The following is a 115343-nucleotide window of genomic DNA, read 5'->3' as shown; positions in this document are numbered from 1 at the left end:
GTGGCTCAGAAAATGGCCCCCAACCCGCCCACCTATCTGCTCGACCAGAGCCGCATAGTACCCCGCCTAAAACAGCTGCTCCCCGGCATCTTCAGCGCCTACGAGCCCACGGAAACGCCCGGCCTGTATAAGCGGAAGTAAGCGGGGTTAGTGGGTTGGTGGGGTGGTGGATTAGCGGGACAACCCTGTCATCCAGCGCTTGCGAACAGAAAGTCGGCGTAGCCAAGGACCTTACCACGTTTGCACTGTCTTGACCACTGCTAACCGCTCTTCGTTGAAGAGGGCCGTCATCTCTTCTCAGAAATGCGCAGAATGACAGTTGCCCCCACCAATCCACCAATCCACCAACCCGCCTCACACCCAGCACCAGGTGCTGATGCGCCGGTCCGTGGGCAGGCTGCGCAGAAAAACCGCCAGCGGCTCCAGCTCCGTGAGCAGCGAAGTGAGGGTAATGCTGCGGCCATCGTGCAGGTGCAGCGTCAGGTAGTCATACTTTGCCCAGAAGGTGCGGCGGGCTCTGCACGTCACGCGCTCCACGCGGGCAAGGTCGCGCCGCTCGAAGGGCAGCCGCTGGCCCGCCGCATACACTTCAAACCGATTATTAACGGGCTGAAAAACCAGCACCGTGTCGTGGTTCAGCACCCAGTAGCGCAGGTGCAGCAGCAGCGCCGGCCCACTCAGCACCAGCGTGAAGGCCATAAAGCCCAGCGTCAGGGCCCACTCGAACCCGCTCACCGGCGTGCTGCCCATGGCCACGGCCGGCAGCACGCTCAAGCCCGCGCCCAACGCCAGCAGCGGCCAGAACAGCAGCCGCATCTGCCGCGCCGCCGTGGTCTGGTACACCTGGGTGTGCTTCGCGAACAGGCCCGTCACCCAGCGCGCCGCCCCCAGCACCACAAACAGCACGATGGCCGCTTCGAGCAGCGGGCGGAAGAAAGTCGATTTCATGCCGAAAAAAACTGCCCGGCGCTACGCCTGCACCTGCACCCAGGCCTCGCCGTCGGTGTGCGTGCGCAGGTGGCCGAAGCTTTCCAGCGCCAGCCCAAACCGGGCAAATACTTCTTCCACGGCCGCCCGCCCGGCTGGGTCCACGCACACCAGCAGCCCACCCGATGTCTGCGGGTCGCACAGCCACGCCCGCTGCTCATCCGTCACCGGCCCTATCTTGTGGCCGTAGCTGGCCCAGTTGCGGCCCGTGCCGCCGGGTACGCTGCCCTGCTTCAGGTAGTCTTCGGCTGCCGCGATGCGCGGTACTTTATTAAAGTTGATTTCTGCCGTCAGGTGGCTGCCTTCGCACACTTCGGCCAGGTGGCCTAACAGGCCAAAGCCCGTCACATCCGTTAGGGCCGTCACGGCGGACAGCTTGCTCAGGTCCGCGCCAATCTTGTTCAGCTGCATCATCTGAGCCGGCGCAATATCGGCGTCCTCATCCCGCAAAATACCTTTTTTCTGAGCCGTCGTCATGATGCCCACGCCCAACGGCTTGGTCAGAAATAATTCCGAGCCAGCCGTAGCCGTATCATTCTGCTTCAGGTCTTTAATATCGACCATGCCCGTCACAGCCAGCCCGAAAATGGGCTCCGGCGAGTCGATGCTGTGCCCACCCGCCAGCGGAATGCCCGCCTCGGCACAGATGCTACGCGCCCCTTCCAGCACGCGGCGCGCTACCTCGGGCGGCAGCTTATCCACGGGCCAGCCCAGCACGGCAATGGCCAGCAGCGGCCGGCCACCCATGGCGTACACGTCCGAAATAGCGTTGGCCGACGCAATGCGCCCGAAATCATAGGCATCATCCACGATGGGCATAAAGAAATCGGTAGTCGAAATCACCGCCTGGCCGCCGCCAATGTCGTACACGGCCGCGTCGTCGCGGCTGGCGTTGCCCACCAGCAGGTTGGGGTGCTGGGGCTGGGCAATGCTGGTGTGCAGCATCTGGTCGAGCACGGCCGGCGCGATTTTGCAGCCGCAGCCCGCGCCGTGGCTGTATTGAGTGAGCTTGTATTCCATGGGTTGCTAAAGTCGAGCGAAAGCACAAAAGTAAGCGGGCAGCCCACCGTGGGCCGCCCGCTTACTTTCCATTCAGCTAATAGCGGCTATTTGATGGCCACGGGCAATTCTACGTTCTCCCAGCGCAGCACCAGGGCCTTGGGCGTCACCTCATAGGCCAGCCGCTCGGTGAGGGCCGTTTTGCGGGGCGTCACCATCACGCGTAGCGCATCCTGCTTCTCATCGTACTTATATGCACCCCACTGATTGGGTGTTTTATTGAAAATTACCGTCCAACTCTTTTCTGTCGGAATCACGAAGAAGCCATACTTGCCGGCGGGCAGCGCTTTGCCTTCCACCGTCACGGCTTTGCTGAATTCCACCGTAGTCGCCTCGTTGGCCCCGGCGCGCCATACTTTGCCAAACGGCTCAAGCCCGCCAAAAATCTTGCGGCCTTTCACGCCCGGGCTGCTGTAGTTTACCGTCACATCGGCCGCGCCAATTTTGCCGGTTGCGGTGGCGGCCGGGCTGGGCTTTGTCGCGTCCTTAGCGGGAGCCGGCATGGTGGCGGGCATCGTTTGGGCGTGGGCGGCGGCACCGGCCAGCACCAGCGTCAGGCCGAAAGCAGCGGTGCGAAGAATCGGGAAAGCTTTCATGAAAAAAAGAGTTGAAAATGAGGGTGAACGAGGCCATGAAGGTTGGCCACCGACTCGCAAACTCCGTATCAGCCGCCGAGGTTTACCAGCGCCACCGATTGCCGGTCTGGCGTTGCCGCAATCATTTCCTTGCGCCCGGCACTTTGGCTGTTTGCCCCGCGGGAGCAGGGGAGGGGCCGCCGCACGGCTCCATCTTGCTTTCGGTAGCCAATTGTCGTACCTTTGCCCCGAAGTTGGTATTCAATCTGATAAAGAGGGGACGCGCAGTCCCCTCTTTTTTTGCCCGCTTGTTTCAAAAAATTATGCACTTCGACCGCAACCTGCTGCTGGAAATGCTCCACGACGCCATCGGCGAAGAGGAGTTGTTCATCGTGAGCCTCACCTTGTCCGATTCGGTGCTGCCCAAGGTCACCGTCACCCTCGACGGCCCCAACGGCCTCGCCATTCAGGCCTGCGCTACCATTAGCCGCCGTCTGGCCCGTCGCATCGACGAGCACTACGGCGAAGAATCTGCCTATTCCCTGGAAGTCACCAGCCCCGGTGCCGACCAGCCCCTCACCGACCCGCGCCAGTACCCGCGCCACATCGGCCGCTCGCTGGCCCTCAAGCTGGCCGACGGTACCGAGAAAACAGGCACCCTCACCGCCGCCACCGCCGAGGGTGTGGAAATCGAAGAAGTCATCAAACAGAAAACCAAGAAAACAACCTTGCCCGCCGCCTTTTTTCCTTTCGGGGACATTCAGGAGGCCAAGGTTGTCATTTCCTTCAAGTAATAATCACTGATTTTTCGGATTTTAGCGAATTTCACGGATTTTGTAGACACCGCCCCCAGCGCGCTATACATGTCCTAAAGCAGAGCTCCTCTGCAACGAAATCGACTACAAAATCCGTGAAATCCGTGAAAAATCCGTGAAATCAGTGATTTATGAACAGCCACGAACTCATTGAATCCTTCGGCGAATTTGCCCGGAGCAAGAACATTGACCGGCCCACGATGATGAGCATCCTGGACGACGTGTTTCGCACCATGATTCGGAAGAAATACGACCAGGACGAAAACTTCGACGTTATCATCAACCCCGACAACGGTGACCTCGAAATCTGGCGCAACCGCGAAATTGTGGACGATAACTCGGAGGATATCTGGGACCACGATAAAATTCCGCTGGCCGAGGCGCAGAAAATCGAGCCCGACTTCGAAGTAGGCGAGTCCGTGGCCGAAGGCGTGAAGCTGGAGGATTTCGGCCGCCGCGCCGTGCTCATGGCCCGCCAAACGCTGATTCAGCGCGTGAAAGACCTCGAGCGCGACAACCTGTACCAGAAGTACAAGGACCAGGTAGGCGAAATCGTGACCGGCGAAGTGTACCAGGTGTGGAGCCGCGAGGCCCTCATCATGGACAAGGACGATAACGAGCTGGTGATGCCGAAAGGCGAGCAAATCCCCAAGGACCGTTTCCGCAAAGGCGACACCGTGCGGGCCGTAGTGCACCGCGTGGAAGTGATTAACGGCACGCCGAAAATCATCCTTTCCCGCGCTGCCCCCGCTTTCCTTGAGCGCTTGTTCGAGTTGGAAGTGCCCGAGATTTACGATGGCCTCATCGTTATTAAGAACGTGGTGCGCGAGCCCGGCGAGCGCGCCAAAGTGGCCGTAGAAAGCTACGACGAGCGCATCGACCCCGTGGGTGCCTGCGTGGGCATGAAGGGCAGCCGCATCCACCCGGTGGTGCGCGAGCTGGAGAATGAGAACATCGATATTATCAATTATACTGATAACTTAGAACTTTATATTGCGCGGGCACTATCGCCGGCCAAAGTAGGTTCTATGAAGATAAACCAGGAGAACGGCCGGGTTTCCGTATTCATGAAGCCCGACCAGGTGAGCCTGGCCATTGGCCGTGGCGGTGCCAACATTAAGTTGGCCAGCCGGTTGGTGGGCATGGAAATCGACGTGTTCCGCGAAGCCATCGACTACGAGGAAGACATTTCGCTGGACGAGTTCCAGGACGAAATCGAGCCTTGGGTACTGGCCGAGCTGAAAAAAATTGGTTTGGATACCGGCCGTGCCGTACTGGCGGTGAAGAAAGACGACATCGTGCGCCGCACGGAGTTGGAGGAAGAAATGGTGGACGATGTGTACCGCATTATCCGTCAGGAGTTTGCCGACGACGAAGACCTCGACGAGAACTCGCTGGAATCGGCCAAAAACCGCGTTGCCACCGGCAAAACGGCTGAAGTGGCTGAGGAAGAAGCTGCGGTCACGCACGCTTCGGAAACCGACACAACCCCCGAGCATACCCCTCTGGAGACTGAAATGACCAACGAAAACCAACCAACGACTGAGGAAGCGGGCGCGAGCTCTCCCGCCGAGCCAGCCCAATGACGGCCGCGCGGCCGGTACGGCAAGGGTAACAAATCGAGCCAGTAGGCACGGTTTGCACCCTGCTGGCAAGATTTAATGTAATACCTTTGCACCTAGAAGCGTATCGTTACGCGAGAAAAGATAAATGGCGGAAGCAACCCCGAAACGGCTACAACAGGCAGCCAAAGACCTGAATATTGGAATGGACAGGGTGGTAGAAGCCCTGGCCAAGAAAGGTATACAAGTAGAGAACAAGCCGACTACGAAACTCACCGGTGAGCAAGTGGCCTCGCTGGAGAAGGAATTCGCGGCCTCTGCCCACGACCGTCAAGAAGCCCAGAAAGTCATTCAGGCTAAGCGCCAGAGCGACCTCGACGCCGCGCCTAAGCCCGCCGCGCCGGCCCCCCGGCCTGCGCCCGTGGCTGTGCACGCCCCGGCTCCTAAGCCCGCCGCGCCCGTGGCAGCTCCGGTAGCTGCCGCTCCGGCGGTGGCTCCGGTTGCCCCCGCGCCAGCACCGGCTCCGGCCGCGCCTGCTGCTCCGGTAGTGGCCGCGCCAGCCCCTGCTCCCAGCATACCCGGCCTTAAAGTGCTGGGTAAAATTGAGCTGGACAGCAAAGGCCGTGTGGTTCCGCCCCGGGCCGCTGCCCCGGCTCCCGTGGCTGCCGCCCCGGCTGCTGCGGCACCCGCACCCGCTCCCGTAGCTCCGAAAGTGGAGGCTCCGGCTGCTCCCGCACCGAAAGCAGAAGCTCCGGCTGCCCCGGCACCAGTTGCCACTCCGGCACCCGTGGCCCAGCCCGTAGCCAAAGCTGAGCCGGTGGCTCCGGCCCCGGTTGCCGCTGCGCCGGCCGCGCCCGTTGCGCCGGCAGTTGCCGCTACTCCGGTTGCTGCTCCGGCCGCTGCTGCGCCAGCCGCTCCGGCCGCCGTAGCACCCGCTGCTGTAGCTCCGGCTGCACCAGCCGAGCCCGCTGCTGCGCCCGAAGACACCAGCACCATCGTAGCGAAGTCGGACACGCTGAAAGGCCTGACCGTTCTCGGTAAAATCGACCTGTCGTCTATCAACAATGACCGGCGTGGTCCGGGTGGCCGTGGTCCCCGTCCCATTGCTTCGTCGGATGTGAGCAAGCGCGGCCTGCCCGCTGGCCCCGGCCAGAAGAAGCGTACCCGCCTGCCCGGCCCTCCCGGCAGCACCACCAGCCCGCCCAGCCCCGGCTATCAGGGCAACCGCCCTGCAGGTGGTGGCACGGGTGGTGGCTATCAGGGCAACCGGCCCAACAATGGCCCCGGCGGCCAGCGTCCCGGTGGTCCCCAGCGTCCCGGCCAGAACACGGCTCCCAAGCCGAATGCCCCCGCACTTACCCCTGAGCAGGCTGAAAAGCAGATTCAGGAGCAGATTAAAGCCACGCTGGCTAAGCTCGGTGGCAACAAGGGCGGCAACAATCAGAACCGCGCCAAGTACCGCCGCGACAAGCGCAGCATGCTGGCGGAGGACCGCGAGGCCCTGCGCGCACAGAACGAGCTCGACGCCAAAACCCTCAAGCTCACCGAATTCATCTCGGCCAACGACCTGGCCTCGCTGATGGACGTGAACGTGAACGAGGTAATCAAGGTGTGTCTGGGCATGGGCATGTTCGTGTCCATCAACCAGCGCCTCGATGCCGAAGCCATTACCGTGATTGCCGATGAATTTGGCTTTGACGTGGAGTTCCTGTCGGCTGAGGAAGAGGAAATTGACGTGGACGCCGGCGATGCCGAAGAAGACCTCAAGCCCCGCGCCCCCATCGTGACCATCATGGGCCACGTCGACCACGGCAAAACGTCGCTGCTTGACTACATCCGCGATGCGAGTGTGGCCAAAGGCGAAGCTGGTGGTATTACGCAGCACATTGGTGCCTACGAAGTGCGCACCAAAACGGGCCAAGCCATTACTTTCCTTGACACGCCTGGTCACGAAGCCTTTACGGCCATGCGTGCCCGTGGTGCCAAGGTGACGGATATTGCCATCATCGTGGTAGCCGCCGACGACTCGGTGATGCCGCAGACGAAGGAAGCCATCAACCACGCGCAGGCTGCCGGGGTGCCGATTATCATCGCCCTCAACAAGATTGACAAGCAGTCGGCCAACCCCGAGAAAATCCGTGAGGAGCTTTCCCAGATTAACATTCTGGTGGAAGAGTGGGGTGGCAAATACCAGAGCCAGGAGGTTTCGGCCAAATCGGGCATTGGTATTGAGGAACTTCTGGAGAAGGTGCTGCTGGAGGCCGAATTGCTCGACCTGAAAGCAAATCCTGACCGTGGTGCCATTGGTACCGTGATTGAAGCCTCGCTGGACAAAGGCCGTGGCTACGTAACCACCGTACTGGTGCAAACCGGTACGCTGAACGTGGGCGACATCATTCTTGCCGGTCCGCACTTTGGCCGCGTGAAGGCCATGACCGACCATCGTGGCAAGAAAATGAAGACCGCGCCGCCCGCTACGCCGGTGCAGGTGCTCGGTCTGACCGGGGCCCCGCAGGCCGGCGACCGTATCCAGGTAATGGAAACGGAGCGCGAAGCCCGCGAAATGGCTACTCAGCGCCTCCAGTTGGCCCGCGAGCAAACCATCCGGACCAAGAAGCACATCACGCTGGACGAAATTGGTCGCCGTTTGGCTATCGGTTCGTTCAAGGAACTCAACATCCTGGTGAAGGGCGACGTGGACGGCTCGGTGGAAGCCCTTTCCGACTCGCTGCTGAAACTGAGCACGCCGGAAGTGAAGGTGAACATCCTCTCGAAAGGGGTGGGCGCCATCTCGGAAAGCGACGTGCTGCTGGCTTCGGCTTCCGATGCTATCATTATCGGCTTCCAGGTGCGGCCCTCGCAAAGTGCCCGCAAGCTGGCTGAGAACGAGCAGATTGACATCCGCCTGTACTCCATCATTTACAACGCCATCAATGAGGTGAAGGATGCCATGGAAGGCATGCTGGCCCCAACGGTGCAGGAAGTGGTGACGGCTAACGCCGAAGTACGTATGGTGTTCAACATCACCAAAGTAGGCACCATTGCCGGCTGTATGATGACGGAAGGCACCCTGACCCGCAAAACCAAGGTGCGCGTGGTTCGCAACGGCATCGTGATGTACACCGGCGATATCCAGGACCTCAAGCGTTTCAAAGACGATGTGAGCGAGGTACGCCAAGGCTACGAATGTGGTATCTCCATCAAAGGCTTCAACGAGCTTATTGAAGGTGACAACATCGAAGGCTTCGAAGAAAAGGAAATCAAGCGCACACTCTAGACCACGGATTAGCGCGGATTTTAACGGATTTGGCTACGCCGACCTTCGGTTCACGGATTTTGTGGACGACGTAGAAAAGCAAAAAGGCTTGCCATACGGCAAGCCTTTTTGCTTTTCTACATTCAATAAGTCCTCGCTTAAAACCAAAAAAGGCTGCCCTATAGGGCAGCCTTTTTGATGTTTACAATCGTCCACAAAATCCGTGAACCGAAGGTCGGCGTAGCCAAATCCGTTAAAATCCGCGCTAATCCGTGGTCTAGAAGAATAGGAACTTGTGCTTACGGGTGTGCTTGTGTACCAATGGCTTGCCAGCCGGATTGGAACTGCCGGCGGTGTGGCCCATGCCGCGCTTGCTGACGTAGCCGGGCTTGCCGGGCTGGGTCTTGAACTTGCGAACCATGAAGCCGTTGCCGCTGCGGTTGGAGTCGAACTGGCGCTCGGGGCCGCGGGCACCGAAACTGGTGTTGCCGGTGCGGGCTTCGAGGAGCTCGAGCTGCTGGTCGCGCTTCACTTCGTCGGGCGACATAGCGGCGCGGCGCTGGTTGCGGGCCAGCTCCTGGGCATTGTTGGCCGTAGTGACGCGGGCACCCTCTTCGCTGGATGCTTTGCCGGGCATGGGGAAAGCGGGGCCGGTCTGGGCGTGAGCTACCGAGGAAGCTCCAAAACTCAGGCCGCCGAGAAGTGCGGCAACAAACAATACTTTCATGGGGCGCGATGGGGGTGAGGGGAGCAGGATAGCGGCCTAACGATTGAGAGAATGGGGTGGTTCAATACGGCTACCTAAAAGGACGGGCCGGGGCGTTAGGTAGCCCCTAAGTTCGCAACTTATTTTGAATCGACCAATTAACTGCCTTGAATAAAACGAATGGTTGAAGCAAAAAATCGAAAACCGTGGCCTGCCACTCGGCAAACCACGGTTTTTTCTGGTTGAACGGAATGGGCAACTTAGGCGCGGCCAGCGCGCAGCGAGTCGCGGATTTCCATGAGCAGCTGCTGGTCGGTGGTGGGCGGCGGTGGGGACGCGGGCGCGGCTACTACCTCAAGCGGCTTCTTCTTGATGCTGTTGGCACCCTTCACAATGAAGAAGATGATAACTGCCAGGATGAGGAAGCCCACAACCGCATTGAGGAACAAGCCAATTTTGACGGGGCCGAGATGAATCGCCGAAAAATCGGGCTGGCCACCAATCAAGCCCACAATCGGCATGATGACATCGTCGGTGAGCGAGGACACGATTTTGCCAAACGCGCCGCCGATGATAACACCGACCGCCAGGTCGAGCACATTGCCTTTGGAGATAAATTCTTTGAATTCGGAAACAAAGCCCATAGTAGTTAAGGGGTTAGAGGTGAAAAAGGGAGAGGTTTAGCGCTAAACTAGGTATTTAAATTCAAATACTTACTTCTGGTTACTGTTGCAAAGGTGAGCTATTCGGGAAAGGGTTGGGGCTGGTTTTGGTTGAAATGGATGCGTCAGGCGTTGAGCCGGGTAATTATCCCGACCGGCATGGGGCGGTGCGTGTCCTATCTTTGGCGCTGCCAACCGCATTTCGGGGCCTATTCATTTCGTTGCTATGTCTGCTTCTTTCGAAAACCTGCTCTACGACCTGGATGCTGCCAGCGGCATCCTCACTATCACCATCAACCGGCCCACCAAGCTCAACGCGCTGAACGCGGCCACCATCGCCGATATCGATGCGGCCGTGCAGCAGGCGCTGGCTGAGCCACAGGTGCGCGGCATTATCCTGACGGGCAGCGGCGAGAAGGCGTTTGTGGCCGGGGCTGATATTGCGGAGCTGGCGGCCCTCACGCCCGACCGGGCCGGCCGGGCTTCATTGGCGGGGCAGGAGGCGTTTGCCCGCATCGAAGCCAGCCCGAAGCCCGTGGTGGCGGCCGTGAACGGCTTTGCACTGGGCGGCGGCTGCGAGCTGGCCATGGCCTGCCACATGCGCGTGGCGTCGGAAAATGCCCGGTTTGGGCAGCCTGAAGTGAACCTGGGCTTACCTCCCGGCTATGGCGGCACCCAGCGCCTGCCCCAGCTCATCGGCAAAGGCAAGGCCATTGAGCTGCTGCTGACGGCCGACATGGTGAAGGCCGACGAGGCCCTGCGCCTGGGCCTGGTAAACCACGTAGTGCCCCAGGCCGAGCTGCTGCCCTTCTGCACGCAGCTGCTGACCAAAATTCTGGGCAAGGCCCCGCTGGCCGTGGGCCTGGTGCTGGACTGCGTGAACGCGCACTACGCCAAAGGTGCCGATGGCTACGAAACCGAAGCCCAGGCGTTTGAGCGGGCTTTTGAGAGCGAGGATTTTAAGGAAGGCACCACGGCCTTTGTGGAGAAGCGCCCGGCGGTGTTCACCGGTAAATAATGTTGAGGGTTGAGTTTTGAATGTTGAGTGAACGAAAAGCAGGGTTGGTACGACCTGTACTGTTGTTTATCGTTTCCGCTTTTCAATTCAACCCTCAACACTCAAAACTCAACATTTCTTAAATGAGTGTAGCCAAAAAATTAGCCTCCCAGACGGCCGTGTATGGTGTGAGCAGTATTGTGGGCCGGGTGCTCACATATTTGCTGGTGCCGATATACACGGGGGCGTTTGCGGCGGCCGAGTACGGAGTGGTGACGGGGCTGTATGCCTACGTGTCGTTTTTGAACGTGGTGTTTACCTACGGCATGGAAACCACGTTCTTCCGGTTCGCAAACCGGGCGGGGGCTGACCGGAAGGAGCTGTACGACCGGGTGCTGAGCCTGCTGTTTGTGAGCACGGCCGGCCTCACGGTGCTGCTGATGCTGCTGGCGCGCCCGCTGCTGAGCCTGCTCGAAATACCGCCCGGCCACGAGCAATACGCGGTGTGGGTGGCCTTGATTCTGGGGCTGGATGCGCTCACGGCCATCCCGTTTGCCCGGCTGCGGCTAGAGAACAAGGCGCGCAAGTTTGCTGGTATCAAGCTGGCGGGCATCATCGCCAACGTGGCGCTGAACCTGTTTTTTATCGTGCTGTGCCCGGCCGTGATGAGCGGCAAATGGCTGCCGGCCCTGCAGCCACTGGTGGCGCGGGTGTATGACCCGTCGGTGGGTGTGGGCTACGTGTTTCTGAGTAACCTGTTTGCCAGCGGCCTCACGCTACTGCTGCTGGGGCGCGAGCTGCTTGATTTCCGTTTCCGGCTGAATCTGTCGTTTCTGCAGCCGTTGCTGGGCTATGCTTTTCCGCTGATGCTGATGGGACTGGCCGGCATGGTAAACGAAACGCTCGACCGCATTCTGCTGCCCAAGTGGCTGCCGGTCAATTTTTATCCTGGCCAGAGCAGCCTCACAGCGGTGGGCATTTACGGGGCGTGCTACAAGCTGAGCATCTTCATGTCGCTGGTTATTCAAGCGTTCCGCTACGCGGCCGAGCCGTTCTTCTTTGCCCAGAGTACGGAGAAGAACTCGCCGGCTATGTTTGCCATGATACTGAAGTGGTTTACGCTGTGCTGCGCGGTGATTTTTGTGGGTATCAGCCTGAACGTGGAAGACTTCGGGCAGCTGTTTCTGCGGCGGCCGGAGTATTTGCAGGGTCTGGTGGTGGTGCCCATTCTACTGCTGGCCAACTTGTTTCTGGGCGTTTATTACAACCTGTCGGTGTGGTTTAAGCTCACCGATAAGACATATTACGGCACCTACATCGGGGCTGGTGGAGCCGTGCTCACCATTGCCCTCAACTTCCTGCTGATTCCGGTGCTGGGCTATCTGGGCTCGGCCATTGCCACGCTGGCCTGCTATTTTATGATGGCGATACTATGCTGGCGGCTGGGCGAGCGGCACTTTCCGGTGCCGTACCCGGCGCTGCGGCTGGGGCTGTGGCTGCTATTTGCCTCGGGGCTGGTAGCACTGGGCTGGTGGGTGCAGCCAGCGGGCTGGTGGCTGCGCCACGCCTGGCACGCGGGCCTGACGGTGGCCTTCCTGCTGGCGCTGTACGGGGTGGAGCGGCCCCGGCCGGCAATGCGTGTTGCCGAGGCACAGGGAGGTTAGGATAGTATAGGCCTGGGACTATCTTTGCCCGTTCCCTTAGCACTGCTCATGTACATTCCCGTTATCAATAACTCGGGCCACCCGCTGCCCGAATACCAAACGCCCCACGCTGCCGGCCTCGACCTGCGCGCTCATCTCACAGATGGCCCCGTCACGCTCGGGCCGCTGGAGCGCCAGCTTATTCCTACCGGCCTGAGCCTGGAGATTCCGGTGGGCTACGAAGCCCAGGTGCGCCCCCGTAGCGGACTGGCCGTGAAGCACGGCATCGGCATTGTAAACAGTCCGGGAACGATTGATGCCGACTACCGGGGCGAAATCCGAGTGCTGCTCGTGAATTTATCCAATGAGCCTTTCGTGGTGAATGACGGCGAACGCATTGCCCAGCTGATAGTTGCCAAACACGAAACCGTTGCCTGGCAGCCGGTTGAGGAACTGAGCGTAACCCAACGCGGCGCGGGCGGGTATGGAAGTACGGGCGTGTAGTGCGAAGTTGTGCTTCGCGGCTTCTTGCTTTTAAATTCGTCAGAACTGTTTGGACTTGCGCGTCAATGCGAAGCACCGCTTCGCACTACACTCGCTTTGCACCCATAACTATTAATCAACTCTCTTTAAAATCAATATGAAAATCATCGTCCCGATGGCCGGCATGGGCAAGCGCATGCGCCCCCACACCCTCACTGTTCCCAAGCCGCTCATTCCCATTGCGGGCAAGCCCATTGTGCAGCGCCTCGTGGAGGACATTGCCAAGGTGTGCGGCGAGCCGGTGGATGAGGTGGCGTTCATTATTGGCCGCTTTGGGGCTGAGGTGGAGAAAAGCCTGGTGAAAATTGCTGAGTCGGTGGGAGCCAAGGGGACCATTGTGTACCAGGATGAGCCGCTGGGCACGGCCCACGCCATTCTGTGCGCCAAAGACTCGCTGACCGGCCCGCTGGTGGTGGCTTTTGCCGATACGCTGTTTAAGGCCGATTTTACGCTGGATTCCAGTGTACCCGGTACCATCTGGGTGCAGCAGGTAGCCGACCCCAAGCCTTTTGGCGTGGTGAAACTGGATGCCCAGGGCCGCATCACCGATTTCGTGGAGAAGCCCCAGACGTTTGTGTCGGACCTAGCCATCATCGGCATCTACTACTTCCAGGACGGCGAGTACCTGCGTACCGAGCTGCAATACCTGCTCGACAACGACATCAAGGACAAGGGCGAGTACCAGCTCACCAATGCCCTGGAGAACATGAAGAACAAAGGCACCGTCTTCGTACCCGGCCGCGTGACCGAGTGGCTCGATTGCGGCAACAAGGACGCCACCGTATTCACCAACCAGCGCTATTTGGAGTATTTGAAGGAGCGAGGCGAGTCGCTGGTCCACGAGTCGGCCAAAATCACCAATTCGGTGCTGCTGGAGCCGGTGTACATCGGCGAGGGCGCCATCATTACCGATTCGGTGGTGGGGCCGCACGTTTCGCTGGGCGCGCACTCCAACGTGCGCGACTCGCGCCTGTCGAACTCCATCGTGCAGCAGTCGGCCTCTGTGCTGAACGCGGTTATCAGCAATTCGATGATTGGCAACTTTGCCACCGTGACCGGCACGCCCGACGACCTGAGCCTTGGCGATTATAACCAGCTGCGGGTGTGATAGCCAGCGGCGGGAAGTGAGAAGCGGGAAGTGGGGTGAAATTAATTGGCAGCTTATCCCGTTATCGGCGAAAGCGGCAATTACTACGCCTCGCTTCCTGCTTCCCGCTGCCATTACTATTCCCCGTAATTTCGTGGGCCGGACCTCAGGTCCGGCTTTCTTGTATATGCGTCAAGTTGTTCTGAGTCTGCTGTTTTGGGTAGGGCTGACGGCCCCGGGGTACGCGCAGGCCCCGTCGGGGACCCTTGAGCCGCCCGCCAAGCTGAGCCGCAAGGAGCAGCGGGTGCTGGAAAAAGAGCAGCGCGAGCTGGAAAAGAAAGTAGCCGAGCTACGGGCGAAGCGCGCCAACGCGCCCGCCCTGTCGGAGCGGGAAAAGGAGCAGAGCGAGGCGTTGTTTGTGGAGGGCGTGAAATACGTGCTGCTGGAAGACTACCCCAAAGGCCTCGAAAACCTGCTGAAAGCCCATGCGCTCAGTCCCGACAACGCGGCTGTTAATTACAAGATTGCCGAAGCCAGCCTGCTAAGCGGCAACCTGCGCGACGCCACCAACTACGCCGAAGCAGCCACCCGCCTCGACCCGAAAAACGCTTATTACTACTTGCTGCTGGCCCAGGCGCAGGCCAGCCAGAAGCAGTACGAGGCGGCCACCAAAACCTACGCCTCGCTCATCCGGCAGGTGCCTAACTCGGGCAGCTACCTGTTCAATCTGGCTGACCTGTACTTGGCCCAGAACCGCCTGCCCGAAGCCCTCACCACCCTGGACCAGGCCGAAAAGGAATTTGGCCAGGTTGATGAGATTTCCTTTAAGAAGCAGCAGATTTACCTCAAGCAAAACAAGCTGGACCTGGCCCTGGGCGAGGGTGAAAAGCTCATCAAGGCCAACCCCACCGAGCCCCGCTACGTGCTGGCCCAGGCCGAGATGTACGCCAGCAACAACCGCCTGCCCGATGCCGTGCGCGTGGCCCAGCAGGCCCTGCGCCTCGACCCCGACAACCCCCAGGCCCACCTGATACTGTCGGAAGTATACCGCCAGCAGAAGCAGGACGCTGAGGCCGACCAGCAGCTGCGCCAGGCCTTCGCCAGCCCCGCGCTGGATATTGATGCCCGGGTGCGGATTCTGGTGGGCTACATCAAGCAGCTGCCGAGCCCCAAGGAGCCGCTGAACCAGTTGGTGCGCGACCTGGCCGCGGCCACCGTCAAAGTTTATCCGAAGGATGCGAAATCCTACGCCGTAGCCGGCGATGTGCAGACCCTGACCGACCATAAGAAAGAAGCCCGCGATACCTACCTGCAAGCCCTACGCTACGACAACTCCAAGTTTCAGGTGTGGCAGCAGGTGGTGCTTATCGATGCCGAGCTGACCCAGACCGATTCGCTGCTCGCGCATTCGGGCCGGGCGCTGGAGCTGTTTCCCAACCAGGCGTCGCTGTGGTTCTACAACGGCGTGGCCCACCTGCTGAAAAAGCAGCCCCAGAAAGGCGTGAAAGCCCTGGAGCACGGCCGCCGGCTGGTGGTGAACAACGCGCCGCTGCTGGGCCAGTTCGATGCCCAGCTCGGCGATGCCTACCACGAACTGCACGAATACGAAAAATCGGATGCGGCTTATGAATCGGCATTGGTGAGCGACCCCGACAATGTGCAGGTACTGAACAATTACAGCTACTTTCTGTCGTTACGGGGCGAAAAGCTGGACAAAGCCAAGCAGATGTCGGGCAAAGTCGTGAAGCAATTCCCGGACAACGACACGTATCTGGACACGTACGCCTGGGTGCTCTACAAGCAAAAGGATTATAGCGGGGCGAAAAATGCCCTGGAAAAGGCGCTGCAAACCACCAAGGACGGCTCCATTATCGAGCACTACGGCGACGTGTTATTCCAGCTCGGTGACAAGGATAAAGCTGTGGTTGAATGGCAGCGGGCTCACAAAATCGGAGGAACTTCCGACCTGCTGGAGCGAAAATTGAAAGACCATAAATTGTATGAATAAAGTCACGCTACTGCTGGCCCTGGGGCTGCTGGGCAGCTGCGCCCGCAAGGCCGTGCCCACCACTGCCTCGGCGGCCGGGCCGGGCACCTCCACCCCCATAATGGAGCCCACCCTGCCTTCGGTACAGGCCATCAATACCACCTTCATCTTCCTCAATGCCAAGGGAAAGGCCCAGATTAACATGAAGGGCAATAAGCAGGGGGCTAACCTGGCGCTGCGCATGCGCCGCGACAGCATCATCTGGGTGTCGGCGGGCCTGGCGGGTATTGAGGGCGTGCGCGCCGTGCTCACCCACGACTCGGTGCGGGTGATGAACCGGCTGGACAAAACCTACTTCTCGGGCGGCTACGACTACCTGAGCAAGCTGCTGAACGTGCCCGTGAGCTTTGCCCAGATGCAGGCCCTGCTACTCGGCGACTACCTGCCCGCCCCCACCGGCACCAAGCCCACCGTGGCCACCGAAGAGGCTGGTCGCCAGCGTGTGAGCTACCCCTTGGCCGATGTGCTGGTGGAGCGTCTGCTGCAAACTGCCACCGGCCGCGTGCAGCAGTTGAAGATGAGCGACGAAGCCACTAAGCGCAACCTCACCGTCGATTATGCCGATTTCCAGCCGCTGGATGAGCCGCTGGGCCTGCCGTTCGCATACTCCACTGTTATTCAGGCACAGCAACCGTCGGCGGGCGTGGTCACGGCCGCCATCAACTACAACAAAGTGAATACCGGCCGGGAGCGGCTGAGCTTCCCTTTTGCCGTGCCCAAGAGTTTCCGGCGCATCAGGTAGCCGGTCTGGAAGTGGGGGTGAGTGGTTGTTGGTTGTGATTAACAATCAACAACCACTCACCCGATTACCTTTGCCCTGCCATATAAGTGGTGGGTTTTGAATGGCACACGTTGAATAAGCAGGTAGTACAGGCTGAGAAGGCACTTATTTCAGAGGTGAAAGCTGGCGCGATGGCTATTCGCGGCCGGTGGTGGCTATTCGCCCTACTGGGGCTGCTGCTGACCGGGCCCGTAGGCGCGCAGCAACGCAAGCCCAGGCAAGCTGCAAAGCCGACGCGGCAGCCCGCCAAGGCCACCCGTAGTACCAAGCAGCCCGCCCGCACAAAGGCCACTGCCCGCCCCCGGCCGGCCCGTGCCAAAAGCAAAGAGCAGCTGGAGCGCGAGCGCCAGACCAACCTCCGCCAGATTCAGAAGACCAGCCAGGCCCTGAACCAGACCCAGGAAAAGAAAAAGGTGAGCCTGGGCCAGCTCCACGTCATCACCGAGAAGCTGACGGTGAAAAAGCAGGTTATTCAGGGGATTTCGACGCAGCTACAAGGCATCGAAACCAACGTGCACCAGACGGCTAAGCAGGTTATTCAAACCCAGCAAACGCTGGCCCAGCTCAAGGCCGAATATTCACGGCTGCTTTACACGGCTTCAAAAACGGCTAATGGCTTCAATCGGCTCATGTTTTTGTTTGCTTCGGAGTCGTTCAACCAGTTTGCGCTGCGGCTGCGCTACATCCGGCAGTACACCGAGGAGCGGCAGCGGCAGGCGGCCCGCATCATGGGCACGCAGTACCGGCTGCACCAGGAGCTTTCGGGCCTGACGAAGCAGCAGCAGCGTAAAAGCAGCTTGCTGAACAGCCAGCTGAGCGAGAATAAGAACCTGCTCAGCCTCAAGTCGAAAGAAGATGATATGGTCCAGCAGCTCAGCCAGCAGGAGCAGGGCCTGCGCCAGGAGCTGGAAGAGCGCCGCCAGTCCGTGAACCGCCTCGATAACCTGATTGCCGAGCGGGTGCGCGAAGAAATAGCCCGCGCCGCCCGGGCCGCTCGCCTGGCGGCCCGCCGCGAAGCCGCCCTGGCCGCCGCCCGCGATGCCCGCCGCGCTGCCGCCGCCCGCAATAGCGCCGGCGTCGCCCGCACCCGCCGCGACCCGGAAACCGCCAGCAACTCCGACGCCGATAATGCCACGGCCGCTCCCGAAAGCGACGCGCCCGAAACGGCCGCCGAAGCCGCGGCCGACCGCCGTGCCGTCCGCATTGCCCTCACGCCCGAAGCGGCCGGGCTGTCGTCGTCCTTCGCCGGCAACCGGGGGCGGCTGCCCTGGCCCGTGAGCCGGGGCTTTATCAGCCAGCGCTTTGGCCGGCACCCGCACCCGGTGCTGAAAAATGTGACCGTGGAAAACCGGGGCGTCGATATTCAGACCGGGGCCGACGAGGCCGTGCGGTCGTGCTTCGATGGCAAGGTGCTCACCATTGCCAACATCGCGGGCATGAACACCATTGTCATGATTCAGCACGGCGACTTCTTCACGGTGTATGCCAAGCTGCGCTCCGTGAGCGTGCACGAGGGCCAGCGCGTGAGTGCCAAGGAAGTCATCGGTACCGTGGCCACCGATGCCGAGGGCACGTCGGAAGTGCAGTTTCAGGTGTGGCACAACTCGTCCAACCTGAACCCCGAAACCTGGCTGGGCCACCGGTAACCGGGGCACCTGAGTAGTCCTAAGCAATAGCGGCTTTCGCAACCAAATCGGCTGGAAATAAAAAAACCCGCTCCAAAGGTGCGGGTCTTTCTGAGCTATGAAAACAAACTTAGCTGTCAGCCGCAGGGGCTACTAGCCTGCTGCAACCGATAACCATATCAAAGATGGTGGGCTGAGCGGCCTGTTGCCCGGGCAACTCGGTGAAGGGACCCATTGACGCGGCGAACGTCGGCTTTGTCGGGTCTGGAGCAATTGCAGCTGCTGGCCGGGCCTAAACCAGCGTGAGCCGATTGAGCAGTCCGGCTTTGTAGGAACTGCCAATGGGTACGCGCATGGGCGTGCGGATGGAGCCGTTGGCCGAGCTGTCGTCGAGTAGCGCCGCATCGGCCTCGATGGCTACAATGCGGTCGAGCCGCACAATGTATTTGCGGTGAATGCGGGCGAAATCGCGGCCGGGCAGCTTGGCTTCGAAATCCTTCATGGTGCCGTACACCGTGAGCCGCTCGCGGGTGGTGTGCAGGTTTACGTAGTCGCCGAGGGCCTCCACGTACTGCAGCTCGGCGGTGGTCACGCGCACCAGGCGCTGGTCCTGCTTTACAAAGATTTCGGCGCGGCCGCTGCTAAACAGCGAATCGCCGGTGCTGTTGGCCATGCGCAGCACGCCGTCCAGCTTCTGGCGCTCATCGTCGAGCTGGGCGCGCACGCGGCGCAGCTCCAGGTGGGCCATTACCTGGCGGGCCAGCACGCGCAGGGCCTCGCGCTGGTCGGAGGTGAGCTGCCGGGGGACGGTATCGAGGGCGCATAGCGTGCCCAGGGGCTGGCCATCGGGCGAGAGCAGGGGCGCACCGGCGTAGAAGCGGATGTTGGGATTGCCGGTCACCAGCGGGTTTTCGGCAAACCGGGGGTCGAGGGCCGCATCGGCTACTTCGTACACATCGGGGGCCCGCATGGCGTACTGGCAAAAGGCATGCTCGCGGGGCGTCTGCTGCATGTCGAGACCCACACGGGCTTTAAACCATTGCCGCTCGGTATCAATCAAAGAAACCAGCGACATGGGCGTGCCGCAGATAAATGCCGATAGCTGCGCCAAATCATTAAAAACCTGCTCCGGGTCAGTATCGAGAATGTTATAGCTATGCAGCGTTTCCAGACGCTCGGGCTCGTTGACCTGCCGCAACGGAACAGCAGCAAAATTCGTGGTCTTGGATGATTTCACAACGGTTTGGGTTAAGAGAGCACAACCTAACTCATTCGGAATGAGAAAGACTGGTTTATGGAATAACAAAGCTAGTTGGTGATAACAAGTTAGGTGCTGTGATGTCGGTCAACCGTAATTACAGCCCGTTCAACCCCGGCAAATCCTCCGCCGAAGGTGTCCTTCATCATCTAAACAGCTCTATTGGGTATCTTTGATACTCCAAAAGGCGTTCGGCTGCGTATATCTTCTTTTCTCACCCTTTACTGGGCCCAAGTGCCCCCCTTTTCTATGCTTCATTCCTTGTTTTTGATTGGTAGCTTCGGGACCACCGAAATGCTCCTTATTCTATTCGTTGTTATCCTGTTATTTGGTGCTAAACGTATTCCGGAGCTGTTCAAAGGCATGGGCCAGGGCGTGCGCGAGTTCAAGGACGCCAGCACCAAGCCCGAAGACCAGCAGCCGCAGTACCGCGACCAGCCGGCCCCTCCCTACCAGCAGCAGTACCCCCAACAGGGCCCTCCCGCTCAGGGTTATCCGCAGCAGGGCTATCCGCAGCAGGGTTATCCCCAGCAGGCCCCTCCCGCTCAGGGCTATCCTCAGCAAGGCTACCCCCAGCAGCCGCAGCACAACACGTATGCGCAGCCGGGCCAGCCGGGCTACCAGCAGCCCGCCCCGCCGGCCTACAACCCCAACGACCCCAACCAGCAGCTCGGCTAAGCCACTGCTCGTTTCGATATTTATTCAGTTTAACACGTAGTTAAAAATCATGCAAACCCCCCTCATTCTATTTCTGGGCGATATCGGCGGCTCGGAGCTGATGCTGATAATGGTTGTTATCCTCATTTTCTTTGGGGCCAATAAGATTCCGGAGCTGGCTCGGGGCCTGGGCAAAGGCATCCGCGAATTCAAGGACGCCAGCACGGAAATCCGCCGCGAGTTTGAGCAGGCCGGCCAGCCCGGGCAGCCCAACTACAACCAGCAGCCCAACCCTAACTATCCCCCCCAGCAGCAGTATCCCACGCCGCTGCCCCAGGCTCCGGCCCCAGTGGCGGAAGCCGGCTCCGGTTTCGACCCCTGGGCTACGCCTGCTGTGGCAGCCGTTACCACCGCTCACCCCGAGCCCACCAGCTACCCCACGGCCGATGCGCCCTACGTAGCCCCCGCGCTGCCGCCCAACATGGCCCCCGAAGGCACCCAGCCCCGGCAGCCCTACATCCCCGCCAACCCCGACGCTTAATTCCTGAATCGGTCACCCAAAATCTGCAAATAGTTTGAAGCGTTTTCAGTCTTTATCCGAAGTTCGTAGCGAGCTGACGGCGGGCACCATGTCCTGCCGCCAGCTCGTTGAGTATTACCTGGGCAACATCGAGCGCCAGAACCCCACCCTCAACGCCTTCCTGGAAGTGTGGCCCGACGAGGCCCGCGCCCAGGCCGACGCCGTGGATGCCAAGCTAGCTGCTGGCACGGCCGGCCCGCTGGCTGGTATGGTTCTCGGCATCAAGGATGTGCTGGCCTACGCCGGGCACTCGCTGCAAAGCAGCAGCCTGATGCTGGACGGCTTCAAGTCGCTCTTTACCGGCACGGCCGTGCAGCGCTTGCTCGATGCCGATGCCATCATCATCGGCCGCCAGAACTGCGACGAGTTTGCCATGGGCGGCTCGAACGAAACCTCCTATTTCGGCCCGGCCCGCAATGCCGTGGACCCCAGCCGGGTACCGGGTGGCTCGTCGGGCGGCTCGGCCGTGGCGGTGCAGGCCGATATGTGCCTGGCCTCGATTGGCTCCGATACGGGCGGCTCGGTGCGCCAGCCGGCCGCGTTCTGCGGTGTGGTGGGTTTTAAGCCCACTTATTCGCGCATTTCGCGCTACGGATTGGTGGCCTTTGCGTCGTCGTTCGACCAGATTGGGCCCATCACCCGCTCCGTGGCCGATGCCGCGCTCCTGACCGAAGTAATGGCCGGAGCCGATGGTATGGATAGCACCGCCAGCCAGCGCGAGGTGCCCGCCTACAGCCAGCAGCTCACGCCCGCCGCGCACTACCGCATTGGCTACATTGCCGATGCCGTGAACAGCCCGGGCCTGAACCCCGAAATAAAGGCAGCGATGGAAGCCCAGCTCGACTTGCTGCGCGGCCAGGGCCACGTGGTAGAGGCGGTGGATTTTCCCTACCTCGATTTCATGATTCCGACCTATTACATCCTCACCACCGCCGAAGCCAGCTCCAACCTGGGCCGCTTCGATGGCGTGAAGTACGGCTACCGCGCCCCGGATGCCACGGACCTGGAATCGCTCTACAAAAAGAGCCGCGCCCAGGGCTTTGGGGCCGAAGTGCAGCGCCGCATCCTGCTCGGCACCTTCGTGCTCAGCGCTAACTACTACGACGCTTATTACACAAAGGCCCAGCGTGTTCGCCGTCTAATTAAGGACAAAACCGACGAGCTGCTGCGCCAGTACGATTTCCTGGTGCTGCCCACCACGCCCACCACGGCCTTCAAAATAGGGGAGAAGCTGGACCCGGTTTCGATGTATCTGGCCGACATTTTCACGGTGCAGGCTTCGTTGGCCGGCGTGCCCGCCATTTCGGTGCCGGTAGGGGAGGACGCCGCCGGCCTGCCCATTGGCCTGCAGGTAATGGCCGGCTCTTTCCGCGAGGCCGAATTGCTGGCTTTTGCTGGTGCCCTCACCGAGGAAGTAGTGGCTTAACGCTTGCTATTCAGCAGTCAGTCGGCGTATTGCCCGCTGACCCCCACGAATGCCCCGGCCATCTGGCCGGGGCATTTTTGTTGAAAGGTCATCCTGGAAGGGCCTGGCTACGTATCAGAATTTTTTTGTTGGTATCTCTACAAGTTCTTTACCTATGGCCTATCTTAGTGCTATGAAGCAAGGGATTAAGCACGTAAAAACCTCCCGTTCCCGCCCCCTTTGGCTCGGACTGGCGCTGCCTTTTCTGTTGTTGCAGGGTACGGTTGCCAAAGCCCAACGGGGGACGCAGCGCGACTCGACGGGCCGGGTAATTTCCACAATGCCAGCCCTGTTGGGCGATACCGTGCGGGTGCGGCTGGAGCTACAGCCCGACTCGTTGGTGGCCGTGCCGGTACCGCCCGTCGACTCGGCCCGGCTGGAGTGGCTGCGCACCCCACCCACCATGCGCGACCTGGTGGGCGACCGCGTGGGCTGCATCGAAACCGATGCGCCGCACCAGTTCAACAACGCGGTGATGGCCTATGTCACCCTCTTCACATCTCGCAACCGCAGCTACATGCAGCGCGTGCTGGAACGCGAGAACCTCTACTTCCCACTTTTCGAGAAATACCTGGCGCAGTATAACCTGCCCCTCGACCTGAAATACCTGGCCGTGGTGGAATCAGCCTTGATTCCTACGGCCAAATCGCCAGTGGGCGCTACCGGCCTGTGGCAGTTTATGGGCCCCACGGCCGGCGACCTGCGCCTGAAGCGCGACGAATGGATTGACGAGCGCATGGCCCCCGAAAAGGCTACCGAAGCTGCCTGCAAGCACCTGCGCTACCTGTACGGCGTGTTTCACGACTGGGAGCTGGTGCTGGCAGCCTACAACTGGGGCGCGGGCAGTGTGCAGCGCGTGATGCGCCGCACCGGCAAAAAAACCTTCTGGGAGCTATACCCGAACATGCCGGCCGAAACGCGCAACTACGTGCCCACCTTCACGGCTATCATGTACAGCATGAAGTACGCCGAGGCCCACGGCCTGCACGCGCCCACGCTGCGCTACCAGTACGCCGAGCCGATGGACACGCTGAGCCTGCGCGGCCGCGCCTTCGACCTGCGCCGCCTGAGCCAGGCTTGCGGCTACGATGACTCGCTGTACCTCACGCGCTTCAACCCGGAGCTGCGGCGGGCGGCGCTGCCGGCCGGCTACCGGTCCTACGTGGTGCGGTTTCCGGCGGCGGCGGCCGTGCATTTTGGCGAAGCCGACCGCAATACGCTGCTCGACTACTGCCAGCCGGCCACCGAACTGCCCCGGCCGCTGGCTTTCCTGCCGCCCCGCCTCGAAGGCGTGGAGCCGTGGGGGAATCGCTCGCTGCTGGCTGCTACCACCGGCCCCCGGGCCGAAGACGTGGAAGCCGCACCCCGCTTCCGGCGGGTGCCGCACAAAGTACGGCGCGGCGAAACCCTGGCCAGCCTGGCCGAGCGGTTTGACGTGAGCCAGAGCCAGCTGCGCCGCTGGAACGAGCTGCCCAAAGGCCGGCCGCTGAAACCGGGCCGCGAACTAGTGGTATTCGTGCCGATTCCCGTTGCGGCCCCTGGCAAGCCTGCGGAAGCCATTGCGGCGGTGCCGGTGGCCACACCGGTTCCGGCTCTGCGCGTGCACCCAGCGGTATCGGACGAAGAAGTGACCGCCCGCCGTGAGCAAGCCGAGGGCAATGCCCGCGAAGTAGCGCGGCTGCAGGAGGTAATCCGGCAGGAAAAAATGCAGGAAGTACACCTAGCCGCCATCAGGCAGCGGCAGGCCGTGCAGCAGGCGGCTGCCGAGGCGCAGGCCCGGATTGCGACCCGCCGGCAGGCGCAGGCCGCCGGCCTGGCTGCCAGTGCCAAACGTGCCGAAGCCAAACCTGTGGTTCCCGTGGCCGAAACGGATACGGAAGCTCCGGTGCAGACTGCTTCGGCTGCTGCGCCCAAAGAAATCCGGGAAAACGCGGGTTCTTACACGGTGCGCAAGGGCGACAACCTCACCAAGCTGGCCCGCGAGCATAACCTGACCCTAGCGCAGCTAATGGCGTGGAATGAGTTGGAGAGCGAAACCGTAACACTTGGCCAGCGGCTGGTATTTCAGGCTCCGGCCGAGGATGCACCCACGCCGCGTAAGGCCGTAAAGAATGCCCCGGCCCCCGCGAAGAGTGCCGTAGCGGCCGCGCCGCGCCCAGCCGTTGAGAAGCGGCTGACGGCCTCCCAGGTGCATCTGGTGCAGCCGGGCGATACGCTGTTCAACATCTCGCGCCGCTTTGGGGTGAGCGTGCAGGTGTTGCGCGAGCTCAACCACCTGGCTTCCGATGAGGTGAAGCTGGGCCAGAAGCTGCTCGTGCCGCAGAGCTAAAGGGGCTGTGTAACAGTTGTTAAGAAAGTAAACCCGGCCTTGCCGCGCTTTTCGCGCTAATTTCGCCTTAGACGGCTGCGCTGCCCGCGTGGCCGTTTTCATGTTTGAAGAATTCCCGATGCTGAAAATAAACAAGCAAGACGCCCTCAATTACCACTCGCAGGAGCCCGCCGGCAAGCTCGAAGTGGTGCCCACCAAACCCATGAGCACCCAGCTCGACCTCGCCCTGGCCTACTCGCCGGGTGTGGCCGAGCCCTGCAAGGCCATTGCCGAAAACCCCGACGACGTGTACAAATACACCGCCAAGGGCAACCTGGTGGCCGTGATTTCGAACGGCACGGCGGTACTGGGCCTGGGCAACATTGGCCCGGCGGCCAGCAAGCCGGTGATGGAAGGCAAGGGCGTGCTGTTCAAGAAGTTTGCGGGCATCGACTGCTTTGATATTGAGATTGATGCCACCGACCCCGACGAGTTTATTCGCATCGTAAAGTCGCTGGAACCCACATTTGGCGGCATCAACCTGGAGGACATTAAGGCGCCGGAATGCTTCCGCATCGAAACCGAGCTGCGCGAGAAGATGAACATCCCGCTGATGCACGACGACCAGCACGGCACGGCCATCATCACCTCGGCCGCGCTGCTGAACGCGCTCGAAATAGTGGGCAAGAAAATTGACGAAGTGAAGCTCGTGGTGAGTGGGGCAGGAGCGGCGGCCGTGTCGTGCCTGCGCCTGTACCTGGCGCTGGGCCTGAACAAGGACAACGTGGTGGTGTTCGACAAGGACGGCATCATCAACGCCCAGCGCACCAATCTGGACCCCATTCAGATGCAGTTTGCCACCAGCCGCGCTGTAACCACGCTGGAGGAAGCCATGACCGGGGCCGACGTATTCCTCGGCCTTTCGGCGGCCAACGTGCTACCGGCCGGCCTGCTGCTGCTCATGGCCAATGACCCCATCGTGTTTGCCTTGGCCAACCCCGACCCCGAGGTGAGCTACCAGCTGGCCATGGCTACCCGCGACGACCTCGTGATGGCCACCGGCCGCTCCGACCACCCCAACCAGGTGAACAACGTGCTGGGCTTCCCCTACATTTTCCGGGGCGCGCTCGATGTGCGCGCCACCGAGATAAACGAGGCCATGAAGCTGGCCGCCGTGCGTGCCCTGGCCGAGCTGAGCAAGGAGCCCGTGCCCGAAATCGTGAACAAAGCCTACGGCGACAATACGCTGGCCTTTGGCCGCAATTACCTTATTCCCAAGCCACTAGACCCGCGACTGATTACCAGCATCAGCCCGGCTGTGGCCAAAGCCGCCATGGAAAGCGGTGTAGCGCGCCTGCCCATCGAGAACTGGCTGGCGTATGAGGACCAACTCCGCGCCCGCCTCGGCGTGAACCAGAAGCTGATGAACCGCATCACCTCGGCAGCGCGGGCCAACCCCAAGCGTGTGGTATTTGCCGAGGCCGACAACTACAAAATCCTGAAAGCTGCGCAGATTCTGCTCGATGAGGGCATTTGCAAACCCATTCTGCTGGGGCCGCAGGAAAAAATCGAAGCCATTGCCCGCGAAAGCAGCCTCGACCTCGAAGGTTGCGAAATCATCAACATTCTGAAGCAGGACACCAAGCGCGACGAGTATGCCAACCTGCTGTACCAGAAGCGCCAACGCCGGGGCATGACCCTCTACGAAGGCCGCCGCCTGATGCGCGAGCGCAACTACTACGCCGCCATGATGGTGGAAACCGGCGAGGCCGACGCCTGCATCACCGGCCTGACCAAGGACTACGGCAAGAGCATTATCCCTTCGCTGCAGGTCATTGGCACCGAGGAAGGGGTGAAGCGCGTGTCGTCGATGTACATCATTCAGCACAAGAAAGGCCCGTATTTCTTTGCTGATACCACGGTGAACATCAACCCCACGGCCGAGGAAATGGTCGAGATTATCGGCCTCACGGCCCGCGCCGTGCGCTTCTTCGACGCGGTGCCGCGCGTGGCGGTTATCAGCTACTCCAACTTCGGCTCGAACGCCGGGCCGCTGCCCGAAAAGACCCGTCGCGCCACCGAGCTGGCCAAGCAGCGCTTCCCCGACCTGCTCATTGACGGCGAGATGCAGGCCAACGTGGCCCTGAGCCCCGCCCTGCTACAGGAGCATTACGGCTTCTCGCCACTGGCCGAAAAAGGCGCCAACACCCTGATTTTCCCCAACGTAGAGTCGGGCAACATTGCCTACAAGGTGCTCCAGGAAATCAGCGGCACCGAGGTAATCGGGCCGGTGCTGATGGGCATGCGCAAGCCGGTGCACATTATGCAGCTCGGGGCCAGCGTGCGCGACATCGTGAACATGGCCGCCATTGCGGTAGTGGATGCCCAAACGGGTAGCAAAGCGCTGTAAAAGCCGCAGCCAAATCCAGCTCGAACGTCATGCCGAGCGGAGCCGAGGCATCTCGCGTGTGGTAGTAACTCAATCGTTGGATTTGGTACTGCACGCGAGATGCCTCGGCTCCGCTCGGCATGACCGTTTTATGGGCTCTCGATTTGAATGCTCACATCTTCTTCATTTGACCCAATATTTTTGGCCGAAAAGCCAGTAAATTTGGGAGATAAAAACCGGAAACTGGTGTTGCCAGAACAGCACTTGTGTCTCTCTCTTCTCTTCCTTTCGCCGGCCTATGATTGCCTACCTCGACGGTAAACTCGCTTACAAAGACGCCACCCTCGCCATTGTCGACATTCTCGGCGTGGGCTATGAAGTCCGCATCTCGCTGGCCACCTACTCGAAGCTACCGGCCGAGGGCGCGGCCACTAAAATCTACACCTACCAGCACATCAAGGAAGACGGGCACACGCTCTATGGCTTCCTCGACCCCAGCGAGAAGGCGCTGTTCATGCTCCTGATTTCGGTGTCGGGCATCGGGCCGGGCACGGGCATCGTGATGGTGAGCAGCATGAGCGTGGGCGAAATCCGTGAAGCCATTGTGAGCGAAAATGTACGGGCCATCCAGAGCATCAAGGGCGTGGGGCCGAAAACGGCCCAGCGCGTGATTCTGGAGCTAAAGGACAAGCTGCGCAAGGACGAGCTGCTGGCCAAAGCCGGTGTGGACACCGTGCCGCTGGCTCGCCAACACAATACGCGCCGTGCCGAAGCGTTGCAGGCCCTGGTAACCCTGGGCTTTGCGCGGGCCGCTGCCGAGAAACAGCTGGACCAGATTCAGCACAAACACGGCGGGGAGCTAAGCGTGGAGGAATTGATTAAATTTGCTTTGAAGTCGCACTGAGTCAGGACGGTTTTTAGCTGTTAGCGCATAGCTTTTAGCTGCTAGCTCTTGCCTCGCTATGGGGGCGACCATGGGCTGACTCAATTTCGATTCGTTTCCGAAGGACTACCGACTACCGCCGATTCCAACCGACTAATAGCTAACCGCTAGGGGCTAACAGCTCCAATAGCTACATCCACCTATCCTGCTTGAAATCCGGACAGAAATTACTCCCCGCGTCGGTTGTTATGGTTGCGTCGTTGCTGGCGTGGTGGGCTCAGGCCGCGCCCATTGCCGGCCCGCGCGCGACCAGCCTGTGGCTACGCGCCAACCGGGTCCTGGCCGCCGATACCCCCCGGCCCGCCGGGGCGGTGGTGGACACCACGGGGCCTTACAAGCCGAGCCGGCGGCCCCGGGTGCGGGCGCACGACCGCCCGGGCAGCCCCTTCGGGCCGCACCGCCGCGAGTCGCCGCTGATTCTGCCCCTGCCCAAAACCGTGAAGCTCAACGTGGCCGTCGACGACAGCCTGACGCAGTTTGAGGTGCAGGAAAAAGTGGGCAAGGAGGTGGACTACCGCGACCCCAGCGTGCTGAGCTACAAGCAGTACGCGGAATTTCAGCGGCGGCAGGCTGTGAGCGACTACTACCGGCAGAAGGCCAAGGGCGGCATTACGGGGCCGGCCGCCGCCGCTGGTTCGGCCCAGGCCCAGCGCCTGATTCCGAAGATTTACCTCGGGCCGATTGCCAACCGCATTTTTGGGGGGAATTACGTTGATATCCGGCCGGCGGGCTCAGTTACACTCAAGTTTGGGGCGCGCTTCAACCGCAACGAAAATCCGGCCCTGACCCTGCGCCAGCAGAGCGTGGGCGATTTTTTGTTTGAGCAAAACATCAACGTCAACCTCTCGGGGGCCATTGGCACCAAGCTCAAGCTGGTGTTCAACTACGACACCAAGGCCGCGTTCGACTTCGACAACCAGATGAAGTTTGACTACGCGGGTGAGGAAACGGACATCATCCGCAAGGTGGATTTGGGCAACGTAAGCCTGCCGCTCACCAACTCGCTGGTGCAGGGCGGGCAAAACCTATTCGGCATCAAAACCCAGCTGCAGTTTGGCAAGCTGGGCGTGACGGCCGTGGCCGCCACCGTGCGCGGCACCGCCGACGAGGTGCGTATTCAGAACGGCGCGCAGAGCCGGCAGTACGAAATCAAGGCCAGCCAGTACGAGAAGGACCGGCACTTTTTCCTGGCCCAGTTCTTCCGCGACCGCTACGATGTGGCCCTGCGCAGCCTGCCCACCATCCAGAGCCAGTTTACCATAAACCGGCTGGAGGTGTACGTGACCAACGACAACCGCACCACCGAAAACCTGCGCAACGTGGTGACGCTGATGGACCTGGGCGAGCCGTTCCGGCTGTACCAGTACGACAAGTACCACATCGGTAACCCCAGTATCCTGACTCCGGGCACCAATGATGCCAACAGCGAGTACGGCACGCTGACCGGGCCGGGCGCTACCCGTGATAACATTCAGGTCGACAATTTCCTGCAGGTAAACCAGGGCCTGACCAAGAACGTGGACTTTGAGCGCGTGCGGGCCCGCAAGCTCGATGCCCGCGAGTACACCTTCAACGCCCAGCTGGGCTACCTGAGCCTGAACACCGCCCTGCTGCCCGACCAGGTGCTGGGCGTGAGCTTTGAGTACATCTACAACGGCAAAACTTACAAGGTGGGCGAGCTGTCGGGCGATTACAACAACGTGACGCCCGACCAGGTCATCTTCCTCAAGATGCTGAAGGCCAGTAATCCCGGCGTGGGCATTGCCGACCCCACCAAGAATCCGAACAACCCCAACCTGCTCACGCTGAACACGCCGACCTGGGATTTGATGATGAAAAACATCTATCCCCTGAACGCCTCGCAGCTGCAGCGCGACAACTTCCAGCTGCAAATCATCTACAAGGACGACGCGACGGGCGTGGACCTGATTTCGCTGAAGGAGGGAGCCCAGGTAGCCAACCGGCCACTGATAGAGGTGCTTAACCTGGACCACGTTAACTCCAACAACGACAAGATTCCGGACGGCAACTTTGACTACTTCCCGGGCATCACGATTGACCCCGAGCTGGGCAAGATTATCTTCCCGAACGTGCAGCCGTTCGGCTCCTTCCTGCAAAGCCGGTTTACGGGCGAGCCGGCGCTGATTGACAAATACGTTTATAACGAGCTGTACAACCAGACCCAGAGCGACGCCCAGCAGCGGCAGGAAAAGGACAAGTTTTTCCTGCGCGGGCGCTTCCAGGGCGGGGCGGCTTCGGACGAGATTAACCTGCCCGGCATTGGCATTGCGCAGGGCTCGGTGCGGGTGCGCTCGGGCTCGACGCTGCTCACGGAGGGCACCGACTACCAGGTGTTCTACGACCAGGCCAAGGTGAAAATCCTGAACCCGGCCTACCTGAACTCGGCCAACGAGCTGCGGGTGGAGTTCGAGAAAAATGCCCTGGTGCAGGTGCAGCCGCGCAAGCTGCTGGGCGTGCGCCTCGACTACCGCCTGAACAAGGACGTGACCATCGGCGGCACGGCCCTGCACTTGCTGGAAAACCAGGCCCCCGGCATCAACCGTGTGAACATCGGCGACGAGCCGGGCAACAACACCATCATCGGCCTGGATGGCAGCATCCGGAAAGACAGCCGGGTGCTGACCAAGTACCTCGACATGCTGCCCTTCGTGTCGACGAAGGAGATTTCGACCATTGCCTTCAGCGGCGAGTTTGCCAAGCTGCTGCCGGGCCGCTCGCAGCTGGGCAACGGCGAAAACGGCGTGTCGTACATCGACGACTTTGAGAATGCCCGTACGCCTTACACGCTGGGCGGGCTGGCCTCTATTCCGGCTTGGCGGCTAGCCTCCACGCCGCTGCCCATTAAGAACAGCTTGGTGGGCGGGCTGGCCTACAACTACCAGCGCGCCAAGCTGGCCTGGTACACCGTGGACCAGAGCTACTACACCGGTGGCAGCATTGTGCCGGGCAACATCGGGGCCGGTGACCTGCTGAACCATTACACCCGCGGCATCAAACGCGACGAGGTGTTTCCGAACAAGGACCTGGGCTCGACCGGCAACGGCTTCGAGTATAGCTTCGACCTGGCCTACTTCCCCAGCGAGCGCGGGCCCTACAACTACAACCCGAACGTGGGCACCGACGGCAAGGCGTTCAACAACGGCGAGCGGCCCGAAGACAAGTTTGCCGGCATCAGCCGGGCCATCACCTTCGATACCGATTTTGACAACGCCAACATCGAGTACCTGGAGTTCTGGATGATGGACCCCTTCCTGAAAAGCACCAATCCCAACGCCCCGGCCAGCCGCGTGAACATCACCGACCAGGACGGCAACGACAAGGCCAACGTGACCGGTGGCGAATTCGTCATCAACCTGGGCAACGTGAGCGAGGACGTGTTGAAGGACGGCAACCAGCACGAGTTCGAGAACGGCCTGCCCGTGACCAACGACCCGCAGGCCGTGCAGGACAATACCAACCCCACCGTGTGGGGCCGCGTCACGCGCCAGCAGTTTCTGACCGATGCCTTCAACGCCGCGCCCGGCGCGCGCACGGCCCAGGATGTGGGCCTCGACGGCCTGAGCGACGACAACGAGCGGAATTACTTCAGCAACTACCCGCCGGCGCTGGGCACCGTGGCCCCGGTGTACGGCACCCTGCCCGACCCCTCGGGCGATGACTTCCGCCACCACCTCGACCCGAGCTACGACCAGAACAATACCAAAATCCTGGGCCGCTACAAGAACTACGACGGCTACGACGGCAACTCGCCCGAAAACAGCCAGCTCAGCTCCACGGCCTTCCCCGACAAGGAGGACCTGAACCGCGACAACGTGGTGCAGGACGTGGAGCGCTACTACGAATACAAGATGTCGCTGCGGCCCGGCAGCCTGAACGTGGGCTCGAACTTCATCATCGATAACGTGAAGAACAACGTGAATGGTGAGGACGTGAACTGGTACCTGTTCCGGATTCCGATTCGGGAGGGCTATAAGGTGCAGGGCAATGGCGGCAAGGACTTCGGCTTCAAGTCCATCCGGTTCCTGCGCATGTACATGACCAACTGGCAGGACCCCGTGGTGCTACGCTTGGTGCAGCCGCAGTTTGTGGCCAACCAGTGGCGCCGCTTCCTGTACCCCATCGTGGATGCGCGCCAGGGCGGCATTTCTCCGGGCGGCAGCCTCACCGATGCCGACGCTTTCAATATCTCCACGGTAAGCATTGAGGAAAACGGCATTGCCGTGGCCAAGGGCAATAAAATTCCCTACGTGTCGCCGCCCGGCATTCTGCGCGATAAGGAGTACGGCAGCAGCAGCACCTCGCGCCTGCAAAACGAGCAGAGCCTGCGCCTGGCCGTGGTGAACCTGCGCGACGGATTCGCCAAGGCAGCTTACAAGAACATCACCATCAACATGCTGCGCTACAAGCGCCTGCGCATGTTCCTACACGGCGATTCGGACGACCCCACCACCCTCAGCGGCGACGTGCAGGCCTTCCTGCGCATCGGCACCGACTACAGCCAGAACTACTACCAGTACTCGCTGCCGCTGAAGCTGACCGCCGTGGGCGACCAGAGCCCCGACGGCGTGTGGCCCGTGGAAAACCGCATTGATGTGTCGTTTCAGGATTTCATTGATGCCAAGGCCAAGCGCAACCAGCAGGTTAATCCTAACCTCCAGATTCCCTTCACGGTAACCCTGGCCAACGGCGCAACCATCACCGTGCTGGGCAACCCCGACTTCTCGGCGGTGCAGGGCGTGATGCTGGGCATTCTGAACCCCACCGACCCCAGCGTGGCGGAGAAAACCGTGAACCTGTGGGCCGATGAGTTCCGGGTGTTTGACTTCGAGCAGCAGGCCGGCTATGCCGCCACCGCCCGCCTCAACGTGAAGCTGGCCGACGTGGCCAACGTGACGGCCACGGGCAGCTTCACCAGCGTGGGCTTCGGCGGCTTGCAGGACAAAGTGCAGCAGCGCTCCGTGGACGATGTGTTCCGGGGCGACCTGAACACGACCGTGGCGGTGGAGAAATTCCTGCCCCCGCAGCTGAACCTGCGCCTGCCGGTGCTGCTCCAGATTGGCCGTGAAAGCCGCTCGCCCCTCTACGACCCCCTCGACCCCGACACCAAGCTGGAGCAAAGCCTGCAGAAATTCAAGAACACCGACGGCAGCATCAATACGTCGGCCCAGGCCGAGTACCGCAACAAAGTAATTGACCAGACCACCAGCCGCAGCATCTCGGTGCTGAATGTGCGCAAGGAGCGCGCCCTGCCCAAGCCCGGCGCCCTGCCCGCCAAGCCCAAGCCCTGGGACATCGAAAACGTGGCCCTGAGCTACTCGATTACCGACCGCCTGCACTCCGACATTCGCACCGACCGCGACTACACCAAGGCTTACACCGCCGCCGTGGCCTATGTGTACCAGACCACGCCCAAGAATTACACGCCGCTGGCCAATTTCAAGGCGCTGGACAATCCGTACCTGAAGATTTTCCAGCAAATAAACTTCACCCCGCTGCCCTCGCGCTTCTCCTTCCGCACCGACCTCGACCGGCGCTACAACGAGCGGTTCCTGCAGCGCGTGCTAAACCCCGGCGAAGTACCCACTACGGCCGGTATTGCGCCCGTTATTCAAAAATCCTTCTTCATCAGCCGCATCTACGACCTGAAGTGGGACCTCACCAAAAGCCTGATATTCGACTACACCGCCACCAACCGGGGCGTGGTTGACGAAGGGGCCGGCCGCACCATCGGGGTGAGCGACGAGGCCATTCGCAACCGCAGCCAGTTGCAGCAAAACCTGCTGCGCGGCGGCCGCACCGTCAATTTCAACCAGTTGGCCGCGCTCACCTACCGGCTGCCGCTCGATAAATTCCCGCTTACCGACTGGCTGAGCGCCGATACCCGCTACGCCGCCACCTACAGCTGGCAGGCCGCCGTGCAGGGCCAGCGCGCCCTCAACAATCCCACCAGCGCCACCGATACGTCGACCTACCGAATCAACGTCGGCAACACGATTCAGAACAACGCCGAAATCAGCGCCAACGGCAAAATCGACCTGGTGAAGCTTTACAACAAGGTCAAATTCCTGAACATCATCAACAACGCGCCGCCGCCCCAGGACCGACGCGCCGCCCAGCGGCCCGCCTTCGGCGATGCCAACGCGGGCACCCGGGCCGCGCCGGCCGCCGATACCACCCGCGAAAAGCTGCGCTTCGTGAAAGCCGTGCTACGCTCGCTGATGACGGCCCGCTCCATCAACTTCACCTTCAGCCGTTCCAATGGCACACTGCTGCCCGGCTACCTGCCCAAAACCAAGGCCTTTGGCCTCGATGAAACCTTCACTGCGCCCGGTGTGCCGTTCATATTAGGGCAGCAGCCCGGCCTGCAAACCCTCTATGACCGGGCCAGCACCAACGGCTGGTACACCGACCGGAGCGAGTTTCTGAACACGCCTCTAAGCTCGCTGCTCACGCAGTCGTTCACGCTGCGCACCGCGCTGGAGCCGTTCCGCGACTTCAATATTCAGGTGGATGCGCGCCAGCAGAAGGTGAAGAACCTTGATGCTTACTACCGGCACACCATCAACGAGCAGACCCTGCTGCCGCTGAAGGACCAGTTCGATAACTACCTGCCCATCGTGCCCCAGACCCTGGGCTCGGGCTCGTTCCAGACCTCGACCATTACCATTAATACCCTGTTTGGCGACCTCGGGGCCAATGGCGAAACGTCGAAGGCCTTCCAGCGTTTTGTGGATAACCGCCTCATCGTGCGCAACAAGCTGGCCTTGGCCAACCAAAGCCCCAACGGCACCTACGGCTACAACTCGCAGGACGTGCTGGTGCAAAGCTTTACCGATGCCTACCACGGCCGCTCGTCAGACGGCTACAAGGCCAAGGAGTTCAGCCCCTTCGCCGTGATACCGCTGCCCAACTGGCGCGTCGACTACAACGGCTTCGCCCAGCTGCCGCTTATCAAGCAGTATTTCAGTTCATTCACCCTGAATCACGCGTACTCGTCCATCTACAGCATCGGCAGCTACACCACCACCAACACCTACTCGGCCGAGCCCAGTTTCGGCTCGCCGGGCAGTGCGCCGATTAACCCCTTCCAGGTGAACGCCAGCAACCAGTACCTGCCCTACTACGTGGTGGGCCAGGTGAGTATCGTGGAAACGCTGGCCCCGCTCATCGGGGTCAACTTCCAGACGGTGAGCAAAGTAACCGGCCGTATCGAGTATCGCACCAACCGCACCGTGGCCCTGAACATCACCAACGCTCAGGTCACCGAGCTGTCGACCAAGGAATTCGTGATTGGCTTTGGCTACGCTACCAACAGCCTCAAGCTGCCCTTCAAAGTGGGCGGCGAGCAGCGCGTGCTAAAAAACAACCTCACGGCCCGCCTCGACCTGAGCATCCGCGACAACATCACCATCCAGCGCAGCATCATCGATTCGGCCGACCCTAACCCTACCAGCCCCACCTTGCCCGATGGATTTGTAGGCCGCGCCCAGGGCCAGATTACGAACGGCTCGAAAACCTTCCAGCTGCGCCCCACCGTCGACTACCTGCTCAACTCCCGCCTTAACCTGCAGTTCTACTACAGCCAGACCATCACCACGCCGCGCATCAGCAACGCCTTCCGCAACTCGAACTCCGAAGGCGGTGTTCAGCTGCGCTACAGCCTGACGCAGTAATAGTTAAGGGTTAAGAGTTGAGCGTTAAGAGTTGGGTTTTGGTAAATTATGAAAGGCAAAGAGCCTCGGCTACGGTTGCCGGTTCTACTTTTGAGGAATCGCCGCCGTTGGCTGCTCACCCCAGCCAACTCCTAACTCCTAACTCATCACTCTTAACTCCTTAAAAATGAACCTGCCCGCCACCCTGCACTACACCAAGGACCACGAATGGATTCGCGTTGAAGGCGACGTTGCCTACGTTGGCATCACCGACCACGCGCAGAAAGAGTTGGGCGACATCGTTTATGTCGACATCGACACCCTCGACAAGGACGTGGCCCAGCACGAAGTATTCGGCACCGTAGAAGCTGTGAAAACGGTTTCCGACCTGTTCAGCCCCATCACCGGCACCGTGCTGGAAGTAAACGATAAGCTGGGCGATGCCCCCGAAACCGTGAACTCCGACCCTTACGGCGACGGCTGGATGGTGAAAATCTCCATCGCCAAGCCCGAAGAGCTGGCCGAGCTGCTCAGCGCCGAAACCTACGGCGAGCTGGTGGGAGCCTAAAAAGTAGCACGGCTTTGGCTTGTGCGTTGTGATGTCTGATTTTGTCCAACCCAAGCTAACCTCCCTGCTACCCCTTTCCCGCCGCTCCTACGCTGCCCTGCCGCTGGCGTGGACGGCTGTGGTACTGGTGCTTACGCTTACCCCTTCTGATGAAATGCCGCGCACGCCCGTGTGGGAGCTGCTGTCGTTCGACACAGCCGCCCACGCGGGCGTGTTCGCCGTTTTGGCAGGTCTGAGCTGGTTTTCGCTGCACCGGCAGCGCCGCTGGCCCCGGCTGGCCCGCCACGCCGGCGGGGTGGTGCTGGCCGGCAGCATCCTGTTCGGAGCCCTCATCGAAGTGCTGCAAATGACCATGCGCCTGGGCCGCCACGGCGAATGGTCCGATTTGTTGAGCGACGGTATTGGCGCGGCGCTGGCCGTGGGCGTGGCCGCCGTCTGGTCGGCCCGGCAGGCTGGCGGCCGCGCCCGGCCGCTGGCCAGCGGGCCGTGGCTGGTGCTGGCCGCCGCCGCCACGCTCAGCGCCGCCCCGTTGCCGGTGCGGGCCCAAACCGCCCTGATGATACGCGCCCGGGCCCGCCGCACCATCAAGGCCCTGGCTGCGCCTGGCCTCTACGGCCGGGGCTACGTGAAGCAGGGCGAACACCTGGCCGCTGCCTACCTGCGCGGGCAGCTCACAACTCTGGAACTAGCGCCGCTGGCTCCCAACTACACGCAGCCCTTTAACCTGGACGTAAACACGTTTCCCGGCGTAGTCAGCGCTTCCATCAAAGCCGATGGTCCCGCCGGAAAAATGACGAGCTGGCAAGCCGGTACGGCCTGCATTGCTGCCCCCAATTCGGGCACCGGCACCGCCAAAGGCCGCCTGCTGCTACTCGATACCCTCGTGTTCACCAGGCCCACGGTGCAGGCCCGCTACCTGCGCACGGAGTGGAGCAGCCGCATCCTACTCATGCGCGCCGCCGATGCCAGCCGGCTGGCCACGCTGCCCGCCGCGCTGCGCCAGCGCCTGAATACCGCCGCCGCCTGGATTACGGTGGTGCCCAAGCTCACCGCCTCGCTGGCCGCCGAGCAAGCCGCCCAGCCGCGCGTGGAAGTGCTGGCCGAAAAGATGCCGATGTGGCTCGATAAAGCCATTTTTGGCGATACTGCCACCGGCGCGCCCCAGGGCCGTACAGTCTGGAGTACCGTGCGCGTTGATGCTCAGCTCCAGCGCAACTACCAGACCCAGAACCTGGCGGCCGTGGTGCGCGGCTCCATCCGGCCCGATTCGTTCCTTGTCGTTTCGGCCCACTACGACCACCTGGGCATGATGGGCAAGGACGTGTACTTCCCCGGAGCCAACGACAACGCCAGCGGCGTGGCCCTGCTTTTGGAACTGGCCGCCCACTACGCCCGCCCCGAAAACCGCCCGGCTTATTCCGTCGTGTTCCTGCTGTTTGGGGGCGAGGAAGCGGGGCTGGTAGGTTCCAGCTACTTTGTGGTGCACCCGCTGGTGCCGCTCAAAAGCATCAAGTTTCTGTTCAACCTCGACCTGCTGGGCACCGGTGAGCAGGGCGCTACCGTCGTGAATGGGAAACTGTTTGAGGCCCCTTACCACCGCCTCCTTGCCCTTAATAACGCCCATCACTACCTGCCCGCCCTGGGGGCCCGCGGCCGCGCCGCCAACTCCGACCATTTCCCGTTTTCCGAAGCCGGCGTGCCGGCCTTTTTCATGTACACGCGCGGCGGCAGCGCGGCCTACCACGACGTGAATGACCGGCCCGACGCCCTGTCGCTGGCCGGATTTGCCGGGGCCTTCGGGCTGGTGCGCGATTTCCTGAACGAGGAAGGGGCAGCCCCGGCGGCAAAAAAATAGTGGGTGGCCGAACTTGCGTTCAACCACCCACTACGGTACTGATTTGCAGGGATATTAACCTTTGGCTTTCAGCGAGAGCATGATTTGCTTGGCGATAGGCTCCCACTCGGGCTTCTGACGGTCGGCACAGTTGAAGGTGCAAATCATCAGCTTGCCTTCCACATCGGTGAAGAACACCAGCGTGTACACTTCGTGGCCCATCTCAGGCTTCATGAACTCGAGGTAGCCCACTTTGCGGTTGTTGATGTTTTTTACACCATCGCCAAACCAGGTGGCATCCTTGTATTGCTTGTGGTAAGTCTTGCCGAACGAAGCGGAGTAGATGTCCACCATGTCCTGGTCGGCGTCGTTGTCGCTGTAGTTGAAGGCGAGGCTGATGAGGTTGTTGTTGGTGAAGATAACGCTCGGGCGGCTCTGGGCTTTGGCGTAGGCGAAATCCATCTGCTGCTCGGTCATCACCTCGAAGCCCTTGGGAATGAGGATTTCAACCCGCTCGCTGAGCACCCGCTTCTTAACGAGTTCAATCTCGGATGCGGGGCGCGCAGCCGTTAAGAAAAGCCCCAGAATAAAGAGTAAAAGCGTAGATTTCATACTAATGGGGGATAAGGGGTTGGTAACTAACGGCCTATTTGTAAACCCAAGTTAGATACAATAATCAGATATCCAACTTTGAAGTCACAAATATTGCGATTTTTTTTGAAATAAGGGCGGGGCCGGTTTCAAAATTAACAATAAATGCCTATTAATCGCACCGTTGAAGGCATGATGGCTCAGATGTAGAGACTACGCAATTTCCCGGCCATATCATAAAACGGCCACTGTCAGATTTTATAATTAATTAAAAAAGTCCAATTTTGTTTATGCATTTTCGCCCAACTGAGCCTTTTACCGGGTGAACGGTAAGGCTGTTGAAGCCAATATGGCTAGTAAAAAAAGAGCCGCTGGCTAGAGAATATTATTCAGCTGCTCTTTTATTTTTTCCAACTCTTCCTTCATGCCCACCACCAGATGCTGCACGGTGGCATCGTTGGCCTTGGAGCCGATGGTGTTGATTTCGCGGCCGATTTCCTGGGCCAGGAAACCGAGCTTTTTGCCCACGGCCTCGTCGGGCTGCAGCACGGCCTGCTCGAAGTAGGCTAGGTGGGCGGCGAGGCGCACTTTCTCTTCGGCAATGTCCAGCTTCTCAATGTAGTACAGTACCTCCTGCTCGAAGCGGGTGGCGTTGAACTGCTCGTGGCTGGTGAGCTCGGCGAGGTGGCCGGCCAGGCGCTGGCGCACGTGCTCGATGCGGGCGGGGTCGTGCTGCTCCACGGCCGCCAGCTGCTGCCGGATGGTGGCGATGTAGCCCATAATTTCGGTGGTGAGGGTGTGGCCCTCGTCCTGCCGGAACTGCTGCATGGCGGCCAGCGCCTGCATGAGCAGCGGCTGCAGCTCGACCCAGGTCACGTCTTCGGCGGCGGGCTCGGCGTCGCGGGCCTCGCTGGCGGTGGGGATAACGCCCGGCAGGCGTAGGGCGGCCAGCAGGGTGGCTTCGCCGGTGGGCAGGCCCAGGGTGTCGGCCACGGCCTGCAGCTCGTGGTAAGCGGCCACCAGGGCTTCGCGGCTGAGGGTGGCGGCGGCGCGGGTGGCGGCGGGCCGCACAAAATCGAGGGTGAGGTTGACTTTGCCACGTAGCACGGCCTTGGCCACGGTGTTGCGGATTTCGAGCTCGTGCGGGAGCAGGAAGCGGGGCAGGCGCAGAGTCAGGTCGAGGGTTTTGGAGTTGAGCGACTTGACTTCGAGGGTGGCGGTGTAGGCGTCGGTTTCGCGGTGGGCCTGGCCGTAGCCGGTCATGGAGAGGAGCATCCGAAGGAGAATAGCGGTGAGCGGGAAGCAGGACCACCAGCCGGGGCCGGTGGTTGCGACTGCAAAGGAACGGCATTCGCGGCGGGCGGCTGGCCGCGCGCCCCGGCGGGCTGCCAAAAGGCGAAAAAGGCCGCAAAAGTAGTAGCCCCCGGCGGCCCGTGCAGCCCTGAAATCGGAGCATAACAATAGGACAATGTGCGGGCTATGATGCCGTAACAGCACCCCGGTAATTTTGCCTCATCAAATCAACATGAAGTGTATGCGGTATTATCTACTTGGGTTCTTATGGTTGTTTGTGAGTGGCTTAGCTTATGGCCAGCAGGGTACGCTGGCGGGCAAAGTGACCGATAAGAAGACCAGCGAGGGTGTAATTGGGGCTACGGTGCTGGTGACGGGCACCACCCTGGCCGCCCCCGTGAACGTGGACGGTATCTACACGCTGCCCCTCGACGCGGGCACCTATAATATTACGATGACCTACGTGGGCTACAAGCCGCTCACCTTCCCGGCCATCATCATCAAAAGCGGCGAAATCACTACCCTGAACGGCACGATGGAGGAAAGCTCTACGAGCCTGACCGAGGTGACCGTGACCGGCGTGAAGCAGACCGGCACCGAAGTAGCCCTCATTCAGGACCTCAAGAAAAGCGAGGTGGTGGTGAGCGGCATGAGCAACGACCAGATTGTGAAGACCCTGGACCGCGACGCGGCCGAAGTAGTGAAGCGCATTCCAGGTGTGACGATTCAGAACAACAACTTTATCGTGATTCGCGGGCTGGCCGAACGGTACAACACGGTGTTGCTGAACGATGCCCTAACGCCGAGTGCGGAGGTGGACACCCGCTCGTTCTCGTTTGATATTCTGCCAAGCTCGGTGATTGACCGGATTCTGATTTTCAAGTCGGGCGCGCCGGAGCTGCCGGGCGAGTTTGGCGGCGGCGTAGTGAAGGTGTACACCAAGAACTCGGTGCTGGAGAACACGACCAATTTCAGCATTTCGGGCTGGGGGCGCTCGGGCACTACTTTCGGCAGCGGCTATCAGCAAAGCTCGCGCAGCAGCACCGACTGGCTGGGCTTCGACAACGGCCTGCGCAAGGTGCCGGCAGCCATTGGCGACCAGCCCTACGACAGCAAGGCCGAGCTGAGCCGCGACCAGCTGCAGCAGGCCATTGGCGACCTGCGCAACGAGTGGAAGCCCACACTGAGCACGGCCTTGCCCGACTTGCGCGCCTCGCTGGGCCTCACGCGCAAGTTTGAAATAGGGAAGGTGTACCTGAGCAACGTGACTTCGGCCTCGTACTCCAACACGCATGAGCAGTACGACGTGCTGCGCCAGCGCCTGGAAACCGGCAGCGGTTCCTACACCTACAATTACAACGACTTACGCTCGCTCACAGCCAGCCGCCTGGGCGTGATTCACAACTGGCAGGCCCGCCTGAACGACCATAACCGCATCGACTTCCGCAACTTCCTGAACCAGTACGGCACCGACGAAGTAGTGCACCGCACGGGCCTCGACTACGTGCAGAGCGGCAACGGCCGCGAGCGCGACAACTATGCCCTACACTACCAGAGCCGCACCATTTACTCGGGGCAGCTGGGCGGCACCCACGATGTGGGTGCCGCCAAAAACTCGACTGTAACCTGGGCCACGGGCTACAACTACGTGTTTCGTGATGAGCCCGATTACCGCCGCTTCCGCACCGGCCGCGATGTGCCGAATCCCGGCGAGCCTCAGAAGCCGTTTCGGGTGGAAATCAGCCAGGTGGGCTCGCAGCAGGACAACTCCACGTACTTTTCCAAGCTGAAGGAGAACACCTACATGGCCAGCGGCCAGTGGGAGCAGCGCCTCGCGGGCCGCGACTCGACCCGCGCCAACCAGTACAAGCTGCGGGCCGGCTTCTACACCGAATATAAGGAGCGCAACTACGCCAGCCGCTTCTTCTCCTACGTGCCCGGCAACGAGGAATTCCACAACTACGACCTGGATACGCTGTCCATCGACAAGATTTTCGCGCCCCAGAACCTCGACCCCAAAACCGGCTTCGTGCTGAAGGAAGGTACCACCAACTTCGACAGCTACCGCGCCGATAACACGCTGGTGGCCGGCTACCTGAGCGCCGTGGCTCCGATTTCGGACCGGTTCAGCATTTCGGGCGGCGTGCGGCTGGAGTACAACCGTAAGTTTCTGCGCACGGGTGATTCCGCCACGCCGGCTTACGAAGAGAAGCGCTATTTCTTCCTGCCTTCGCTGAATGCCACCTACAACTTCAACGACCGCAGCCTGCTGCGCCTGGCCGCTAGCCAGACGGTAAACCGCCCGGAGTTTCGCGAAATTGCCAACTACTCGTACTACGATTTCACCAACAATGCCAACATCAAGGGTAACAACAAGCTGCGCACGGCCAAAATCTACAACGCCGACCTGCGCTACGAGTTTTACCCATCGAAGTCGGAGCTGCTGTCGGTGGGTGTGTTCTACAAGCATTTCACCGATGCCATCGAGCAGGTAACCAACAGCACCAACGGCTCGACCCTGGACCTGGGCTTCCTTAATGCCGCCAGCGCCTACGATGTGGGCGTGGAAGTGGAGGCCCGCAAAGGCCTGGTTGAGCTGACCGACAACCCCTTTCTACAGCACATTTCCTTCGTGCTGAACGCCTCCGTCATCAAGAGCCGCGTGTCGCTGGCCAGCGGCGACGATACCTCCGTGGACAACAACCGCCCGCTACAGGGCCAGTCGCCCTACGTGGTGAACACCGGTATTTTCTACCAGGACGATGACCGGCGCTGGCAGGTGTCGGCGCAGTACAACGTGATTGGGCCGCGCATCCTGTTTGCCAGCAGCAACAAGCAGAACTTTTCGGTTTTCGAGCTGCCGCGCCACGTCATCGACCTGGCCGTGACCAAGGGCTTCGGCCCCCACCTCGACGTGCGCGTGGGCATCCAGGATTTGCTCAACCAGTACACTCGCCAGTACTACGACTCGGACCGCAGCGGCGACATCAGCAGCGCCGACCGGGGCGCGTTCGGCCGCTTCCGTCGGGGACAATATTCCACGGCCGGCCTCACCTATAAGTTTTAAGCCACCCCACCTTTTTTCTGCTGCGAAAGCCCGCCGTGCGTCCTGTGCGGCGGGCTTTTTTGATGGATTCCCGGCTGGTCGCGACACGATAAGATAACCTGCCTCTAACCCAATGATAACCCCAGTCGCGTCGGCTGCCTGCCTGCCTGCCAGACCTTTGCACCGGTAATCAACATTCCTTCATCCATCGCCAATTCACCCTGTTTTCTATGAAAAAGCTCGTACTCTCTGTCCTCGTAGCCCTAGCTGCGATAGCCGCCGCCGCCCCGCAGGCCCAGGCCCAAACCACGTGCCCCGTTGCTCCCACGCCCATCGTGGTATCGGGCAGCATCACGGCTAACACCACCTGGACCAACAACAACATTTACCTGCTGCAAGGCTTCGTGTTTGTGGAAAGCGGCGCTACGCTCACCATTCAGCCGGGCACCATTATTAAGGGCGACCAAGCTTCGAAGGGCACACTCACCATCAAGCAGGGCGCACGCATTGATGCCCGGGGCACGGCCGCACAGCCCATTGTGTTCACCTCGAACCAGCCGGCCGGCTCGCGGGCCCGGGGCGACTGGGGCGGACTGATTTTGCTGGGCCGCGCCACCCAGAACATTCCCGGTACGGCCACCCAGCCGCTGCCCAAAATTGAGGGCGGCCTCACGCCCGATACCTTCTTCGGGGGCACCGACGACAATGACAACTCCGGCACGCTGCAGTACGTCCGCATCGAATTTCCCGGTGTGGCCTTCACCACCGATAACGAAATCAACGGCCTGACCCTGGGTGGGGTAGGGGCTGGCACCACCATCGACCACATCCAGGTTTCGTACTCCGGCGACGACTCTTTTGAGTGGTTTGGCGGCTCGGTGAATGCCAAATACCTCATCGCCTTCCGGGGCATTGATGATGAATGGGATACCGACAACGGCTTCCATGGCAAGGTGCAGTTTGGCGTGGCCCTGCGCGACCCCAACGTGGCCGACGCCTCCGGCTCGAACGGCTTCGAGAGCGACAACGATGCCCAGGGCTCGAACAACCTGCCCCAGACCTCGGCCATCTTCTCCAACATGAGCAACTTTATTGCGCCCACCAGCGGCACGCTCAATACCAACTACAAGCGCGGCATGCACCTGCGCCGCAACTCGGCCCTGAGCGTGTTCAACTCGGTGGTGGCCGGCTACCCCGTGGGCCTGCTGCTGGACGAGGGCACCGCGCCGTTCTCGGCCACCAACTCGGCGGTGAACGCCACCAACGGCACGCTGGTGCTGAAAAACAACGTGTTTGCCGGCTTTGCCCGGGGCTCGGTGGCCACCCGCGTAAACGGCAGTACCTACAACGTGAAGCAGTTTTTGGGCGCCACCAACGACACGACCTCTACGGTGGCTTCGCTGAACCTGAATGCCAGCAACTTCAGCCTCACGGCTCCCGGCTTCGTGCCCCTGGCTACTACGCCCCTGGCCACCGGCGCTTCCTTCACCGATGCCAAGCTGGCCGGTACCTTCTTCACGCCCGTAACCTATCGCGGGGCCTTCGCCCCAGCCGGCACCCCCAACGCCGACTGGACCGCCGGCTGGACCAACTTCAATCCCCAGATTACCTGCTACAACCTGGCCGGCCAGACCCTGGCCGCCAAAGCCGCCGCCGATAAGTCGCTGGAGCTGGGCGTGTACCCCAACCCCGTGGCCGGTGCCGCCAAGCTCTCCTTCACGGTAGCCACGGCCACCACCGCCACGGTGCGCGTGCTGGATGCCACCGGCCGCCTCGTGGCCACGGTAGCCACGGGCCGGAAGCTGGCCGCCGGCCCGCAAATCATCGCCCTGCCCGCCGGCCTGAAGCCCGGCCTGTACATGGCCACGGTAGCCACCGCCGAAACTACGCAGTCGGTACGCTTCGTGGTAGCACAGTAACTAAATGATATAAAGCGCATTGGTTGATTAAAGGTGATGTATTTTAGTCCGAGTTAGGAGCCTGCCCCGGTTTGGGGCAGGCTTTTTTATGGTTGGCTGTTTGGTGCCGATGCAAAACTGGTTGTTGCCTTATTGTTACCAACCAGTCTGAGGCATAACAATTTCATGAATCAATCTTCATGTTACCCCCTTGGATATCGCCGGAACTTTGTGGCTCAAACATTCCCCCTTCATCATGAAGTATGTCAATGGACTGCGAGCTTCTCTTTTCAGCTTGCTTTTTCTGGTCATTCAACACCTAGCTTCGGCGCAGGTAACGACGTCCGCCCTGAGCGGAAAAGTGACTTCCGACAAAGGCGAAGACCTTATTGGGGTGACCGTGGTGGCCACCAACCTGCCCACCGGCACCAAGCGCGGCACCGGCACCGAGCCCGATGGCCGCTTCACGATTCCGAACCTGGCTCCCGGCGGCCCCTACTCGGTTACGGTGACCTACGTGGGCTACAAGGAGCAGACCGTGACCGACGTATTCCTGACCCTGGGTAATACCACCCGCCTCAACTTTGTGCTGGCCACCGAGAGCCAGGCCCTGAACGAAGTAGTGGTGGTGGGCAACACCCAGGCCACCAAAACCGGGGCCGGCACCACCGTGGGCCGCGAAGCACTCCAGCAGTTGCCCACCATCTCGCGCAGCCTGTCAGACTTCACGCGCCTCGACCCGCGCAACGCCAACGGCTCGTTTGCGGGCAGTTCGTTCCGCTACAACAACGTGACCCTGGACGGGGCCGTGAACAACGACGCCATCGGCTTTTCGCCCTCGCTGGGTGGGCAGAGCGGCACCAGCGGCCTGCCCGGCGGCTCGGCCCGCGCCAACCCCATTTCCCTCGATGCCATTCAGGAAATTCAGGCTTCGGTGGCCCCGTATGATGTGAAGCTGGGCAACTTCACGGGCGGCTCGGTGAATGCCGTGACGCGCTCCGGCACCAATGAGGTGACGGGCTCGGTGTATGGCTACGGCCGCAACCAGAACGTGACCGGCCGCAGCATCGACAGCGAAAAGGCGCGCATCGGCTCGGATTACCACGACTATCAGACGGGTTTCCGCATCGGCGGCCCCATTATCAAGAACAAGCTGTTCTTCTTCACCAACGCCGAAATTGCCCGCCGCCAGGAGCCGCAGTTCTACGCCGCCGGCACGCCCGGCTCGCCCGTGACCACGGACTTGGCTCAGGCCATTACCAATAAGCTGAGCAACTACACGGTGAAGAATGCCGATGGCTCGCTGGGTACGGCCAGCTACAACGTGGGCGAGTACGGGGCCTACAACATCCACGCGAACAGCAACAAGATTTTCGGGCGCCTCGACTTCAACCTCGATGATAAGACCAGCATTGCGCTGCGCCACAACTTCATCACCTCGGAAGCCACCAATCTGGAGCGCTCGGGCAGTCTGTTCAAGTTTGGCTCGCAGGACTACACCCAGCACAATGTGCAAAACTCGACGGTGCTGGAAGTGAAAAGCAACTTCAGCAGCAAGTTTGCCAACAACCTGATTCTGGGCTACACCAACATCCACGACTACCGCGACCTGCTGGGCGGCCAGGCCAACCTGTTTCCGGCCGTGCAGATTAACAACGTGGGCACCACGCCGGGCACGCTCGGTACTTCAAGCTACTACTCGGGCTCGAACCAGATTCTGCTCGGCTCGGACCGCGAGGCCAGCATCTTCAACACCCGCCAGAAGACGTTTGAGCTCACCGACAACTTCACGTACTACGTGGGGGCGCACGCCCTCACGCTGGGCACGCACAACGAGTTCTACAACATCGACTACGGCTTCATCAACTCCTGGAACGGCCGCATCGAGTACAACAACGTGAACGACTTCCTGGCCGACAAGCCCAGTCGCATCCGCGGTACCTACAACAACGGCACGGTGGGCGACAACTCCTACCAGTACAACTACAACAACCCGTCGGCCGCGTTCAACATCAACTTCTACAGCGCCTACCTGCAGGACGAGTGGAACGTGACCGATAAGCTGAAAATCACGCCCGGCATTCGTTTCGATATCGCCTCGCTGCCCACCAAGCCGGCCCTGAACACGGCCCTGGTGAACAACCCGCAGAACGACGTGAACACGCTGAACCAGACCTACTCGCACACGCCCTGGACGCAGCTGAACAACAACTACCTGGGCCAGGTGCAGTTCTCGCCCCGCCTGGGCTTCAACTACGACGCGAAGGGCGACGGTTCGTTCGTGATTCGCGGCGGCTCGGGCATCTTCACCGGCCGCGTGCCGTTTGCCTGGTTCGGCTACGCTTATTACAACAACGGCGTGAATTTCAACTCGGTAGACTACAACAATATTCAGTCGGCCAGCAATACGGGTCCCAAAACCGTTTACCTGAACCAGAACCCGAACAACATTTACAGCCAGCTGCCCACGGCCAACTACAACCCCAACAACCTGAAGAGCAGCCCCACCGAGGCCAACCTGGTGGACAATAACTTCAAGATGCCGCAGGTGTGGCGCTCGTCGCTGGCCTTCGATGTCAAGCTGAAAACCGGCACCCGCTTCTCGGTGGAAGGCCTCTATACCAAAACCTTGCAGGACGTGCAGTTTGAGAACATCAACCTGAACGACAAGGTGACCTACCTGGCCAACGGCCCCACCGAGAGTCCCGTGTACGCCAGCGGCAAGGTGAATTCGGGCTTCTCGAACGCCTTTTTCCTGACTAATACTCAGAAGGGCTACCGCTACCAGCTCACCGGCTCGGTGGGCCAAACCATTAACAACCTGGTGGATGCCTCGGTGGCCTACACCTACGGCCAGAGCAAGGACATCAGCAACGGCATCCGCAACTCGCCCCAGAGCAACTGGGAGCTGAACCCGGCCCTGAACGTGAACAACCCCGCCCTGGCCTACTCCAACTTCGACTTGCGCCACCGCGTGGTGGCTTCCATCAACCTGCACAAGACCTTCGCCCAGCGCTTCACCGGCTACTTCACCTCGGTGCTGACCTACGCCAGCGGCTCGCCCTACACCTGGGTCTACAACAACAACTTCTTCGGCAACGGCCAGCAGAACGTGCAGTTGGCTTACATCCCGACTTCGGCTTCCGACATCGTGTTTGTGAGCAAAGGGGCCGGCCCCGTAGTGCCTACCACCAACCCCAACGGCTACGGTGTGGATGCCTCCGGTGCCCAAAGCGCCGCCTTCAACAGCTTCGTGGACAACGACAGCTACCTGAAAACCCGCCGGGGCCAGTACACCGAGCGCAATGCCGGCCGCACCCCCTGGAACAACCAGGCCGACATTCGCCTGATGATGGACGTGAAACTTGGCAACCTGGAAGCCAACGCCGCTGGCATCACGCCCAAGGCTCACACCATCCAGGTTTCGCTGGACATCATCAACTTCGGCAACTTCCTGAATAGCAATTGGGGCCGCCAGTACTTCGTGCCCAATACTTTCAACTCGACGCTGGGCACCGGCCTCACCCAAGTGGGCTACGCCGATGGTGCCGGCACCATCTCGACCAGCTACAACGCCAACTCGTTCAACCGCCCGGCCTTCACCTACGGCACGCCGGCCACCTACTCCATCGACCAACTGGCCTCGCGCTGGCAGGGGCAGCTGGGCCTGCGCTACTCGTTCTAGTTCGCAAGCCTGCTACTCTTCAAGCCGCCGCTTCCCTTGGGAGCGGCGGCTTTTTTATGCGTCGGCCCTTTGCCCAGGCCGTAACTTGCCGGCCCATAGGCCCATTCATTCTCCGCATTTCTCCCTTGAAATCGCCCCGTGTTTTGCACCTGCCCAAGTGGTACCCCAACCGCTACGACGACCAGGACGGCGACTTTGTGGCGCGGCACGTAGCAGCCATCGCGGCGCACGGCGGTGTGGAGGTGGCGGTGCTGTTCGCAGCCGTGGCGCGCGGGCCGCTGCCGGGCTTGATTGCGGCAGATGAGGATTTCAGCGGCGCGTGGCCCACGCTGCGCTATTACTACCGCGCCGTGCCCACCGGCCTGGGCCTGGTTGATAAGCCGCTGAAGCTGCTGCTGTATTTCTGGTGCCTGCTGCGCGGCTACCGGCGGCTGCGGCAGCACTGGGGCGGCCAGCGGCCCGATTTAGTGCATGTACATGTACTGCTGCGCACGGGCCTGTTTGCGTGGGCGTTGCGGGCGGTGCGCGGCATCCCATTCATTGTCACCGAGCACTGGACGCTGTATTTGCCCGCGCGGGCCGGCGGTATTTCCGGGCTGCGGCGGGTGCTCACGCGGGCGGTGGTGCGCCAGGCGGCGGCCCTGCACACCGTGTCGGATGGGTTGCGGCGGGCCATGGCCGCGCTGGGCTTTGTGAACCCGCGCTCCGTGGTCATCGCCAACGTGGTAGATACCGGGCTTTTTCACCCCAACCCACCAACCCACCAATCCACCAACCCGCCAATCTACCAAGCCACGCTGCTGCACGTTTCCGCCTTTCATGACCAGGTGAAGAACATCTCCGGCGTGCTGCGAGTGGTGGCGCGGCTGCGTACTGCTTCGCCCGGCCTGCAGCTGCGCATTGCCGGCTACGGTCCCGACGAGCAGGCGCTACACGCCTACGCCACCGAGCTGGACCTGCTGGCCGATGGCACCGTAACCTTCCTCGGCAAGCTACCGCATGAGGCCGTGGCCGCCGAAATGGCCCGTGCTACCGCGCTGGTATCTTTCAGCCGCGCCGAAACCTTCGGCTGCGTGCTGCTGGAGGCGCGGGCCAGTGGCTGCCCGGTAGTGGCCACCCGCACCGGCGGCGTGCCGGAGCTTTTTCAACCCGAAAATGCCTTTGGCCTGCTGGTGAATCCTGACGACGAAGCAGCGTTAGAAAATGCTATCAAACAGGTGATTGACAACGGTATTTGCTTCGACCCAATGCAGCTGCGGGCTGATGCTACGGCACGGTGTGCACCGGCAGCGGTAGGGCGGGCCTTTGGAGAATTGTATCAAAAAGTATTAAACGAGTAATAAAAGTACAGAACCGGTACAAAAGCCGGCGTTTTGGCTTCAGCAGGTGTCTGCCAGCTGGAAGCCGACGAATACCTGCCTTCCTCTATGATTAAGCGCATTCTCCAGCATTTTGCGGCGCGGGTACTCACGGCGGGGCTGAGCTTCGCGGTGGTGTGGCTCACGGCGCGGTGCCTGGGCGCGGCGGGGCGCGGGCAGGTCAGCCTGTTTGTGACCGATGTATCGGGGCTGGCGTTGCTGGCCGGGCTGGTGGGCGGCTCGTCCTTGATATATCTGGTGCCGCGCCGCAATGTGTGGCTGCTGCTGCTGCCGGCCTACGGCTGGGGCGCGCTCGTGAGCCTGGGCGGGGCGGCCTTGGTGGGCCTGCTGCGGCCGGTGAGCGCTGCCTATGTGCTGCACCTCGGGGCAGTGGCGCTGGTGCAGGTGCTGTTGTCCATCAACGTATTTCTGCTGCTGGGCCGGCAGCGGGAACGGACCTACAACGTGCTCACTACCACGCAGGCCGGGTTGCTGGCCGTGGCGCTGGCGGTGGCGTTCGGGCCGTTGCGCTGGCTTTCCATCGATGCTTATTACTATGCCAACTACCTGGCCTACGGCCTGCCGTGGCTCATCAGCACGGCGCTGCTGCTGCGCCTGCCCGATGCCTGGGGCAGCCGGCGCATCCGTCGCCGGGCGGCGGCCCGCGAGCTGGCCCGCCACAGCCGGGGCGCGCACCTGAGCAATTTATTGGCCTTCGCCAACTACCGCTTCAGCTACTACGCCGTGGTGTACCTAGCCGATACCCGGGCGCTGGGTATCCTCTCGGTAGGGGTGGCGCTGGCCGAGGCCATCTGGCTGATTCCGCGCAGCACGGCGCTCATTCAATACGTGGCCCTGGTGAACGCGCCCGACAAGCGCGAGCAAACCCACGCTGCCCTGCGCGGCAGTCGGCTCACGCTGCTGGCCACGGCCGGGGCGGTGCTGGTGCTGGCCGCCGTGCCGGCCGGGTGGCTGGCCGCCATTTTTGGGCCCGAGTTCGGGGCGGCGCACGGCGTAATTATGGCGCTGGCTCCCGGCATCCTTATCAACGGGGCCGGCATGCAGGCCAGCACCTACTTCGCCGGCACGGGCCAGTACGGCATCAACAACCGCGCTACGCTGCTGGGCCTGGCCGTGACGGTGCCCGCCTGCCTGCTGCTGGTGCCGCCGCTGGGCATCGTGGGGGCGGCGCTGAGCATGTCGGCCTCCTACGCGGCAGGGGTGCTGTACCTGGTGGGGCGCTACCGCCGGGCCATCGAGGCGACGTGGGTGGATATCGTGCCCGGCTGGGCCGATGTGCGCTGGCTGTGGCAGCGCGTGGTTTTCCGGGCGTAATGAGGCTTGTGAGTACGTCATGCAGCGCGCAGCGAAACATCTCTACCGCGATAGTAAATAATTGCTGCCGGCGGGCAAGATGCTTCGCTGCGCGCTGCATGACCCGCCAGGCTACTCCCTCTCTTTGGTCCTGCTATCGCCGCACCTCCACCCAGCCTTTCAGCTGCTGCCCATCCGGATAAGTGGCCAGGTAGTAGTACACGCCGTTGGGCTGGCCGTCGGCATTCCATTCGTCGTGGTAGGCGGCCGCTTCAAATATCTTCTGGCCCCAGCGCGAAAACACCTGCAAGCGGGGCGCGCAGCCGGTACCGAGCTGGAACGTCTGGTTCTGGCCGTCGCCGTTGGGCGTGATGATGTTGGGCACGGGTTTGCGCTCTTTCACCTCAACCGGCGGTGCGGTTGCCGTGGTTTCGCAAGGGTTCTGGTTGTAGCGCAGCCGCACCAGGGGCTGGTAGTTGCCGGGCGTGGTATAGGTATGAACGGGGCTTAACTCGGTTGATTGCGTGCCATCGCCAAAATCCCAGACCGCCGTGGGGGTCGAAGAATTAGCGGAGCTAACCAGCAGAAAGCGCAGCGTGAGCGGAACCTGGCGGTTTTCGGGGCAGGCTACGGGCTGCCAGCTGGCTTGTACCGCCGATATTGGAACTACCGATACGCGCCGGGTAGCCGTGCTGGCCCCCGAGCAGGTGGCATTGGCAACGGTATAAGTCAGCGTAGCGGTGCCCGTGAACCCGGCCGGCAGCGTGAAGACGAAGCCCGTGGCCACGCTGCCCGTCACCCCCGGCCCCGTAAACGTGCCGCCCCCTGGCGTGCCGCTCAGCCGCACGGCCAGCGTGCTGCCGGCGCACAGCACCGTATCGGCCCCGGCCGTGAGCGGGGCCAGCACCGTGATGCGGCGCGTGTCGGTGGTGGTGCACAGGCCGGTGCTGAGCACCGTGTAGGTAACGGTATTCACCCCCACCAGCGCGAGCGTGGGCGTGAAGACGAAGCCTGTGGCCACGCTGCCCGTCACGCCCGGCCCGGTCCAGGTGCCGCCGCCGGGCGTACCCACCAGCGGCACCGGGCTGCCCGTGACGCACAGGGCTTGCGCCGGGCCGGCATTGGCAATGTTAGGCTGAAAGTTGAACACAAACGCCGCGTTGTTGCAGCCGGCTGGCCCGCCCAGCGTCCCGCTGTTATTGGTGGTCGAATACGTATTTGCGCCCGGCGGAATGGGAAATCCCGTGTAGGCAAAGCACGAGCAAACCGCCTGATACACCACTCCGCGCGGGTCGAAGCGCGAGGTGCCGCCATCCACGTGCTCGCCTTCGCCGTTGGGGTCCACGTTGCCATAGTACGTGCCGTAGGTGAGGGCCGTGAGGCCGGCCGAAAACTGCGCCAGGTAGAAGTCGTTGCCATCGGTACTGGATTGCAGCGCGTCGGCCGTGAGGGGCAGGCGGGTGGTGCTGCCGTTGCCCTCCTGGTAGGGGTTGGCGGCCGGGAAATCGGGCAGGTAGCGGCCGTTCACCATGCCGCCCCAGCCGCACACGTACACCCGGTCGCAGCGGTCGACGAGAAAGGCCGTGGGGTCGAGGCTCACCCGGCCCGCGTTGTCGGGGTCGAGGCTGCCGAAGGAGGTAGTGAGCAGGCTTTGGTTTAAGTTGGCATCGAGCTTCTGAATAAACTGCGTGCCGTTGGCCGTGCGGAACAGGCCGGGCGTGGTGGGGAACTGGCCCAGCGTCTGGCCCAGCAGGTACACGCCGCCATCGGTGCCGGTTTGCAGGAAATACGCCTGGTCGTAGCCGGCCGTGCCCACGTACGTAGCGCGCAATACGCTGGTGCCGGCCGCCGCAATGCGTACTGCAAAGCCGTCCACGTCGCCAAGCGCGGTGGTGCGGTAGGCCCCGGCCGTGGCCGGGAAGTTGGCGCTGGTGGTGCCACCAGCCACGTACACATCGCCGCTGCCGGGCTCCAGCTGAATGGAATAAGCGGCATCGGCCCCCGCGCCGCCCAGGTAGCTGGCCCAGGTGATGGCCGTGAGGGTGGGGGTGAGCTTGCACACCACGCCATCGGAAGTGCCGCCCCGATAGTTGTTCCCGAAGCCCCGCGCCACCGGGAAATCAGTCGAAGCCGTGTGCGAGGCGATGTACACATTATCGGCCGCATCCACCAGAATATCGCCCCGGAAAGGGTCGCCGTAATTGTGCACCAGCTGTTTTTGGGTGGCGAAGGGCGAGAGGTTGCGGTCCAGCGGCAGCACGCCGTCGTTGCCGCTGCCGCCCAGGTAGGTCGAGCCCACCAGGGCCGTGGCGTTGGCGTTCAGGCGGGTCACAATGAGGTCCGAGCCGGTGGGCAGGTCATACGGCGGCCCAAAGTTGCCAAAAGGCTCCGCCGCCGTACCGCCGCCAAAAGTGCGCTGAATAGCCCCGGCCGTAGTGGGGTAGTTGCCGGAGCCCGTCGAGCCCAGCACCAGCAGCTCGCCCTGGTTATTCACCACCAGGCTGTGCGGAAAATCCGGCCCGTTGCCGCCAATGTAGGTGGCCCAGACCCGCGCCGCCGGCCCGTTCACCCGGGGGTTATACTTAATGATGGCAATGTCGATAAGGCCCGCAAACGTGGTCCGGAACGCGCCCGGGCTGGCCGGGTAGCCGGCACTGAAGGCAATGCCGCCCGAGTACAGGTTGCCCTGCGCATCATACGTCGCCGTGAAGCCCCAGTTATCGGCCGTCGAGCCGGTGTAGGTGGCAAATATCACCACCGGGTCGATGGTGAGCGGGCGGGAGGTATCGTAGCTGCCCAGGGCAAAATGTACGGTGCGCCCCGCCAGCACGTAGCGGCAGGGCACGGCCCGGCGCTGGCCGGCGGCGTTGGTCTGCCAGGCCTGCGGGGCGCGCTCGGTGAGGTTGCCCACGCTGGTTTTCACCACCAGGTTGCCCTCGCCATCCAGAGTTAGGGCATCGGCCCCGTCGTGCCGCAGGCCAATGGCCGCCGGATTGGCATGCGGGGCCAGCGTGAAATCATACTCCAGGCGCTGGTCGGCGCTTTCGTACACCCGTGCCCCAATGCCTGGCCACAGCCCGGCGTAGCGCAGCTGGCGGTAGCTGCGCACATCGCCGGCCCAGTGCGTGGGGTCGGCTCCAAGGAAATAGCTGCGGTGCTCGGGGGTGGGCGTTTCGGCCGTGAGCAGGGCCGGGCCGGCGTTTTCGAAGTGCAGGGTGAGAGCGTGGCCCCGCACGGCCTGGTTGGTCGGGGGGGCGTCGTGGGCCGTGTGCCGCCCGTGGTGGGCCCGGCCGTCATCGGCCAGCAGCGCGAAGGTCAGGCCATCGGTTTCGGCAAAGAGGCGGCCGCCGGGCAGGGCCGCCGCGTAGCGGGCGTGGCCATCCCATTGCCCTTTGTTCTCAATAAATTCGAGCGTTGAGGTAGTTGTTTCCTGCGCGCTGGCATCAGCAAGCCTGCTAAGCAGTAGCACAGCCGTAAAAAGTAGCGTTGGCTTCATGGAGAAAGGCGGCAGGGAATAGGAGTCGCTAAAGATAAAGTATCCGCCCTGATAGACCGGCCTTACGTACGGGCTCCGGCACTGCCAGCCGTCGTGCCGGCTTGGCCGGTACGCGTTTTTCTGTTTCGAGCCCCCGGTTGCCGGGCACCAAACCCGCCTACCTTTGCGTTGATGCCGCGAAAATACCCCGTGCAATTCATGCGTATTATTAGTCTGTGGCTCCGGCCGCTACGCTTTCTGGCCATGGCCCTGGTGCTGCTCACGCTGCTGCCCTGGGCCTGCACCCGCAAAGCCGTTTCCTTCAACAGCAACCCCGAGCAGCCCATCGGGGCCGCCCTCGGCACTGACACGCTCACGCGCTCCGGCGACTCGCTCAACGGCAAGCCCTCGCTCAGCACGGCCCGCAAGGTGGTGCTCACCAAAGCGCAGGAGAAGGCAGCCAAGGATGCCGAAAAGGACACCCAGCGCAAGTCGAAAAAGAAGAAGAAAAACGTCTTCCTGGGCGAGAAAATGAAGCGGGCTTTCACCAAGACCGGCCCCAAGGGACGCAACCAGATTATTGAGATTTTCTACTTCCTGAAGTATCCGAAAACCCTCAATGCCTATGCGCCCGCCCACTATTACTACGACACCAAGAAGCACCGAATCCTGAAGCTGGCCGCCGTGGAAGAAGATGCGGTCAACCTGAAAATTTTGCACGGCCCCTACAAGAAAATGCAGAACAACAAGGTGCTCGAAACCGGCTACTACGCCCTCGGCACCCGCCACCTGCGCTGGGAGCGGTTCGATAAAAACGGTGTGCTCCTCACCAAAACTCACTACGAAATGGGCTTTCCGCGCGATGCTAACGTAAGCTACTACGGCGAAGACCGCAGCCTCATCAACGAAGTGGTGCCCTACGTAAACGGCAAGCTGGAAGGTGATTACGCCAAATTCCTCATCAATGGCCAGCCCGACTGGCGCGGTCAATTCGAAAACGGCAAGCGCGTGGGCGTTTGGACCAAGTACTGGGGCTTTCTTGGACGCCGTCGCTACGAGTATCAGTACGGCGAGACGGGGTATGACCCCGAAATAACCGAGCCCGAATTGATTCGTGAATATGCTCGCGGTGCCAAGCTCATTTTCGACAAGGAAAAGAACATCGATAAGCGCGGCCAGCCCGACGTGGAGGACCGCCCCGGCCAGCGGCGCACCGTAGCCCCGCGCATCGTGCCCCGCGCCCCGGCCAAAGTGCTGCCCAAGCGCCGGTGATTTTTTGATGTGGGAGATGTGGGGAATATGGGGAATGTGCTGATGTGGGAGATTATGATGGAATGACCAAATCTCCCACATCAGCACATTCCCCATATTTCCCACATTAATAAAAAGCGTCTTCGAAGTGCTCGATGCGGAAGCCCCGGCTGAGCAAGGTCAGGGCCACGATGTCGAAGCGGATATCGCCGCGCCAGTCCAGTTCCTCCTGCAAGTGCGAGGCCGCGAGGCGGAATAATTCCTTTTTGCGGGCCGATACAAACGTTTCGGGCGAGCCAAACTGGCCCGAGGAGCGGGTCTTTACCTCCGCGAATACCAGCAGTTCGGTGCCGCGCCGCAGCACCAGGTCTACCTCGGCCCGGCCGTGGCGGTAGCCCCGGGCCAGCACCTCGTAGCCCAGGGCCAGGAAATGGTCGGCCGCCGCCGTTTCGCCGGCCTGGCCTAGTTCGTGATGGGCGTGAGCCATGGGCAGGTAGCGGGTAAAGACCGGGGTGATAGCAAGGGCAGGGGAGGGGCCAGGCGCGGCGCAAGCTAACAGTTTGGGCGGCGTGCGCCAACAACTAGGCAATGGGTCAGGCTAAAGCCTACCGCGCTTAGTACCTTTGCGTCCTGTTTCATCAACTCCCACTCATGGCCTCCTTCGTAGAACAGTTCCCCCCGCAACTGCTCGACGCCGCCGCTCCCGACGACGCCCGCCCTGCTCCCAACCGGCTCCTGCACGTGCAGCGCCTGGGCCTGGTCGACTACGTGCCCACCTGGCAGCTCCAGGAGCAGCTCATGGATGCTACCCTGGCCATTAAGGTCCAGAACCGCCAAGCCGAAACCACCGGCGAAGCCCCGCAGCCTACCCCCAACCACCTGTTGCTCTGCGAGCACCCGCATACATATACGTTAGGCAAGAGCGGCAAGCCCGAGCATTTGCTCCTTGATGAAGCCGCCCTCACGGCCCACGAAGCCAGCTTCCACCGCATCAATCGCGGCGGCGACATCACCTATCACGGCCCCGGCCAGCTGGTGGGCTACCCCATCCTCGACCTCGACAACTTCCGGCCCGATATCCACTGGTACCTGCGCGTGCTGGAGGAAGCAGTCATCCGCACCCTGGCCGAGTATGGCCTGAATGCCGGCCGCATTGCCGGCCTCACCGGCGTGTGGCTCGATTGGGAAGAAGGCGCGCCCAACCCGCGCAAAATCTGCGCCCTCGGCGTGAAGTGCAGCCGCTGGGTCACCCTCCACGGCTTTGCCCTCAACGTTAATCCCGACCTCTCGTACTTCGGCCACATCGTGCCCTGCGGCATCACCGACAAAGCCGTGACTTCCTTGGCACGGGAGTTGGGAAGCGCCCGGTCCGTATCCGTCGCCGAAGTGCAGGAGCGCCTGCTGCCCCACCTGCTGGCGCTGCTGGAGGCCACCAGCAGCGAGGAGCCGGCAACCACCTGAAATCCGTTGCAATCCGTTAAAATCCGTTAAATCTGAGGTCCGTGAAGCAAGACATTTCCTTTGACCCCGTAGAAGGCGTTTCCGTAGCCGTAGTACCCGCCGAGGACCATGCCGTCACGCCCGACGGTCAGCCCATCTGGCAGGTGTACCTGCTCAATCACAACGGGTTTCCGCTGGAAAACGTCATCATCAACGCCAACGGCTACAGCCAGCCCGAAGACGGCGAGAAAGTCCGGACCTCCACCCTGCGCTACCTCTTCGAGGAAGTGCCGCCCCACTCCGCCGTGCCCATCGAGCCCCTCGACTCGGCCCTGCTGCACCTCAACAATCAGTACTGGGTGAGCTACTACCACGGTCCCCAGATTTTCGACAAGAAATTCATCTTCGTGCCCGATTCCATCGTGCCCGACAATTTTACCCACATTGCCCTGCTCAACCGGGTGGGCGTGCTGCACAGCTAAATACGTCGCGCCGGCAACCGGCCAGTGCTTCACTCTACCCTACTTACTGTATTGTCTATGACTCATTTTGATATTCCACTAGGCCTGTCCTGGATGTGGGCGCTGCTGGTGTCCCTGTTCGCCGTGCCGTCCATCATCTACATTGCCCACCTCAAAAACATGCTCGATACGCCCAACGGGCGCACCGTGCACCAGTCGCTCACGCCGCGCCTGGGCGGCGTGGCCGTTTTTGCCGGCTTCATGTCGGCCCTCACCATCTTCGCGCCCCTCGAAAACGGCGTGAAAGAGCTGCTGGCCGGCTGCATCATCCTGTTTTTCGTGGGCCTGAAGGATGACCTTGTGGGAATGTCAGTCTCCAAAAAATTCGTGGGCCAGCTCCTGGCCACCGGCATCGTGATGATAATGGCCGACGTGCGCCTCACCAGTTTCCAGGGCATTCTTGGCATTGGCACCCTGCCAGTAGGCATCAGCTACGCCTTCACCTTCTTCGTGATTGTGGGCATCACCAACGCCATCAACCTCATCGACGGCCTCGATGGCCTGGCCGGCACCATTGTGCTAATTATCTGTAGCACATTTGGTTATTATTTCTACCAGTACGGCGGTGCCAGCTATGGCAATTACGCCTACGTAGCCGTGTGCCTCATTGGCGGCTTGCTGGGCTTCCTGCGCTACAACTTCCACCGCGCCCCCATTTTCATGGGCGACACGGGCTCGCTCGTCTGCGGCTTCATCGTGTCGGTACTGGCCATCCAATTTATTGAGATGGGCCTGCGGGTGGGGCAGCCCTTTGGCTCCTCGGCCCCGTCGGTAGCAGTGGGCATCCTGTTTGTGCCGCTGTTCGATACCATGCGCGTATTCTCGCTGCGTATGGCCGCCGGCAAGTCGCCCTTCTCGCCCGATAAAAACCACATTCACCACCGCATCCTGGCCATGGGCTTCCAGCAAATCAGCACTGTGCTGCTGCTGGGCCTGCTCAACATCCTGGTCACGCTGTCCGTCATCCAGTTCGCCTACCTCGGCAATACCGTGCTCATCATTGCCCTGGCCATCTTCTCGGCGCTTTTGAGCATCTTTTTCGGCGTGTACCAGAGCCGTATCTCCCGCCGCCTGCTGGCCACCGAGAACAGCAATTAGCCCCCACCCCCAGCACCCATGCAAACCCCGGGCTTGTGGCGTATGCGGCGGCTGCTCGCCATCGGTCTGTGGCTGGCGCTCGCGGCCCGGCCCGGCCCGGCGCGTGCCAGCGAATACCACCAGCTGCCCCCGGCCTCCCCAACGTCCCTCTCCGCCGACTGGCTCCTCCACGATGCCGGCCGCAACCGGCTGATTTTCTACCTGCCCGGCTACCACCAGCCCGCCCATGCCTACTATCAGTGGGTGCGCGTCAGCCATACGCAGCCTTTTCCGCTGTCCTTCGCAGCCCTGCGCGGCCTCAGCCTGTTTGTCGATAATCAGCTGTTATTCACGGCCCGCACAGCTGGCAACTATTCGTTGGACCTGGCCCGGCTGTTGCCGGCCACGCTCCCTTCCGGCAAGCACCTGCTCGCCGTATGGCAGCCCGATGGCTACCCGGCTCTGGCCTCGTTTTCAGGGGTGAGCAGCGCCCATGCCGATGCCAGCCCGCTGGCCAAAGCCCGTATTGGCCAGGCCCAGCCTCGCCTGCGCGGCCCCCAGGGGCAAAACGTTTACCTGGGCTTTCTCCTGGTGCTGGGCCTGTCTTACGGGGCCGTTCGCACCACCTACCAACCCGGCATGGCGCGCATTTTTCAGCTCGATGAGCTATTCAACGGCAACAGCGACCAGCAGACCTTTCTGGCCAAGCCGGCCTTTTCGCTGCTCAACTTATTATTGGTGCTGCTTTTTTCGCTGTCGTTTGCGCTGCTGCTCACCGCCATCCACACCGACCTGCAAAACCTCCCCCTACTCCGCCGCTTCTTCGACGTGCCCGAAACGGCCATCGTGGCCCGGGTGCTGCTCTACACGGCTGTTATCACCACCTTTGTTTTCGGCAAGTACCTGTATGTCAAAATAATGGGCTATATTTTTGGCCTGGAGCCGTTGGCCGATATCCAGTACCGCGAGTTTCTGCGCACTACCCTGTTAGCCGGTTTGTTTCTGCCGCTGGTGCTGCTGCTCTACCTCAGCCTCAATGGCAACTGGCCCAATGCCGTAGCCTGGACGGCCAGCGCGGCCATTGGCATTTTGCTGGTCGGCACGGTGCTGCGGGTAGCCCGCACGCTGCACCATCACGCCTCCCTTCTGAATCTACATTTGTTTGCCTATCTTTGTGCTACTGAAGTATTGCCTTTGTTGGTTTTACTTAAACTTATTGTTTTTACGTATTGATTGTCCTTGAACAGGCAGTTTCGTTCAGCTCTTTCGTCTCTCTTATTGTCCTAAGCATTACCCTTTCCTACCTGTATGGCCGATAGTGCAGATAAGCCGGGTACAGGCCGGCATGCCAAGCGCATAAGCAGCATTCTGGTTACCCAGCCCAAGCCCACCAACGACGTTTCCCCCTACTTTGCCATTGCCGAGAAATACGGCATTCAAGTGGATTTTCGGGAGTTTATTGATGTGCAACCCGTATCCTATAAGGATTTTCGTCGGGATAAAGTCAATATTCTGGAGTACACGGCCGTGATTTTCACGAGCCGCAACGCCGTCGACCACTTCTTCCGGATTTGTCAGGAAGCCAAGCTCGAAATGCCCGCAGAAATGAAATATTTCTGTATTTCCGAGCAGACTGCTAACTACCTCCAGAAGTACATCGTCCTCCGCAAGCGCAAGCTGTTTGTGGGCGAGCGCACGGCGGCCGACCTTTTCGACGTCATCAAGAAGCACAAGGGCGAGAAGTTCCTGTATCCCTGCTCCGACATCCGCAAGGATGACCTGCCGGTGTTCATGCGGGCCAACAATCTCAAGTTTTCGGAAGCCGTCATCTACCGCACCGTCGCCAGCGACCTGTCCGACCTGTCCGACGTGAAATACGACTGCATTGCGTTCTTCAGCCCCTCCGGCATCAGCTCGCTCTTCATCAACTTTCCCGATTTCGTTCAGGATGGTACCCGCATTGCCGCCTTCGGTCCCACCACGGCCAAAGCCGTGGTTGATGCCGGCCTTATTCTCGACATTGAGGCACCCCATCCCAACGCTCCTTCCATGACCGGCGCCATCGAAGCCTACATCCGATTGCATGCCCAAACCGATGTCGGAAAAGCCAACGCTAAAAACCCCTAACCCAACGGATAGTTTCCGTAAGCAACTGAGAACCGGCGCAACCCACCCTTGCGCCGGTTTTTTTTGCCCGAATTTTTTAGCGCCGGTTTTTCCCTTACATTTGGAAGCTGTACTTCTATATTGTGCCCACCCAGCACCTTTTTGCACACCCACCTCCCTCTTCTTTCACCATCACCACCCCGCCTTATGAAAGGAACGTTACTCGTTACTCTGCTGCTCACGGCTGCGGCTGGCTCGGCGCTTGCCCAACAGCAGCCCCAGTTCACGCATTACGGCTTGAATGGCATGTATTTAAATCCGGCCTACGCCGGTATTAAAGGCCAGGGGGAGGTCAACCTCATCGGCCGTTACCAGTACTACAACTACAACGGTACTTTCGACGGCAACAACGGCTCGCCGCGCACGGGCATGATTACGGTTTCGCTGCCCGTTCTGGCCCTCAACGGTGGGGTAGGCCTGGCCGTTTACTACGACCAGGTAGGCCAGTCTAAAATGACCAATACGGCCCTTTCCTACTCGCAGCACGTCAAGCTGGGTTCGGGTAAGCTGGGCTTCGGCATTCAGGGTATTTACACGTACCTAAGCAAAGGCACTTATATAGCCATCGACCAAAACGACGTGAACGTGCCCAGCGGTGCTTCCGACAGCAAGTTCGATGCCGGTGCGGGCATCTGGTACGAAGCGCCAAAGTTCTACGCTGGCATCAGTGTCAATAACTTACTGCGTTCGGAGTACTCCTTCAAAAGCGCAGGTACTGCCGGTACGCCCAGCAAGTACATTGCGGAGAATCACGCTTATTTCACGGCCGGCTACAATATTGAGGCCTCCTCTTCCGTTGTCGTAACGCCGATGATTCTCGCGAAAGCGGTATTGCCGGGCGATTTCTCCAGCTCCAGTAAATTTAACAACGCTAAGAACTACTCTTTCGAAGGTGGCGTTCGGGCCACAATTGATGATAAGTATTGGATTGGTGCCAACTATCGCACCGAAGAATCCGTTTCGGGACTTCTTGGCTTAAGCTTTGCAAAGGATAATGCTGTGCGTCTGGGCTATGCGTTCGACTTCATTGCCTTCAACCAGGATGCCCGGGCGTTCAGCTCGCACGAAATTATGCTCTCCTACCGCTTGCCCAAAGCGACGATTAATACCCGGCCAGCCATTCGCACGCCTCGTTATAGCTTCTAATTCTCCTATTTTCTTATCTTGTACTCAGGATGAGCATTATCCTATTCAGTTAGGATAAAATTTAGTCGGCCTCGCAAACAATAAAACGGATTAACCGAGTTATTTACGCTATTCAGCGTGTTTACCCTCAATTTGGTCGCCTTTTACGAAAGGCAGGTATTGCACCGCGACCTAAAAAAGTGTAGATTTGCCTGCCCATCCAAATGTACTTTAGCGGTATCGGCAATTAAACAGAATTTCTAATCTCATGAACAAGCTTCTAGCAATATCCCTTTTCGCTATTTCCGGGGCATTATTAGGCGGGTGTGGATTTGGCAAAGGCCCTACGGGTGACCTGGTTGGCTCCGAGGACCGTCCGTTCTTTAATCCTCAGGAAGTGCCATTTGGAATGGTACCCTGCCCAGGAGGTACGTTCCACATGGGCCAGACCGACCAGGATATTTCCGCTTCGATGGTCAACATGAACAAGCAGGTGACCATCGCCGGCTTCTACATGGACGAAACAGAGATTACCAACAACGAGTACCGCCAGTTCGTCGATGCCATCAAACAGGACTCTTTGGATGTGCTGGGCGAAGAGTACGTGATGACCGAGCTCTACCCCGATACCACGGTGTGGGTGCGCGACTTCACCTACCACATGGGCGACCCCCTGCTGGAGTACTACTACACCCACCCGGCGTTTGACGACTATCCGGTGGTTGGTGTCGATTGGTTTGCCGCTAAGTATTTCTGCAACTGGCGCACCAAGTTCCGCAATGCCGCCCGCGAAGAAACCGGCTCGGCCAACGACCCGAACTTCCGTCTGCCCTCCGAGGCTGAGTGGGAGTACGCCGCTCGTGGCGGTCGCGACCTGGCTACCTACCCCTGGGGTGGTCCTTACCTGCGCAACAGCAAAGGCTGCATGCTGGCCAACTTCAAGCCCGGCCGTGGCGACTACGCTTCCGACGGCTTCGCCTATACTGCGGAGGTTGGCTCGTTCTTTCCCAACGATTTTGGCCTGTACGACATGGCCGGCAACGTCTCGGAGTGGTGCGATGACGCCTACATGGAGGCTTCGGTGCCGGTGGTTTGGGACTTGAACCCCACCAACCCGGACGACAATGAGCCCCGCAAAGTGGTTCGTGGCGGTTCGTGGAAAGACATTGCGTACTTCCTCGAAACCGGTACCCGCAATTTCGAATACCAGGATTCGGCTCGCTCCTACATCGGTTTCCGGTGCTCGATGATTCAAATCGGGATGGGTACGAACAGCTCCCTCAACTAAAATTTCAAACGGCTGACGCCAACTATCAACCACCCTCCCCCTTCCAACACCTCTTCAACCTCTTTCAATCGTTTATCCTCATGGCAGCTAAAAGTTTTCTCTATGATACGCTGATGCCCAAAATCTACGGCCTCGGTGCAGCAGTTGTAATCGTCGGTGCATTGTTTAAAATTGAGCACTGGGCTGGTGCTGACCAAATGCTGATTGTTGGTCTTGGAACCGAGGCAGTAATCTTTGCCCTTAGCGCATTCCAGCCCACCGCTCACGAGCCGGATTGGGCACTGGTTTACCCGGAGCTGAACGACGGTTATGACCCTTCGACCAGCAGCCGCCAGGTAGGTGGTGCCAGCGATGCCAAAGGCTTGACGATGAAGCTGGACGATATGCTGAAAAACGCTAACGTAACGCCGGAAGCCCTCACCAGCCTGGGCCAGGGCCTGAACCGCCTCAGCACCACCACTTCGCAGATGTCGCAACTGGGCGAAGCTGCTAACGTGACCGACGAATACACCAAGAAAGTGCGCTCGGCTGCCGATTCGCTCGACAAAATCAACGTGGCTTACGGCAACACGGTAGAAGCTATTTCGGCCATGTCGAATGCTACTTCGGACGCCAAAGAGTACCACATGCAGGTACAGAACGTGACCAAGAACCTGGGCGCGCTGAATGCCGTGTACGAAATGGAACTGCAGGATGCCAACACGCACCTTAAGTCCATGAACCAGTTCTACGGTACGCTGAGCCACGCCATGGAGAACATGACGCAGGCCGGCAAAGACACCGAGCAGTTCCAGAAGCAAGTAGCCGACCTGACGGGCAACCTGACGTCGCTGAACCGGGTGTACGGCAACATGCTGAACGCCATGCGTGCCCCGGCCCAGGCCTAAGCACCGACCAGCGCATCAGATAGTTCTCATCCAATTTTAGCGGAAACAGATAATGGCAGGCGGAAAAGAAACCCCGCGGCAGAAGATGATTGGCATGATGTACCTCGTGCTGACCGCTCTTCTGGCGCTCCAAGTGAACTCAGCGATTCTGCTGAAGTTCAAGTTCATCGACGACAGCTTGATTGACGTCAATGGCAAAACCAACATGGCGGCCGATAATACCGTGAAAGGTATTCAGGCTGCTGTAGACAAGAACCACAACCTCGCTAGCGATGTGACGGTGCTGAAGCAAAGCGAGGAAATCCGGACCAAGACGAAGGCAATGATTGCCTATCTGCAGGACGTTCGCGACAAACTCATTGCTGGCACGGGCAACGTTAAAGGCGCTCCCGACTTTAAAGACCCGGACGCCAACAACAAAGTGATGCCAATCATGCTGGGCGGCAAAAAGAATGGCCTGGCATACCCGCTGAAAGCGGAGTTGAACAGCTACTCGACCTTCATCAAAACCTACGTGCCGGATGCAACTCCGCTGGCACTGGACGGCAAAGAGGATTCGCGTATCATCAACTCCAAGGAGCATACGACCATGGAGCAGCGCAACAAGGACTTTGCTGAGCTGAACTTTGAGAATACGCCGCTGGTAGCTGCCCTGGCAGTACTGTCGCAAAAGGAAACCGCTGTGCTGAAGCTGGAAGCTGATGCCCTGTCGGAGCAGGCTAAGAAAGTAGGTGCTACCATCATCTCGTTCGACAAAATCGGTGCTTTTGCCAGCGCAGAGTCGAACACGGTGGCTGCCGGCACCAAGTACAAAGCCGAGCTGTTCCTGACTGCTTCGGCCACCGGCCTTCAGCAGAAGATGACGCTGAACGGCAGCCCACTCGCAGTGGGTGCCGATGGCCACGGCAAAGTAGAGTTCACGGCCCGTCCGGGTGGCTTCGATGCTTCCGGTAATGCCAAGGCTTCATGGGAAGGTCGGATTAAATTCAACCAGAATGGCCGCGATACTACTTTCGTAGTGAAAGTGCCTTACACCATCACCAAGCCGGTGATGCAGATTCAGTCGGCTTCGGTGCAGGCACTGTACTTCAAGTGCGGCAACAAGCTGAACGTTTCGGTGCCCGCTTTGGGTGCTCAGTACAAGCCTAGCTTCTCGGCTTCGGGTGCTTCGGCTATCCAGGGTGCCAAGACTGGTGACGTAACGCTGGTTCCTAGCGCAAGAGAAGTAACCCTGAATGTTAGCAGCGGTGGCAATGCCATTGGCTCGCAGACTTTCCAGGTGCGTCCTATTCCTAAGCCCACCATTGAGTGCTGGGTGGGCGGCCGTCAGGCCAACGAGAAGCAGGGTACCCCCGGTACGGCTGTGCGCTCGCTGAACCTGCGCGCCATCCCGGATGCTGGTTTTGCTACTTTCCTGCCCGATGACGCGAAGTTCCGCGTGTCGCGCTACGAAGTGACGCTGGTACGTGGCCGTCGTCCGGCTTTGCCGACGAAGACCGTGAGCGGCCCGCAGGCTGACCTGAGCGATGTGGTGAATGCCTATCGTGACGGCGACCGTCTGTATATCGAAGTGAAAGAAGTGCAGCGCCAGACCTTCCAGGGCAGCGTTGAGCCGGTAAGCGTTTCGAAACAGTTCAATATCCCGCTGCTATAATATCTACACCGTAGTTACGTTAGCGAACTATCTTACAATCAATTTGCTTTTGCCCGTTATGAAATCCATTCACACCTTGGCCGCTATCGCGGCGGGCCTGTCGCTTTCGCTGTCGGTTTCGGCGCAAGAGCAAGCCACTACGGCGAGCAGCACCGGCTCGCACCGGCCGATTCCGCCGTCGGACCAAATGTTTCGCAAGAGCATCTGGCGGCAGGTAGACCTGCGTGAGAAGCAGAACAAGCCGATGTTTTCCGAAGGCAAAGAAATCAGCCGGGTGATTCTGGAGGCCGTGAAGCGGGGCGAATTGCAGGCATACAAGAATGATTCGCTGACGTCTACGCTCAACCCGCAGGAAATCTCGTCCAACATGTCATATGCCGATGAGGCAGTGAAATTGAGCGATGAGGAAAAAGCAGCTGGCTTTAGCCAGTCTGACCTGGGCGGTGGCGGGGATGATTGGGGCGCTCCCAAACCGGCTGCTCGTAACGCTGCCAGAACCGTGCGCAAGCCGAAGATTGGTGCCAATGGCAAGCCGATGAAGGATAAGAAGGGTAAGACCATCTACGAAACCGTAGCGGTTGCCCCGGTGGCCAAACCGGTTCCTCCGGCCAACGAATACCGGTACAAGGACCTGTATGAGATGGAGTTAAAGGAAGATATGATTTTCGACAAGAAACGGTCGCGGATGTATCACGACATTAAGTCCATTGGTCTTTTTGTTCCTTCGACGCTGCCCGCCAACACGTCGGGCATTGAAAAGCCCATTGGCTACTTCAAGTACAGCGACTTGGTGAAGGTGTTTCGTAATAATCCGCAGAATGCCATCTGGTTCAACGCCGAGAATGATGCGCAGCACAAGAACCTCGCTGATGCGTTTGAGCTGTGGTTGTTCAACTCGTACATCACCAAGGTGTCGAACGCTGGCGACAGCCGTTTGGATGACATCTACGGTGGCGCTCAGCAAGGCATCCTGGCTGCTCAGCAGACGGCGGCTGACCTGGTAGAGTACGAGTATAATCTGTGGTCTTTCTAGACCACGGATTAGCTCGGATTTGAGCGGATTACACAGATTTTGTAGTCGATTCGGTTAAAACAAAAAAGCCCTTGCAGCGATGCGAGGGCTTTTTTATTTGGTTGATTAGGCTGGTTTGGGAAGCTGGCGGGGAGGCATGGGGTGGGCGGGGGCCTCGTTTTCGGCGAGGTAGGTTTGGAGGATTTTGGCTTTGGACTTGCCTACTTCGGCAATTAGCTCGGCCTCCGTGAGCTCGCGGATTTTCTTGACGGACTTGAACTTGTTGAGGAGTTTTTCGGCGGTGACGGGGCCGAGGCCTTTGACGTCGGTCAGTTCGGTTTTGAGGGTGCCGGCGTCGCGAAGGGAGCGGTGGAAGGTGATGCCGAAGCGGTGCACTTCGTCGCGCATGCGCTGGAAGAGGCGGAGGGACTCGCTCCTTTTGTCGATGTAGATGGGCAACGGGTCGTTGGGGACGTAGATTTCTTCGAGGCGCTTGGCGATACCGATGATGGCAATCTGGCCCCAGAGGTTGAGGTCTTTAAGGGCCTTGACGGCCATGCTCAACTGGCCCTTGCCGCCATCGACGATGACTAATTGGGGGAGGCTTGCTCCTTCGTCCACCAGGCGACGGTAGCGGCGGGAAACGACTTCGTACATGGAGTCGAAGTCGTTGGGGCCGATGACGGTTTTGATGTGGTAGTGGCGGTAATCGCGCTTGCTGGGCTTGGAATTGCGGAAGCAGACCATGGCGGCCACCGGGTTATCGCCCTGGAAGTTGGAGTTGTCGAAGCACTCGATGTGCTTGGGAAGCTCGGTAAGGCGCAGGTCCTTTTTGATGGTTTCCATGATGCGCACCTCGTTGCTGTCCTTGCTCTTCTCATTCATGCTTTCCTTCTCCTTGCGGGCGTAAAGCACATTTTTGATGGCCAGCTCGAGGAGCTTGCGCTTGTCGCCGATTTGGGGAACGGCGAGGTTCACACCGGGGAGCGGGAGTTCGACAGCCACGTTGGTAAGGATTTCACGCGACTCGCTTTCAAACTCCTGGCGCAGCTGCATGATGAGCGGGGCGAGGATTTCGGCATCTTCCTCATCCAGCTTTTTAGTGACTTCGAGGGATTGGGTGAGGATGATGCTGCCGTTCATCACTTTCAAATACGTGATGAAGCCCGATTTCTCGTTGCTGGCGATGGCAAACACGTCGATATTGGTTAGCGTGTCGCTTACGATGGTAGACTTCGCCTGGAAGGCTTCCAGCTTATCGAGTTTGACCTTGAACTGGTGGGCCAGCTCGTACTGCATATCCTGGGCGGCGGCGCTCATGCGCTCGCGGAAATACTGCTTGGGGATGCGTAGGTCGCCGTTGAGGATGTTGCGGATTTGCTGGATGTAGGCGTTGTAGGTGGCCTCGTCTTCGCGGGCGACGCAGGGCGCGTTGCAGTTGCCGATTTGCAGTTCCAGGCAGGGCTTGAACTTGCCGGCTTCGACGTTGGCGGCGCTCAGGTTGTAGTTGCAGGTGCGGAGCGGGTAGAGGGCGCGGATGAGTTCCAGCAGCACGTTGAGGGCGGTGCCGTTGGCGTAGGGGCCGTAGTAGCGTGAGCCGTCGTTAATCTTGTTGCGGGTGGGGATGAGGCGGGGGAACCGCTCGTTGGTGAGGCACAGGAAGGGGTAGGTTTTGCCGTCCTTCAGCAGGATGTTGTACTTGGGTTGGTGCTGCTTGATGAGGTTGTTTTCGAGCAGGAAGGCATCGGATTCGCTGTCGACGATGGTAAACTCCAGGCGCTTGATGTTGCGGACCAGCTGCTGGGTTTTCTTGTTGTGGTCCTGCTTGGTGAAGTAGCTGCTCACGCGCTTGCGCAGGTCGATGGCTTTGCCCACGTAGATGATGCCCTCATCATCGAAATACTTGTACACGCCGGGCTTGTGGGGCAGGGCGGAAATTTGGGCTTGCAGTTCGGGGTTGGCTGCCATAAATCGCAGATTGTCGCTGATTAACCGTGGTTACGCTGATTCAGCCGGCGTGTTGGGAAGGAGGGAGGTGGGGCGCTAAAAAGGGAGTCCCCTTGGAGGGCAAAGAGGTGTCATCAATAACAAAAAATGACCGGCAAAAGTCGCCGGCCATTCCTTATAAAACCGCCGCTTGCGTGATTAAGCTAAATGAATCAGCGGCAATCTGTGATTTAGATGTCCTTGTCGTCCAGGTCGCCGGCGTCGGGCACCTGCATTTTCTGGTCGGCGGGAATGGTGTCGCGCTGGCCGCCGTAGTATTTTGAGCAGTCGATTTCGATGCTGAGCGGGGTGGCGGGCTTGGGAAAAGGGCCGGTGTTAATGCCGATGCGCTTGTCTTTGTACACCTTCTGCATGAAGAGGCCGTAGAGCGGCAGGGCCTCGCGCGCGCCCTGGCCGTAGGTGCCGGTGCGGAAGTGGATGCTGCGGTCTTCGCCGCCCACCCACATGCCGCACACCAGGTCGGGGGTAATGCCCATGAACCAGGCATCGGAGTAGTTGCTGGTGGTGCCGGTTTTGGCCCCGATTTCATACGGAAACTTGAAGCCGGTGTGCAGGATGGTGCTGGTGCCGCCGGGCTCGGTGGTGCTGGCCTGCAGCATGTTGGTCATGATGTAGGCGGTTTCTTCGCTGAGGACTTCGCGGGTGCGGGCCACGAACTCGCGCAGCACGTTGCCGTTCTTGTCCTCGATGCGGGTAACCATAATGGGAGTGGTATGCACGCCCTTGTTTACAAAGGTGGAATAGACCCCGCACAGCTCGAAAATGCTGCAATCGGAGGTGCCGAAGCCCATGGAAGGCACCGCATCGACGGGCGAGGTAACGCCGAGGCGCTTGGCGTAGGCGGCGATGGTTTCGGGGGTGAGCTTCATCACCAGCCAAGCCGTGATGGAGTTCATGGAGCGGGCCAAGGCCTGCCTCAGGGTAAAGGTGCGGCCCGAAAAACTGCCCTCGAAGTTGTGGGGCGTGTAGGGCGCACGGCCTGCCACAGCCGGGAAAGTAGTTGCCACGTCGGGACGCGGGTAGCAGGGCGAGTAGCCCTGGTCGATGGCCGCCACGTACACGATGGGCTTGAAGGTGGAGCCCGGCTGGCGCTTGCCCTGCCGGACGTGGTCGAACTTGAAGAACTTGTAGTTGGGGCCGCCTACCCAAGCTTTAATCTGGCCGTTGAGCGGATTCATGGCCATGAAGCCGGCCTGCAGGTAGCGCTTGTAGTATTCGAGCGAGTCGTATGGCGACATCAGCATCTCCTTTTCGCCCTGCCAGGAGAATACCTGCATCTTGTACTTCTTGTGCAGGTAGTAGTTCACCGAGTCGCGGTTGCCGTCGTACTGGGCCATCAGCGACTTGTAGCGCTGGGTGCGGCGCATGGAGTTCACCAGGAAGTTGGGGATAATCTTGCCGTTCTCGTCGCGCCAGGGCAATTGGCCCTTCCAGTGGGCCGAAAACCACTTTTGCTGGAGCGTCATGTGCTCGGCCAGCGACTGCTCGGCGTGCTGCTGCATGCGCGAGTCGATGGTGGTGTAGATTTTCAGGCCGTCGGCATACAGGTCGTGGTCGGTTTCCTTGGCCCAGCTTAGCAGCGACTTCACCACCTCGGCCCGGAAGTAGGGGGCCAGGCCCTTGCTGGGGTTCTCCACGGAGTAGTGTAGCACAATGGCCTTGGCGGTATCCTGGGCCAGCTCGGTGGTGGTGATGTAATTCGATTTGGCCATCTGGCGCAGCACCCAGTTGCGGCGCTTGCGCGAGCGGTCGGGGTGCACCACGGGGCTAAAGCGGCCCGGCGCGTTCACGATGCCCACCAGGGTGGCGGCCTCGGGGGTGCTCAGGTTTTTGGGCGATTTGTTGAAGAACGTTTTGGCTGCCGTGTTGATACCGAAGGCGTTGGAGCCGTATTCCACGGTGTTGAAGTACATCCGGATGATTTCGCGCTTCGTGTAGTTGCGCTCCAGCCGAATGGCCAGAATCCATTCCTTCGTCTTGGTGATGAGCAGGCCGAGCTTGCCGGTGCCGTTCAGGGTGCCGTCGTTGAGGTCGCCCCGGGTGCGGAACAGCACCTTGGCCACCTGCTGCGTGAGCGTGGAGCCACCGCCGTTGTGCGAGAAGGTGAGCACGCCGGTCACGGCCCGCAGCACGCTCTTGGCATCAATGCCCGAGTGTTGCTCGAAGCGCACATCCTCGGTGGCGATGAGGGCGTCAATCAGGTTCTGGGGCAGTTCCTTGAAATCAACGGGCGTGCGGTTCTCGCGGAAGTATTTGCCCAGCAGCACGCCATCGGCCGAATAAATTTCGGAGGCCAGCTCCGAGCGCGGGTTTTCGAGGCTTTTCAGGTTGGGCATGCGCCCGAACAGGTCCAAGAAGTTGCCGCTCACGGCCAGCACAAACAGCGCCAGCCCCACTACGCTCATGCCAAACAACAGCCACATGGTGCGCACAAACGCCGTGAAGCGCCCCGAACGAACCGGTTTCAAAGGTTGGGGCTTGGGACGACGGGCAGGAGGGGTATTGGGCATTGAGGGAGTTAAGAGTTAGGGGTTAAAAGTTAAGAGTTAAAACTTAGGCCGGCCTAACCACGGTGTAAAGGTCCGAATGCCAACTCATAACTCATAATTCCTGCCTTTTAACTCATTTATACACGCGCTGGTAGAAGGTCAAATACCCCGCCAAATCACCGCTGCTCTGAAGCAAAGCCAGATTTTCGGGACTAATGACCAAGGTCTGATAGCCTGCGCCGTGCAACTTGCCCAGTGGCGACTGCGGCCCGCGCAGCTTGGTGGCGTAGCTCTGGGCTATTTTGGCCCACGGCAGCGTTTTCACCACCACCAACTCCTGGTCGGCTCCCAGTGGCGCCGATTCAACCGTGAGGTTATTTGCCTTGAAAAAACGACTGTTGTAAGTAGCCAGCTGAGCCGCCAGTCCCGTGGTAGCGGGCGAGTCTTTCGGAAACACCAGCACCACCGTGTGCGGACTGTTTAGCTGGGTGGTGTAGGCCACGGCCGGGGCCGATGAAGCCGTACTGGTCCCGGCTACGGGCGTGGGCGTAGCCGGCGTTGCGGGAGCTGGGGTGCCTGCCGCAGGAGCCGTAGTGCCGGGGGTGACACCCGTTGTCGCCGCCGTTTTGGCAGCGGCCGCTTTCGCGGCAGCCTCGTCGGCCAGCTGCTTGCGGGTGGGCCGGCCCTTGCGGACTGGGGCCGCCGTTGCGGGGGGGGCGGCAGGCATACCGTTGGTATCGGCAGCGGGAAGCGGTGCGGCCGTTGGCGCGGTAGGAGTGGGGCTACCACCCGTAGCAGCCGGCAAAGTGCCCGCCACCGAAGCTGCTGCTGTTGCGGCTGCTTTTTTCGCCGCTGCTTCATCGGCCAGCTGCTTGCGCGTGGGGCGGCCTTTTCGGACCGGAGCTGCCGCAACTGGTGCCGCGCCTGGCGTGAGGACCGCGTTGGTGGCCGGAGCAGCACCCAGGGCCGCCGTTGCGGGAGTTATGGACGAGCCTGTGGCTTCGGCTGCGCTTTTTGCTTCCAGCTTGGCATCAGCCGCCGAGCGCCGGGGCATGGCCCGCATCGCATCCGGTGCGGGTGCGGTAGCAGCCGGCGTTGCCGGTGCCGTAACTGGCCCCAGGGCTTTGGCCGGGCTATCCCCTTCGCGGTACACAATGCGCATTCGGTTATCGATTTCGCCGGGGCGGAAGATGGATACCACGGGCTTTTCGGTAGAAGCCAGGGCACCGGCAATCTGGCCATCATCCTTCTTCTGATAGGTGGCGGCCAGGGCCTGGGCCTGCGGCACCAGCGGGCTTTCCGGGAAATCCTTATAGAATTTCTCCACCGAGGAGCGGGCCGTGAGCGGCGGCTGCGTCCGAATCACCAGCAGCGTTTTCAGGTAGGCCACCCGGTCGCTGAGGTCACTCTTGGGGTATTGCTGCTCGGTGCGCGCCAGCACGGCCGTGGCTTTGCGGAACTCCTGGTTTTTGTAATACGTGAAGGCCGAATCGACGCGACTGGCTACGGCGTTGTGCAGGGCCAGCTCGTGCTCGCGGTACAGCGGGTCAGCAATCAGCTTGGCGTAGAGCGACTGCGGGAACTCGCGTTGCAGTGCCGCCGCGTATTGCGCGGTTTTGGCCGCATCGGGCTTGTCTTTGTAGTAGAGATAGAGTAGGTAATAGGCATCGGGGGCATGTTCGCCACGTACGTAGCGGTTCACTTGCTTCTCGTAGGTTTCGAAGCCCTTTTCACGCTCTTTCAGCTGCTCCTTGTAGATGCCGCCCAACTCGTACAGCGCGCCTTCTACCTGCGTGTCGGAAGCCGCCAGTTGGGCAGGCGTAGTGGGAATATCCTTGCGGTACTGCGCTACCAGGGCATCCTTGGCCGCGTTGGGGTTGGCGGCGGCGGCGGCCACGGCCGCCGAGTCGGGCCGGCCGCCATTCACCAGCGTGCTGCCGTTGCCGGTGATGGAGATGGGCGCACCCCCGTTGGCGATGTTGTTGGTCGAGCTGCTGCCCGTGCGGCTGGTGCGCCAGTTGTCCTGCAGCGGCCGGTTCTGCCACTTGCGCAGGAAGTCGGCGCGGGCCGTGCCCAGCGTGGCCGGGTTGTCGAAGTACCACTGCGCACCCGAAGCCACGGCCGTTGGGTCGAACGACAGCGGGTCGGCACTGGGTGTGCCGCCGGGCAGGTTACTGCCCAGGCCACTGCTGCTGGAGGAAGTGCGGCCGGCAAACTCGGCGGCGGCAGCCTGTTTCTTTTGCTGAGCCGCCAGGCGGTCGGCGGCCACTTTCTGGGCTGCCAGCTCCGCCTCGGCGTAAGCAACGAGTTGCTGGTTTAGCGCGTCGGGCGCCAGGCGGGCCAGCGCCTGCAGGCTGTCCTGCGTTTCGATGATGGTGTACTGCTTGGCAAAATCCTTCAGGATGCCGCTGCGCTCCTTGATGGCGGCGTAGGTTTTGGCTTCCTTGTTCAGGTTCTGCACCGTGCTGTCGTAGTAGGCCGCCGCGAGGCGGTACTTCTGCAGGTTTTCATAGTAGATGCGCCCAGCCAGCAGGTAGGTATAGCTTTTCTGGAGGCGGTTGGAGGTGGTGGCTTTAATGGACTGTTGCAGCAGCTTCAGCGCCTCGGGGTAGTTCTTTTCGCGGTAGTTGAGCCGCGCCATCTCGTAGTATATCTTGTCGCGGTAGTCCTTGTTCTTCGTGTCTTTCAGAAGGTTGGCAAAGTTCTTATCCAGCTTCACGCGGTCGGTCGTACTCAGGTCTGATACCTGCGGTAACATCAGCTTGGCCTGAAAATCCAACTCGTACGGCGGGTTGCGAGCGATAATTTGTTCGAGCTGCTCGTAGGCCTTTTTGTTCTCACCGGCATCCTGGTACAACTGCGCCAGAATATAGCGCGTACGCGACCGCTCGTTCTTAAACTCAATCAGCGGAATGGCCTTTTCCAGCTCTGGGATGGCCTTGGCCGGTTCCTCCGTGCGGATGTAGTAGTCGGCCCGCGTCAGAAACAGCTGGCGCGCATCCTGCGGCAGCCCCTCTTCCTTGTCCAGCAGGTCCGATACCGCTTTGGCGCTTTCCAGTTCGCCCTGCGCCACAAAAGTCCGCATCAGCCCAATCAACGCTTCGTGCTTGGCATTGGCGTCCTTGCTGGTCGAGTTCACGTACTTAAATGTCTGGCCAGCATCATCAAACTGCATCAGGTAGAAGCGCGCCCAGCCCACCAAGATGTAGGCATCATCGGTCCAGTCCGAGCCCGGCCGGTTCTGAATCGGCATCGACGCCTTCTTGATAATGTCGTTCAAATCGGCCCGGTTGGCCTTCACGCTGGCACTGTCCAGCGTCGGGAACAGCGGCAGCGTCTGGTTGTAGTCGTTCACGCGGGCCGCGTACATCTTGTCCTCGGCCGCCTGCAGCTTCACGCGGGCCAGGAAGTAGGCGTTGTCGCGGGCGGCCACGTTGTTGAAGGCGTGGGCCACCAGATTTTTGTCCGATGCGCAGCCCGCCGCTCCCACGCCCAGCAGGAAGGTGAGCAGCGCGGCCCAGCGATATGTCAGCGAATAATTTGTCAAAATCAAAGCAAAGGAAAGGACGGCCCGGAGCAGCCGGAACGCCTAAAGCAGCCGGAAATGTTCGACGGCTCTGCCAGATAACGAAGCCGCCCGGGTAAAATTACGTTTTTCCCCGGGCAAACGTAGCCCCGCCCGCGCCGTAACTTTGCCAGCCGTCTCTCCCTTACCGCCCATGCCCACCCCTCCCGACCCGCAGCCCGCCGGCTCCAACCGCCTGCAGGCGGTGATGAAATACTCCGGCCTGGCCTTCCAGATGCTGGCCATCATCGGGGGCAGTGCCTGGCTGGGCACGTGGCTCGACGGCCGTTTGCACACCCAGCCCTGGCTCACCATCGGGCTGCTGCTGCTGGGCGTATTCCTGGCCGTGTTCCAGGTCATCCGCAGCCTCACCAAAGAATCCCTGTAAATACGAAACCACCGTCATACCGAGCATTCTGCGAATCAAGCAGAGACCGAGGCATCTCGCGTGCAATAGTAAACCAATCGTTGAAAGATTATTGGGGGCACGCGAGCTGCCTCGGTCTCTGCTTGATTCGCAGAATGCTCGGCATGACGGTGTATCAGCCCCAATCTATGTCTATGCCCAAGTTCCTGCGTCAGTTTCTGCTCTTCACCGCCGCGCTGGGGCTGCCCATCTACGTCCTGCACCGCCTCTACGGCACGGCCGTGGTGCATCCGCGCACCGGGCTCATTTTTGCCGTCATGGCGGCGCTCACCTACTTCGCCTACAGCCTCACGGCGCGCCTCGTGGCCCGCGACCCCAACAGCTTAGCTGCCGGCTACCTCATCGGCATGACGGTCCGGCTATTGGTGTCGCTGGGCCTCGTTACGTGGCTGTTGGCCGGCGGCATTGCCCGCGAGCCGAGGGGCATCTGGACCTTCCTCGGCGCCTTCTTCATCCTGTACTTTTCGTGGGCCGGGTTTGAAATCTGGGCTACTTTGAGTAACTTGCGGCCGATTTCAGGAAAGCAAGTAACGCAATGATAGTGCGTTAGCCCGGAATTAGTCATTAATTAACTTTGAATGAAGCGTTTACTCTCGATTCTCCTCTGCTTCGTCTCCCTGTCCGTTTTTGCTAACGAACCCGCTGCCGAGGGCGAAAAGGCCGAAGGCTTCAATCCCGGTGAAATGATTTTGCACCACATCGGCGATTCGCACGAGTGGCATTGGCTGGCCACCGATACCGGCAATTTCACCACCTACCTGCCCATTATCGCCTACCGCCCCGGCAAAGGGGTTTCGGTATTCTCCTCCGAGAGAATCTCGAACGGCGAAGGCGAAGCCAGCGGCAAGGAATATGACGGCCTGAAGCTCGACCACGAAAAGCTCGTGAGCACCGATGGCAGCAAGCTCTACGACTTCTCCATCACCAAAAACGTTGCCGGCCTCATTGGCAGCGCAATTTTGATGCTCGTGGTGTTTATTTCCGTAGCAAGCGGCTACCGCAAAAACCACGGCCGCGCCCCTAAGGGCATCCAGTCGTTCTTCGAGCCCATCATCGTCTTCATCCGCGACGAAGTAGCCAAGAAAAACATCGGCCCGAAGTATGAGCGCTACATGCCGTACCTGCTCACGGTGTTCTTCTTCATCTGGTTCAATAACCTGCTCGGCCTCACGCCCGGCGCGGCCAACCTGAGCGGCAACATCGCCGTGACCATGGTGCTGGCCCTGATGACGCTGGTTATCACCCTGGCATCGAGCAACAAGTACTACTGGGCCCACATTTTCGCCACGCCCGGCGTGCCCAAGCCGCTGCTGCCCATCATGATTATCGTGGAAGTAATTGGTATTTTCACCAAGCCCTTCTCGCTCATGATTCGTCTGTTCGCCAACATCACGGCGGGCCACATCGTGGTCTTGAGCTTTATCAGCCTGGTATTCATCTTCAAATCGTGGGCCGTCGCTCCGGTGACGCTGGCTTTCGGCCTGTTCATCAACGTGCTCGAATTGCTGGTGGCCCTGCTGCAGGCATTCATCTTCACCCTGCTCACCTCGATGTACATCGGCGGCGCAGTAGAGGAGCACCATGATGCCGACATGCAAATAGGCTACAGCGACGACTCGGAAGCTGCCCACGCTGCCCACTAATCTGACTTAAACGGCCGGGTGCCCGCCACCCGCCAACTGGCTGTTTCGGCCAGCCCGTGGCAATCCCCCCCTCCCCGCTACGGGACTGACGAACTTTTTCTTTTTCCCCTTTTTCTTTTTTTATTATGCTTCTTTCTTTGTTTTTGCAAGCAGTTGCTATGGCAGCTAACTACGGTCCCGGTCTGGCTGTAATGGGTGCCGGTATCGGTGCAGGTCTGGTGGCTTTGGGCGTTGGCCTGGGCATCGGTCGCATCGGCGGCAGCGCCATGGATGCTATCGGCCGTCAGCCGGAAGCTTCGGGCAAAATCCAGACGGCTATGATTATCGCCGCCGCTCTGATTGAAGGTCTGGGCCTGTTCGCAGTCGTAGTCTGCGTGCTTATCTGGACCAAACTCGTTTAGTAACGGGCCGGGCTTTGGGCCCGGAAGTAGTTGGAAGCCCGCCGCCCGCTGCTGCAATACGCAGTTGGCGCGGCGGGCTTACCTGCTCCTAATCTGTATACCTGATTAGTTGACATTTTTTAAAAATACCCTATCAATGCTGCCAGCTTTTTTATCCCCTGAACTCGGCCTGATTTTCTGGCAACTGGTTATCTTCCTGCTGGTACTGTTCCTGCTGGCCAAGTTTGCCTGGAAGCCGATTCTGCTCGCCCTCAAAGAGCGCGAGGACAGCATCGAAGGTGCCCTGCGCATGGCCGACCAGGCCAAAATTGAGATGCAGCAGCTGAAAGCCGGCAACGAGAAGTTGCTGACCGATGCCCGCCTCGAGCGTGACCGCATGATGCAGGAGGCCACCCAAATGGCTAACCAGCACCGCGAGACCGAAAAGGCCCGCGCCACCGCCGAAGCCAACACCATCATCCAGCAAGCTCGCGAAGCCATCCAGCAGGAGAAAAACGCAGCCCTGGCCGAAGTAAAAAATACCGCCGCCAAGCTTTCGCTCGACATTGCCGAGCGCATCCTGCGCCGCGAGCTGACCGACCCCGCCGCCCAAACGCAGCTGGTCGATTCTTACCTGAAAGACGTTAAATTGAACTAGGGTCTCGGGGACTTGGGGTCTTGGGAACTTGGTAATGTGTTCAACGAACCATTGCCAGGAAAACCAAGACCCCAAGTCCCAAAGTCCCCAAGACCCTACTAATAATATGGCTGACCAACGAGTAGCGGCCCGCTACGCCAAGTCGCTCCTCGACTTGGGCAAGGAGATGGGCACCCTGAGCGCAGTGAAAGCGGACATGGACCTGCTGAGCAAGACCATGGCCGAAAGCCGCGACCTGCGCCTGCTGCTACGCAATCCGATTGTGAAGCACGATAAGAAGCTGGCCATCCTAAACGCCATTTTCGGCGGCAAGGTATCGGACATGACCCTGCGCTTCTTCACCATCCTGACCAGCAAAAACCGCGAGTCGGCGATTGAAGGAATCGGGCCGGAGTTTCTGGCGCAGTACAACAGCATGCAGGGCATTCAGTCGGCGGAAGTAACGTCGGCAACGGCCCTCACGCCGGCTGCCCGCGCCGAAATGCAGGCATTGGTGACCAAGCAGACCGGCCTCACCGAGGTGCAACTCACCGAGAAAGTTGACCCCGAGCTCATCGGTGGCTTCGTGCTGCGGGTGGGCGACAACCAGATTGACGATTCCGTGCGCACCAGCCTGCGCAAGCTGCGCACGTCGCTGCAAGAAAATTCTTACCAACAAAAACTGTAGGGTATAGGGAAGTTGGGATAGGGGACACGCTCCCGCTGTCCCCACCCCATATCCCGAATTCCCTATACCTTATTCCCCCCAAAAATGGCAGAAGTACGTCCGGACGAAGTCTCCGCAATCCTGCGGCAGCAATTGTCCAATTTCAAGTCGGAAGCCGAGCTGGAAGAAGTCGGCACCGTATTGCAGGTCGGCGACGGCGTGGCCCGTATCTACGGACTGAGCAAAGCCCAGGCCGGCGAGCTGATTGAGTTCGAAAACGGCCTGCAAGGGCTGGTGCTGAACCTGGAAGAAGACAACGTGGGTGCCGTGATGCTGGGCGACTACTCGGAAATCCGGGAAGGCGCCACGGTGAAGCGCACCAAGAAAATTGCCTCCATCAAAGTTGGTGAGGGCATTGTGGGCCGCGTGGTAAACACGCTGGGCCAGCCCATCGACGGCCGTGGCCCCATCCAGGGCGAGCTGTATGAGATGCCCCTGGAGCGCAAGGCTCCCGGCGTAATCTTCCGCCAGCCCGTAACCGAGCCGATGCAAACCGGCATCAAGTCGATTGACGCGATGATTCCGATTGGCCGTGGCCAGCGCGAGCTGATTATCGGTGACCGCCAGACGGGTAAGTCGGCCGTGGCCATCGATACCATCATCAACCAGCGCGAGTTCTTCGAGGCCGGCCAGCCGGTGTATTGCATCTACGTGGCCATCGGCCAGAAGGCTTCTACGGTAGCCCAGGTAGTGCAGGCCCTCACCAAGGGCGGTGCCATGGACTACACCGTGGTGGTAGCCGCTTCGGCTTCCGACCCGGCTCCGCTGCAGTTCTACGCGCCCTTCACGGGTGCTGCTATTGGTGAATTCTTCCGCGATACGGGTCGTCCGGCCTTGGTGGTTTACGATGACTTGTCGAAGCAGGCCGTAGCTTACCGCGAGGTGTCGCTGCTGCTCCGTCGTCCTCCGGGCCGCGAGGCATACCCTGGCGACGTGTTCTACCTGCACAGCCGTTTGCTGGAGCGGGCCGCTAAAATCAACTCTTCGGACGAGATTGCGAAGAACATGAACGACCTGCCCGAGAGCATCAAGCACCTCGTGAAAGGTGGTGGTTCGCTGACGGCTTTGCCCCTGATTGAGACGCAGGCCGGTGACGTATCGGCCTACATCCCGACCAACGTGATTTCGATTACGGACGGCCAGATTTTCCTCGAGACCAACCTGTTCAACTCGGGCGTGCGCCCGGCCATCAACGTGGGTATCTCGGTATCGCGCGTGGGTGGTAATGCTCAGATTAAGTCGATGAAGAAAGTGGCCGGTACGCTGAAGCTTGACCAGGCCCAGTTCCGCGAGCTGGAAGCCTTCGCCAAGTTCGGCTCCGACCTCGATGCCTCGACCAAGCTCACCATCGAGCGCGGCCGTCGCAACCTCGAAATTCTGAAGCAGCCCCAGTACTCGCCCGTGAAGGTGGAGGACCAGGTGGCCATCATCTACGCCGCCACCAACGGCCTCCTCGACAACGTGCCCGTGAACCGTGTGCGTGAGTTTGAGAAGGAGTTTGGCCAGGTGATGAACTCCCGCTACCCCGACGTGCTGAAGGCCCTGAAAGCCGGCAAGCTCGACGACACTGCCACCAAGGCGATGCGCGAAGTAGCGAAGGACGTGTCGGCGAACTACGCAGCCAAGTAATCAATTAAGAATTAAGAATTAAAAATTAAGAATTGCTAACCCAGCCGGGTACCGCGAGGCTTAATTCTTAATTCTTAATTCTTAATTTTTAATTCAAAATAATGGCCAGTTTAAAAGAAGTCCGTAGCCGCATTCAGTCGGTGAGCAGCACGCAGCAGATTACCAAAGCCATGAAAATGGTGGCGGCAGCCAAGCTGCGCCGTGCCCAGGACAACATTATCCGGATGCGGCCTTATGCCCAGCGGCTGAACGCCATCCTGACCAACCTGACGCGCAATGCCGACGACGACATTGTGAGCGAATACGGCGTGGCCCGGGAGGTGCGCAAGGTGCTGGTGATTGCCATTACCTCGGACCGGGGCCTGGCGGGCGCGTTCAACTCGAACGTGTTCAAAGGCGTGAACGCAGCCATTGCTTCGCGCTACGGTAACCTGTCGGCGGCCAGCATCTCGGTGATGGCCATTGGCAAGAAGGCGCACGACTACTACGGCCGTCGCGGCCAGACGGTGGGCGACTACACTCATGTCTTCGCCAAGCTGTCGTTCGAGACGGTGCGGGCGGCGGCAGAAGTGGCCATGGAAGGTTTCCGCAACGGCACTTATGACGAGGTGGTGATGGTGTACAACGAGTTCCGTAACGTGGCGACGCAGATTATCCGCACCCAGCAGCTGTTGCCGCTGGTGCAGGAGGCAGCGCCAGCCACGGCTATGCCGGAGTCGAACGTGGACTACCTGTTCGAGCCTTCGAAAGAGGACATCGTGCAGACGCTGATTCCGCAGTCCATCAAGATTCAGCTTTACAAGGCGGTGCTGGAAAGCAACGCTTCGGAGCACGGCGCCCGCATGACGGCCATGGACAAAGCCACCGACAACGCCGGTGAGCTGCTCAAGGCCCTCAAGCTGACCTACAACCGGACGCGTCAGGCGGCCATCACGACCGAGATTCTCGAAATCGTGGGTGGTGCCGAGGCACTGGCGGCGGGTTAATTTCTGGCCTCCCGCACAATTTTAAAGGTCCCCTTCCGTTGGAAGGGGACCTTTTTTTATGGAGAATCGGTAAACGCGGACTTCAGCTTTCGAGTATGCGGAAAGGAGGACTGACGATGACGGAGGAGCAGGCAGGGCCGGTGCATGGACGAGTAATGACTATAGAGCGGAGCGCCTGATGCCGGGATAAGGGGGCGCTTGTTGCCGGTGGCCCCGGCGTTATTTTATCTAACTTATCCACGCTATGAGAAGCATTGTGTTATCGCCCCGTTTGGGCATGCTGGCAGTTCCGGCCCTGCTGGAGCTGTGGGCGCCGACCGCCCACGCGCAGGACCTGGCCCCGCTGGCCGACGTGAGCGTGTACCCAAACCCGGCCCATATTCGGGCCACGGTGCAAGTGCCGGCGGTGCCGGGAGCCAATACCGCCACCGTGACGCTCACCGATGCGCTCGGGGCCACCGTGTTTGAGCAGCCTGTGAGCCTGACCGGTGCCGGGGGCACCGCCGAAGTGCCGCTGCTGGGCCGAGTGCCTGGTATGTACCGAGTACAGGTGCGGGCCGGCGAGCAGCGCGTGGCCCGTACGCTGAAGGTGGAGTAGGGGGGAGGCCGCTGACTACGTGACCGCTGGTACAGTGCCGGTTGCGCCTGGCCATTGTGCTGGTTGCGCTGCGTCCGGCCGGGTTTGAATTGTCCTATTTGGGTAGGTGCTGAGGAGGTGTGGCCAACGCTTCCGGGCTGCGTGTGCCTGGCCGGGACTACACCAGTGCTGTTGCCAAACAACAGCAGCAGAAGGAGAATTCATGCTAAATCCCTTCGCATTTGGTAATCGTTACATAAGGAAAAATAATTATTACTTTTCTATGTAGTCATATATTTTATTAAGCTAGCTTTGTATCCGTTTAATTTTTTTATTACACTTTCTTTTTCAGGCTGTTGTGTTGAATAAAGCTGTGCTTTTACGCAATTGTCTATTCCCAATCTTTTTATGCAAAAAACCAATACCCATTCATGGCAGCTGGCTCGTCCAACTCGCTCCAACCCTCCGTTGCTGGCCTTGGTGGCGCGGCTGTTGCTAACGCTACTACTAGGCATCGGGCTGGTCCCGGCGGCCATGGCCCAGGCCATGACATTTACTGCCAATGGCGATGCCAGCGTTCAGGGGGGCAACTGCTATACCATAACGCCGAATGCCGGGGGGGCCACGGGCTCCATGTTCAGCAATTCCACCATTAGCCTGGCCTACAACTTCGACCTGAACTTTACCACCACCCTGGGCGGGGCCGATGGTATTGCGTTTGTGCTCCAGAACGGCGCGGCTACGGTCAATCCGGGCCAGAGTGGGTCCAACCTGAACTACTACGGCGGGGGGGGGATAGTCCCGTCGGTAGCCGTGGAGCTGGATACCTACAACAGTGGCACGGGCGGTACTTACAACGACAACGACAATTCGCACCTGGCGCTGGTGAAGAACAGTAGTTCTACACCGCTGCGGTACGCGGCCATTTCGCCCAACCTGAATTTTAACGGCGTCCGCACGTTTCGCGTGACCTGGAACGTGGCCACCACGACGCTCACCGTGTTTCTGGATGGGATACAGCAGTTCAGCTACGTCGACAATTTGGCTAGCACCACTTTCGGCGGCAGCCCGAATGTGCGCTTCGGCTTCACGGGCGCTTGCGGCGGCGCCGCCGGGCAGCAAACCGTGTGCGTGGGCACCCTGACCTACGTGTTGTCTCCCCTGAAGATAACAAGCCTGAGCCCGGCGCGCAACGCCAAAAATGTGGTGCGCACCAGCCCGGTGGGCATCACCTTCGACCAGGCCGTGAACGCGGCCACGGCCGGTAATGCGCGTGTGTTCAGCAGCCAGCGCGGTGGCCAGCTCGCGCGCGGCGGCAATGCCACGGCCAGCGGCAGCACCCTGACCGTGACCCCGGCCCAGGCCCTGCGCCCCGGCGAAACGGCCTTCGTGACCGTGCCGGCTTCGGTGCAGAGCAGCAGTGGCGGCGCGGCGCTGCCGCACGTGTACCAGTTCACGGCCGCCGCGGCCGTGGCTCCTGCAGCCTTCCCCGCCAGTGCCAGCGTTACTGTGGCGGCGGGCACGAACCCCCGCAGCGCGTTTGCGGCCGATGTGAACGGTGACGGCCACCTGGACTTGCTCGTGGCCAACCAGGTCAGCAATACGGTGAGCGTGCGCTTCAACAACGGCAGCGGCTTTTTCAGCGGCGGCAGCAATGTAGCGGTGGGGCCCACGCCCTTCTGCGTGACCGCCGCTGACGTAGACGGTGACGGCGACCTGGATATCCTTACGGCGAATCTTAACGCCAGTGGTACGGTGAGCGTGCGCTTCAACGACGGCAGCGGCGTCTTCAGCGGCACTACCGAAGTGCCGGTGGGCAGCCAACCCCAATTTGTGACGGCCGCTGACGTAGACGGTGACGGCGACGTGGATATCCTCACTGCCAATTATAACAGCCAAAATGTGAGCATCCGGCTCAACGACGGTAGCGGCAGCTTCGGCGGTGGCTCCGATGTGGCCACGGCCGCAGGCGGCTATCCCGTGTGTGTGACGGCGGCCGACGTGGACGGCGACGGCGACCTGGATTTTCTGGTGGCAAACTCTGGCGGCACCTTCGGCGTAAGCGTCCGGCTCAACAACGGTAGCGGCAGCTTCAGCGGCACCACCAACGTAGCGGCAGGCGCTGGGACCTCTGGGGTTGTGGCCGCCGATGTGGACGGCGATGGCGACCTGGACATCCTTGCGGCTAATTCCAGTGCTGGCACGGTGAGCGTGCGCCTCAACAACGGCAGCGGCGTTTTCAGCGGCGGCAGCGATGTAACGGTGGGGGCCAATGCCCAGAGTGTCGCGGCGGCCGATGTGGACGGCGACGGCGACCTCGATATCCTCACGTCCAATGCCGGTAGTAATTCCGCAAGTGTGCGGCTCAACGATGGCGTGGGCAACTACAGCGGCAGCACCAACTTAGCCGTGGGCACCCAGCCCCAGAACATCATTGCCGCCGACCTAGACAGCGACGGCGACCTGGATATCCTGGTGTCTAATTTTAGCACCAACAATGCGAGCGTGTTGCTTAACCAGGCAGCAGCCCCTGTCATCACGAGCTTCTCGCCCACCCCGGCCGGTACGGGCATCCCCGTTACCCTTACCGGCACGAGCCTGAGCGGCACCACCAGCCTGAGCATCAACGGTGCGGCAGCTACTATCCTGACCAACACGGCCACGGCCATCACCTTCCGGGTGCCAGCCGGGGCCACGGCCACCGGCACCAGCAGCGTGACTACGCCCGGCGGCACGGCCACCAGCACGGCTTTCACGGCCCTGCTGCCCCCCGGCAACGCCCTGGCCTTCGACGGCACCGACGACTACGTGAGCATCCCCAATACGGCGGCTCTGAGCCTGACCACCAACTTCACGATTGAAACATGGATTAAGCCCACGGGCACGGGCAACAACACGCAGAACGTCGTGTGTAAGTCGTCGACAACCGCTGGCACTGGCTACATCTTCCCGCGTACCGATGATACCTGGCAGAACCTGCGCATCTGGTTGAACAAGGGCGGCAGCTGGAGCCACTACACGGTACCCTACGGCGCGGCATATTTCAACCAGTGGCACCACGTGGCGGCCAGCTATGACGGCAGTACCGTACGCATATACATCGACGGGGTGGCCGTGACGCCTACCCTCACGGGTGGCAGTGCCATTACCGGCCCGATTAGCACCAACACCAATCCGCTCACGCTGGGCGCACAGCCGGGCCTTTCCACTGAGTTCTACAGCGGCGGCCTCGACGAGGTGCGCCTATATAACACCGTGCTCACTGCGGCGCAGGTGCAGAGCGACATGCTGAGCACCGCGCCCGCCGTACTGGCCAGCCTGGTGGCTTACTACAACTTTGATGAGGGTACACCCGCAGGTACAAACACGGGCCTTACGACCCTTTATGATGTAGCCTCCACTAACCACGGCACCCTCACTAATTTCGCCCTGACCGGCACGACCAGCAACTGGGTGGAGAGCTACGCCCTGGTGGTGCCCACCGCTACGGCCGCCACCAGCATAACAACCAGTGGCTTCACGGCCAACTGGACGGCCCCGGCCCTCGGCACCGTGGACAACGGCTACCGCGTGGATGTTTCGACGGGGAGCACCTTTGCCTCGGTCATCAGCGGCTCGCCCTTCACGGCCAGCAGCGGCACCAGCCTGGCCATTGCTGGCCTGGCGCCCGGCACCACCTACTACTACCGCGTGCGGGCCAATAAAACCTCGGTGACCGGCCAGGGCGACAACTCCAGCGTCATCACGGCCGCTACCTGCGCCCTGCCCGTGGCCATTGCCCAGAACGCGACGGTGACCCTGAGCGCCGGCGGCAACGCCACCCTGGCGGCTACCGCCGTGAACAACGGCAGCACCGCCAACTGCGGCGCGGCTGCCGCCGGTAGCCTCAGCGTGTCGCCCAGCACCTTCACCTGCGCCAGCGCAGTGCCGGCCACCGTGGCCCAGGCGCTGAGCTTCAATGGCAGCACCCAGTACGTGGAAGGCACCAACGCCAGCCTGCCCCTGGGCAACGCCGCCCGCACCATCGAAGCCTGGGTGTACCCCACGGCCGCGAATTCCAGCGGAGCCATCTTCAACTACGGTACGCCGACGGACAACCAGCGTGCGGGCCTGCTGCTGATTAGCGGGAAGCTCTACTACGTGGGCGAGAACCACGACCTGTCCGGTGCCACCACGCTCAGCCTCAATACCTGGCACCACGTGGCCGCCACCTACGACGGCACCACCCTCCGGCTGTACGTAGACGGCGTGGCCGACGGCTCCACCGTGCCGGGGGCCTTTGTTACTACGGGCACCGTCTGGCGCATTGCCCAGCGCTCGTACCCGCAGGCCGGTGAGTTCCTGACTGGTGCCGTCGATGAAGTTCGCGTGTGGAACGTGGCCCGCACGGCCGCCCAAATCAGCTCCAACAAGAGCATCGGCCTGCCCGGTGCCACCGCCGGCCTGGTGGCCTACTACCGCCTCAACGAAGGCAGCGGCACCACCGTGGCCGATGCCACGGCCTCCGCCAGCACGGGCACGCTCTACAACACCCCCACCTGGACCACCGCCGCCGCCCCCGTGGTGAACGGTACCCCCGTGACCCTGACCGTGACCGATGCCAGCGGCAACACCAGTACCGCCCCGGCCCTGGTGACGGTGACCGATAACATCGCCCCCACCGCCGTAGCTCAGAACGTGACCGTGGCCTTGAGCGCCAGCGGCACGGCCCCCGTAACCGCCGCCGCCGTGAACAACGGCAGCACCGATAACTGCGCCGTGCAAACGCTGGAGCTATTTGGGGTGGAGAAAGTGGTGAATGGCACCTTCGACACCAACGCCACCGGCTGGACGGCCGCGAACGTTGATGGCAACGGTGGCTACCGCAGCACCGGCGGCAACCCGGGCGGCATGTATATCCTCAACGACAACGGGAACTCGACCACCGACCCCACCCTGAGCCAGACCGTGACCGGCCTGACGGTGGGCGCAACCTACCTGCTGCGCGGCAGCTACGAGAACTTCTACAACTCCGGCGCGGTAGGAACGCCGGCCTTCGCCGTCGACCTCAACGGGACGCAGCTCAGCACCTTCCCCAACCCCGGGGTGGTGTGGACGCCCTTCTCGCTGCGCTTTACGGCCACGGCTACCAGCCACACGCTGGCTTTCCGGGGCGAGATTGGCACGACGGATATCGACATTGCCATCGACAACATCAGCCTGCTGCAGCTCACGCCCACCTTCACTTGTGCCAACCTGGGCGCCAATACTGTGGTGCTGGTGGCAACGGATGCCAGCGGCAACCAGAGCTCGGCTACCGCCATCGTGACGGTGACCGATAACATTGCCCCCGTATTCGCGGCCTGCGGCGCGGGCACCCCGGCCAGCCCCTTCACCAACCTGAGCTGCGCCAAGGGCGTGGCCACGGGCACCTACACGTTCAGCATTGGCGGCAACACCTTTCTGGGCTACGTAGACGGCACCACCGACGGCGGCGGCTGGGTTGAAATCCTGAACTACGTGCACCAGGGCGGCACCAACCCCGTCCTGAACGCGCGCACTACCAGCCTGCCGGTGCAAACCAGCGCCGCGCTGGGCACCGACGAGAGCGCCACTGCCGCCTGGGGCCACGCTGCCCCGGCCCTGGTAGCCGCCATGAACCCATTGGAAGTGCGCTTCTACGGCCAGACCTCGGCCCACGCCCGCATCATCCACTTCAAAACCTCGCTGGCCGGCGTACTCAGCTACCTCAAAACCGGCACCGGCTCCATGACGGGCATCGGCAGCAGCTTCACGGCGCTGCCCGGCCACACGGCCAACCTGCCGGCGGCAACAGTTGAATATTTCACCAACCAGGGTACTAGTGCCGCTACGGAATTTCCGTTCTGGAAATCCGGGACTTACCATTGGGGCATTAAGGGCTTGAGCAACCGCTGGGAAGTAGACGACTACCCGAACGGCCCTGGTGCCAGCACCGTCCACCGCATGTTTGTGCGGGGCAGCGCCACGGCCGTGGCCGGTGCCTCGGTAGCGGCCAACGCAGCCGCTGGTCAGTGCGGTGCCACCGTGACGCTGGCCGGCACCCAGGCCGTGAGCGACAACTGCACCGCCACCGTGACGTACAGCCCGGCTTCGGGCTCGTTCTTCGCCGTGGGCACCACCACCGTCACGGCTACCGCCACCGATGCCAGCGGCAACACCAGCAGCAGCAGCTTCCCGGTAACGGTGACCGATAACCTGGCGCCGGCTGCTGCGGGTAGCGGCCCCCTGCCGGCCGCGCCCGTGCTGGCTACCAGCAATGTGCCCGAGGCCGGTGGCTACGGGGTGCTCTATCAGCTCGACGTGCCCAATGTCGCGAACTTCAACGCGCTGGCCGCCGTGCCTTACACGGTGAACAACGCCGGCGCGGCTATTGCCAACCCGGCGCGCGTGGCCTACTTCATGGAGCTGAACGACGGCACCAGCACCAAGTGGGTGTGGGCCTCAATGGACAATTTTGCCGCCAACCTGACCCAGCTGGGCATCCCCAATCCCACGGCCAACAATAAGGTCTGGAGCCAGAGCGTGGCCAACCTGAACGTGTTTGCCAGCAGCAATGCCGGCGTGACCACCGGTACCAGCCTGGGCACCGGCCGCATCGAGATGTGGCGCTGGAACTATGGCACTGGTAACAGCGACAACGTGCCCGGTGCCAGCGGCAGCACCTATGACTTTGGCGACCAGGTTAGCAATAATGGCGACTACGGCTCTTTTCAGGTGCACAACGTGACGGCGGGCCAGACCCTGCTGGCCTATAACAACTGGGGCGGCACCGGCAGTGGCGGCGGTATCGGCAACATTGGAATTGGCAGTCAGGCGGTCGGCATCGGCCACCCCGACTGGACGTTCCAGTACAATGCCAGCAGCTACACCGTGAAGCGCATTTACATTCTGGTGCCCAACAACAGCGCCTTCACCCAGCCGGCTACGGTGGCGCTGAACGCGGCCGGTTCGGCTACGGTTACCAACAGCCAGGTATACACCGGCGCTACCGACAACTGCGGGGTGAGCTCGGTGGTGGTAACGCCCAACACGTTCAGCTGCGCCCAGGTGGGTACCGTGCAGACCGTGGCCGTGGCCGTGAGCGACGCCAGCGGCAACACCACCACGCAGTCGGCTTTCGTGACCGTGACCTCGCCCGCGCCCACCGTGGCTACCTGGCTGGGCACCAGCAGCAGCAGCTGGACCGACTGCAGCAACTGGCAGTACGGCACCGTGCCCTCGGCCACGACCGATGTGGTGATTCCCGTGGTGAGCCCCGCCACCTACCCGCTGCTGGCCACCGGCACCGGGGCTGCCAAAAGCCTGACCCTGGCCAGCGGCGCCAGCCTGACCGTGGCCAGCGGCGCCACCCTGCAGGTGAACGGCGACTGGACCAACAACGGCGGCACCGCTACCCTCACGGGCACCGTGGCCTTTGTGGGCACCGGGGCCACCCAGGCGCTGGGCGGCACGGCCTCCACGGCCTTCAGCACCGTGGTAGTGAACAAAGCCAGCGGCACCGTGCAGCTGGGCCAGACCCTGACCATCAACGCGGGCCTGACGCTGACCAGCGGCACGCTCACCACCACTGCCAGCTACCAGGTGAACATGGGCAGCTCGGCCGCCATCAGCGAGAGCGAAACCAGCTACGTGAATGGCAAAGTGGTGATGAACCGGGTACTGACTGCCGGCGCGGCGCAGGCCTTCAGTGGCCTGGGACTCACGCTGACGCCCGCCGCCGGCTCCACTGCCCCCGGCAGCACGCTGCTTACCCGCGTCACCGGCACGGCCCTGACCGGGGCCGGCACCAGCCAGAGCGTGCAGCGCTACTTCGACATTCAACCCGCCGTGAACACCGGCCTGAACGTGACGCTGGCCTTCGCCTACTTCACCCACGAGCTCAACGGCATCGCGGTGGCCAACCTGGCGATGTACAAGTCTACCACGGCCCTCACCGGCCCCTGGCAGCAGCAGCGCTCCACCACGGCCGGCCCCAATGTAGTGACCAAAACCGGCATCAGCGACTTCTCCATCTGGACGCTGGGCAACACGGCCAACCCGCTGCCCGTGGAGCTGAGCGACTTTACGGCCACGCTGGCCGGCAAGACGGCCGTGCAGCTCAAGTGGGCCACGGCCTCGGAGAAGAACAGCGCGTTCTTCGACGTGGAGCGCAGCCTCGACGGCCGCGCGTTTGAGCGGCTGGGCACGGTGGCGGCGGCCGGCAGTAGCACTGCCCCGAAAGCCTACGCCCTGCTCGATGGCAAACTGCCCGCCGGCCAGCCGGCCCTCTACTACCGCCTGCGGCAGGTAGACCTGGATGGCACTGCTACCTACTCGGTGGTGCGTAGCGTGGCGCTGAGCGGCGAGACGACGCTGGCCCTGTACCCCAACCCGGCCCACGCGGCTGCCACCCTCACGGGGGCGCAGCCCGGCACCCTGGTGACGGTGTTCGACGCGCTGGGCCGCCAGGTGACGGCCGCCACGGCCGATGCCACCGGTACCGCCGCCCTGGCGCTGCCTACCGGCCTGGCTTCGGGCGTGTACGTGGTGCGCAGCGGCCCCCACTCCCTGCGCCTGGTGGTGGAATAGTAGCCTTCGCTACTGCCTGAAGGAGGCCCCGATGCTGTGCATCGGGGCCTTTTTTTGTGGGGGTGGGGGCGGGGTGGGCACCTTCTCCCCGGCCCCCGGCCGGACGCGCCGCCTATAGCTCGGCCAGGCGGCTAGCGAAGGTGCCCCGCCGCCCGCTGGCGCAGGGCCGTGAGGTCGTCCGGGGCTAGCGCATGCGCCGCGAGGCCGGCGGGGGCGGGCGGCCCCAGGCCGGGCCTCCGGGGCCGGGGCCGAAGGCGGGGGCCGGCGGCGCGGTAGGTGCGGGGCGTAGAAAGGTTTCCAGACTTGTTTCTGATTAGGTAGTCGTGCATAAGTAATCTGATATTCGACGTATGCTCCGGTCCGACCGCTTTTCGCGGACGGTACCGGTCTAAAAACCACCGGTTCCGTCCGCACGACAACCGGTCCGACCGCCTAGGGCGGTCGGACCGGAGCCACGGCGCTTTCTAAACAGCTTCTACGCAGGTATAGCTGCTACCTTTACAGTTGTATCTATATATCTCGAATTAATTGCGGCAGGCTTTCCTGGTCAGGAGGCGAACCCGAAGGATGTATCCGACTGGTTCTTGGTCCTGCTTATGAAAAACTGCTGCACTGCCACCGGGCAACCGGCGCACCTGGGCCCGCCCGCGTCCGCAACCGTCGTTACCCGGCTGCTGCTGGCCCTGCTGCTGGCCCTGCCGGGGCTGGCCCGGGCCCAGACCACCTCCTTCGCCTGCACCGGCGGCACCCAGAGCTACGTAGTGCCGGCGGGCATTACCCAGCTGGCCGTAGTGGCCACGGGGGCCTACCACGGGGCCGTGGTGCAGGCCACCGTGGCGGTCACGCCCGGCGAAAGCCTGCGCGTGGAAGTGGGCGGCACGGGCAGCCCAAGCGGCCCTGGCGGCGGCGGCAACTCCATTCCGTACGGCTACAACGGCGGGGGCGGCAGTGGCAGCAGCGGCCGGGGCGGCGGCGCCACCGACCTGCGGCGCACGGGCACCAGCACCGGCGACTACCTCACCAGCCGCAACGCGCTGCTGGTGGCCGGCGGCGGCGGGGCCGAGGGCTATTCTGTTGCGCTCGATGCCTATTATGCCGGCGGCAGCGGGGGCACCCCCACCGGGGCCAACGGCTATGCAGCCGGGGCGGCGTATGCGGGGGGCGGCGCTACAAGCACCGCCGCCGGGGCGGGGGCAACGGGTGCTTCGGCCGGGGCGGCCAGCGTGGGCGGTACCAATACCGGGGTCGGGGGCAGCGGGGGCGGCGGCTACTATGGCGGCGGCGGCGGCGGCCAGGGGGGCAGCGGCGGCAGTGCCTCCGGCGGCGGCGGTGGCGGCGGCTCGTCGTGGGTAATGGCGGGCAGCACCACCATCAGCTACAGCACCAGTGCAGTGCCCGCCAACGGGGCCATGACCATCACGGCCATTGCTCCCACCGCCACGGCCACTCCCGCCGTGAGCGCGCCCGCCAACAGCGGCACGGTAACTACCGCCACGCCCACCTACAGCGGCACGGCCCCGGCCGGCAGCACGGTGCGCCTGTACGTAGATGGCAGCCTGCTGGGCACCACCACCACGGCCACGGCGGGCGGCACCTTCTCGCTGGGACAGCCCACGGCCCTGGCGCAGGGCAGCCACTCGGTAGCCGCCACGGCCCAGGCCAGCGGCCAGCTCGTGAGCGCCAGCTCGGCCACCAGCACGTTCACGGTCGTGGTGGTGCCGGTCATCAGCAGCTTTGCGCCCACCAGTGGGCCGGTGGGCACCAGCGTCACCATCACGGGCACGGGCTTCAACACCGTGGCGGGGCAGAACGTGGTGCTCTTCGGAGCCACGCGGGCGGCCGTGACGGCAGCCAGCGCCACCAGCCTGAGCGTGACCGTGCCGCCGGGCACCACCTACCAGTACCCCACCGTAACCAACCTAGCCAACGCCTTGACGGCCTACGCCCGCCAGCCCTTCGTGGTGACGCTGAGCGGGGCCGTGGCCTTCGCCGCCAAAGCGAGTATTGCCACTGGCTCCAGTCCCGTTGCGGTGAGCATCGGCGACGTGGACGGCGACGGCCGGCCCGACCTGGTTTCGGCCAACTACAGCGACAATACGGTGTCGGTGCTGCGCAACACCAGCACGGTGGGCACGGTCAGCTTCGCGGCGAAAGTCGATTTCGCCACCGGCTCCAGTCCCATTGCGGTGAGCGTGGGCGACGTGGACGGCGACGGCCGGCCCGACCTGGCCGTGGTCAACTACAGCAGCAGCACGGTGTCGGTGCTGCGCAACACCAGCACGGCGGGCACCGTCAGCTTCGCCGCCAGAGTCGATTTCGCCGTTGGCTCGTTTCCCCGCTCGGTCAGCATCGGGGATGTGGACGGGGATGGCCAGCCCGACCTGGTGGTGGCCAACAGTGGCAGCGCCACCGTGTCGGTGCTGCGCAACACGGGCACGACGGGCACGGTCAGCTTCGCCACCAAAGCCGACTTTGCCACCGGCACGAGTCCCCGCTCGGTGAGCATGGGCGACGTGGACGGCGACGGCCGGCCCGACCTGGCCGTGGGCAACTACAGCAGCGCCACGGTGTCGGTGCTGCGCAACACGGGCGCGGCGGGCGCGGTCAGCTTCGCCCCCAAAGCCGATTTCGCCACCGGCACGAGACCACTTGCGGTGAGCATGGGCGACGTGGACGGCGACGGCCAACCCGACCTGGTTTCGGCCAACTACAGCGACAATACGGTGTCGGTGCTGCGCAATACCAGCACGGCGGGCACGGTCGGCTTCGCCCCCAAAACCGACTTCGCCACCGGCACGACTCCCATTGCGGTGAGCATGGGCGACGTGGACGGCGACGGCCGGCCCGACCTGGCCGTGACCAACAATGGCCTGGTATCGGTGCTGCGCAACACGGGCGCGGCGGGCACGGTCAGCTTCGCGGCCAGAGTCGATTTCGTCACCGACAATAGTCCCTATTGGGTAAGCATCGGCGACCTGGATGGGGATGGTCGGCCCGACCTGGCGGTGGCTACCATCGGCACCAACCTGGTGTCGGTGCTGCGCCAAGTGGTGCCGCTGGTCATCAGCAGCTTCGCGCCCACCAGCGGGCCGGTGGGCACCAGCGTCACCATCACGGGCACGGGCTTCAACACCGTGGCGGGGCAGAACGTGGTGTTCTTCGGAGCCACGCGGGCGGCCGTGACGGCGGCCGGCGCCACCAGCCTGAGCGTGACCGTGCCGCCGGGCACCACCTACGAGTACCCCACCGTAACTAACCTGGCCACCGCCCTGACGGCCTACGCCCGCCAGCCCTTTGTGGTGACGCTGAGCGGGGCCGTGGCCTTCGCCGCCAAAGTGGACGCTGCCACCGGCAGCGTGCCCTACTCGGTCAGCATCGGGGACGTGGACGGCGACGGCCTGCCCGACCTGGTGGTGGCCAACAGTAGCAGCACCACCGTGTCGGTGCTGCGCAACACCAGCGCGGCCGGCACGGTCAGCTTCGCGGCGAAAGTCGATTTTGCCACCGGCACGACTCCCATTGCGGTGAGCATCGGCGACGTGGACGGCGACGGCCGGCCCGACCTGGCGGTGGCCAACTACGGCAGCAGCACGGTGTCGGTGCTGCGTAACACGGGCACGGCGGGCACCGTCAGCTTCGCCGCCAAAGTCGATTTCGCCGTTGGCTTGTATCCCTACTCGGTGAGCACGGGCGACCTGGACGCCGACGGCCGGCCCGACCTGGCCGTGGCCAACAGTGGCAGCGCTACGGTATCGGTACTGCGCAATACCAGCGCGGCGGGCACGGTCAGCTTCGCCACCAAAGCCGATTTCGCCACCGGCACGAATCCGCTTTCGGTGAGCATGGGCGACGTGGACGGCGACGGCCGGCCCGACCTGGCGGTGGCCAACTATGGCAGCAATACGGTGTCGGTGCTGCGCAACACCAGCGCGGGGAGCACCATTGATTTCGCCGCGAAAGTGGACTTTGCCACCGGCAGCGTGCCCTACTCGGTGAGCATCGGCGACGTGGACGGCGACGGCCGGCCCGACCTGGCCGTGGCCAACAGTGGCAGCAGCACCGTGTCGGTGCTGCGCAATACCAGCACGGCGGGCACGGTCAGCTTCGCCACCAAAGCCGACTTTGCCACCGGCACGAGTCCCCGCTCGGTGAGCATGGGCGACTTGGACGGCGACGGCCGGCCCGACCTGGCCGTGGGCAACTACAGCAGCGCCACGGTATCGGTGCTGCGCAACACGGGCGCGGCGGGCACGGTCGGCTTTGCCGCCAAAGCCGATTTCGCCACCGGCACGAATCCGCTTTCGGTGAGCATGGGCGACCTGGACGGCGACGGCCGCCCCGACCTGTTGGCAGCCAGCAATGGCAGCAACACGGTGTCGGTGCTGCGCCAGGTGGTGCCGGTGCCCACCATCAGCAGCCTCGCGCCCACCAGCGGCGTGGCCGGCACGGTTGTCACCCTCACCGGCACCTACCTCACCGGGGCCACCGTGGTGGCGGTGAACGGCGTGGCCGTGTCGCCCACCGCCGTCACGGCCACCACCTGCACCTTCGTGGTGCCGGCCGGGGCCAGCCCCACCCAAAGCATCAGCGTGACCACGCCCGGCGGCCCCAGCGTGGCCAGCACCGCCTTCACGGTGCGACTGGCCGTGGCCGGCACCAGCCCGGCCGCCAATGCCCGCACCGCCCCCCCGTCGGGCTCGGCCGTGGCCATCACCTTCACGGAGCCGGTCACGGCGGCCTCGGCTGGCACCATGCGGGTGTTTTCGGCCCAGCTTGGGGGCCGCAAGGCCGGCGCGGTGGCGGTGGCCGGCAGCACGGCCAGCTTCGCGGCCACGGCCGGCACGCCGCGCACCAGCTTCGCCCCCGGCGAAGTGGTGAGCGTGACCCTGCCGGCCGGCGTGCTGGGGGCGGGCGGGCTGGCCGCCGGCAAGCGCGTGTACCAGTTCACGACGGCAGTGAGCGGCCCGGGCCGGGGCGACTTCCAGCCCGGCTCGGCCCCGGCCGTGGGCCTCAATCCGCAGTGCCTAGCCACCGGCGACGTGAACGGTGACGGCTACCCGGACGTGGTGACGGCGAACTACGGCGCGGGCACCGTGAGCGTGCGCCTGGGTACCGGCACCGGCACCTTCGTGCCGGCGCCGGAGGTGAGCGTCGGCGCCCAGCCGGTGTGCCTGGCCCTGGCCGACGTGGACGGCGACGGCGACCTCGACCTGCTGGTGGGCGTGGGCAGCACGGCTACCCTCAACGTGCGCCTCAACGACGGCAGCGGCGGCTTCAGCGGCAGCCAGAACGTGCCGGTTGGCAGCCTGCCCACCATTGTGGCCCCGGGCGACGTGGACGGCGACGGCGACCTCGACTTTGTGGTATCCAATGGCTCGGCCAACACGGTGAGCGTGCGCCTCAACAACGGCAGCGGCGTCTTCAGCGCCCCGGCCACGGGGGCCGAAGTAGCAGTGGGCAATGGCCCGTATAGCGTGGCCCTGGGCGACCTCGACGGCGACGGCGACCTGGACTTCGCCACGGGCAATATCAGCGCCAATACGGTGAGCGTGCGCCTCAACGATGGGACGGGGGGCTTTAGCGCGCCGGCTGCCAATGCGGAAGTGGCCGTGGCCGCCGGGCCCAACGGCCTGGTGCTGGGCGACCTCGACGGCGACGGCGACCTGGACCTGGCCGTGGCCGGCTCGGGCACCAACGTGGCCACGGTGCTGCGCAACGACGGCACGGGCAGCCTGGGCACCCGCACCGATGTGCCCACCGGCACCAACCCCAACTTTGCCGCGCTGGGCGACGTGGACGGCGACGGCGACCTCGACCTGCTCACGGCCAACAATTCCGGCAGCCTGAGCGTGCGCCTCAACAACGGCAGCGGCACCTTCGCGGCCCCCTTCACCAACCCCAACCCGGCCGTGACCGGAATGCTCGCGATGGTGGTGCTGGGCGACGTAGACAACGACGGCGACTTGGATGCCCTGGCCATTTCCAGCAGCAACGCGCTCATCGTGCGCCTGAACCAGGGCCCCGCGCCCCTGCCCGTCGAGCTGGCGGCCTTCACCGCCACGGCCGCCGGCCCGGCCGCCGTGCGCCTGGCCTGGGCCACGGCCAGCGAGAAGAACAGCCTGGTCTTTGAGGTGGAGCGCAGCCTCGATGGCCGCACGTTCGGGCGCGTGGGCACGGTGGCGGCGGCGGGCAGCAGCAGCAGCCCCCGCACCTACGGCCTCCTGGATAACCAGGTCCCCAAGCCCCTAAGTCCCCAAGCCCCTATTTACTACCGCCTGCGGCAGGTCGATGCGGATGGCACGTTCAGCTACTCGCCCGTGCGTACGGTGGGGCTATCGGGCGCGGCCGCCGGGCTGGCGCTGTACCCCAACCCGGCCCACGCCGGCACGGCCACGCTCACGGGGGCGCTGCCCGGCACGCTGGTTACGGTGTATGACGCCCTGGGCCGCCAGGTGACTTCAGCTCCGGCCGACGCCACGGGCACGGCCGCGCTGGCGCTGCCGGTAGGGCTGCCGGCGGGCGTGTACGTGGTGCGCGCCGGCACTAAAGCGGTGCGCCTGACGGTGGAGTAAGCTCCTACGCCGCCACTATCGCATCAGCAGGCCCCGGCGTTCAACGTCGGGGCCTGCTTTGTTTCGGGCATTGCAGTATCAGCCGCGCCGCTTTTGTGGCTGGGGCACGTCGGGCTGCTGCGCCAGCATCTCTAGGAGCTGGGCGGGCGTGAGGGTGGTGAAGTCGTTGATGGTAGTGAGTGGGGCCTGAAAATCCTTTGCTTTCAGGGAAGTCGTCACGGCCACGCAGCGCATGCCGGCGCGGTAGGCGGCCTGCTCGCCCAGCACGGCATCTTCGAACACGATGCAGTTTTCGGGCGCTACGCCCAGCTTGGCGGCGGTGCGGGAATAGGTGTCGGGGTGGGGCTTGCCCCTGGGCACGTCGTCTTTGCCGACTACCACGTCGAAGTAGCGGCGCAGGTCGAGGTGGTCGAGGATGTAGCTGAGCGTGGGGCCGCCCGAGCCGGTGCCGAGGCCGATTTTGTGACCCTCAGCGCGGGCAGCTTTCAGGAAATCAACGAGGCCGGGCAGGGCGCGGCGCTTGTCCCAGTACAGGGTGCGGTAGAGGAACTCGCGCTGCTCGGCGTAGCTGTCGAGCTGCTTTTTGGGGATGGGATGGCGGAAGACGTGCTGAATAATCTCGCCGGCGGGCATGCCGTTGAGGCGCTTGAGCAGGGGCAGGGCTTTGGTCGTGAGGCCGAGGTCGCGGAAGAGGAGCTGGAAGGCGCGGGCCTGCACGGGCGTATTGTCGACGAGCACGCCGTCCATGTCGAAGATGAGGGCGGGTGGAAGGGTTGAGTTCTGAGGGTTGAGGGTTGAGTTGCTCATGAGTCGGGTAAGGGGCCAATTCGGGAACGGGTGCGGACAGGCAAGGAGCGGGTATCTTTGTCCCTGGGTCTTATTCTACCCGAAACCACATGAAAAAGATGTTACGGTTCCGCCTGGCCTTGCTGCTGGCGCTGCCTTTCGGGGGCTGGGCTGCTCCGCAACCCGCAGAAAACGCAACCCTCAACCCTCAACCCTCAACCCTTCAACGCCCCAAGCTGGTGGTGGGCATTGTGGTCGACCAGATGCGTTACGACTACATCTACCGCTTCTGGAGCAAGTACCCGGCCGGCGGCTTCCGGCGCCTGCTGGGCGAGGGCTTCAGCTACGAAAGCTGCCACTACAACTACGTGCCTACCTACACCGGTCCCGGGCACGCCAGCGTGTACACCGGCACCACGCCGGCCGTGCACGGCATCATCGGCAACAACTGGTGGGTGCGCGAGGAAGGCCGCGAAACCTACGTGACCGAGGACAAGACCGTGCAGGCCGTGGGCGGCACGGCGGCGGCCGGCCAGATGTCGCCGCGCTATATGCTCAGCACCACCATCACCGACGAACTGCGCCTGGCCACGAATTTCCAGGCCAAAACCATTGGCGTGAGCATGAAGGACCGGGGCAGCATCCTGCCGGCCGGCCATTCGGCCACCGCCGCCTACTGGTACGACGGCACCAACGGGGCCTTCATCAGCAGTACCTTCTACCAGAAGACCCTGCCCGATTGGGTGACGAAGTTCAACGCCGCCGGCCACGCCGCCGAGTACCTCGCCAAGCCCTGGAACACGCTGCTGCCCATTGCCGGCTACACCGAAAGCTCGGCCGATGACGTGCCGTGGGAAGCCGCCTTCAAGGGCGAAAGCAAGCCCGTGTTTCCGCACGATTTGCCCGTGCTCTCGGCCGGTGCGCCCGCCTCGGTGACGCCCGTGCTGAAAAACTCGGGCGATGGCAAGAACCCCCAGCCGCCCACCCAGAATCTCGACCTTATCCGCAGCACCCCCTTCGGCAATTCGCTCACCACCGACTTCGCCCTCGAAATCCTGCGCCAGGAGCAGATGGGCCAGCGCGGCATCACCGATTTCCTGGCCCTGAGCTACAGCAGTACCGACTACGTAGGCCACCAGTTCGGCCCCAACTCCATCGAAGCCGAGGATACCTACCTGCGCCTCGACCGCGAGCTGGCCCGCCTGTTTGAGGCCCTCGACAAGCAGGTGGGCCGGGGCCAGACCCTCGTTTTCCTCACCGCTGACCACGCGGCGGCCCATGCCGTGGGCTTCTCGCAGGCCCACCGCCTGCCCGGCGGCGGCGTGGGGCCGTCCGTTATCCGCGACTCGGTGCAGCGCGCCCTCACCCGCCAGTACGGTGCCGGCCAGTGGGTGCTCAGCTACGAAAACCAGCAGGTGTACCTCAACCGCTCGCTGCTCAAAAGGAAGAACATCGACCTCGGCAAAGCCCAGCAGGACGTGGCCGCCGCCCTGCTCACGCTGCCCGGCGTCACGCAGGCCCTCACCGCCCTCGACCTGCAGCGCGCCCACTGGAGCGAGGGCCTGGGCATGTACCAGGAAAACGGTTTCTACGCCCCGCGCTCCGGCGATGTGCTCACCGTGCTGGCCCCCGGCTGGCTCGAAGCCTACGCCTACCCCGTGGTGAAGGGCACCACCCACGGCTCGGCCGGCGCGTATGATACGCACGTGCCGCTGCTGTTCTGGGGCTGGGGCGTGAAGCACGGGGAGTCGTCGGCTGCCGTGCACACCATTGATATCGCGCCTACCATCGCGCAGTTTCTGCACATTCAGGAGCCCAGCGGCTGCTCGGGGGTGCCGCTGCGCGAAGTGCTGGGCCGGTAGTGCTGGGGCCGCTGCGAGGCCGCACGGGAGCGCCGCGAGCAGCAGGTGTCGCAACATTCGGTTGATGCCGGCTGTTCGCGGCGCTCCCGCGTGGACCCACAGTGGCCTCGGCACGTTTTATTAACAAACTCCCTCATCTACTCGTAATTTTGACATCCCCAGCCGCCAGGTAGGCGTCTGTTCATCCCTCTTATGACTCATTTCAACCCCTGGCACGACGTGTCGCGCGGCGACGAAACTCCTACCGTCGTCCAGTCCATCATCGAAATTCCCAAAGGCAGCAAGGCGAAATACGAGCTCGATAAGGAAAGCGGCCTGCTGAAACTCGACCGTGTGCTGTTCTCGGCCGTGCATTACCCCGCCGCTTACGGCTTCATTCCGCAAACCTACTGCGACGATAAAGACCCGTTGGATATCCTGGTGCTTTCGTCGGTCGACATCGTTCCCATGTGCCTCGTGGAAGCCAAAGTCATCGGCGTGATGCAGATGGTGGACCAGGACGAGGAAGATGATAAAATCATCGCCGTGGCCGCCAACGATATTTCGGTGAACCACTACAACGACATCTCCGACCTGCCGCCCCACACGCTGCTCGAAATGCGCCGCTTCTTCGAGGACTACAAGGCCCTGGAGCACAACAAGCACGTTACCGTGGAGCGCTTCATGGGCAAGGAAGATGCCTACCGCATCATCAACGACAGCATCAAGCTCTACGAAGAGACGTTCGGCGACCGCAAGGCGTAGAAGCTGTTTGAGTTAATTCTTCTGATTTTAAACGGTGTAGCGACGCATCCTGGCGTCTGGTCGTTGGGCGATTTCCTTCAACGACCAGACGCCAGGATGCGTCGCTACACCGTTCCAGCGGTATTATTCGCTAACTTAAACAGCCTCTTATTCTTAGCTGAGGCGCACCTCCTGCGGAAAGGCGAAGCATAACCTCAAACCGAGGCAGCTTCGCCTTTTTCGCGTACCATGCCCGGAGCCGGCGGCCGGCCCGTTTTACCTTCGCTCCGTGGATTCTTCAGCTTCTTCAGCCGCCTCGGTTGCCGCCCGCAGTTTTCTGCGGCGGGTGCTCGATGCCGTGCTGTTTAGCAGCGTGTGGCTAGCCGGCGCGGCAGCGGCCCAAACGGCGGCCTCGTTCCGGCGCTGGCCAGCCGCCGATGGCGGCGTGAACGGCCGGGTGGTGGCCCTGGTGTTTGCCGCCACCCTCCTGGTGTATAACCTCGATGCCGTGCTGCCCTTCAAGCACCGGCAGCCGGCCGCCGGCTCGGGGCGCAAGGCCTGGCAGCAGCGGCACCGCCAGCTGCTGGCGGGGCTGGCCGGCGCGGCAGCCCTGGCGGCCGGCTACCTTTTCCTGGCCGATGGCTGGTGGCGCTACCTGCCGGCGCTGCTGCCCCTCACGCTGCTGGCGCTGGTGTATTCGTGGCCGCTGGTGCGCTGGCAGGGGCAGCGCCGGGCCCTGCGCGAAGTACCGCTGCTAAAGGGCTTTCTGATTGCGGGCGTGTGGTCGGCCATCACGGTGGGGCTGCCCGCGCTGGCCCAGCACCGCCCGCTGGCCGAGGTGCTGGGGCTGCTGGCGCAACGCTTCTGCCTGGTGCTGGCCCTCACCATTGTGTTCGACATCCGCGACCTGAGCCGCGACCGGGCGGCCGGCACCCAAACTTTTCCGGTGGTGCTGGGCGTGGCCGGCGCGCGGGCCGTGGCGCTGGCCTTCCTGGCCGGGGCCATGCTGCTGGGCTTCGAGCGCGGCGTGCCGCCGCTGGGGCTGGGGCTCACGGGCCTGGCAGCAGCGGCCGTAATTTTGCTGGCCGAGGAGCGGCGCTCTGACTATTTCTATGCCCTGCTGGCCGACGGCGTGCTGCTGGTGCCTGCCGTGCTGTACCTGGTAGGGAAGTAGCACAAGCTGAAGCAGGTGCTACACCTCGGCCAGCGCCGGACCAATGTGGCGCACGATATCGCCGGCCACTAGCCCGGCCTGGCCGGTTTGCGCGGCGGCCAAATCGCCGGCCCGGCCGTGGGCGTACACGCCCAACCGCACCGCCTCGAAGGCCGGCAATTGCGCGTGGGAGCGTAGGGCCAGCAGCACGCCCGTGAGCACATCGCCGCTGCCGCCGGTGGCCATGCCGGCGTTGCCGGTGCTGTTGAAGTGCAGCTCGCCGCTGGGCGTGGCCAGGCAGGTGTAGGCCCCTTTCAGCACCACCAGGCAGCGGTATCTAGTGGCGAAATCGCGCAGCAGCTCCAGCCGGTGGTAGTCGTCGCGGGCGGGCTCGGTAAGGCGCTCAAACTCCTTGGGGTGAGGGGTGAGGACAGTGTTTTCGGGTAGCAGCTTCAGCAGCTCGCGGTGGCGGCCGAGCAGGTTCAACGCGTCGGCGTCGATGACGAGGGGCAGGGACTGGCCGGTTTTTTCGAGGGGTTTGGCGGCCGCTTCCAGCAGCTGGCGCAGCACGGCGAGGCTGGCTGCATCCTGCCCCAGGCCCGGGCCGATGCCCACGGCCTGGTAGGGGGATAAATCCGGTAGTTCGCTGATGAAATCGGCCTGTGCATCGGTCAGGCACATGGCCTCGGGCTGGCTGATTTGAAAGATGTCGTAGCCGCAGCCGGGAATGTGGGCCGTGAGCAGGCCCACGCCGCTGCGCAGGCATGCCCCCGCTGCCAGCACGGCCGCGCCCATCTTGCCTCGGCTGCCGGCCAGCAGCAGCGCGTGCCCAAAGGTGCCCTTGTGGCTGAATTTGGGGCGCGGTGGCAGCTGGCCGGCCACGGCGGCGGCATTGGTATAGTGCCAGGGCGTGGCGGTATCGGCGATAAACTGCGGGCTCAGGTCGATGTCCTCCACCTCCCATTCGCCCACAAATTCGGCATTCTGTGGCAGCAGGAAAGCCAGCTTGGGCAGGCCGGAGCTCACGGTGTGCCGCGCCCGCACCACGGTGCTGGCGGCTGGCTGGGGCGCATCGGCGAAAAGGCCGCTGGGAATGTCCACGGCTACCACGCGGGCCCGGGCCGCATTGAGATGGGCCACCACGGCGGCGGCCAGTCCCGCCAGCGGCCGGCTGAGGCCGGTGCCAAATAGGGCATCTACCACCACGGTATCGGCCGAAATGGCGGGCAGGGCTTCGGCGCCGATTTCGGCTGCCGGCACGGCGGCGGGCAGGCGCTGGCGGTTGTGCCACCAGTCGGCCGAGTAGCTGTCGGCGGGCAGCAGGGCCACGCGCACGGCGTAGTTGGCCCCGTGTAGCAGGCGGGCCAGGGCCAGACCGTCGCCCCCGTTGTTGCCGGGGCCGCAGAGCAGCAGCGTATCGGCGGGCACCCGGCCGTGGCCATAGTGGCCGTAAAACCAAAACAGCAACTCCTGGGCGGCGCGCTCCATCAGCTGTGCCGAGGTGATGCTCTGCCCGGCAATGGTGGCCTGGTCGAGTGCACGGGTTTGGGCGGCGGAAAGAATTTTCATGGGGAAGAAGGAATCAGGAAGCTACTTTTGGTCATGCAAGAAACCACTCGCGTCTTCATCGTACCCGGCCTCGGCAGCTCGGGCCCCGACCATTGGCAAACGTATTTCGAACGTACGCAGCCGGATTTTACCCGAATCGAGCAGCGCGAATGGGACGTGCCCGACCGCGCCGAATGGGTCGCCCGCCTCGAAGATGCCCTTGACGGCGAAGACCTGAGCCAGGTGGTGCTGGTGGCCCACAGCCTGGGCTGCGCCACCATCGCGCACTGGGCCGGCCAGTACGGTCACCGCATCAAAGGTGCGCTGCTGGTGGCCCCCAGCGACGTGGAAACCGCCCGTTACGCCGCTTTCCCCACCACCGGCTTCGCCCCGATGCCGCTGGCCCGGCTGCCTTTTCCCAGCAAAGTGGTGTTCAGCCAGAATGATGATTGGGCCACGCCCGCCCGCGCCCGGCATTTTGCCGAGGCCTGGGGCAGTGAGTTGGTCGATATCGGCGAGGCCGGCCACATCAACACCGCCAGCGGCTATGGCGACTGGCCGGCCGGGCTGGCGCTGCTGGAGTCGTTGCTGTAAGGAACGGGGTGAAATAGCGTCTGACCAGGGCCGCTGAAAACCTCCCGGGCCCGGCCGCGTTTTATCAACTCCCTTGTTGCCGAACTCATCCGGCAAGCTAAAGCTTACCTCACAATTCCGATATGCAAACCTGGAACGACGTTATCCGCCTCGCCAACCATCCTACTCCTTCGCCGCGCCGCGTGGAGAAAACGCCCGCCGAGTGGCGCGCCCTGCTCACGGCCGAGCAGTTCCACGTCACGCGTGAGCACGGCACCGAGCGCGCCTTCACCGGCGAGTACTGCGAGGCCCACGAAGCCGGCCTCTACGCCTGCGTGTGCTGCGGCACGCCGCTCTACGACTCCCGCACGAAGTTCGAATCCGGCACCGGCTGGCCTTCGTTCACGCAGCCCGTGGAGGAAAGCGCCATCCGCTACAAGAAAGACACCAGCTACGGCATGACGCGCATCGAAGTGCTTTGTAATGTGTGCGATGCCCACCAAGGCCACGCCTTCCCCGACGGCCCCGCGCCCAGCGGCCTGCGCCTGTGCATCAACTCGGCCAGCGTGAAACTGGTGCAGCAGGAGCAGCCGGCGAGCTAGTGATGGACATTAGATAGTAAATATACTATTTAATATATTTAGTAACTTTGTGCCTGGTCGGTCAGCCTTTGCTGACTGGCCAGGCATTTTTTATCCCCAAACCCCATGTGCCATGTTAAAACGTACTTTTTCCATCGCCGCAGGTTTGCTTTTGGCCGGGGCAGTAGCTTCGGCCCAAGCCGTTAATTGCCTACCCACTGCCCTGGTTGGGCCACTGGGTAGCCGGGCCATCGGAGTGGTGCCGGCCACGCTTTTGCGGCAAATTACTGCCGCACAGTTGCAGGAAGCCATCTTTCAGAACTACACCAGTGGGAACTGGGTCGATTTTGCGCGCTCCCGGTACTCGCGCTATCGTACCCCGCTACTGCCCGGGCTGATTGAGACAGACCTAAAAATCGGGACAGCCTGGGTCCTCACGTCGGCCAGCCGGCTGCGCTACAACACTGCCGGGCTGGTGCTTACCGACACGCTTGACCAGTTCCGGCAGGCTCCGTTCGGGCCATTTGCTGCGCAGGTCAATACCTATACTACTCCCACTCAGGTGCGCTGGGAGTGGCAGCTGAGCCGGCAGCCCGGCAGCGCCGCCAGCGCGCCCTTCGATTCGACGACCCGCGGCACGCACACGTACAATGCGGCCGGGCAGCGGACCCAGGTACTCCATGAGTTCTACGTGGCCCGCATGTACCTGGCCACTTCGCGCGACCTATACACCTACAACGCCCAGAACCTGGTGACGGTGGCGGAAACCCAGAACACCAGCACCAACGGCGCTGCCTGGGTGCCTGCGAGCCGCACCACCTCTACCTACACCGCCGCCAGCAAGGTGCAGCAGGTGGTAACCGAAACGGCTCCGCCCACCACCGGCGTGTACGCCAATTCTACCCGCGATACCTACCAATACGACGCGCAGGGCCGGCCCTCGGTCTCTACCACCGACAACTGGAGTGCCAACGCATGGGTGCTTGATTCCCAGACCCTGTACGCCTACAATGCCGCCGGCGACCTAGCCTCGCTGACGAACCAGGACTGGACCGGCAGCGCCTTTGTGAATGCGTCGCGGGTGCTGCTCAACTACCAGCAGGTGACGAGTAGCCGCGGGCTGGCGGACCTGCGGCCCCTGGCCGTAGTGCCGAACCCCAGCGTAGCGGGTGTGGCAGCCCAAATACTGCTGGAAACCGGCATGGCCGCCCCCAGTGGGGCCGTGTTCGACCAGTTGGGCCGCCAGGTGGCCGTGTTATCGGCCACGCCCGGCCAGGCCGCGACCGGCAGCCTGACGCTGCCCGCCAACCTGCCAGCCGGGCTGTACCTGGTGCACCTGCGCGCCGGCAACCGGCAGTGGCAGGCCCGCTGGCAGCAGCTCTAATTGGGAGCCCTGCGCAGGAGCGGCCAGCCGCCCTGTTCCAATCCCGTAGCTTTGCGCCCCGGTCGAATACACCTTCGGCCGGGGCTTTGCGTTTAAAGCTCACTTCCCTGCCTCAATCCCACCCGCCATGTCTTTGCTATTTAATGATTTTGCCTCTTGGGGCGCGCACTGCGCCGAAACCGGCGAACCGCTCTACCAATCCGTGCTCGCCTACGAAATCGAGCAGAAGGGCCGCACCGAAGAAGAAATCTGGACTGGCCTGCAACGCGCCTACGACGTGATGCGCGACGCCGTGAAAGAAGGCCTGACCGGCGACATGACCTCCCGCTCGGGCATGATAAACAACGGGGCCAAGAAGATTGCCGCCTCGCCCGTCACCGTGCTCTCGCCCGAGTTCAAAAGTCTTGTCATCAGTGCTTTGGGAGCCAAGGAAGTAAACTCCTGCATGGGCCGTGTGGTAGCCGCGCCCACCGCCGGGGCCTCGGGCATTCTGCCCGGCGTGCTCGTTACTATCCAGGGCATTCATAAGCTAACCGACCGCCAGATTCTGGAGGGCCTGCTCGTGGCGGCCGGCATTGCCCTCATCATCGAGCAGAATGCCTCGCTGGCCGGGGCCGTGGGCGGCTGCCAGGCCGAAACCGGCTCGGCCGCCGCCATGGGCAGCGGGGCCATTGTGTACTGCCTGGGCGGGCCGGTCGAGCAGGTCTTTGCCGCCGTGGCCGTCACCATCCAGTGCATGCTCGGGCTGGTGTGCGACCCCGTGGCCGGCCTCGTGGAAGTACCCTGCGTGGTGCGCAATGCCTCGGCGGCGGCCATTGCCTTCAGCTCGGCCCAGATTGCCATTGCCGGCATCGACCCCGTTATTCCCGTCGACCAGTGCGTTGCGGCCCTCGGCGAAGTAGGCCAGGCCATGGAAACCCGCTACAAGGAAACCGCCCTCGGCGGCCTGGCCGCCACCAAGCGCGGCAAGGAAATCGAGAAGATGGTACTGGTGCAGGACGTGAATATCCTGCCCGACGAAGCCGGCGAATAAGCCCGCCCAAGAACGCACAAAAAAAGACCCGCTGGCATTGCCAGCGGGTCTTTTCAATGGGTGGTCTACCCGCGATTACTCGCGTACCAGGCGACGGGTTTCCACGCCGTCGGTGTTGCGCAGGCGCAGCAGGTACACGCCCGTGGCCACCCCCGTCAGGTCGAGGGTGCGGGTGGCGGTACCGGCATTGGCCGGCAGCAGCTCGCTGAGGATAACCCGGCCCAGCGCATCAAGCACCGTGAGCTGGGTAGCGAGGCGGTAGCCGGTCAGCTCCAGGGTTACCTGGCCCGTGGGCGTGGGGTTGGGATACACCAGCAGGCTGGTCCCGGCAATGCCGTTGCGGGCCGCCGTGATAACCCGTGGGGTCGAGGGCAGCGAAACGCAGCCGTTGGCATTGGTGGTGGTCACGGTGTAGGAGCCGTACTGAGCGGGCAGGCCGTTCACCACGTAGGTCTGGCCCGTCGCGCCGGCAATGGCCACGCCGTTGAGGAAGAACTGGTTGCCAGTCGTGGCGCTGGAGGTCAGCGTCGTCGTGGTGCCGTTGTACACCACGCTGAGGGTGGGCGTGGCCGGGCGCGGGTTCACCGTGAAGGTGGCCGTGGCCGTAGCAGCGGTGCAACCGCCGGCGGCGGCCACCGTGTTGGTCACGGTGTAGGTGCCGGCCGTGGAGGTAGCCAAGGTGATAGCGCCGGTGGTGGCGTTAATCACCAGGCCGTTGGTCGAGGAGTAAGTGCCGGCCGAAGCGCCGGTGCCCAGCGTGGGCGTTACCGCCGTGGTCGAACCCGCGCAGCCCGTGGTGGTGGCGTAGCTGAACGTAGCCGTCGGAGCAGCCGTGATGGTCACCGTGGTGGTGGCCGTGGCGGCGGCGCAGCCACCGGCGGCGGCCACCGTGTTGGTCACGGTGTAGGTGCCGGGCGTCGACGAGGCCAGCGTGATAGCGCCGGTGGTGGCGCTCAGGCTCAGGCCCGTGGTGGACGTGAACGTACCGGCCGAAGCTCCCGTGCCCAGTACCACGGCCGGGGCAGTGGTGCCGCTCACGCAGTAGGTCGATGCCGTGCCGTAGCTGAACGTAGCAACCTGGCCGGCGGTGATGGTCACCGAAGCCGTGGCCGAGCTACCGCAGGCACCGGCAACCGTGTAAGTCACGGTGTAGGTGCCCAGGGTCGAGGCGCTCAGGTTGATGGCGCCCGTGGTGGCGTTCAGGCTCAGGCCCGCAGTGGAGCTGAACGTGCCGCCGGCCGTGCCCGTCACCGTAGCGGTGGGGTTGGTGCCGGTGGCGCAGAACGTAGCGCCCGAGTAGGCGAACGTGGCCGTGGTGGCCGGCGTGATGGTCACCGAAGTGGTGGCCGTAGCCGCTGCGCACGAGCCCGAAGCCGTAATCGAGTTGGTCACCGTGTAGGTGCCGGCCGTGGAAGTGCTGAGCGTGATAACGCCGGTAGTGGCGTTAATGCTCAGGCCCGTGGTCGAAGTGAACGTGCCCGCCGAAGCGCCGGTGCCCAGCGTGGGCGAAACCGTGCTGGTGCTGCCCGCGCAATACGTGGTAGCGGCCGGGTAGGAGAACGTAGCAACCGGAGCCGCCGTGATGGTCACCGAAGCCGTGGCCGAGGTGCCGCAGGCGCCGGCCACCGTGTAGGTCACGGTGTAGGTGCCCAGGGTCGAGGCGCTCAGGTTGATGGCGCCCGTGGTGCCGTTGATGCTCAGGCCCGTGGTGGAGCTGAACGTGCCGCCGCTGGTACCAGTCACGGTAGGCGTGGGGTTGGTGCCGCTGGCGCAGAACGTGCCCGTGGCGTAAGCAAACGCCGCCGAAGCAGCCGGCGCAATGGTTACCGAAGTCGTAGCCGAAACGGCGGCACAGGTCCCGCTGGCGGCCACCGTATTGGTTACGGTGTAGGTGCCGGCCGTGGAAGTGCTGAGCGTGATAATGCCGGTGGTGGCGTTGATGCTCAGGCCCGTGGTGGAGGAGAATGTACCGGCCGTGGCCCCCGTGCCCAGCGTGGGCGAAACGGTGCTGGTGCTGCCAGCGCAATACGTGGTAGCAGCCGGGTAGCTGAAGCTGGCTACCGGAGCCGGGCTGATGCTCAGCGTGAAGGTGGCCGTAGCGGCCGGGCAGGGCGTCGAGCCCGCCGAGGTCAGCGTGATGGTTACCGTGCCGGCCGCCACATCCGCCGCCGAGGGCGTGTAGCTGGCGGTCAGCGTAGTAGCATTGGGCGAGAAGGTGCCCGTGCCGCTGGTGGTGTAGGTGCCACCCGTGGCCGAGCCGCCCACCGAGCCCGCCAGCGCGACGGCCGAAGTGCCGCAGCTGCTGCCCGTAGCAGCCGTGAAGCTGGCCGTAGCCGGCTGCGTCACGTTCACCTGAATGGCGGTGCGGGTAGCTCCGCCCACGCACTCATTATTAAAGGCCAGGTTGAAGAAGCTGTTGTAGGTCGTGTTCGAGTAAGAAGTCGAGGTGAAGAAGGTGTACGACCCTTTCACCGAAACCACGCCATCGGCCGAAGTCAGGGGATAAGTGCCCGAGTACGTGCTGAAGCGGCCCAGGCCACCCAGCAGGTTCGAGAGCTTGTAGTCGCCCGGCGTCAGGGCATAGTTCAGGGGTACCGTTACTTTGGTGCCCACCTGCGCGGCCGTTACCGTGATGGTCACATCGGTGCCGGCCACTGCCGTAGTCGCGCCGGCCGGCTGGGTGCCATTCACACTGTACAGGCGAATGGTGAGGGTGCCCACGGCCGTCGGGTACACATCAACCGAAGTCAGGGTGCCCGCCTGCGTTACCGCAAAGCCCAGCGGATAGTCCGTCGAGGTCGATTGGGTGAACGTGCCATTGCCCGCGCCGCTGTCGGCCAGGCCCGTCACGCTGCTGCCGCCCGAAAAGGCTTCGGCATAGTAAGTAGCCGAAGCCGTGAGGGCCGGCGTAGTGTAGCTGCCGGCCGTAGCCAGGGCCGTGCCGCCCGTGGCCACATCGAAGAAGCGCACCGAAGCGCCCGTCGAAGCCGTGGCCGTGAGCGTAGCCGTGCTGCCCGAGCAGATGCTGACCGGCGTGGTGGCAGAAGCCACCAGCGGGTTGTTCACCGTGATGGTGCTCACGTTGGACGTAGCCGTGCCGGTGTTGCAGCGCACCTGGGCGCGGAAGTAGGTAGTGGCCGTGAGCACGGGCGTGGTGTACGTCGCGCTGGTCGCGCCGGCAATGTCCGTAAACGTCACGTTATCGGGGCTGCTCTGGTACTGGATGCTGCCGTTGGCCGCGCCCGTGAGGGTGAGGGCCGCCGTGCCGCTCACACAGATGGTGAAGCTGGCCGGAGCCAGCGTACCCGCCACCGGGGCCACCACCGTGCGGGTGGGGGCAGGGGTCAGCGCGTCGTTGCTGGTGTTCTGGTCGCCGGTAACCGTGGCCGTGATGGCAAACGAGTAGGTGCCCACCGTGCTCATGTTCAGCGTAGTGGACAGTACCACGGTCTGGGTGGCGCCCGAGGCCAGCGAGCCGGTGCTCACCGTGCCGGTCAGGCTGGTGGTACCGCCGCCGGGCAGCGTCACCACTACCGTGATGGTGGCCGGGGTGGTGGCGAAGTTCAGGGTAGCCGCGCCGGCGTTGCGGATGCTCACGCTCACGGGCTCGGCCGTGCCGTAGCAGGTGCTGGTGGTGGCCGGGGCAACCAGTGCCGCCGCTGCCAGGTCAACCGTTACCGGCGTAAACTCAACCGCGCCGATGTCGGGCGTCGTGCCGCGGGTAGCGCCGGTGTAGTCCGTCGTGATGCCGCTGATGGGCGTGGCCACGTTGTTCAGGGCTACGTTGGCGGGGGCCAGGTTGTAGGGGGCCGTCGCGACCTGCGTAAACTGCGGGTCGGCGCTCACCGAGTTGGCTTCCTGGCTGGTAGCGGTTTGCCAGGCGGCCAGCGTGGCGTAGTCGCCAGTGGTGGAGCTGGTGCCCAGGTGGCCAATAACGGCCAGGCCGGTAGCGCCCGCCGTCACATACAGGTCGTTGTAGTTCAGGGTGCTGCCCGTGTAGTTCGCGCCGTAGGTGTAGCTGGCATACAGTGGGGTAGTGGTGGTGCCGGCCGTGCCGCCGATGATGCTGAAGATGTTGTTGCGCACATCGAGGCTGGTGGCCACGCTGGTCACGCTGGGGTTGCCGTTGGCAAAGGCGGCCGAGCCGGCCGTGCCGCTGGCCGCGCTCAGCTGGCCGCTCAGGTACACCGTGTTGTACACAATCTGGTCGCCGTAGCCGCCGCCCAGGTTCAGGCCCACCGTGTTCCAGGTGGCGCTGGTAGCCGTCGAGTTGATGCCGTACACCAGGTTGTTATCGAAGCGGTTGGCGCTGGCATTGGCCGCCGTAATAAAGGCGCTGATGCTCGTATTAATGCCCCACACCTTCGTGATGCTGGTGCCCGTGTAGCTGATGCCGTGCACCGCGTTGCGGCTGATAACGCTGCCCTTGCTGTCGGCCAGGAAAAAGCCGTACAGGTTGGAAGTAGTCGTGCCGCTGGTGATGTTCTGAATGTCGTTGCCCGTCACGCTCAGGCCCTGCTGGTACACCACCCGCAGGCCTTCCTGGCCGAAGCCGGTGCCGCTGGCTGCCTGCCCAATCTGGTTGCCCGTGAAGGCGTTGCCCTGGTCGAGCACGGTGGCCGATACCCCAAACACAAACACCCCGTAGTAGCCCTTGGTAATGATGTTGTTGGCGAAGGTATTGTTGGAGTTTGCCGCCGGGGTGCTGGTGGTGGGCGCGGTCACGCTCACGCCGCCGCCGCCCACGAACACCGTGAACTGCGGGAAGCTGCCGCCGAGGCTGCCCGTGATGTTGGTGTTCTTCACCACGTTGTTGGTTGCGCCGTCGGTGGCCGAGGCGGCCGCCAGCCACAGCACCGCGTTGCCGCTGCCGGTAGCGCTGGTGTTGGTGATGGTCAGGTTCTGGCTGGTGGTGCCGGCGTTCGAGCCGTCAATCGTCACGTAGTCCGCGCCGTTGATTTTCAGCACCGCGCCCGTAACCACGCTGCCCGAGATAGTCGGGCTCACGCCCGTGCCGGGCTTGATGGTGAGCGTATTGGTTGCGCTGGCCGATGGGTTGGCATTGAGCACCAGCGGGAACGTCTCGCCCGTGCTGTAGGCAGCATCGCGCAGCACGAAGCTCACCGGCCCGGTCATGGCCCGGCTGCCGTAGGCCGCGAAGGCCGCCGTGAGGCTGGCAAATTCCTTGAGTGGGTCGGGCGACGAGCCCACCGTACCCGTGATGTAGTACGTCCCGTTGAGCGGCCCGATGATGAGGCGCGAGCCGGCGGCCCCGCTCAGGGTGGGCGTGTAGGCGGTGCCGCCCACGTTCACGGCCGTGGCCGTCGAGGCCACGGTGGCCCCCGAAGTAGCCGTGGCCGGAATGTCGTACGTCAGGAAGAAGTAGTTGCTGCCCGTGGCCAGCGCCGGCGGCGTGGTCAGGGTGAGCGTGAAGGTGGGCGACGCCACGCTGCCCGTGGTGGGCAGCAGCGTGGCCGAGGCCAGCGAGAACGTGCTGCTGCCCGAGCTGTAGAGCTTGGCGTTGCTGATGTTGGTCAGGCTGGTGCTGCCGATGTTGAACGAAATGCTGTTCAGCACGGGCGGGTTCAGCTGGCCGCTGGTGGTTATCACCACGCCCGTCACCTGCTGGTCGGTCTGGCTCACGCTGGTGGGCGTGTTGTTCTGGGTGTAGGCGGTGCTCGTTACGGTGATGGCCACGGCCGGCGAGAAGCTGCCCTCATCGGCCCCAATGTCGGGGGTGGTGGCATTGCGTGTGTCGCCGTCGTAGTCGGTTGTGATGCCCGTGACCGGAATGCCGCCGCTCTCGGCCTGGGTGCTGGCCCCGGCCGCGAAGTGCAGGAAGGTTGCGTCGGTGCCCGTGGTGCTGGCAAAGGTGGGCAGTTCCGTCACCGCGGCCTGGTCGCGGGTGGCCATGGCCGTCTTGTAAGCGGCCAGCGTGGCGTAGGTGTTGGTGCCATCGGTGAAGATGGCCTGGCTGGTGCCCGGCGTGCCGCCGTAAAACATGTTGTTGTTCGACGCGGCCGCGTAGGTCGTGAGCGTGGTGCTGCTGCGGCGATAAGCCGCTACCACGCCCGCGCCGGTGGCCACCGAGGCGTTGGCCACAATGTTGTTGGTGAGCGTGAGGGTGGGCGTGGTGCTGGCATAAATGCCCGCCGAGCCAAAGCCGCTGGCGCTGCTGGTGCCGGCCAGGTAAATGGTGTTGAAGCTGGCCGCGACCGTAGTGCCCGTCGAAATGTACAGGCCCGCCGTAGCCGGGTTGCTCGATGATGCCGGGGCCGTGATGCCGCCAATCAGGTTGTTGTAGATGTTGTAGGTGCCGGTGTTCGACAGGTACAGCCCGTAGGCCGTGCCCGTGACGCCGCTGCTGGCCACGCCATACACTTTGTTGGTGTAGAGGTTGACGGTGGTGCCCGCCGTGTTGGCCCCAATCGAAAGGCCATACGCTGTGCTGCTGGCCCCCGACGACGACACGTTGCCCACGGTGTTGCCGTTGATGTTGCCGCCGTAAAAGGAAGCTCCCGTGTAGATGCCGTAAACCGGGCCCGTGCCGCTAATGCCGGTCACGGTATTGCCCGAAATAACCGAGCCGCTCGCTCCATAGGAGATGTACAGCGGCCCCGTGGCGCCCGAGCCCCCCACGATGTTCGTCATGGTGTTGCCCGTGATGGTTTGCAGCTGCGTAATCGAGGTCAGTACGTAGAAGCCGTAGACGGCGCTCGTGCCCGCCACGGTGATGTTCGAGAAGTTGTTGCCGGTGAACGTGTGCGTGCCGGTCGGCGACGACCCGTTGAAATAGCCATATACCGAGCCGCTGGCGCCGGTGCGGTTCAGCGTCCACTGGTTGTTTTGCAGGTTAATCGGCCCCGTGCTGCTGTTGGTGTTGTACACCAGCGCCATAGTGCCCGTGCTGGTCACGGTGTTGGCCGCGTTCAAAAACTGGTTGTTGTTGAAGTTCGACGTGCCCGCGATGGTGCCGCTGTTGTAAAATGCGTAGAACGAGTTGGTGGCGGCCCCCGTCGCCGTGTGGCTGATGGTGTTGTTGCTAAACGAAAGCACCGTGCTGCCTGCGGTCGAGAACGCGCCGCTGTTGTAGCAGTTGTAGAAGGTGCCCGTGCTGGCCGTCGAGGTCAGGTTGAAGGTGTTGAAGTCGATGGTCAGCGCCCCCGTGCCCGAGGTGGCGTTGTAAATACCGCCCACCTGGCTGCTGTTAGTCGCCTGCACCAGCGTAATGGTGTTGCGCGTCATGGTGCTGGTGGTGTTGATGCCGCTTTGCACGTAGATGCCGTAGAGGGTGTTGGCCCCGGCCACGCCGCCGCTGGCAGCGTTGGCCACCGTATTGTAACTGGCCACCAAGTTGTTCTGGTACTGCAGCCGCACGCCGTAGGCCTGCGTAGCCGCCCCGCCGTAGTTCTGCACGGTGTTACCGGCTGCTGCCGTGGTGCCGCCCACCGTGTTGCCTTGGTCGTAGTTGGTGTAAGGAGTCGCATCAGCCAAACCTTGCAGATAAATGCCGCCGTTCACGTTCTGAATGGTGTTGCCCGCAAAGGTGTTGCCCGAGCTTTGGCCCGCCGCCGTGGCGCTGGTGGCGCTCAGGGCCGTGAAGGGCACCGCTACTGTTCCGGCCGTGGCAAAAATGCCGTAGGGCGTGTTGTTGGTGGTGCTGGTGTAGGCCCGCTGCAGCGTAATGGTGCTGTTGCGCACGGTATTGTTGTTGGTGCCATCCAGCGTGGCCCCGGCGCCGTTGCGCCCCAGCAGGAAGCCAAACTCCATGGCCGTGGTGGCCGTGGCATTGCTGGTGGGGTCGGTCAGGTCGATGCCGTTAAAGGTCACGTAGTCGGAACCCGCCAGCGATATAATCGCGTCGGCCGTGGTGCTGGTGCCCACCCCGGCCGTAATGACTGGGTTGGCGCCGGTGCCCGATTTCTGGAATACAATGGGATTGGCGCTGGTGCCGCTGGCCGTAATGGCCCCGGCCGTGGGCGCGGCAAAGGTTTCGGTGTAGCCGGCCGGCACGTTGAACGTGACGCCGCCCGCCCCCACGCCCTGAGCATTGAGGGCCGTGATGGCTGCGGCCACGGTGGCATAGTCTGCGGGGATGGCCTTGGTGCCCGTGAGCTGGGCGCGTGCCGTCGTGGCGCTCATCAGCGCCAGCAGCGTTACCGCCAGCCACCGGCCCAGCCGATTGCTTAGAAAAGGTGTGTGCATAGATGTTTGGAAATAGGGTTGGGGGAAGAGGGTGAGGGAAAATGAAAAACAGAATGCAATAAGCCCGGTAAATCAGGGGTGTAAATTAAACAATATTCCAGCGCCTGACTATTATCATTGTTCAGGGCGTAGTCCTCCTTCTTGCAGAAATTATGCAAAAGCCCTT

The 115343-nt window shown here is 62.2% G+C and carries 70 protein-coding genes and 1 pseudogene (1 of these 71 running past the window's edge); 54 read left to right on the top strand and 17 right to left on the bottom strand.

The annotated features are described in order from the left end of the window. On the top strand, nt 1-141 hold the end of the coding sequence (locus tag HBN54_RS02275) for a hypothetical protein (protein ID WP_168671510.1). It extends 1269 nt beyond the left edge of the window; the window shows 141 of its 1410 coding nt (coding positions 1270-1410); the start codon falls outside the window, past its left edge; its stop codon occupies nt 139-141. A gap of 213 nt (nt 142-354) precedes the next feature. Here HBN54_RS02275 and HBN54_RS02270 read toward each other — a convergent pair whose 3' ends face one another. The 3 genes from HBN54_RS02270 to HBN54_RS02260 form a co-directional block, all read right to left on the bottom strand. Then, a complete protein-coding gene (locus tag HBN54_RS02270; RefSeq protein WP_168671509.1) occupies nt 355-948 on the bottom strand; it encodes a hypothetical protein in 594 nt (197 codons plus the stop codon). 21 nt (nt 949-969) lie between these two features. After that, nucleotides 970-2007: a selenide, water dikinase SelD gene (gene selD / locus HBN54_RS02265; RefSeq protein ID WP_168671508.1), complete on the bottom strand. Its 1038-nt coding sequence runs from the start codon at nt 2005-2007 to the stop codon at nt 970-972. An 86-nt stretch (nt 2008-2093) separates the two neighbouring features. Then, nucleotides 2094-2642 (bottom strand): DUF2911 domain-containing protein, encoded by a 549-nt coding sequence (locus tag HBN54_RS02260; RefSeq protein ID WP_382212794.1) that lies wholly within the window; start codon nt 2640-2642, stop codon nt 2094-2096. A gap of 287 nt (nt 2643-2929) precedes the next feature. Here HBN54_RS02260 and HBN54_RS02255 point away from each other — a divergent pair, with 287 nt between their 5' ends. The 3 genes and pseudogenes from HBN54_RS02255 (at nt 2930) to infB (ending at nt 8275) form a co-directional block, all read left to right on the top strand. Then, the gene (locus tag HBN54_RS02255; protein WP_235955345.1) at nt 2930-3415 is read left to right on the top strand and encodes an LSm family protein; all 486 of its coding nucleotides are present in this window, start codon (nt 2930-2932) and stop codon (nt 3413-3415) included. A gap of 152 nt (nt 3416-3567) precedes the next feature. Then, nucleotides 3568-4800, top strand: a pseudogene (gene nusA / locus HBN54_RS02250) (transcription termination factor NusA); the annotation flags it as partial. Nucleotides 4801-5203: 403 nt separating this feature from the next. After that, nucleotides 5204-8275: a translation initiation factor IF-2 gene (gene infB / locus HBN54_RS02245; RefSeq protein ID WP_449272107.1), complete on the top strand. Its 3072-nt coding sequence runs from the start codon at nt 5204-5206 to the stop codon at nt 8273-8275. Between the two features lie 256 nt (nt 8276-8531). Here infB and HBN54_RS02240 read toward each other — a convergent pair whose 3' ends face one another. Both HBN54_RS02240 and mscL read right to left on the bottom strand, forming a co-directional pair. Beyond that, the gene (locus HBN54_RS02240) at nt 8532-8981 is read right to left on the bottom strand and encodes a hypothetical protein (RefSeq protein ID WP_168671506.1); all 450 of its coding nucleotides are present in this window, start codon (nt 8979-8981) and stop codon (nt 8532-8534) included. Between the two features lie 239 nt (nt 8982-9220). Then, nucleotides 9221-9604, bottom strand: a complete 384-nt coding sequence (mscL, locus tag HBN54_RS02235; protein WP_168671505.1) for a large conductance mechanosensitive channel protein MscL — start codon at nt 9602-9604, stop codon at nt 9221-9223. A gap of 244 nt (nt 9605-9848) precedes the next feature. Between mscL and HBN54_RS02230 the strand changes: the two genes are divergently transcribed. The 7 genes from HBN54_RS02230 to HBN54_RS02200 all read left to right on the top strand — a co-directional run bounded on the left by HBN54_RS02230 (nt 9849) and on the right by HBN54_RS02200 (nt 18366). Then, a complete protein-coding gene (locus HBN54_RS02230; RefSeq protein ID WP_168671504.1) occupies nt 9849-10640 on the top strand; it encodes an enoyl-CoA hydratase/isomerase family protein in 792 nt (263 codons plus the stop codon). A gap of 122 nt (nt 10641-10762) precedes the next feature. After that, nucleotides 10763-12283: a lipopolysaccharide biosynthesis protein gene (locus HBN54_RS02225; protein WP_168671503.1), complete on the top strand. Its 1521-nt coding sequence runs from the start codon at nt 10763-10765 to the stop codon at nt 12281-12283. 48 nt (nt 12284-12331) lie between these two features. Next, entirely contained in the window at nt 12332-12766 is a 435-nt protein-coding gene (gene dut, locus HBN54_RS02220) for a dUTP diphosphatase (protein ID WP_168671502.1), read from the top strand. A gap of 136 nt (nt 12767-12902) precedes the next feature. After that, nucleotides 12903-13913 (top strand): sugar phosphate nucleotidyltransferase, encoded by a 1011-nt coding sequence (locus tag HBN54_RS02215; RefSeq protein ID WP_168671501.1) that lies wholly within the window; start codon nt 12903-12905, stop codon nt 13911-13913. 166 nt (nt 13914-14079) lie between these two features. Continuing rightward, entirely contained in the window at nt 14080-15900 is a 1821-nt protein-coding gene (locus HBN54_RS02210; protein WP_168671500.1) for a tetratricopeptide repeat protein, read from the top strand. Continuing rightward, entirely contained in the window at nt 15893-16681 is a 789-nt protein-coding gene (locus HBN54_RS02205; protein ID WP_168671499.1) for a DUF4292 domain-containing protein, read from the top strand. The genes HBN54_RS02210 and HBN54_RS02205 overlap by 8 nt, the downstream gene beginning before the upstream one ends. A 170-nt stretch (nt 16682-16851) precedes the next feature. Next, a complete protein-coding gene (locus HBN54_RS02200) occupies nt 16852-18366 on the top strand; it encodes a murein hydrolase activator EnvC family protein (RefSeq protein ID WP_168671498.1) in 1515 nt (504 codons plus the stop codon). A 271-nt stretch (nt 18367-18637) separates the two neighbouring features. Here HBN54_RS02200 and HBN54_RS02195 read toward each other — a convergent pair whose 3' ends face one another. After that, nucleotides 18638-19582, bottom strand: coding sequence for a GAF domain-containing protein (locus HBN54_RS02195; protein WP_168671497.1), 945 nt, complete (start codon nt 19580-19582; stop codon nt 18638-18640). Between the two features lie 270 nt (nt 19583-19852). Here HBN54_RS02195 and HBN54_RS23920 point away from each other — a divergent pair, with 270 nt between their 5' ends. The 9 genes from HBN54_RS23920 to HBN54_RS02145 all read left to right on the top strand — a co-directional run bounded on the left by HBN54_RS23920 (nt 19853) and on the right by HBN54_RS02145 (nt 38041). After that, entirely contained in the window at nt 19853-20281 is a 429-nt protein-coding gene (locus HBN54_RS23920) for a Sec-independent protein translocase subunit TatA/TatB (protein ID WP_210427904.1), read from the top strand. A gap of 49 nt (nt 20282-20330) precedes the next feature. Beyond that, nucleotides 20331-20801, top strand: a complete 471-nt coding sequence (tatA, locus tag HBN54_RS23915; protein WP_168671496.1) for a twin-arginine translocase TatA/TatE family subunit — start codon at nt 20331-20333, stop codon at nt 20799-20801. Between the two features lie 34 nt (nt 20802-20835). Next, nucleotides 20836-22266 carry an Asp-tRNA(Asn)/Glu-tRNA(Gln) amidotransferase subunit GatA gene (gatA, locus tag HBN54_RS02175; protein ID WP_168671495.1) on the top strand — a complete coding sequence of 477 codons (1431 nt, stop codon included), beginning with the start codon at nt 20836-20838 and terminating at the stop codon, nt 22264-22266. Between the two features lie 319 nt (nt 22267-22585). Next, nucleotides 22586-24634 carry a lytic transglycosylase domain-containing protein gene (locus HBN54_RS02170; protein WP_168671494.1) on the top strand — a complete coding sequence of 683 codons (2049 nt, stop codon included), beginning with the start codon at nt 22586-22588 and terminating at the stop codon, nt 24632-24634. 118 nt (nt 24635-24752) lie between these two features. Beyond that, nucleotides 24753-27023 (top strand): NADP-dependent malic enzyme, encoded by a 2271-nt coding sequence (locus HBN54_RS02165; RefSeq protein WP_210427929.1) that lies wholly within the window; start codon nt 24753-24755, stop codon nt 27021-27023. A gap of 277 nt (nt 27024-27300) precedes the next feature. Next, nucleotides 27301-27906, top strand: coding sequence for a Holliday junction branch migration protein RuvA (ruvA, locus tag HBN54_RS02160; protein ID WP_168671493.1), 606 nt, complete (start codon nt 27301-27303; stop codon nt 27904-27906). Between the two features lie 227 nt (nt 27907-28133). Continuing rightward, nucleotides 28134-35639, top strand: coding sequence for a T9SS outer membrane translocon Sov/SprA (gene sov, locus HBN54_RS02155; RefSeq protein ID WP_168671492.1), 7506 nt, complete (start codon nt 28134-28136; stop codon nt 35637-35639). 166 nt (nt 35640-35805) lie between these two features. Further along, nucleotides 35806-36186 (top strand): glycine cleavage system protein GcvH, encoded by a 381-nt coding sequence (gene gcvH, locus HBN54_RS02150; RefSeq protein WP_168671491.1) that lies wholly within the window; start codon nt 35806-35808, stop codon nt 36184-36186. Between the two features lie 31 nt (nt 36187-36217). Beyond that, complete coding sequence (locus tag HBN54_RS02145; protein WP_168671490.1) at nt 36218-38041, top strand: VanZ family protein; 1824 nt, start codon at nt 36218-36220, stop codon at nt 38039-38041. 54 nt (nt 38042-38095) lie between these two features. Here HBN54_RS02145 and HBN54_RS02140 read toward each other — a convergent pair whose 3' ends face one another. Then, the gene (locus HBN54_RS02140; RefSeq protein WP_168671489.1) at nt 38096-38632 is read right to left on the bottom strand and encodes a hypothetical protein; all 537 of its coding nucleotides are present in this window, start codon (nt 38630-38632) and stop codon (nt 38096-38098) included. A 354-nt stretch (nt 38633-38986) separates the two neighbouring features. Beyond that, nucleotides 38987-39886: a YicC/YloC family endoribonuclease gene (locus HBN54_RS02135; protein WP_168671488.1), complete on the bottom strand. Its 900-nt coding sequence runs from the start codon at nt 39884-39886 to the stop codon at nt 38987-38989. Nucleotides 39887-40181: 295 nt separating this feature from the next. Here HBN54_RS02135 and HBN54_RS02130 point away from each other — a divergent pair, with 295 nt between their 5' ends. From HBN54_RS02130 to HBN54_RS02110, 5 genes are all read left to right on the top strand, one after another. After that, nucleotides 40182-42971, top strand: a complete 2790-nt coding sequence (locus tag HBN54_RS02130) for a TonB-dependent receptor (RefSeq protein WP_168671487.1) — start codon at nt 40182-40184, stop codon at nt 42969-42971. Between the two features lie 209 nt (nt 42972-43180). Continuing rightward, on the top strand, nt 43181-44869 hold the full coding sequence (locus HBN54_RS02125; protein ID WP_168671486.1) for a T9SS type A sorting domain-containing protein: 1689 nt from the start codon (nt 43181-43183) through the stop codon (nt 44867-44869). A 235-nt stretch (nt 44870-45104) separates the two neighbouring features. After that, the gene (locus HBN54_RS02120; RefSeq protein WP_168671485.1) at nt 45105-48533 is read left to right on the top strand and encodes a TonB-dependent receptor; all 3429 of its coding nucleotides are present in this window, start codon (nt 45105-45107) and stop codon (nt 48531-48533) included. A gap of 125 nt (nt 48534-48658) precedes the next feature. Further along, entirely contained in the window at nt 48659-49873 is a 1215-nt protein-coding gene (locus HBN54_RS02115; RefSeq protein ID WP_168671484.1) for a glycosyltransferase, read from the top strand. 87 nt (nt 49874-49960) lie between these two features. After that, nucleotides 49961-51226: a lipopolysaccharide biosynthesis protein gene (locus HBN54_RS02110; RefSeq protein WP_168671483.1), complete on the top strand. Its 1266-nt coding sequence runs from the start codon at nt 49961-49963 to the stop codon at nt 51224-51226. Nucleotides 51227-51359: 133 nt separating this feature from the next. On the opposite strand, the gene HBN54_RS02105 is transcribed toward HBN54_RS02110, so the two are convergent. Continuing rightward, on the bottom strand, nt 51360-54701 hold the full coding sequence (locus tag HBN54_RS02105) for a DUF7948 domain-containing protein (protein ID WP_168671482.1): 3342 nt from the start codon (nt 54699-54701) through the stop codon (nt 51360-51362). A 198-nt stretch (nt 54702-54899) separates the two neighbouring features. On the opposite strand from HBN54_RS02105, the gene HBN54_RS02100 reads away from it, so the two are divergent. Then, nucleotides 54900-55952, top strand: a complete 1053-nt coding sequence (locus HBN54_RS02100) for a toxin-antitoxin system YwqK family antitoxin (protein WP_168671481.1) — start codon at nt 54900-54902, stop codon at nt 55950-55952. A gap of 106 nt (nt 55953-56058) precedes the next feature. Here the strand turns inward: HBN54_RS02100 and HBN54_RS02095 are convergent, their stop codons facing one another. Continuing rightward, complete coding sequence (locus HBN54_RS02095) at nt 56059-56418, bottom strand: YraN family protein (protein ID WP_168671480.1); 360 nt, start codon at nt 56416-56418, stop codon at nt 56059-56061. A gap of 164 nt (nt 56419-56582) precedes the next feature. On the opposite strand from HBN54_RS02095, the gene lipB reads away from it, so the two are divergent. The 10 genes from lipB (at nt 56583) to porN (ending at nt 67122) form a co-directional block, all read left to right on the top strand. After that, nucleotides 56583-57392, top strand: a complete 810-nt coding sequence (gene lipB, locus HBN54_RS02090) for a lipoyl(octanoyl) transferase LipB (protein ID WP_168671479.1) — start codon at nt 56583-56585, stop codon at nt 57390-57392. Between the two features lie 41 nt (nt 57393-57433). Then, entirely contained in the window at nt 57434-57853 is a 420-nt protein-coding gene (locus HBN54_RS02085) for a hypothetical protein (protein WP_168671478.1), read from the top strand. A gap of 57 nt (nt 57854-57910) precedes the next feature. After that, nucleotides 57911-58990 carry an MraY family glycosyltransferase gene (locus HBN54_RS02080; RefSeq protein ID WP_235955343.1) on the top strand — a complete coding sequence of 360 codons (1080 nt, stop codon included), beginning with the start codon at nt 57911-57913 and terminating at the stop codon, nt 58988-58990. Nucleotides 58991-59008: 18 nt separating this feature from the next. Continuing rightward, nucleotides 59009-60202 carry a DUF4271 domain-containing protein gene (locus tag HBN54_RS02075; RefSeq protein WP_168671477.1) on the top strand — a complete coding sequence of 398 codons (1194 nt, stop codon included), beginning with the start codon at nt 59009-59011 and terminating at the stop codon, nt 60200-60202. 75 nt (nt 60203-60277) lie between these two features. Beyond that, nucleotides 60278-61096, top strand: coding sequence for a uroporphyrinogen-III synthase (locus tag HBN54_RS02070; RefSeq protein WP_168671476.1), 819 nt, complete (start codon nt 60278-60280; stop codon nt 61094-61096). A gap of 186 nt (nt 61097-61282) precedes the next feature. After that, nucleotides 61283-62281, top strand: coding sequence for a PorP/SprF family type IX secretion system membrane protein (locus HBN54_RS02065; RefSeq protein WP_168671475.1), 999 nt, complete (start codon nt 61283-61285; stop codon nt 62279-62281). A 247-nt stretch (nt 62282-62528) separates the two neighbouring features. Next, entirely contained in the window at nt 62529-63548 is a 1020-nt protein-coding gene (porK, locus tag HBN54_RS02060; RefSeq protein WP_168671474.1) for a T9SS ring complex lipoprotein PorK/GldK, read from the top strand. Nucleotides 63549-63628: 80 nt separating this feature from the next. Continuing rightward, complete coding sequence (gene porL / locus HBN54_RS02055; protein ID WP_235955342.1) at nt 63629-64435, top strand: type IX secretion system motor protein PorL/GldL; 807 nt, start codon at nt 63629-63631, stop codon at nt 64433-64435. 52 nt (nt 64436-64487) lie between these two features. Beyond that, entirely contained in the window at nt 64488-66089 is a 1602-nt protein-coding gene (gene porM / locus HBN54_RS02050; protein ID WP_168671473.1) for a type IX secretion system motor protein PorM/GldM, read from the top strand. 58 nt (nt 66090-66147) lie between these two features. Next, the gene (gene porN, locus HBN54_RS02045; RefSeq protein WP_168671472.1) at nt 66148-67122 is read left to right on the top strand and encodes a type IX secretion system ring subunit PorN/GldN; all 975 of its coding nucleotides are present in this window, start codon (nt 66148-66150) and stop codon (nt 67120-67122) included. Between the two features lie 105 nt (nt 67123-67227). Here the strand turns inward: porN and uvrC are convergent, their stop codons facing one another. The 3 genes from uvrC to porW form a co-directional block, all read right to left on the bottom strand. Next, nucleotides 67228-69069: an excinuclease ABC subunit UvrC gene (gene uvrC, locus HBN54_RS02040; RefSeq protein ID WP_168671471.1), complete on the bottom strand. Its 1842-nt coding sequence runs from the start codon at nt 69067-69069 to the stop codon at nt 67228-67230. 209 nt (nt 69070-69278) lie between these two features. Continuing rightward, nucleotides 69279-71576, bottom strand: a complete 2298-nt coding sequence (locus HBN54_RS02035; RefSeq protein WP_317170141.1) for a penicillin-binding protein 1A — start codon at nt 71574-71576, stop codon at nt 69279-69281. Nucleotides 71577-71730: 154 nt separating this feature from the next. Then, entirely contained in the window at nt 71731-75144 is a 3414-nt protein-coding gene (porW, locus tag HBN54_RS02030; RefSeq protein WP_168671470.1) for a type IX secretion system periplasmic lipoprotein PorW/SprE, read from the bottom strand. Nucleotides 75145-75316: 172 nt separating this feature from the next. Here porW and HBN54_RS02025 point away from each other — a divergent pair, with 172 nt between their 5' ends. The 10 genes from HBN54_RS02025 (at nt 75317) to HBN54_RS01980 (ending at nt 90757) form a co-directional block, all read left to right on the top strand. Then, entirely contained in the window at nt 75317-75550 is a 234-nt protein-coding gene (locus tag HBN54_RS02025; protein WP_210427903.1) for an AtpZ/AtpI family protein, read from the top strand. Between the two features lie 173 nt (nt 75551-75723). Then, the gene (locus HBN54_RS02020; protein ID WP_168671469.1) at nt 75724-76128 is read left to right on the top strand and encodes a hypothetical protein; all 405 of its coding nucleotides are present in this window, start codon (nt 75724-75726) and stop codon (nt 76126-76128) included. Between the two features lie 39 nt (nt 76129-76167). After that, complete coding sequence (gene atpB, locus HBN54_RS02015; protein WP_168671468.1) at nt 76168-77232, top strand: F0F1 ATP synthase subunit A; 1065 nt, start codon at nt 76168-76170, stop codon at nt 77230-77232. A 125-nt stretch (nt 77233-77357) separates the two neighbouring features. After that, entirely contained in the window at nt 77358-77633 is a 276-nt protein-coding gene (gene atpE, locus HBN54_RS02010; protein WP_168671467.1) for an ATP synthase F0 subunit C, read from the top strand. A 136-nt stretch (nt 77634-77769) separates the two neighbouring features. Beyond that, nucleotides 77770-78270 carry a F0F1 ATP synthase subunit B gene (atpF, locus tag HBN54_RS02005; RefSeq protein WP_168671466.1) on the top strand — a complete coding sequence of 167 codons (501 nt, stop codon included), beginning with the start codon at nt 77770-77772 and terminating at the stop codon, nt 78268-78270. Between the two features lie 106 nt (nt 78271-78376). After that, nucleotides 78377-78937, top strand: a complete 561-nt coding sequence (atpH, locus tag HBN54_RS02000) for an ATP synthase F1 subunit delta (RefSeq protein ID WP_168671465.1) — start codon at nt 78377-78379, stop codon at nt 78935-78937. A gap of 84 nt (nt 78938-79021) precedes the next feature. Then, a complete protein-coding gene (gene atpA / locus HBN54_RS01995) occupies nt 79022-80605 on the top strand; it encodes a F0F1 ATP synthase subunit alpha (RefSeq protein ID WP_168671464.1) in 1584 nt (527 codons plus the stop codon). Between the two features lie 101 nt (nt 80606-80706). Beyond that, a complete protein-coding gene (atpG, locus tag HBN54_RS01990) occupies nt 80707-81591 on the top strand; it encodes an ATP synthase F1 subunit gamma (protein ID WP_168671463.1) in 885 nt (294 codons plus the stop codon). Nucleotides 81592-81835: 244 nt separating this feature from the next. Continuing rightward, nucleotides 81836-82189: a T9SS type A sorting domain-containing protein gene (locus HBN54_RS01985; protein ID WP_168671462.1), complete on the top strand. Its 354-nt coding sequence runs from the start codon at nt 81836-81838 to the stop codon at nt 82187-82189. Between the two features lie 387 nt (nt 82190-82576). Next, nucleotides 82577-90757, top strand: a complete 8181-nt coding sequence (locus HBN54_RS01980) for an FG-GAP-like repeat-containing protein (protein WP_168671461.1) — start codon at nt 82577-82579, stop codon at nt 90755-90757. A gap of 131 nt (nt 90758-90888) precedes the next feature. Here HBN54_RS01980 and HBN54_RS01975 read toward each other — a convergent pair whose 3' ends face one another. Then, nucleotides 90889-91086 (bottom strand): hypothetical protein, encoded by a 198-nt coding sequence (locus tag HBN54_RS01975; RefSeq protein WP_168671099.1) that lies wholly within the window; start codon nt 91084-91086, stop codon nt 90889-90891. A gap of 267 nt (nt 91087-91353) precedes the next feature. Here HBN54_RS01975 and HBN54_RS01970 point away from each other — a divergent pair, with 267 nt between their 5' ends. Beyond that, nucleotides 91354-97329, top strand: coding sequence for an FG-GAP-like repeat-containing protein (locus HBN54_RS01970; RefSeq protein WP_168671460.1), 5976 nt, complete (start codon nt 91354-91356; stop codon nt 97327-97329). A 78-nt stretch (nt 97330-97407) separates the two neighbouring features. On the opposite strand, the gene HBN54_RS01965 is transcribed toward HBN54_RS01970, so the two are convergent. Further along, nucleotides 97408-98136 carry an HAD family hydrolase gene (locus tag HBN54_RS01965; RefSeq protein WP_168671459.1) on the bottom strand — a complete coding sequence of 243 codons (729 nt, stop codon included), beginning with the start codon at nt 98134-98136 and terminating at the stop codon, nt 97408-97410. A gap of 89 nt (nt 98137-98225) precedes the next feature. On the opposite strand from HBN54_RS01965, the gene pafA reads away from it, so the two are divergent. The 3 genes from pafA (at nt 98226) to HBN54_RS01950 (ending at nt 101874) form a co-directional block, all read left to right on the top strand. Next, a complete protein-coding gene (gene pafA, locus HBN54_RS01960; RefSeq protein ID WP_235955341.1) occupies nt 98226-99977 on the top strand; it encodes an alkaline phosphatase PafA in 1752 nt (583 codons plus the stop codon). Nucleotides 99978-100169: 192 nt separating this feature from the next. Then, nucleotides 100170-100721: an inorganic diphosphatase gene (locus HBN54_RS01955; protein ID WP_168671458.1), complete on the top strand. Its 552-nt coding sequence runs from the start codon at nt 100170-100172 to the stop codon at nt 100719-100721. 268 nt (nt 100722-100989) lie between these two features. Then, on the top strand, nt 100990-101874 hold the full coding sequence (locus tag HBN54_RS01950) for a UbiA prenyltransferase family protein (protein WP_168671457.1): 885 nt from the start codon (nt 100990-100992) through the stop codon (nt 101872-101874). 18 nt (nt 101875-101892) lie between these two features. On the opposite strand, the gene HBN54_RS01945 is transcribed toward HBN54_RS01950, so the two are convergent. After that, entirely contained in the window at nt 101893-103422 is a 1530-nt protein-coding gene (locus HBN54_RS01945) for an NAD(P)H-hydrate dehydratase (protein ID WP_168671456.1), read from the bottom strand. Here HBN54_RS01945 and HBN54_RS01940 point away from each other — a divergent pair. The 4 genes from HBN54_RS01940 to sdaAA all read left to right on the top strand — a co-directional run bounded on the left by HBN54_RS01940 (nt 103399) and on the right by sdaAA (nt 106972). After that, nucleotides 103399-103995, top strand: coding sequence for an RBBP9/YdeN family alpha/beta hydrolase (locus HBN54_RS01940; protein WP_168671455.1), 597 nt, complete (start codon nt 103399-103401; stop codon nt 103993-103995). The two genes, HBN54_RS01945 and HBN54_RS01940, sit on opposite strands and share 24 nt — an antisense overlap. Nucleotides 103996-104117: 122 nt before the next feature. Continuing rightward, nucleotides 104118-104576 (top strand): peptide-methionine (R)-S-oxide reductase MsrB, encoded by a 459-nt coding sequence (msrB, locus tag HBN54_RS01935; protein ID WP_168671454.1) that lies wholly within the window; start codon nt 104118-104120, stop codon nt 104574-104576. A gap of 112 nt (nt 104577-104688) precedes the next feature. Beyond that, nucleotides 104689-105939: a hypothetical protein gene (locus HBN54_RS01930; protein WP_168671453.1), complete on the top strand. Its 1251-nt coding sequence runs from the start codon at nt 104689-104691 to the stop codon at nt 105937-105939. Nucleotides 105940-106066: 127 nt separating this feature from the next. Beyond that, a complete protein-coding gene (gene sdaAA / locus HBN54_RS01925; RefSeq protein ID WP_168671452.1) occupies nt 106067-106972 on the top strand; it encodes an L-serine ammonia-lyase, iron-sulfur-dependent, subunit alpha in 906 nt (301 codons plus the stop codon). A gap of 75 nt (nt 106973-107047) precedes the next feature. Here sdaAA and HBN54_RS01920 read toward each other — a convergent pair whose 3' ends face one another. Then, entirely contained in the window at nt 107048-115177 is an 8130-nt protein-coding gene (locus HBN54_RS01920; RefSeq protein ID WP_168671451.1) for an Ig-like domain-containing protein, read from the bottom strand. Between the last annotated feature and the right edge of the window lie 166 nt (nt 115178-115343).

Origin of the sequence: Hymenobacter artigasi (genome assembly GCF_012275535.1) — a bacterium.
Taxonomy (GTDB): Bacteria; Bacteroidota; Bacteroidia; order Cytophagales; family Hymenobacteraceae; genus Hymenobacter; species Hymenobacter artigasi.
This window is presented reverse-complemented; position numbering and strand designations above follow the sequence as displayed.

Excerpts from the sequence above, each read along its gene's own strand:
- HBN54_RS02270 (WP_168671509.1), bottom strand. The coding sequence starts at position 948 with ATGAAATCGACTTTCTTCCGCCCGCTGCTCGAAGCGGCCATCGTGCTG.
- selD (WP_168671508.1), bottom strand. The coding sequence starts at position 2,007 with ATGGAATACAAGCTCACTCAATACAGCCACGGCGCGGGCTGCGGCTGC.
- HBN54_RS02260 (WP_382212794.1), bottom strand. The coding sequence starts at position 2,642 with ATGAAAGCTTTCCCGATTCTTCGCACCGCTGCTTTCGGCCTGACGCTG.
- infB (WP_449272107.1), top strand. The coding sequence starts at position 5,204 with ATGGACAGGGTGGTAGAAGCCCTGGCCAAGAAAGGTATACAAGTAGAG.
- HBN54_RS02240 (WP_168671506.1), bottom strand. The coding sequence starts at position 8,981 with ATGAAAGTATTGTTTGTTGCCGCACTTCTCGGCGGCCTGAGTTTTGGA.
- mscL (WP_168671505.1), bottom strand. The coding sequence starts at position 9,604 with ATGGGCTTTGTTTCCGAATTCAAAGAATTTATCTCCAAAGGCAATGTG.
- HBN54_RS02230 (WP_168671504.1), top strand. The coding sequence starts at position 9,849 with ATGTCTGCTTCTTTCGAAAACCTGCTCTACGACCTGGATGCTGCCAGC.
- HBN54_RS02225 (WP_168671503.1), top strand. The coding sequence starts at position 10,763 with ATGAGTGTAGCCAAAAAATTAGCCTCCCAGACGGCCGTGTATGGTGTG.
- dut (WP_168671502.1), top strand. The coding sequence starts at position 12,332 with ATGTACATTCCCGTTATCAATAACTCGGGCCACCCGCTGCCCGAATAC.
- HBN54_RS02215 (WP_168671501.1), top strand. The coding sequence starts at position 12,903 with ATGAAAATCATCGTCCCGATGGCCGGCATGGGCAAGCGCATGCGCCCC.
- HBN54_RS02210 (WP_168671500.1), top strand. The coding sequence starts at position 14,080 with ATGCGTCAAGTTGTTCTGAGTCTGCTGTTTTGGGTAGGGCTGACGGCC.
- HBN54_RS02205 (WP_168671499.1), top strand. The coding sequence starts at position 15,893 with ATGAATAAAGTCACGCTACTGCTGGCCCTGGGGCTGCTGGGCAGCTGC.
- HBN54_RS02200 (WP_168671498.1), top strand. The coding sequence starts at position 16,852 with ATGGCTATTCGCGGCCGGTGGTGGCTATTCGCCCTACTGGGGCTGCTG.
- HBN54_RS23920 (WP_210427904.1), top strand. The coding sequence starts at position 19,853 with ATGCTTCATTCCTTGTTTTTGATTGGTAGCTTCGGGACCACCGAAATG.
- tatA (WP_168671496.1), top strand. The coding sequence starts at position 20,331 with ATGCAAACCCCCCTCATTCTATTTCTGGGCGATATCGGCGGCTCGGAG.
- HBN54_RS02170 (WP_168671494.1), top strand. The coding sequence starts at position 22,586 with ATGCCAGCCCTGTTGGGCGATACCGTGCGGGTGCGGCTGGAGCTACAG.
- HBN54_RS02165 (WP_210427929.1), top strand. The coding sequence starts at position 24,753 with ATGCTGAAAATAAACAAGCAAGACGCCCTCAATTACCACTCGCAGGAG.
- ruvA (WP_168671493.1), top strand. The coding sequence starts at position 27,301 with ATGATTGCCTACCTCGACGGTAAACTCGCTTACAAAGACGCCACCCTC.
- sov (WP_168671492.1), top strand. The coding sequence starts at position 28,134 with ATGGTTGCGTCGTTGCTGGCGTGGTGGGCTCAGGCCGCGCCCATTGCC.
- gcvH (WP_168671491.1), top strand. The coding sequence starts at position 35,806 with ATGAACCTGCCCGCCACCCTGCACTACACCAAGGACCACGAATGGATT.
- HBN54_RS02145 (WP_168671490.1), top strand. The coding sequence starts at position 36,218 with ATGTCTGATTTTGTCCAACCCAAGCTAACCTCCCTGCTACCCCTTTCC.
- HBN54_RS02140 (WP_168671489.1), bottom strand. The coding sequence starts at position 38,632 with ATGAAATCTACGCTTTTACTCTTTATTCTGGGGCTTTTCTTAACGGCT.
- HBN54_RS02135 (WP_168671488.1), bottom strand. The coding sequence starts at position 39,886 with ATGCTCCTCTCCATGACCGGCTACGGCCAGGCCCACCGCGAAACCGAC.
- HBN54_RS02125 (WP_168671486.1), top strand. The coding sequence starts at position 43,181 with ATGAAAAAGCTCGTACTCTCTGTCCTCGTAGCCCTAGCTGCGATAGCC.
- HBN54_RS02120 (WP_168671485.1), top strand. The coding sequence starts at position 45,105 with ATGAAGTATGTCAATGGACTGCGAGCTTCTCTTTTCAGCTTGCTTTTT.
- HBN54_RS02110 (WP_168671483.1), top strand. The coding sequence starts at position 49,961 with ATGATTAAGCGCATTCTCCAGCATTTTGCGGCGCGGGTACTCACGGCG.
- HBN54_RS02105 (WP_168671482.1), bottom strand. The coding sequence starts at position 54,701 with ATGAAGCCAACGCTACTTTTTACGGCTGTGCTACTGCTTAGCAGGCTT.
- HBN54_RS02100 (WP_168671481.1), top strand. The coding sequence starts at position 54,900 with ATGCGTATTATTAGTCTGTGGCTCCGGCCGCTACGCTTTCTGGCCATG.
- HBN54_RS02095 (WP_168671480.1), bottom strand. The coding sequence starts at position 56,418 with ATGGCTCACGCCCATCACGAACTAGGCCAGGCCGGCGAAACGGCGGCG.
- lipB (WP_168671479.1), top strand. The coding sequence starts at position 56,583 with ATGGCCTCCTTCGTAGAACAGTTCCCCCCGCAACTGCTCGACGCCGCC.
- HBN54_RS02080 (WP_235955343.1), top strand. The coding sequence starts at position 57,911 with ATGACTCATTTTGATATTCCACTAGGCCTGTCCTGGATGTGGGCGCTG.
- HBN54_RS02075 (WP_168671477.1), top strand. The coding sequence starts at position 59,009 with ATGCAAACCCCGGGCTTGTGGCGTATGCGGCGGCTGCTCGCCATCGGT.
- HBN54_RS02070 (WP_168671476.1), top strand. The coding sequence starts at position 60,278 with ATGGCCGATAGTGCAGATAAGCCGGGTACAGGCCGGCATGCCAAGCGC.
- HBN54_RS02065 (WP_168671475.1), top strand. The coding sequence starts at position 61,283 with ATGAAAGGAACGTTACTCGTTACTCTGCTGCTCACGGCTGCGGCTGGC.
- porK (WP_168671474.1), top strand. The coding sequence starts at position 62,529 with ATGAACAAGCTTCTAGCAATATCCCTTTTCGCTATTTCCGGGGCATTA.
- porL (WP_235955342.1), top strand. The coding sequence starts at position 63,629 with ATGGCAGCTAAAAGTTTTCTCTATGATACGCTGATGCCCAAAATCTAC.
- porM (WP_168671473.1), top strand. The coding sequence starts at position 64,488 with ATGGCAGGCGGAAAAGAAACCCCGCGGCAGAAGATGATTGGCATGATG.
- porN (WP_168671472.1), top strand. The coding sequence starts at position 66,148 with ATGAAATCCATTCACACCTTGGCCGCTATCGCGGCGGGCCTGTCGCTT.
- uvrC (WP_168671471.1), bottom strand. The coding sequence starts at position 69,069 with ATGGCAGCCAACCCCGAACTGCAAGCCCAAATTTCCGCCCTGCCCCAC.
- HBN54_RS02025 (WP_210427903.1), top strand. The coding sequence starts at position 75,317 with ATGCCCACCCCTCCCGACCCGCAGCCCGCCGGCTCCAACCGCCTGCAG.
- HBN54_RS02020 (WP_168671469.1), top strand. The coding sequence starts at position 75,724 with ATGCCCAAGTTCCTGCGTCAGTTTCTGCTCTTCACCGCCGCGCTGGGG.
- atpB (WP_168671468.1), top strand. The coding sequence starts at position 76,168 with ATGAAGCGTTTACTCTCGATTCTCCTCTGCTTCGTCTCCCTGTCCGTT.
- atpE (WP_168671467.1), top strand. The coding sequence starts at position 77,358 with ATGCTTCTTTCTTTGTTTTTGCAAGCAGTTGCTATGGCAGCTAACTAC.
- atpF (WP_168671466.1), top strand. The coding sequence starts at position 77,770 with ATGCTGCCAGCTTTTTTATCCCCTGAACTCGGCCTGATTTTCTGGCAA.
- atpH (WP_168671465.1), top strand. The coding sequence starts at position 78,377 with ATGGCTGACCAACGAGTAGCGGCCCGCTACGCCAAGTCGCTCCTCGAC.
- atpA (WP_168671464.1), top strand. The coding sequence starts at position 79,022 with ATGGCAGAAGTACGTCCGGACGAAGTCTCCGCAATCCTGCGGCAGCAA.
- atpG (WP_168671463.1), top strand. The coding sequence starts at position 80,707 with ATGGCCAGTTTAAAAGAAGTCCGTAGCCGCATTCAGTCGGTGAGCAGC.
- HBN54_RS01985 (WP_168671462.1), top strand. The coding sequence starts at position 81,836 with ATGAGAAGCATTGTGTTATCGCCCCGTTTGGGCATGCTGGCAGTTCCG.
- HBN54_RS01980 (WP_168671461.1), top strand. The coding sequence starts at position 82,577 with ATGCAAAAAACCAATACCCATTCATGGCAGCTGGCTCGTCCAACTCGC.
- HBN54_RS01975 (WP_168671099.1), bottom strand. The coding sequence starts at position 91,086 with ATGCACGACTACCTAATCAGAAACAAGTCTGGAAACCTTTCTACGCCC.
- HBN54_RS01970 (WP_168671460.1), top strand. The coding sequence starts at position 91,354 with ATGAAAAACTGCTGCACTGCCACCGGGCAACCGGCGCACCTGGGCCCG.
- HBN54_RS01965 (WP_168671459.1), bottom strand. The coding sequence starts at position 98,136 with ATGAGCAACTCAACCCTCAACCCTCAGAACTCAACCCTTCCACCCGCC.
- pafA (WP_235955341.1), top strand. The coding sequence starts at position 98,226 with ATGAAAAAGATGTTACGGTTCCGCCTGGCCTTGCTGCTGGCGCTGCCT.
- HBN54_RS01955 (WP_168671458.1), top strand. The coding sequence starts at position 100,170 with ATGACTCATTTCAACCCCTGGCACGACGTGTCGCGCGGCGACGAAACT.
- HBN54_RS01945 (WP_168671456.1), bottom strand. The coding sequence starts at position 103,422 with ATGAAAATTCTTTCCGCCGCCCAAACCCGTGCACTCGACCAGGCCACC.
- msrB (WP_168671454.1), top strand. The coding sequence starts at position 104,118 with ATGCAAACCTGGAACGACGTTATCCGCCTCGCCAACCATCCTACTCCT.
- HBN54_RS01930 (WP_168671453.1), top strand. The coding sequence starts at position 104,689 with ATGTTAAAACGTACTTTTTCCATCGCCGCAGGTTTGCTTTTGGCCGGG.
- sdaAA (WP_168671452.1), top strand. The coding sequence starts at position 106,067 with ATGTCTTTGCTATTTAATGATTTTGCCTCTTGGGGCGCGCACTGCGCC.
- HBN54_RS01920 (WP_168671451.1), bottom strand. The coding sequence starts at position 115,177 with ATGCACACACCTTTTCTAAGCAATCGGCTGGGCCGGTGGCTGGCGGTA.